Source organism: Sulfurospirillum diekertiae (assembly GCF_002309535.1).
GTDB classification, from domain to species: Bacteria; Campylobacterota; Campylobacteria; order Campylobacterales; family Sulfurospirillaceae; genus Sulfurospirillum; species Sulfurospirillum diekertiae.
Window position 1 is genome coordinate 1,210,019 of sequence record NZ_CP023275.1, and the last position, 113,105, is coordinate 1,323,123.

A 113,105-nucleotide genomic window follows, 5' to 3' on the forward strand; every position below is an offset into this window, starting at 1 on the left:
GCTACTACCGATAGGCATGAGGTTTTTGGAAACATACTCGTGAAGTTCAGTTTGAAACTCTTTAGCATAGCGAAGAAACGTACAAGCACCCAGTTCTCCATTGTGTTTGGCAAAAATGAGTGAAACAATGTAGATAAATCCGATAAGAATAATACTATGGATACCTACTTTAAAATGAAGAATGTCTAAAAACCCCAGTAAAAAGTAGATATATGCTAACGTTGGAAGTAAAATGAGCTTCAGATAGACAAAAGCACAGCTACGTTGGGGTGTTTCGAGTGATGCGAGATTTTGGAGTGTTTCGTTCATGTCTTCGTTCATAAAAAGCCTTTGTAAAGTATCTATAATTTCTTTGTGGACTATTATAACGCTTCTTTTTATACAGATGCTTAACAAGCGCTTCAAATTGCTTATAATTAACGTGAGATTAATATTAAAAGACTACAATTTATCATACTAAAAACTCTGTGGTGAGAGAGATACCGCACTGTGTATCACTTTTCAAATGCCTTTCCTTAACCTCTTTAAGGTTCATTCATGTCCTCCAAAAAAGATTTTTTAGAACGTCACAGCATTAAGCAGTTGCTTAAAACGACACTTCATGGTACTATTGAAAATATTGCGACGCATTTAAAGGCTTTTTTACAAACCAAAGACCCTGAAAGCTTGCATCAGTACCGTGTTTACATTCGCACGGCACGCTCTATTTGCTTGGAATTTAGCGAGTTTATGGATGAAAAACGTCAATTTGTCCTTGATAAAACGCTCAAAGTTCTCCAGCAAGAGACCAACGAAATGCGTGATCTTGACGTTTTTATAGAGTCGCTTGATGTCTATAAGCAAAAGGTTGACGATCAGTATTGGGATGATGTTGAACATCTCCAAACACAACTTTTGGCAGAAAAGGAGTTGGCGTATCGTAGTTTTGAAATAAAATTTACGCCCAAGCTTCAAGCCAAGATCATTGAAGAGTTAACCGAATTACAGAACGATGAAAAGCTCTGCCTTCCTAAATCCGAAGAAAAACTGTTCCGTCACATCAAAGCCATCATCGAAAAGCGTCTCAAAAAGATTGCTAAACTCTCCAAAAAGCTTGATATAAAATCTTCCAATGAAAAATTTCATAAACTAAGACTCCACTACAAAAAACTCCGTTATACCTGTGATGCTTTATCTTTCAAACAGTTTGCTAAAAGTTTTAAACCAATTCAAAATGCTTTTGGCAAAGTGCAAGACAAAAATACCCAAATCGAGCGTATCAAACGTTATAATAGCGCCAACAGTGTGGCACTCCAAAAGGTCATTGCGCTTTTAGAAGAAGAAATTGACAATGATAAGCGTGTCTGCATCGAAAAATCGACTAAGGATATCCTCCAAACTATGCACGAAAAATTTGAAAAAATCTTTACATGTAAAGAGTCTTAATTGTGCCAGATTTAGAATACATCGCTCATTATCCTGAACATCTCAAAGATCAGATTCGCCATCTTATTCAAGTAGAAAAATTAGGAGCGTACCTACTTTCCAAGTACCCAACCACGCACAATCTGACAAGTGACAAGGCGCTGTATGCTTATGTGATGGAGATACGAACAGAGTTCCTTCGCAAAAGTGAGCCCATCACCAAAGTGTTATACGATGGCAAGATCAACGACATCAACGACGCGCTTGGCTTGCACCGTGTTACCATCAAAAACCATGGAGGACGCCTTAGAAGTAAAAGCGAAATCCGCGTAGCAACACTGTTTAAAAACACCCCAGAGCCTTTTTTAAAAATGATTTGTGTACACGAACTCGCCCATCTCAAAGAGAAAGAGCACAACAAAGCCTTTTACGCCTTATGCGAAAAAATGGAGCCAAGCTATCATCAGTTGGAGTTTGACGTCAGGCTTTATTTGACGCATTTGGATTTGTTTGGGAAGTTGTATTAGGTTTTACATGTAAAGGGAAGTCGATGAATGAAAATTTAAAAGATATTTTGTCTATATTATCTGATATAGCTACAATACTTGCATTTGCATGGGCAGTGTATGAATTTTACATCAAAAGAAGATTTAAAATTAAAGCTACTGCTTTTCCTCTTCCTCTCAATAAAAGTGAAAAAGAATATCTTTTTTCTTTTAAAGTAATCAATTTATCTGATCAATCTTTAAAAAGAATTGATTATATCGGTCTCTGGATTGAGCGAAAAAATTCATTTGGGCAATTTTGGGAGATTGCACTTAAGGATGTTAGTTACCAAGAAAAGACAGTATTTACAGAAAATATTTTACCCTTTTTAAATTCTGCAGTTCAACAATGCTGTAATGAACAAACAAGATTTGATAAATTAGTTAAGCCTAAATTGAAGATCGTTCTTAGAACAACAATCGATCGTGAAATAAAAGTTACTATTGATGATTTTTTTCAAAAACAAGTAGATGATAAAATTGATATACTATTTAAGAAATATGAGATTAATTAATATCAATTTTGTTAAATTAATAGATAAAGGAATGACATATGAAACTCTCCCAATTCCCTCTCTACATCATCGATGCCTTCACCAACGAACTGTTCAAAGGCAATCAAGCAGCCGTCGTACCACTCAATAATTGGTTATCTGAAAGTGTTATGCAAAGCGTCGCCTCTGAGAACAACCTCTCGGAGACAGCCTTTTTTGTGCGAAACGATGCGGGTGTGCATGAGATACGTTGGTTCTCACCGCTGAAAGAGATCGACTTTTGCGGTCATGCGACTTTGGCGAGTGCGTATGTTATCTTTAACCATTTGGGCGAAAAAGGCACTATCAAATTTTGGGCGAAAGCGGTCAATACTATTGAGGTGAATTTGCGTGACAATGGACTGATTGAAATGAGTTTCCCCAATCGTGCGCCTGAGCGTGTTAGCGAAGTTCCCGAAGCATTAAAAACGGGGCTTTCCATAACGCCACTTGAATTTCACAAAAACCAACAAGCGTACTTTGCGGTGTATGCCAATGAGGACGATGTTAAAAAGGTCGTGCCTGATCTTGAAAAGCTCAAAACCCTTGGACCGCTTGACGTCGTGGTGACCGCTTCTAGTGTGGAGTATGACTTTGCATCACGCTACTTTTGGCCTGCGAACGGTGGGGTGGAAGACCCAGTGACCGGTTCCATTCACGCAGGGTTGGCGCCTTTTTGGGCGAAGCGTTTGGGTAAAACTGAACTTATAGCTTTGCAGGCTTCTCAACGTACGGGTGTGCTAAATTGTCGTGTCATGGAAGAGCGTATTTTTATCTCGGGAACGTGCAAAGCGTATTTGGAAGGCAGTATTAGTATCCCATTTTAGCTTTACATGTAAAGAGACATCATGCGATGTCTCTGGTTTTGTCAAACACTCTTTTGAACTTAAAATTACTACCAAACGTATTGATAATAAGCCCTAAGACAATCAAAAAACAAGCGCTAATCTTTAAGCTTCCGATTGGCTCATTGAACACAAAGTAAGAGCCAAGAAGCCCAAATATAGGCACTAAAAGTGACAGAGGTGCGACGCTTGATGCTGGGTATTTGTGCAGGAGTGAGTTCCAAACCCAGTAGCCCATGAGGGTTGTAGGGTACACTTGAAAGAGAATGGAAAAGATGGCTTTGCCATCAAGATTTTCGAAAAAGTTTACAAACACACTATCGCCTTGCGTAAGGTACGCCAACAAAAAAAGAGGAATCGGCGAGAAGATACTCGCATAAATTAAAAACGCAAAGACCTCTTTTGTTCCCGCTTTTTTGACAATGACATTGGCGATACTCCAAGATATTGCGCCAACTAGTACGAAAAAAAGTCCAAAGTAAGTGACCGTGCCATCGGTAATGCTGATAATAAAAGCAATGCCCGCAAGCGCTGTGACAAATCCTAACTTTTTATGCAGTTGGATTTTTTCATGTAAAACAATAGAACCTAAGATGACCGTAAAAAAAGCACTTAGTTGCAACACCAAAGAAGCAACGCCCGCTGATATGCCAAAGTAAATGCCCAAAGAGACCATACCCCACAGTCCAACGCCAAAGATGAGCCCATAACTTGCAATATGCACCATTGAGACATTGGGCTTTTTGATAAAAAAAATTAGCGGTATGGCACAAAGCAAAAAGCGAAGCCCTGCGAGCATAAAGGGATTTAAGGAGAGGAGTCCTAGCTTGATGATGGAAAAATTAATCCCCCATACAAATGTAATGAAAACCGCCAGTAAGAAGTCTTTTTTTTGCATGAAATGCTCCCAATAATTTAGTATGGGTGAAATCATATCCGTAAAAAAAAATTAATTCTTCACTAGTGTTGCTCTAAAAGTTATCTATTTGTGCTCATAAAATTATTATATTTTGCTAAAATTCTTACATGTAACGTGAAAGGATGCGCAAATGCGACGAAAAGAGACCAATCTAACGCATAGTAAATTAGCCAATGATCTGCTCAATTACATCAATAATCATATTGAAACGCAGATCAATATTGACGAGTTGGCGGCTGAGTTTGGGTTGAGCAAATTTCACTTTCACCGCATTTTTAAAGAGCAAACGGGTAGCAACATCTACGAAACGATTCGCTCTGTCAGATTGCAAAAAGCGTCCAATCTACTCATCACAAACAAATACTCAACCATCACGCAAATCGCCAATATGTGTGGGTATAGCTCCCAAACTTCATTTATTCGGGTGTTTAAAGAGCGCTTTTCCCAAACCCCAAAACTGTGGCGCAATGGCGGCTACAAAGCGTACTCCAATGCCATTTTAAGTGGCACATGTAATGCCTTACTCACCCATACCGACTTTTCACATTTGGAAGCCAAAATAGTCAAAACAAAACCCAAAAGTGTTTACTACATCAGGCAAAAAGGTTACAACCGTCAAGCGGTACAAATATGGCAAAAGATGATGGCTTGGGTTTATACCAACGAGATAGAGCAGTACGAGCAGATCGCCATCTACCACGACAATCCCATCATTACACCACTTCACGAATGTTCTTACGTAGCGTGCATTGCGCCCATGGATGACAAAAAATTGAAAAATACGAGCTTACCTATTTTTGAGATGTACGATGGACTTTGCGCAACGTTTGAGGTAGAGGGGCAATACAACGATATGCTTAAACTCATCCAATGGGTTTACCACGAATGGCTTCCTGAGAGCGGATATGAAGCGATCACGATTCCCTCATACACTATCTTTGAAAAGAATCATTTTTTAAGTGATGATGGACTTTTTAAGTGTACGTACTATCTGCCGGTGAAGTATGTTTAGCGTTTACATGTAAAGAGACATCAAGTGATGTCTCTACTTTATTTTTTTCTCTTCCAAAAATTTCAACAACGCTTCTAAAACAACCTTTGGTTTCTCTTCCGGTACAAAATGCCCGCAATTTTCTACCCCAAAGCCTTGCACATCGCAGGCGTATTTTTGCCAGCCTTCTAGTACATTCCAGATATTGCCAACCACGCCATTGGCTCCCCAAAGAACGAGGAGAGGTGTTTTGATGGTAAAAGGTCTGTCGATTTTATCGTGTTCTAGGTCAATGGTATTTGATGCTCTATAATCTTCGCTAATGCCATGCACGGTTGCCGGATTACTGTAATGGCGAATGTACTCTTGCAAGACATCTTCAGGAAAGTTTTTTTGCGCCTCAGGGGTGGCTTTTTTGAGGAGATTGTTGCGGATGAAATACTCAGGATCAGCTCCCAAAAAACGCTCAGGAAAGTCATATGCTTGGATGTAGAAAAACCAGTGCCAGTATTTGGTTGCAAACTCACGATTGGTCTGTTCGTACATATCGAGCGTTGGGAGTATATCCATCATCGAGCAGGTGAGTACCTTTTCAGGATGGTCAAGCATGAGGCGGTGACATACTCGCGCACCTCGATCGTGCCCCACAATATGGAACTTTGAAAAGCCCAATTTTTGCATCACGCTCACTTGGTCTTGTGCCATCACACGTTTAGAGTAGTTAGAGTGATCAGGCAAGCCTTTGGGTTTGGAGCTATCGCCATAGCCTCTAAGGTCAGTGGCAACAACGGTATATTTTTTGGCAAGCTCAGGGGCAATGTCTCGCCAGATGAGGTAACTTTCAGGATGCCCATGCAGCAGTAAAATGACCTCTTCACCCTTACCACCGATGAGGGTGTTGATCTGTACATTATCACCCACGTCGATCATTTTTCGCTCAAACCCTTTGAAATAATCCGTTATAGCCATTGCACCTCTCCGTCATTGTAATATGTGATATTTTATCACATGATGAGAAATTCTGCTTTAAAATTTTTACATGTAACGCTAAAGAGATACTTTTGTGTTTCATTTTAACAATAAAAATGTTGCAATGGTAGAAATGGCAATGCCAACGCACACTTCCGCTGAAAGTGTTGCACCTTCAAAAAAATAAAGGAGTAACGCGATGCTTGCAGGGCTAAGATAGATATACGCCATAACTTTTTTAGGACCAATAAGAACTGTACCTCGTTGGTACAAATATGCCGTGATAAATGTAGCGATTACTGAGAGGTAGAGCAAATAACCTAGGTCTTTTATACTAAGGTTCTGCCATTCTAATGGAATGCTCCACAACACTTTGGCACCTAAAAGCCAAAACGTACCACTTAAAAGTGTCATCAAAACAAGCACGCTCATATCATCCTCTTTTTTGTGGACAATCTTCATAAAGATGGAGTAAAGCGCCATGCTCACAACAGCACCCAAAAAGATGAATTCACCTTGCCCGAGTGAAAAACATAAAAGGAGCTGTATGTCACCTTTGAAAACGACGATGAGTGTACCGACGATACCGCAGATGTAGATAAAGAGTTGCTTTAAAGGGATGCGATCACGAAAGAAAAAGATACATAAAGTTGCGGTAACAAGGGGAACAAGAGTGTAAAGTGTTCCGGTACTTAGCGCATCGGTGTACTCTAATGCCTTGAAAAACAGAAGAAAATAGAGCACATAAAAAAAGCTAATAAGCATAGCCCTTGGAAATGTTGAAAAAATGAGAGCGCGTTTTTTCGCATAAAAAAGAACAAACGGTGCAAGGACAAAAGTTGCAATCGTAAAACGAAGCAAGGTGAGTGAAATAGGGTGAACAATACCTGCAAGTTTTTTGGAGAGGATGAAGGAACCTGCGACCAAAAATGTCGCAAGAAGTACCATCACATGAGCTTTGAATTCGTTTGACATTAAAATCCTTTGATAAATCTAGAACGTTATCGTAGCGGATTTTATGGGGATTGTCATTTACATAGGTTGAGGCTTTTACGAATGCGGCTTAGTTGTGTGGGAGTGATGCCAAGATGACTTGCGATGTGATGTTGCGAAACTCTTTTTTCAATGTCAGGGAATTTTTCGAGAAAGTTTTGATAGCGTATGGTCGCATTGTCAATGATGAGGGAAATCTCATTTTTTTCTTTTTCAATGATCCAATTTTGCTCAAGGTAGCGGATGTAAAAGTTTTTAAAAGCATCGTGCGTATCAATAAGATGACGATAGCCTTCATAATTAATTTCGATGATGGTACTTGGCTCTAATGCCTGAATGCACAAATAGGAATTTTCACCACTTAAAAGCGAAACAACTGAGGCAGAAAAGTAGTTTTCCATAAAGAGATTTTTGGTGTAGATCGTGCTTTGCTCATGAAGATAGTACGTGCGCAACAATCCTTTGCAAATAAAATAGATCGCATGTGCTGGTGTGTAGTTGTCTTGAAGTAACGTCCCTTTTGGTATGCACTTGAGTTTGAGATAGGGTTTAAGGAGTTCGAATGCATCATCACTAATGGGCGAATAACGGTTTAGAATTTCATAAAACTGTTCATAATAGTGTGCCTCATTCCTCATTTAGTCTCCTTTATGAAATAATTCTATCATAATCAATTTTAGGTTACATGTAAAGTGCAAAAGCCTATTTTTCAACCACTGCTTTGGCGTAAGTATGGGTATAATGGTGTTCTAGTTATAGAATTTTTAGGAAAGATATATGGCAGCATTGATCGCTCTTGGTTTGGTATCGGGTCTTTTTTTTAGCTCTACTTTTGTGCTCAATCGTTTGATGAGTTTAGAAGGAGGGCATTGGGTCTGGTCAGCATCACTGCGTTATGTTTTTATGATACTGTTTTTACTCATCGTCATTCGCCTTTTTCAGGGGCGTAAAACAGTTGTAGCGCTTTTGAAACTTTATGTGGAACATTGGCTTTTTTGGACGGTGGCGGGAAGTATCGGCTTTGGGTGTTTTTACGCTCTTTTGTGTTTTAGTGCCGATTATGCACCGGGTTGGGTCATTGCGGCAACTTGGCAGTTGACCATTATCGCTTCTTTGTTTGTTTTGATGTTTTTTGGTAGGGTATTTCCTAAGCGCATTTGGGTCTTTTCAACGATTGTTGTGGTAGGAGTTGGTCTTATCAACACGTCTCATATCACGACCTTTCACTTTGTGGAGTTTGCAAAAGGGGCTTTTCCTGTATTGATTGCGGCGTTTTGCTATCCATTTGGTAATCAGCTTGTTTGGGAGTCCAAACATGGGCATAAACATTTTCCTAAAATTGACTCGCCTTTGTTGGAAAATGCTTTTAATAAAGTCTTGCTTCTCTCTTTAGGTTCGTTGCCTTTTTGGATTGTCTTGGTTCTTTGTATTGATCCACCGATGCCTTCAATGGGGCAAGTGCTCAATACTTCTTTAGTGGCACTTCTTTCAGGTTTAGTGGCGACCACACTTTTTTTACTGGCACGTCATCAGGCGCATACGTCCAGCGAACTTGCCGCTGTCGATGCAACCCAATCCAGTGAGGTGATCTTTGCTCTTTTAGGCGAGATGCTTTTTTTAGGTACAGCGCTACCCAATGCACAAGCATGGCTAGGTATCATTTTAGTTTTTATTGGGCTTGGATTTTTTATCTATTTTCAGGAAAAAGAGTGTGCTATTCACGATTGATTCATAATAATGCGTTACAATACTACAAAATATAGAAGGATTTGAGGAATGAAAACGCTTAAAAAAGCATGTTTGATTTTAGGTTTAGCTTTAGGGGCGTGTGTGTATGCTGAGACTCCTAAGATGGCGTTGCCATTTAACATTACTCCTGAGATGTATGCAACGTTTATGGCTCAAAATTTAGCACCTAGTTTACCGCATACTTTTACGCAAAAAGATCTATCGCTTGTTGTGACTAACGTCCATGCTGAGCAAAATAAAGTCTTTTTTCACTCAAAAACGACTCAGTACAAACAAATTCTTGCCGAGTTAAATAAATACCATACCTTGCCAGATGATTTGAAAAAGCAATGTAAAGACTTTTCCAAAATTGCGATGGTCGATAAAGGGGTTGAATACTATTTAAGCGTTGAAGAAAATGAGAAAAAATTTGTTGTGAAATATGATAAAGAAGCATGTTCTGAAAGCTTCGATCCCGCACAAAAAATCTTCATCGGTGGATACAACCGTTATGGTTATGACATCAACGGTGCGAGCAAAAAAGACAATTTTGCTAAACAATCTTTACATTAACGAACACAATTACGACCCGCATCTTTTGCTTCATAGAGCTTTGCATCGGCTTTGATGTAAAGCTCATCAAGCCTTTTAATTTCAGGGGTATACATCGCTAAACCAATGCTGACAGTGAAATTGAGAATTTTGCCTTCATCATAAGGTATTTCAAGGCTGCTCAGCTCTTTGTTCAAGGTTTCCATCTTAGCTCTAGCTTGCTCTTCGTTTACATGTAAAAGTAAAAAGGCAAACTCTTCACCACCAATACGAGCCATAATGTCTGTGTCGCGCAAACTTTTTAAACAGTGCTTGGCAAGCGCTTTTAATACAGCATCGCCTATAGGGTGTCCTAAGGTATCGTTAATATTCTTAAACTGATCCACATCAAGAACCGCAAAGCAGATAGAACCGTTGTAACGTACAGCGCGTGTAAACTCTTGTTCGGCTACTTCGAGAAAATACCGACGGTTATGGAGACCTGTTAAGGTGTCGGTTTGGGCGAGGTATTGCAGTTCTTTTTCTAATTCAATACGTTGTCCTATCTCTTCTTTGAGATTCATTTGCTCTAAAAAAAGTGCTTTGTGGCTTTTCATAGACTCTTGTTGATAACGTGAACGATGATACTCAACCCAACTACTAATAAATGCAACGGTCATATAAGTAACACTAAAACGCACTTGAAAAGGAATGCTATACGTCGTATGAATTTCGGGGACAATGCCAAACAGTCCAATGATCATGCCTAAAAGCACACAACTGTACAAAAAACCAAGACGATTGCCAAATAAAAATATGGTTCCAATAGGATAAACATATGCCCAAAGAATACGTGAGTTGTCTGTATCGGTAGCATTGAAAATCATATAGAGAATTAAAAAAGCATAAAGTAAGTTGGAAATATGATAGATTAAAGATGTCTCTTTCATCTTAGGAATAAAGACTAACGACCCGATAAGATGTGTGTGAAAAGAGAATCACCAAAAAAGACAATGTAAAATTGTGGATATAAGCATTGTAAGCGCTCGTTCCTAGTGCTACTGGTGCCATCAAAAGGGTAATCCAAACATAATGATTGAGTCTTGAAAGTTCCGTTTTGTCCTGACACGATGATTTGGCAACGATAATATCAACAAAATACTGAATGTTTTTGGCAAGTGTAATCATAATAGTTGTTATTCCTTAAAGTGTACATTCTAAAATGTAGGAAAGAAGGCTCCTTTTTACATGTAAAGCAAAATGAGGGCAATAGAAAAGTTTTATTGCCCTTGATATTGTTTTACGCGTTAGCTTCTTTAAGAGCGGCTTCGACATACAATGCACGAAGTTTTTTAACCATTTCACCAGGTTTTCCGCTACCGATAGGCTTACCATCAATCTCAATGATCGGAAGAAGGAAAACGGTTGCACTTGCCATAAACGCTTCATCGGCATTGAGTGCTTCTTCAATGCTAAAGAGACGCTCTTCGACTTTGATACCATGGGTATGCGTGATTTCCATCAACACTTTACGACGAATACTTGGCAAAATAGAATGTGAAAGTGGACGTGTGATAATCACGCCATTTTTAATGATAAATGCCGCAGAAGAGGTTCCCTCAGTAACAAAACCATCTTCAACCATCCAACCCTCATACGCGCCTTTTTGGTGGACTTCTTCTTTTGCCAACACTTGACCTAAGAGTGAAATAGACTTGATGTCACGTCTTTTCCACCTAATGTCCGCACAACTGACAACCTTCACACCAATTTCTGCAAGAGGATGGTTGATAACCTCTTTTTTAAAGGTAAACGCCATAAACGTTGTTGGGGTATTTTCAGGGAAATAAAATTCACGAGGTGCGACACCACGTGTCACTTGCATATAAATACCGCCTTCAACAAGGTCATTTTTCGCAATCAAAGTATCTAAGATCGTAATAATCTCTGTTTTACAAAAAGGCGCTTTAAGACCAATTTTGCTCATACTTCCTTCAAAACGCTCAAAGAAAGGCGCTTTGTCAATCACTTTGCCATTGATAACAGGTACCACTTCGTAGATACCATCACCAAAAAGATACCCACGATCAAAAATAGATACTTTCGCATCTTCCTCTTTACAAAAATCTCCGTTTAAAAAAACAATACTGCTCATTACAGACTCCAAAAAAAATAATACGATATTGTATCAAAAGGTTTCTTAGCCATCTGTGCAATAAGTAGGCAGAAGTTTCTTTTTTACATGTAAAGCGTTGTAAAAGAAGTTTGGATGATTTTCTATTTTGGTTTTAAAGATCAAAGAGATATTATTTTGACAGACATTGGAGTTTGGGTTGAACTTGGTTTGAAGTAGAGAAATTAAAAGTTTAGCCCTGACCTCTAAACTCACAAATTAAGGCTAAAATATGAAGGGCTTAACAACAGATGGTATTGTGTGTCAAATTATCTCAGCATTAAAGACGTATAAACTTCAACAGTATTGTATTAGTACCATTAATGATTGCCAGGTTGTTTTAAATCATTTAATAAGAAAATACAGTGAGCCTTTAAAACGTGAGAGTAAAAGACCAATGTATTGTTCAAAAAACTTGCAAGAAGGGGTGAAAAAAATCAGGGAACATGTCATCCCTGTTAAAGTAGTTATGGAATATTTATTGAGTCTAAAAATTGATGAGGAAGGATCCATGAAAGATACAATTAAAACATATTTAGATAGCAACCTAATCATTGTGGATTTAACTGATGAAGAGGACAAGAAACTTATTATCGAGTATAAAGACAGTATGCCTAAGGCATATGCTGAGCCAACGAGTGAATATTACCAGGATATCTGGTGCCGTTATAAATTAGCAGGTATATATGACAATATTCAGGAATGTAATAAAATCTAGTTAGGCGAATAAAGAGAAAGATAAATAGGGGTTATGGCTAAACTTTTAACTTTTAGACCCTTTCCTTAGCTTTCATTGTATGGTACTAGTGCTTGCCAAACTTTTACATGTAAGAATTTTTGCATCAAAAAAAGTTAAGAACTAATTTCGACCTTTTTTTTCTAGTGTGTTCATCCATACTTCTTTTAAAAGTGCGACTCCTTCGCGGATTTCTGTTTCGCTCAATCCTCCAAATCCCATGCGGATAGCTTCCCAATCGTTTCCGTAATAATCACTTGCAAGATAGAGTTTTATGCCTTTTTCTAAAGCATTTTGTCTTAAAACATTTAAATTAATCGTGTGCGTGGGGCGCATCAAAATGGCTAGTCCTCCACCTTCGCTGATGATTTCAATCATTGAGCCAAACGTCTTTTGCAAGGTTTCTTTCATCACGTCGTGTTTTTTGCGATTGAGCGTGCGAATTTTGCGCAAGTGCCTTTCCCAATGTCCGCCCGCCATAAAAAGTTCTAAAGTTTTTTGCGTTGAAAGCGACACGGAACAGCGTTGGTGACGGGTAAGAAATAACGTTTTATACTTATCAAGATACCGATGAGGAAGGACTAGATAACTGACACGAAGGGCAGGGGAGAGCGACTTGGAAAAGGTTCCGACATAAATGACTCTATCGTCCTTATCTAAGCCTTGGAGCGAGGGAATCGGGCGATTTTGATACCGCAGTTCGCTGTCGTAATCATCTTCAATGATGATGCCTCCTACTTGTTTTGACCAATTCAGAAGTCGTATGCGGTTACGAATGGGCATGCTGACTCCCGTTGGGTATTGATGCGAGGGCGTGATGTAAACCAGATTTGAAGGCGATGCTTCAAGCTCATCGATGACTAAGCCCTCTTGATCGACATGAATGGGCACCGTGGTATAACCATAATCATTGAAGAGAGAACGGACGATCGGAAAACCCGGATGTTCAATCGCAATATGGCTACATTGTTTTTTTAAAAGCGTCGCTAAAATGTGCATCGAATCGGCAAAACCGCCACAAATAATAACATGCGTGGCATCGCAGTTTACGCCACGTGATTGCATCAAATAGCGTGCTATCTCTTCACGAAGGCCGATTTCACCTTGTCTATCGCCGTACGCTCCAAAATCAAGCTCCTCTCCCATCGCTTTGATAAAAAGCCGCTTCCAGAGTTTTAAGGGAAACGCATCAGGCGTCAGTCTTGCGGGAACAAAATCGTAATGTATCGAAGGCGATGTTTTTGTGTTGAGCATGTAAATTGTTTTGATTGGCGGGTCTTGTTCTAAAGGCATATCGGCAACAAAATACCCACTTTGGGGCGCACTTTCGATATAGCCTTCCGTGTAAAGTTGTTTGTACGCCAACTCAGCCGTGTTTTTACTAATGGAATATTGCGAAGCGACGTTTCTAATTGAGGGGAGTTTGTCGCCATATTTTAGCGTCGTTACAATCTCTTTTTTCATGGCTTCGTAGAGTTGCAAATAGAGCGGCTTATTGCTTTCTTTGTCTAAGACATACATAACTGTCCCCTAAAATTTTTAACAAACTGGCTCTTGTAACCAGTACAGTTTGGGATTATAATACCAAATATTTTATGAAAAAGTATAAGGATTGAAACGATGCGACGAGCAGAATTTGAAGTAAACGACCCAAAACTCTTAGAAGAACTCTTATCCAGCTGTGAATATGGAACGCTGTGTTTGATTGATGGTGATGAGCCTTACAGCGTACCGCTCAATTTTGTATGGCATGATGGGTGCATCTGCTTTCATGGTTCAAAAGAAGGACGTAAGATGGACACAATGGCAAAAAACACAAACGCAAGTTTTAGTGTCGTAAAACCTCTATCTTTAATTCCTTCGTATTTTAGCAATACCCGTTCCGCCTGTCCTGCCACGCAACTGTTTATCTCTGCGCATTTTTCAGGTCATGTGGAAAGTATAGACGATGCGCAACAAAAGTGCGATGTTCTGAATGCGCTCATGCAAAAATTGCAACCAGAGGGAAAATACGATGTGATTGAAGTCGAAAATCCCATGTATAAAAAAGCCATAGAGACAATAGGCATTGTTCAATTAAATCCAAAATCTATCTCATTAAAAATCAAAGCAGGGCAAAATTTGAATGCGGAACGCAAGGCGTTGTTGATAGAAAAATTGCGTGAACGTGGAGAAGCTCTTGATATACTGAGTATTGAGCTTATAGGACAGATGAGTTAAAAAGAGGCTTTACATGTAAAGCCTCTTTGGTTATTTAGGCGTTTGCTTCTTTGAGCGCTGCTTCAACGTAAAGCACGAGAGAAAAGTGGTCGGAGCTAAACTTTTAATTTTTATCCATACATGAAAAAAGTAGCTTGTCCCCTTTACCAACAAAACTGATGGATTACGTGGCACGAAAATAAAGTGATTAAAGCCCTAAAATAGGGCTTTAACTTATGTTCTAAATTTATTGAGGATGGCGTTGAGTTGTGCGGTGAGTTCATTGAGGTGCTCACTCGCCCCTGCGATTTCTTCCACACTTCTAGTATTTTGCGTTGCTAACGTATTGATTTCTTCGATTTTGGAAACGATGGTATCGATTTTTTCACCTGTTTGGATGTAGTCATTGACCGTTTTTTCATTGAGTTTGGTTGCAACATTCATCATAGAAACAGTGTTATCCAGTTTGCTTTCCACATCCCCCGCGAGCGCGTTTAATTCTTGGATTTGTGTTGAATTAACATTCATTCTCTCTGAGCTGTCCGTGATAGCTTGAACAATGACATTAATGGTTGCGTTGATTTCAACCAAACTTTTTTGGGTGCGCTCTGCTAAGGTGCGTACTTCATCGGCAACGACTGCAAAGCCTCTTCCATGCTCTCCTGCACGTGCGGCTTCGATGGCAGCATTGAGTGCTAGAAGGTTTGTTTGATCAGCAATATCGCTGATGACGGTAAGAACATTTTTAACTTGGTCGGCATCAGAGCTAAGTTGTTGGATTTTTTGTGCAAGTTCTTGCTCTGTTTGCGCGCTCTCTTGAACACGCTGTCCCAGTTTTTGAAGGAACTTACGAGCACTTTGGAGTTCATTATTTGCCTTAACAATCTCTTCTTTTGAAGCTTTTGCTTCATTGACGGAAGAGACAATTTCTTGTTTGGTCTCGCTTGACATGTGTGTGGCTTGAGAAATGATGATTGAAGAGTCTTCCACGCGTTTGCCCACTTGCATGGTTGTCGCTGAGAGCTCATGCGCAATCGATGCATTTTCAGAACTGGTGTCTTTTGCTAATTTGATAGTTGAGTGAACTTTATCGATAAATTGGTTAATCTCATGGGAAGCATCACCAATTTCATCTTGATTTTTAATAGCTAATTTTTTGGTTAAATCACCATCACCCGTTGCCAAATCATGGGCAGTTTCTTTAAGGCTTAAAAGAGGTTTGGCAATAATACTGGTAGTAAGAAAATAGATTGCAATAATAGCCAGTAAAGCAACGATAAAACCAACGACAATTTGTAATAAAGCATTATTATAAAGTCGATCTGTCATATTTTTATCAAGCACCAAAGCTTTCGCCAATATAATTTCCCGTGGTACTTGAATCAGAACCGCCCAGGGTTTACCCGTCTGTCCAAGTTGGATGGGAGCAACCGCTTCTATCATACCACTATCATCGTTGATACGAACTAACGCTTTACCTGCTTGAATAGCTTCATAAATCTTTTCCCACCCTTTAGGCATCACTTGTTTAAAATGACCCCCGATCATAGCAGGATTCTCGCTTTGGGCTACCAACAGACCATTGTCTGCAATGATGGACACCTGTCCATGAGCTTCAAACAATTCTTTATCAACTTTTTCGGCAATTTTCTGAACAAAATCTAAGTTATAATCCGCCCCTGCAACGCCATAGAATTTACCATTGACGTTAATAGGCACAGACATAGTAGCGAGGAATACTTGCTTACCTTGTACGATATAAGGTAATGGTCCAAGCACACTTTCTTTATTCTGCTCACGTGGGGTAATATACCAGTCTCCTTTAAGAACACCGTTAGGATGCTTGTCGTAGGTGTCGTACTCAACTAAAGGTTGAACGGCAATTTTGCCTTTATCATCACGCGTCCAATAGGGGGTAAAGCGTCCGGTAGTTGGATTGTTACCGTCTTTGTCTACACGGGAGTTCTCATCAAGCCCATCGATTGCATTTGGCTCCCAACAGGAGTAGGTACCATTAAAGCTTGTGTTACTTTTCAATACATTGAGAAGCACAGCATTGAGCTGATCGCGGCCAATGTCCAGAGTGCCTTTACCATCTTTATGTTTAAGTTTACTCACTTCAAAGGTGTTAGCCATGGTACGCGCAGCATCCAAAGCCAACGCTAATTCGGACTGAATGGTACCACTTTGCTCGCCGGCTAAATTTTGCAGTCTCTCCATATTGAGCTCAGTCAATAAAGAAGAAACCTCCTTGGAAACGACATCTTGTGTTCTCGTGGATGAAAACAACCCGTAACCCACCAATAGAATAACTGCTGAAACCAAGCAAAGCCCAGCTATCAAAACAATTTTAGTTTGAATTGATTTAAATATCATCGTACACCCCCTTTTTTTATTTAATTTTATATAAAAATATGCAATTAGTTAAACTATTTAGATAAAAATTGATTCAAAGTCAATTTGCTATATAGATATTGTGCTTTTTGTTGCCACCTTTTGTATGGATATGTTTGGTTTATGAAATTAGCTAAGAATAAAAGTTGAAAGTTTGACCTCCTAAAATTTAAATGATACGCTACATAATGATTGAGTCTAAAAATTTCCTCTTCATTCTGTGAAAGTGACTTAGCAACAATGAGATCAACAAAATGTTGAATTTTTTTAGCCAATAAAATCATGTCGACTCCTTTTGTTTAATTCTACATCATGTGTGTTACAAAGGCGTTGTAAGGAGAAAAGATAAAGCACAAAAATTACTAGATGGAACATTATGCGTCAGTGAGGAAAAAGAGGGGACAGGCTACTTTAATAGAACTAGACAATAAATCTTTTACATGTAAAGAAAAAGTAGCCTACTCCTTTTGTCCCTAATTTATATAACAAGGAAATTCATGTCAAAAGTAACATTGAAAGGTTTTATTTTAGTTCCTGAGGCGGAACTTAAATTTGTAAAAAGTGAATTGGTTAATCATAAACGTCTTACGCTCGAAGAGCCGGGTTGTCTTACATTCAGCGTTACTGAAAATTTTGAAAACCCGCTTCGCTTTGATGTTTATGAAGAGTTCACAGATAAGGTTGCTTTTGAGCATCATCAGAAAAGAGTAAAAGCATCTCATTGGGGTAAAGTGACAGGAAACGTTGAGCGCCACTATCAAATCTTTGAGGAAACTAGGACTCAGGGCTAAACTTTAAACTTTTTGAGGAAAAAAGTGATAATTTACTTTGATCAAATTAGAAAAATTCAATTTTTACATGTAAAGATTTGAAAAAGCAGTTTGGTTCATTCTGTATTTTTATAACATATAAACACGAAACAGTAAAATAAGTCTATAGCTTACATTTATTTCATTAAGAGAATTATAAGTTACTATAGGATAAATTTTTCAAAATTAATTTTATAGTTAAGCTAGCCACGTGAAAAGTCGCTTGGCTTTGAGTAAAACATTTGGAGGAATAAATGAGTGAAACATTGAACAAAGAATTGGTCTTAATTGAAGCGAATGCGGTTGCCTACTTAACTGCGTTCAATCGCGAAGACGTTGCAGGTGTGTTAGCAACATACGCTGATGACGGTGTACTAATGGCTCCTGGTAGATCTGCGGTAGTGGGCAAAGATGCACTTGCCATAATCTATCCTGAAGTCTTCGAGCAAGTAGACTTTGCCATGAGCTATGAAATAAAAGAGGTTGTACAAATAAGCGACGACTGGGCGTTCGTTCGAAGTGCTACCAAAGGTACTGAAACCAACAAGGCGACCAGTGTCGTCATATCTTCAGAGTATCAAGAGCTGTTTTTATTACGTAAATCAGCTACTGGAGCGTGGCAGACTGCACGATACAGCACGTCCAAGATCAGTCCTATGATCTAAATAGCTAAGATAAAGTGGAGCGTAGTTTAATGGAATTGGCTAATAAACCTTTACATGTAAAGTGTAAAAGTAGCCTCGTTCCTCTATCTCCACATTCTGCTACCCTCGTAACTCAACCCCCAAAAAGATAGCAACAACTCCTAAGACAATATTAAGAGGCAATAAAACATTGGGGAGCAATCGCACCTGTTCTTTGGCACTTGCAAAATCACCCCGATCAAAAAGCGTTTGTGCATGTGTGCGTTTGATGTACATATAGACATAATTGAGCGTCATAATTGTCCAAAGACTCTCTTTTATATGAACCACCACTCCTGATAAGCCTGTGCCTTTAAGAATGATAAACCCGCAAAGAACAATCAAGACAATAAAAGGCATGACAAGGTTAAACAACCGACCTACGATGTGTAATGTTTTGCCAAGCTTTATTTTTGGCTCTTCAATACTTTGAATTACAGGATGAACAGCAAATTTAATCGCAATCATACCGCCGACCCAAATCACGGCTGAGATGATATGTAAAAATAGGATGATCGTTTTGTAATGCTCAAAAAGTGCCTGCATCTTTTCTCCTTTTCCATATTATATAGCGATTGATTATACCCCACTCTTCACCTTTGAACATTGACATTTTACATGTAAATATTTCGCTTTATATTTTTTATTTTTTTCAAAAGTATTTTTCTACGGAACACTATATGCAAAAGTGTGTGGTGAAATAAAAACTCACAAAGGAGAACAAAATGGCTGAACTCAGACAAATTGCTTTTTATGGCAAAGGCGGAATTGGTAAATCTACCACTTCACAAAATACACTCGCGGCAATGGCGCACTACTTCGGTAAAAAAATTCTTATCGTTGGATGTGATCCTAAGGCAGACTCTACACGACTTATTTTGCATGAAAAAGCACAATGCACTATTATGCAACTAGCAAGTGAGGCAGGTACTGTTGAAGACCTAGAGCTTGAAGATGTATGTAAACCAGGTGCTGCTGAGTTTGATCCAGATAACACAGATATTACAGAAGGTTTTATCATGTGTGCAGAATCAGGTGGACCAGAGCCAGGCGTTGGTTGTGCAGGTCGTGGTGTTATTACAGCGATTAACTTCCTTGAGGAAGAGGGTGCTTATGACCAAGATTTAGATTTCGTCTCTTACGACGTTCTTGGTGACGTTGTTTGTGGTGGATTTGCGATGCCAATTCGTGAAGGTAAAGCACAAGAGATCTACATCGTTATGTCAGGCGAAATGATGGCAATGTATGCGGCAAACAACATCTCTAAAGGTATTTTGAAATACGCAAACACTGGTGGTGTACGTCTAGCAGGTCTTATCTGTAATGCACGTATGACAGACCGTGAATACGATCTTGCAAAACATCTTGCAGAGCAAATCGGAACGCACTTGATTCACTTCGTACCAAGAAGTAACCACGTACAACGTGCTGAGCTTCGTCGTATGACCGTTGTTGAGTTTGCTGATAAAACAGACCAAGCATTTGAGTACAAAGAACTTGCAAGAAAAATCATTGCTAATGATCTTAAAGTGATCCCTAAACCACTTGAGATGGATGATCTTGAAGCATTGTTAATGGAATTTGGTTTGGAAGAAGAAGTCGAAGCAGACGCTATCGGTAAAAAAGCAACAGCGTAATAACCGAAGAAAACTTTAGCGCCCCAGTGGCAAATGTAGTCAAAAGAGCTTTGCCCTTTTGACGTTATAAAAAAATAAAAAGAGGAGCACACCATGTTTATATGCGGATACCACTTCCCAGCATCTTTGGGAAATAAAATTAGTCATGAGCAAGTCGTAGAGAGAGTCACAGCAGAAGTTGGCGATCTTTCAGATGTTAGTTACGCAGTCCTTACCAGTGAAAACCGTGATGGTATCAAACAAGAAGACCTACGTGTTGAAAAAGGTTCATTCCTTTTCACAGCATTGGCTGATTACTATAAAAAATCAGACATTGAAGGCGAATATAAAATGATTTTTTATACCAACAAGTATCAAATGAGTGAAGTTTCTAAAGCAGTCGATGGTGGTAAAACAGCAGACGTTTGTAAAAAACTTGACGATATGCTTCTCTACAGGGTCAAAGTCGCGTAAGCGTACTTTTTAAATAGAAAGGAAAATAGCATGACAACAGAAACATTGCTAAGCCAACAAGAAGCCGCAATTGCGGAAGTGCTTGCTGCTTACCCTGAAAAGGCGAAAAAAAGTAGAGAAAAACACCTTGGCGTTGATATGCCAGAGGGTGTTAAAGGTGCTTGTGATTCAACCAAGAGTAACAAACAAACCGTTCCAGGCGTTATGAGTCAACGTGGTTGTGCTTATGCAGGAAGTAAAGGTGTTGTTTGGGGTCCAGTGAAAGATATGATTCATATCTCTCATGGACCGGTTGGTTGTGGTCAATATAGCCGCGCAGGTAGAAGAAACTATTACATTGGTACAACAGGCGTTGATACCTATGTAACGATGAACTTCACAACCGACTATAATGAAAAAGACATCGTTTTTGGTGGCGATAAAAAGCTTAAAGCGGCACTTGCAGAAATTGATGCACTTTTCCCACTCAATAACGGTATTTCCATTCAAAGTGAATGCCCCATCGGTTTGATTGGTGATGATATTCAAGCAGTAGCCAAAGGCTACAAAAAAGAGTCTGGCAAGCCTACGGTTGCGGTTTCTTGTGAAGGTTTCCGTGGTGTTTCACAAAGTTTGGGTCACCATATTGCGAACGATATGATTCGTGATGAGGTACTTCCAGATAACTCTTATAAAAAAGATTTTGTATCAACTCCGTATGATGTTGCCATCATCGGTGACTATAACATCGGAGGGGACGCTTGGAGTTCAAGAATTTTACTTGAAGAGATGGGTCTTCGTGTTATCGCTCAATGGAGTGGTGATGCTACTTATAAAGAGTTAACGATCGCTCCAAAAGCGAAAATAAACCTTCTTCACTGCTACCGAAGTATGAACTATGTTGTTCGTCATATGGAGCAAGAATTTGGCGTGCCTTGGATGGAGTATAACTTCTTTGGTCCAAGCAAAACAACAGAGAGCTTACGCAAAATTGCAGCGTTCTTTGATGAGACAATTCAAGCTAAAACAGAAGCGGTTATCGCTAAATATACTGAAATGACTGATAAAGTCATTGCAAAGTATCGCCCTAAATTAGAAGGCAAAACCGTCATGTTATATGTCGGTGGATTACGTCCTCGCCACGTTATTGGTGCTTACGAAGATTTGGGAATGAAAATTATCGGTACAGGTTATGAGTTCGGACATGGTGATGACTATAAACGTACCAAAGATGAGCTTAGTGGCTCAACCTTGATCTATGACGATACCAACGAGTACGAATTAGAGCAATTTGTCAAAAGACTGAAACCTGATCTTGTAGCAAGCGGTGTAAAAGAGAAGTACGTTTTCCAAAAAATGGGTTTACCATTTAGACAAATGCACTCTTGGGATTATAGTGGTCCGTATCATGGATACGATGCCTTTGCAATTTTTGCAAAAGACATGGATTTGGCGTTGAACTCCCCAGTATGGGCTCACACCAAAGCACCATGGGAATCTAAATAAGGAGAGCACAATGCAAGACGTAGAGAACATAGTAAATGGGCAAAAGCTCTTTTTAAAACCAGAGTATCAAGATGTTTTTAAAAATAAAAAGCAATTTGAAAGCAGTGCAGGTTCAACCAACCCTGAAAAAGTAATCGAAGTTGCTAAGTGGACAACAACATGGGAATACCGTGAGAAAAACTTAGCACGTGAGCACATCACGATTAACCCAGCCAAAGCGTGTCAACCTTTAGGTGCTGTTATGGCAGCACTTGGGTTTGAAAACACCATGCCGTATGTTCATGGAAGTCACGGTTGTGTGGCTTACTTTAGAAGCTACTTTACACGTCACTTTAAAGAGCCAACACCATGTGTTTCAGACTCTATGAGTGAAAGTGCAGCGGTTTTTGGTGGTTTGGCAAATATGAAAGAGGGTTTACGTAACTGTAAAGCACTTTACAAACCAGACATGATTGCTGTTTCTACTACATGTATGGCAGAAGTTATTGGTGATGACTTGAATGCGTTTGTGATCGGTGCTCGTAAAGATGCTGAGGGTGAACTAGATGGTACGCCAATTCCAGCTGCACACACCCCATCATTTGCAGGTAGCCACGTGACGGGTTATGACAATATGATGAACGCCATTTTGCAAGAGCTCAATCCTGTTGAGGGTCGTGAGATCGTTAAAGATGAAGAGCGTATCAACATCATTCCTGGTTTTGAACCATACCTTGGAAGCTTGAAAGAAATTAAGAAAATGGCTGCTATGTTTAGCGACAAAATCGTTATGCTTGGTGACCATGAAGATCAGTGGAATACCCCAGCAGGTGAGTATAAACTCTATGCAGGTGGTACACCTTTAGCGGTTGCAAAAACAGCAAGCAGCGCAAAAGCGACTATTTCACTTCAAAAGTATTCTACAATCGCCACGGCGAAGATGATTAAAAATGACTGGAAACAAACGTATGCAACCTGCAACCCAATCGGGTTAGGTGGAACAGATGAGTTTGTAATGAAACTCAGTGAACTTACAGGAAAACCTGTTCCTGCTGAGCTTACAAAACTTCGTGGTCAACTTGTTGATGCGATGCAAGACAGTTATCCGTATATGCACGGCAAAAAATTCGCCATCTGGGGAGATCCTGACTTCTTGTTAGGTGTTGTTTCTTTCTTGGTTGAAATGGGTGCTATTCCTGTACACGTTCTTTGCCATAATGCGCCTCGTAAAAACTGGGAAAAAGAGATGCAAGCGATTCTTGACAAATGTACCTTCAAAGAAGAGTGTCACATTTGGATGGGAAAAGACTTATGGCATTTAAGAAGCCTTATTTTTACGGAGCCAGTAGATTTCATGATTGGTAACGTTTACGGTAAAGAGTTGTATCGTGATACAAAAGTACCATTGATTCGTATCGGTTTCCCAATCTTCGATAGACATCATCTCCATAGATACTCTATCAGTGGATATGAGGGTGCGCTTAATCTTTTAACATGGATTACCAACTCCGTCCTAGACGCGTTGGATGAAGAGACAAAAGATATCGCAAAAACAGATTTCTTCTTCGACTGCGTAAGATAGTTTGTTAAGTTGAGGGCTTCGGCTCTCTTCTTTTTTATTTTCCGCCTTTACCATTTCCACTATTTCCTCCTTTTCCACTTCCATTGCATGCACCAGCAGAAGAGCTGGAACTATTACTATTTGAGCTTCTTCCTGTAAGCGTATTGATTTGTTGCGTTTGAATATCTTCACTTTTTTCAGCACTTAGCTCAGACATCAGTTGCTCTCGTTTGGCTTCATTTTCAACTCTAGCACGTTCTTTAATCGCTTGAATATAGCGGTGTCGGTATTGTCTTGGCGCAGAGTGCATTTGGGTAGTGAGTTCATCCATGTTTTGGGTCTTTTGTATCTCTTGGGTAATGTCATTATCATCAAGAGCATAAAGCTGTAATGTCAGCAGACAGAAAATCATGGTGTATTTCATGCTTTTTCCTCTTTAGAAAAAAGAAGTGTGATCGATGTTCCTGTCTCTGCATTACTTTCAAGAGTAATTTGAATGACTAAAATATCGCACAATTTTTTTACGATATTCAAACCTAACCCCAGCCCTTTTTCGTTCTCTTTATAGTATCGATCGTAAACAAGGCGACAGTTTTTAATACCAATACCTGTATCACTGATGTTTACACGGTTCTCTTTATTACTCAGTTTTACGGAACCATTTTTGCGGTTGTATTTACAGGCATTGGAGATGAGATTGTCAAATATACGTGCGATCGAATCAGGATCGCTATGAATGATGCAAGGTTCTGTTTCAAAAATAAAGGTCAATTTTGGGTAGAGCTTTTGATAGAGTTTGGCTCTTACATGTAAAAGTTTTTCAAGATCAACTTCGCCTTTTTTGGGGATAAATCCTTGGTGCAAGATTTCTAAATTTCGGTACAAAGAGGCGATAGTTTTTGCAGCGAGTTCTATACGCTCTAAGGCTTCCGATGGTGCTGTTTTGGCAATGGATTTTGTATTGAGAAGTATGGAGGTTACAGGTGTGTTAAGGTCGTGAATCATATCTTTCAAGAAACTTTCTAACAGGTAAAGTGCATGTCTGAGTGGATAGAGTGCATAAAACGAATAAAAAAGTGAGAAGGCGATGATGGCACATAAGAGAGCACTATAGATTAGAAGAACTTTGTTGATAAGAAGATGGAGTTGTCCCTTATACTCCTTGTCAGACATGATTACTTTGAACATAGAATTTTTCGTGCTTGGAATTGCAAAATAACCACACATTCCACGATCGCAAGGCTGTAAATTGAGCTCATCGACACTGTTATCATAAGGAATGACATCGACTTCAAAGGTATAATTTTGAAAATCATAGGTAAACGATTTCATTTTCGTGAAAATCTGCTCTTCCATGATGTGTTTTTGTTCACTGTAATAAAAATAGGCAACCAGAGTGGTAAGAAGCATTAATGTGGCAAAGAAAATACCAAATGTTTTAAAAAAAGCCTCTTTCTCATATTTTCTCAAGACGGTATCCTATGCCTTTGACATTGATAACTTGAAGGGAAAAACGCTGTTTGAGTTTGGTTATATGTACACGCAAGGCACTATCGCTGGATTTTTCCATCACGTCAAAAAACTGCTCTTTAAGAATGGTTTGATTTAGATTTCGTAGGAGTAGATCAAAGATTTCTTTCTCAACAGAGCCAAGATCAATCTCTTTCTCGTTTTGAAAAAGGCGCTTATTCAAAAGATCGTAGGTGATTGAACCATACGCTAAAAGGGGATTTTTTTTCAGAATATGCGCTTTAATGCGCACTAAAAGCTCATCAAACTCAAAAGGTTTTTTGATGTAGTCATCACACGCGCTGTCAAACGCTTTGGTGATGGTTTGAATGTCTTTATAGGCACTGATAAAAAAAGCGGGAGTAGCATCGCCACTTTCACGTAGAAGTTTAAGCAGATCAAGACCGTTGAGGAGGGGAACGTTGATGTCAAAGAGATAAAGATCAAACGAGGTTTCATACGAATAGGTGAGTGCTTCTTCGCCATCACTGGCATGTACCACTTCAAAACCTTCACCCATCAGCAGACTTTTGAGGGTCTCACTTAAAAGGTAGTCATCTTCAAGTAATAAGATTTTTGGCATGGTTTTCTCCTTAGGTAAAGAATAGCAAATATCTGTTAATGAAGTGTTAAAGTAAAAAAAATTTGTCCTTAACAGTTTGCTAACACTTTCTCCGTATAGTTTCAATATATATCAACAAGGAGGCAAAGATGAAAAAGAGTCTATTTGTGTGGATGGTTTTAGGTGTCGTTGCATTTGCGGCAGACTATTCAGCCATGAGTGCAACAGAGCTAAGTGCTATGAGAGGAACGGTTCCTGTCGAAGATAGACCCGCTTTTCAAGCGGCAATGCAAGAAAAAATGCAAACGATGAGTCAAGAAGAGCGTCAAGCTTTCACGCAAGCTCGCACTTCCAATCCAACAACAGGCAATATGGGGGCAAGTACAGGCGGTACGAATGGCAGTGGTAGCGCTAGTGGTTCAGGTATGGGCAATGGTGGTATGGGAATGGGTGGCATGGGTAATGGAAAAGGCGGTGGTCGAGGAGGGCGATAAACACTCTGGTATGTTAGAGAGCTTCGGCTCTCTTTTCTTTTGTTTTTGATTTATTTCTAATCCTATAATTCAATCAATCCTAAATCCAAACTGTGATAAGATAACTTCCACAATTTTACCTGTACATGTGTCAAAACAAAGGAAATTTTTTATGGGAAATAGTGACGATCTCAAACAGACCAACAAGCTTGTCCTTCGTAATTTGGAACTTGAAGATTACGAGCAAGTTAAAAGAATTATGGATAGAGTTTATCCGACATTGGGTGGATGGACACCTCTTGAATTTAAAGCACAACTAAGCACCTTTCCTGAAGGGCAAATTTGCATCGAAGATGATGGCAAAGTTATTGCCGCAGCGCAGAGTTTGATCGTCGATTACGATAAATTTGGCGATCGCCATACGTACAATCAAATTACAGCTAACGGACTCATTTCGACTCATGATCCTAAAGGCAATACGCTTTATGGCTTAGACATTTATGTCGATCCCGACTATCAAGGGCTTCGCCTTGGGCGTAGACTTTACGATGCACGTAAAGAGCTCTGTTACAGACTTAACTTAAAGCGTATTATCGCAGGGGGCCGTATCCCTGGGTATGCCGCTCATGCGCATGAAATGACCCCTTCTAAGTACATCGAACTCGTTAAAGACAAAGAGCTCCGCGACCATGTGTTAGGCTTTCAACTTGCCAATGACTTCCATGTTCGTCGTGTGTTAAAAGGCTACCTCAAAGGGGACGCCGCTTCGCGTGAATACGCCACACTTTTGGAGTGGAGTAATGTGGACTATGAAGAACCGCATACCAACCCAACGGTCAATCGTGGCATCGTGCGTGTGGGCATCGTACAGTGGCAAATGCGTAGTGTTAAAAGTGTCGAAGAGTTTTTGGATCAGGTCGAATTTTTCGTGGATGCGATGGCAGGCTACAATGCTGATTTTGTGCTGTTCCCTGAATTTTTCAATGCACCGTTGATGGCTTTGCGCTCCGATGAAAATCCTGAAACAGCGATTCGTACCGTTGCAGCGCATACCGATACGTTGGTGGAAAAAATAGGGCAGTTTGCCGTGCGTTACAACATCAACATCATCGCAGGCAGTATGCCCGAATACGATGGCAATACACTCTACAACGCCAGTTATTTGTGTCGTCGTGATGGTACAAAAGATGCGCAGAAAAAACTACACATTACCCCCGATGAAGAGGCGTACTGGGGCATGCACGGCGGCGATAAGCTCTGTGTGTTTGAAACCGATGTGGGGCGTGTGGGCATTTTGGTCTGTTACGATGTCGAGTACCCCGAACTTCCACGTCTTTTAGCCGATCAAGGCATTGATATTCTCTTTGTTCCTTACTGGACAGACACTAAAAACAGTTATTTACGCGTGCGTCGTTGTGCGCAAGCTAGAGCGATTGAAAACGAGTGTTACGTCGCTATTTCAGGCAGTGTGGGAACCTTGCCTAGAGTGGAGAACATGGACATCCAATATTCTCAAGCAGCGGTTTTTAGCCCCTCCGATTTTGCGTTTCCACATGATGCCATCATCGCTGAAGCAACGCCAAATACGGAGATGACTTTGGTCGCCGATCTTGATTTGAGTCTTTTAAAAGAGATTCGTGAACGAGGCAGTGTGCGCAATTTACATGCCCGTCGTAATGATTTGTACAGTTTGCGTTGGAAGGGCGACAAAGATGATTTTGTTGTCGTTAGTGGATAAGTGATACGACTTTTCAGCGATGGCAGTGTCAATACCCAAACGCATGTGGGATTTGGTGCTTACCTCCTCGTTCCTGAAAATGCACCTTTAGAAGCGTTTGAGACTTTACATGTAAAGGTAAAAGCCTTTCATCAAACCTCTTCTACGAAGCTCGAACTTCAGACAGTGCTCTGGGCATTGGACGAGGTAAAAAGCTCTGAGGAAGAGATTACTCTTTACACCGATTCTCAAAATATCATCGGTTTACCAAACAGAAGAGAGCGGTTTGAGCGCATGGATTATGCAACGAATCAGAAGAAGAGGCATGAACATGCCACGTTGTACCAAGCCTTTTATCGGATGATGGATGAGATGAAGTGTTCTTTGATGAAAGTAAAGGGGCATAAGCACACATGCGATAAAGATGCAATCGATCGTTATTTTACCTTAGTTGATCGCGCTTCACGTGAGGCACTTCGAAAAAGTGGTCTGTGATCGTTTACATGTAAAGAAAGCCAAGAGAAGGGAATCCTTCTCCTAGTGTGTGCAAAGGTTATTTGCCAAAGTGTTTAGAAGCGTGATGTAGTGTTGATTTGGTGGATTGCCAAATGGACTCAACCCCTTTTTTCATTGCATCAAATTTCTCTTCACTCGCAGCTACAAGTTCTGCAAGTTTGGCTTGACCCTCCTTCATCTTGTCTTCAAGTTGTTTAATCTGTTTATGCATCTCTATTTGAGCATTGGCACTCGCACCTGAAGCTTCCGCTTTAAATTTATCTACTTGTGCTTTGCAGGTGTCAAATTCTGCTTGTATTTTTTGTTCATAAAGTTTTTTATCACTCATATTCGATCCTTTAGTTGTTTGTTATCATAAATATTGATGCAGATGCACGACACACAATGGAATAGAAAACTATGCAGTAGCTTTGAATCTTACAGAAGCATCTTCAAAGGCAATGACAATAGAATCCCACGTCTCTTCAAAGCTTTTTTTAGTTGATTCAAAGTTGCTTCCTGTTGTTTTATTGAGTTCTGCAAGTTTGTTTCTCCCTTCTTCAAGCTTACTCTCAAGCATTTTAACATGCTGGTTGAGTTCCACTTGAACATTGGTTCTAGCTGCAAATGATCGTGTTCTAAAGAGGATCATTCCCATTTTCCATTCGTTAAGTTGCGTCTGTTTTGTTTGTTCGTAAAGTTCTTTACTGCTCATTGAAATCCTTTTTTAGGGTCGATTTTATTCGTGTTAGTGTGATATGTCATCTGTCCTTGGGTTAGTTCGTAAGTAGATAGTAAAAAAGTGTTGAAACGTTAAGTGTGCAGGGCTTACAAATGTTATTGAGCGATTCTTCCTCTCAGGACACGCTCGAATACGCCTCATTGTAAAAAATGACATTTAGAATACGGACGATGAGGGGTTGTGGCTGATGTTACAAAGCCAGTGTTCCTATCAACCTCTTTCACTATACTCTTATTTGAACGATTGTGGTGCTTTTTGAAAATAGAATTGAAATAGAGGGGCGTTTCTTCTTAAAGTACCCATTATCATTTTTTGAAAACGGTTTGAGAGGTTACATGTAACCTCTCTTTTAGACTTTAAATTCGTTCAGCTTTTCTTGGAGTGTCACACCCCATTTATCAAGCACGGTTGTAATTTCCATAATCTCTTCACTTTTTTGATAAGTTGCATGAAAGATTGTCTCTATTTGCAGTGAAGCTTCTTTGATTTGCTCCGTTTCTTTTTTGAGATTGACGGATTTTGTTGCAATATCATTGGAGAGAGCTATGTTTTTATCGGCTACGTTGACGAGTTGCTCGAGTACGATATTGGCATTGGTAGAGACATCTTGAAGAATGTTGATCTCAGAAGCATTGTCTTTCATCTGTTGACTGATGGAGGTGATGGAGCTCACGATGGAGGTAATGGTTGTATTGATCTCTTCAAGGCTTTTTTGTGTCTTCTCCGCCAAGAGCCTGACTTCGTCGGCAACAACGGCAAATCCACGACCGTGTTCGCCTGCACGCGCTGCTTCAATGGCAGCATTAAGTGCCAATAAATTGGTCTGATCGGCGATATCGTCAATGACGCTGAGAATATTTTTGGTCTCTTGGGTATCTTTACTCAAAGCGTTGAGTTGTATGACGAGAAGATTCTCTTTTTGAACACTTTTAGCAATCTTTTCACCTAATTCGATGATGTTTCTTTGTGTATCGCCAAGATACGTACCGATCTGTTGCATCTGTGTTTTACTCGCATGCGCGTTGTGACTGATGTCGTCAAAAACAACTTGCATATTGTTGACATGCATAGTACTCTCATCGATGATGATCTTCTCTTTTTGGGTTTGAGCATGAAAAAATGAGACGATGTGTTGCAGTTGCGCTGAGATTTGACTGTGCGTTGTGGCATGCGCTTGAAAGCCAAGAATGGCATGTCTGATTTTCTCTTTGAAAAAGACAACAGAGTCAAGCATTCTGGCAGATTCAGCATTGAAGCTGGTGTTGATCTTGATCTCTTTGGTAAGATCCATTGAGGCTAAAGCTTGGTTTATTTTAACACTGAGATCCACGCCCCATTTTTTTTCATCAATATCATGCACGATGAGGATCACGGCAATAGCGTATTGAATGATAGCTCCTAGTGTGCTGGTTGTAAAAAAATAGGCATTGAGTGGAAGGATCAAAAAAGCTGCAATGTGGATAACTCTCATTCTAAGAAACAGAGATTTCATTGTATTTCTCCTGTATGAAATAGAATTCACATTCTACTTCATACGCAAAAATAAAAGATTGATCTGTATCAAAAAATAAGATAATTTTACTCTCTTTTTGAAATAAACAGTTAAAAGTCTTTACATGTAAAAAAGATAAAGAGAAAATATGAATACTTTCTCTTCGTTTTGATAGATTATCGGTCGTATTTTTTAGCGTACTCCGCATCATTATAAATAGCTTCACCGTAAAGTTCTTTACCAAAGCTACGGATCACTTTTTGACCATCCCCTTTGGTCACAAATTCAATAAACTTAGCACTCATATTTTTTTGAGGTGTCTCTAAACCATTTTGTTTGAGAGCGTTATAGGTATTGACTAAGAAAATATCACCTCTAAAAAGGATTTTCATGTTTTTGAGCTCTTTTTGTGCAGCGACCCATGTGCTACTATCGGTCATAAAGTAAGCCCCTGTGGTATCAGCTTTTTTAAGCGTTGCTAACATGAAATCTTTGTTGATGGTATACCAACTACCTTCAGGTGAAATATTGGCTTTTTTCCAAATTTCAAGCTCTTTTTTATGCGTTCCTGAGTTGTCTGCACGGGTATAAAAAAGGGCTTTTTTGGCAGCAATGCGTGAGTATGCTTCGACGACACTGGAAGAGTCTTTAATGAGAGCCGGGTCTTTTTTGGGACCTGTAATGTAAAATTCATTCGACCCAATGAGAGAACGATCGCTCGCCCAACCCTCTTTAAGAGCCTCTTTTTCGCCCTTTGGCGCATGCACCATAATCAAATCAACCTCTTTGTTTTTAAGCAATGAGAGCGATTCTCCCGAACCTGCTTTGATCCAACACAGTGACATATCATTTGATTTCGCAAACTCTTCCGCTAAGGCTTTAACAAGACCTAACTCCCCAGGGCTTCCTGTTGCAAGTTTGAGCTCTAGTGCGCCCTTGCCATAACGCTCTGTGCAGTTTGCCGCAAACATGACACTACACAGTGCCAGTGTGGTAATGAGAACTTTTGAAAGCATAGAAACTCCTTTGGTATATGTTTAGAATAACGTATCGCAAAGTTACGAATCTCTCATTTAAAAAGATGCGTTTAGTAGTAAAAAAATGACAAATGTTATAAATGAGCCTATTTCTGTTTCTCAAAGAAGCAATCAACCCAAAAGCTTTTACATGTAAAGCTTCTGATCCTCAACGAGACCTAATTTTCGTGCGATTGCCACAGCGGCTTCTCTGCCATCAAGGGCGGCATTGACCACCAAGTTTGCACCTCTGACTACATCGCCTCCTGCAAAGATAAACGGATGAGAGGTCTCTTTATGTTCATCCACAATCAGCGTATTGGATTTACCGATGGCAAGGTTGAGTTCATCATAAAAGTCAAAATGTTTAGCTTGAAAGCCAAGGGCAAGAATGATACTGTCGGCAGGTAGTGTTTGAAAGCTTTGCGGTTTGGTTTGAAGACGGTTATTTTCATCGGTATAAGTTTCAAGAATTTCAAGCCCAACGACACGATGCTCAGCATCCACAATCGCTTTTTTAGGCAGTGCGTTAAAGATAAACTGCACCCCTTCTTCTTTGGCGTTAATCACTTCTGCTCGACTTCCCGGCATACTCGCTTCATCTCTTCGGTACACACAGGTGACACTTTTGGCTTTATGACGAATGGCAGTACGAAGGGCATCCATCGCAGAGTCACCACCACCGATAACGACAACATGTTTATTGCGTAAGATTGATTTTTGAAGCGCATGGTCGAAAAGATTTTTTTGCGTCTGAGTGAGTAGGGTCATGACTTGATAAACCCCATTGGCATCTTCATTTTCCATGTCGGCACTGCGACCTTTAGGCACACCAAGCCCCAAAAAGACGGCATCAAATTTTTCTTGAAGCTCACTGAGGCTTACATCTTTTCCCACTTCGGTATTAAGATGCACTTTCATGCCTGCTTCTTTCATCCACTCAAAACGTCTTAAGATGACGCTTTTAGGAAGTTTAAAATTAGGAATACCGTACATTAATAGCCCACCTACACGGTTTTCTCTCTCAAACATTTCTACTTCAATGTTAGCTCTTAGTAAAAAGGTCGCGCAGCTAAGACCTGCTGGTCCACTGCCGACAACGGCAACTTTAAACTTTCGTCCATCTGCTTGACCATAATCAGGAATAGCACCTTGTTCATACGCTTTTTCATTGAGAAAAACTTCCACATTACCGATGGAAACGGCATGATACTCTGTTTTTTCGAGTGTACATGAACTTTCGCACAGTCCTTTTTTAGGACAAACGCGACCCAGAATTTCAGGAAAAGGAGATCTGGCATTGGAGAGCTCAAACGCTCCTAGATAGTCGTGTTCATAGGTTTTTTTGAGCCATCTTGGAATGTTGTTATTGAGAGGGCACCCTGTGCGACAAAACTTGAATTCACTCTCAAGTCCACGTAAAAGATCAATGGGGCATTGCAAACAACGGCTTGCTTGCGCCTTGGCTTCACACTCTTCAAAGTTGTGATAGATCGGGTAATAATCCTCAATGCGCTCAACGGCGGGGCGTTTTTTTGGATAGGCTTTTGCGATTGTTTTATATTCTCTCATGCTATTCCTCTATGATCTCTATACTTTTTACATGTAACTCTTGTCCGCCTATCATGGCGACATCCTCGCTATAACATTTTGGACAGATAAAATGGTTCTCTTTTACGACACTTTGCTCATGACATGAGGCGCACAAAAGTACCACGTCACACAGCTCTATACTCAGAGTGGCATCATGGCAGATGGTCTCTTCTTTAAAGGTATCAAAACACTGTTCTAAAAAATGTATCTCAATGCCACTGAGCCTTCCCACACTGATTGTAAGGCTTTTGATTGCTTTGGCATGATGCCTCTTCGCCTCTTTTTCGCACAGATCAATGAGTGAAGCGACGATGGAGTATTCATGCATAAAAACTTAGCCTTTTTGCGCCATCAATTTTGTGTATTCGTCATAATCCACTACCGAAATAGCACTGGTTGTGCAGACACGAATGCACGAAGGTCCCTCTGGGCGTTTAAAGCAGAGATTGCATTTCACAGCGATACGACGATCTTCTTTTTGAATCATCGTAATAGCGCCATATGGGCACACCAACGAACAACACCCACACCCAACACACGCCTCCTCATGAATCTTAATAAAATCATCCATTTTTTCAATGACACCATGCGGGCAGACCGCTAGACACGAAGGTGATTCGCAGTGCATACACTGAAGTGGAGACGTTTTACCTTCAAACTTGATCACACGGTTACGCGAAATAAGCGGTACTTTGGTTTCATAAGCTTCTTCAAACGTAATGCCTTGAAAACTGGCCGCACAGGCTAACTCACAACTTAAACATCCGACACATTTGGTACTGTCAGCAAAGATAAAATGGTTTCGCATCTTAACGCTCGGTACAAGAGATACAAGGATCGATGCTATTAAAAATGAGTGCAACATCATCAATGTTATTGTTTGGCATCATCACTTTAAGCGCCTCCCAGTTCATGTAGGTCGGCACGCGCCACTTCATACGCTCTGGTTTTTGGGTGCCATTGGTTTTGAGGTAATAGACCAGCTCACCGCGTGGTGCTTCGGTGCGAGAGACAGCTTCACCTTCAAGAATGTGTGTGCGTGTTGGAAGTACAACATCTCCCATTGGCATGGAATCCAGTGCCTGATGGAGCAGTTTCATGGACTCTAAGATTTCATACAGTCTTACTTTGGCACGTGAAAGCACATCACCATCTTTTTGGAGTGCAACATCAAAGTGTAGGTTGGCATATGCGGCATAAGGAGCGCGTTTTCGTACATCGTTATTGACACCACTTGCGCGCGCCACTGGTCCTACAACGCCTAGTCTCAGGGCATCTTCATAACTAAGTACGCCAACTCCTCCAATACGTGTGATCAGCGTTGGGTCAGTTTCAAACAGAGCGATAAACGCTTCAATTTTAGGTTTATTTTTATCCAGCGTCGCTTTGATAGAAGCGATCAGTGTAGCGTCCAGATCAAACTTCACGCCACCAATCGTATTGGCACTTAAGTCCATGCGATTGCCCCAAATGGCTTCTTTCAGGTCTTGAAAATCTTCACGTGTCTCTAAAAACTGTGTCATCAAGGTTTTGTTATGAATGAGATGGCTAAGCATACCAAGGTTAAAGAGATGACTGGCTATACGTTTGATCTCATCGGCCACAACACGTAAGTAAAGGGCGCGCTCAGGCAGGCTGAGTCCTGCGATCTTCTCCACCGCCATGCAGTAGGTAAAGGGATGGTTGTTGGAGCAGAGTGCACAGACTTTCTCAGTGATGATCAGGTTTTGTAAGAAGTTTCGTTGAAGCACAATAGATTCAATGCCACGATGAACAAAGCCGTTAATCATATCAACACTGTGAATCGTTTTTCCATCACTGTTGGGTTCAATTTTAAAGTAAACGGGCTCTTCAAGCGCCACGTCAAAAGGTCCTAAAATCACTTTTGTTTTATCCACGGTTGATCCCTTCTTCTGCTTTAACTTTACTCCAAAGTTCTTGGCTTACTTTGCCACTCATGGCTGAAGAGAGCGAGTAATACTCTTCAAGTACGCTCTCCTTAATGGACTCATCCAAAAAGAGGCGTTTGGGATTGGGATGGTTCAAGATGGCTATACCATAGATTTCGCTAAGCTCCCTTTCTGTCCAGTCGGCACTTTTAAACAGAGGCGTGATGGAGGGAACGCTTTTGTCAGTGATGTGCAGTTTCACATTGAGCATGACACCATCAAGGTCAAAATGGTAGACCAGCTCATGCCCATCTTCTTTTTCATAAGCGGTGATCATACAGACTCGAGCGTTCATTGTCTGTAATATCTCTGCAAGTTGGGAAAGCATATTTTTAGCATCTATCTCGCACCAAAGACTGTCACCTTTTACGTCAAAGTGAGCATTAAGTTTGAGTGTGGAAAGAATATCGTTTAACTTTACATGTAAAGATTTCATTTAAAGGACTCGCTTTGCAAAAGTATGGTCACGTCTGCATTTAGGACAGAGGTTAAAGAGCGATACAAGCTCTTCACTCACGTTTTTAAACCCTTTTTGCAGCATGGTTTGAGGTACATTTATCATGGGTTCATGACATTTTTGGCATTCACCGTATTCGACCATATTGGCAGTAATGGAGGTGTATTTTTCATTTTGCGGTGTTGCTTCCGCCAAGGTATTACTTAAAGCAATAGCGCCTGTGGGACAAAAATAGGTACAGTTACCGCATACGGTACAGGTATTGTGCCAAATAATAAAGTCATAGCTTTTGTGTGGCTCAACACAGGAGATATTAATCGCTCCAGCAGGGCAGACAAACGCACACGTTTGGCAGAGCACGCATAGCTCTTTGTTAAAAGTGATTTTTCCTTTGTAGGCATTCATGCGTTCACCTTCTCTTTCCAAAGCGCACACGCTTGAATGAGTCCATCCACAATGCTCTGAGGGGAAGGAGGGCAACCTGCGATGTTGACATCCACATTCACAAAACGATCGAGTGGTCCTTCGATAGAGTAGCTATCGCGAAACACGCCACCCGTTATTGGACAAATTCCCATCGCAACCACGACTTTTTCATCAGGCAAACGTTTAAGCGTAGCTTCTAAAAAAGGTTTGGAACGTGTGGTGATAGAACCCGTGACGATGACAATATTTGCCTCTTCAGGATTGTTTGTGTAGGTGCAATGAAGGGTATCAAAACCAAATTTAGGAACAAGGATGCTTGCTAAGAGCTCGACATCACAGCCATTGCAGGAACCTGCGTTGATACGATAAACGTTGATATTATCTACCATAAAGGGTCTCTTTAAAGTGCAATTTTTTAAAAATTAATTAATTAAATCTATAAAGATTGAATTAAAGTTTGTATTGTAACACAATAATGAATGATTTTAGAAGATTTAATCATGTATTACATCACAAAAAAAGCGCTATAGTGCAAAGAATTTTGGGATGAAAAAGGTAAAATACTCTATTTTACATGTAAAGGATAAAAATGCCAAAAAGAGAAGAGGCGTTTGCTTTGCTTAAAGCCTATAACGGCGATGCGCTTGTGACTCATGGGCTTGCCGTTGAGGGAACGATGCGTTACTTTGCAACCAAAGCGGGTGAAGATGAAGAAACGTGGGGTATTGTTGGGCTTTTGCACGATATTGACTATGAAAAATTTCCTGAGCTTCACTGTCACAAAGGTGCGGAGATACTCAAAGAACAGGGTTATTCAGAAGTCATTATTCGCGCGATGATGTCCCATGGATGGGGTATTTGCACCGATGTTGAACCACACAGTCAAATGGAAAAAACACTTTATGCGGTGGATGAACTGACAGGTCTTATTACCGCGTGTGCACTAGTTCGTCCTAGTAAATCAGTCATGGACTTAGAGCTTTCATCGGTGAAGAAAAAGTTTAAGACAGCCTCTTTTGCGGCAGGTGCAAGTAGGGAAGTGATTCAAAAAGGCGCAGACATGCTTGGTGTGAGTCTCGATGAACTTATCGTCGATGTGATCGCTGCTATGAGAGCAATTGCACCAACTCTTGGATTAGAGCTCAAAAACTAATTCAGCGACGACTCCTTTTGGAAGGCGCAGGGGCTTTTTTCACAATAGGGCGGTAATCGACGATGGTTGCTGTCCCTTTTCCCGGGTAACGATTCATCTCAAAATGCTCACCGAGTTTGGCAAGAAGTGATGTGATCTTACTCGAACCATAGGTGCGTGGGTCAAAGTCAGGCGATTGACGTTTGATGTACGCACCCGCAGCCGATACACTTGCCCAACCCTCATCATCTTGAGTCTTTTCCCATCCTATCAGTAACAGTTTGATAAGCTCTTTGAGACCATCGTCATTAGATGCTTTATTGGTGGTTTTAATTTCTTCTGGCACATCTTCAAGGGTTTCGGCATTGACACTAAGATTTTCGGTGAAGATAAAATCATCGCAGGCATTACGAAACGAAATAGGTGTTTTATGCTCGCCAAATCCGAAGACATAAATCTCTGATTCTTTCAGGCGAGAGGCAAGCTTGGTAAAGTCACTGTCACTGGAGACCAGTGCGAAGGCATCAAACTTTTGGGTGTAAAGCAGATCCATTGCATCAATAATCATGGAAGCATCTGTCGAATTTTTCCCTGTCGTATAAGCAAACTGTTGAATAGGCTGTACCGCAAGCTCGTTGAGAATCTCTTTCCAGTTTTTAAGGTAACTGCTTGACCAGTCACCATAGGCTCGCTTAACAATGATATGACCATGGGTGGAGAGTTCTGCAAGAATCAGTTCGATCTTGCTTTGTTGGGCATTATCTGCATCTATGAGGACAACAATTCGTTTTTCTTCACTAATATTTTTCATCGAAATGCCTTTAAATCTAATGGAAGCATTATAGCCTAGTTATGATCTCTTAGCGTTTTGTATGCTTCTCCATAAGTAGGGTAAAAAGAGTGCGATGATAAGAAGAGCAGAGCATCCCTCTAAAATAAGAGTTTCCTCTGCTCCTATATAATGAGAGATCGTTCCGATCAAGAGTGCGCCGAGAGGTTGCATACCAAAGAAAGCCATCGCAAAATAGCTAATGACACGCCCCCGCATTTCACTTGAGGAGGTGGTTTGAAGCAAGGTATTGATGATGGTGACATGTAACATCATGCCAAAGCCCGCAAGGGTACAAAATAAAAAAGAAAAGCTAAGCGTATGGGAGAGTGCAAAAAAGAGTATGCCTAAGCCAAAAAGCGTGGTAGCGATGATCAGTAATTTTCTGAGATTGCTATTGGTTCTTAAAGAAGCCAACAGTATGGCACCACTTAAAGCTCCCACACCCACAAAACTGTTCAAATACCCATAAATCGTCGCATCTCCTCCCAATGTTTCCTTGGCAATAATAGGAAACAAGGTTGTATAAGGAAGTACGAGCAGACTCATAAGAGAAAGCAGTAAGACCAAGACACCAAGAGAGGGCGTTGATTTGAGATAATGCAAACCGTCTTTAAGATCAGCAAACATTTTTTGTGTATGCGCTTGGGGAATATACGCGGGTAATTTCATTGCAAGCAGTGAAACAATAACCGCAATAAAACTCAGAGCATTAAGCATAAAACAGATGCCTGCTCCAAACGTTTCGAGGATAAAACCCGCAACAGCAGGACCAATGAGACGGGCTAGATTGACCATGGTCGAATTAAGCGCTATCGCATTGCCGACATCTTCCTTTCGCTCTACCATGTAATGTACTAAAGATTGACGCGCTGGGACATCAAACGCATTGACAATGCCCAATAGGACACTAAGAACAATAAGCTCCACCACCGAATAATCCGTAAAAACAACCACCAACGTCATCGCAATAGCTTGTACCATCGAAGCAATTTGTGTGAGGAGAAGGACTTTGAAACGATCATACCTATCGGCGATCGTACCGCCAAGCAGTGAAAATAAAAACGAGGGGAATTGGCTTGCAAACACACTAAGACCTAGTATAAAAGCAGAGTTTGTTTGCATGTAAATAACCCAATAAACGGCAGTACGTTGCATCCATGTGCCCATCAAAGAGATGGATTGTCCTGCAAAAAAGAGTCGATAATTACGGCTTTGAAAAGCTCTAAATGTGTTGATATTCATTTTTTGCTCTTATTTTCTATTGCGTAATGCTGCAACAATCTGATCTGTATCTCCTATCTCCCCAATACGAGGGAAAATAGTGTTAATACTGTGCTGATGTGCCTCTAAAATTGAGTCACTCATCGCATCGATTGCAAAGCTGATGTTGTAGCCAAGCTCACTGGCTGCGCGTGCTGTTCCTTCCACTCCAATACTTGTGGCAATTCCTGCTAAAACAATGCCTGTGATCTTTCGCTTTTGTAAAGCTTCATGCAAAGGTGTATTGTAAAAAGCATTCCATGTCTGTTTGGTAATAAAAATATCTTCAGGCTTTGTGTGAATCTCTTCTACAATTTTTCTAAAATCAGCAATTAGTGTTGGCGAAGAATGTTGAGCATTACCCTCTTTGCGTGATTTTGTCCACGGTGCATTGGTTGGATCAACATTAACGATGACAATGGGAAGTGTTGCGATACGAAAAGCATTGATGAGGTCTATTACTTTGGCAAGAAGTTCTTTTCTTGAGTGAATACGAGGAACATGCACGATACCTTCTTGTAAATCAATTAAAATAAGGGCAGTATGCTTATCAAGAGCTGTTATCATGGCAATATCTTTAGTCTTGTTGGTCTATGAGTTTATGCAAAACAGGGAGTGCTTGTTCTAAGAGTAAAACTTCTTCCTCATTCAAGACAGCTTCAATCGTATTTTTCAGCCATTCATTTTTATCTTTTTTCATCTTCTCTAACATTTGTGTGCCATACATAGTGAGAGAAATATAGATTTTACGTTTATCTTTTGAACAAGGTTTTCGTTGAATCAACGCATCATTTTCGAGTTTATGCAGTATTTGTGACATGGATTGTGTTTTCACACGTGTTAATGTCGCAAGTTGTGTAGGTAGCAAAGCAGGGTTTTTTGATAAATGTGCGATGGTTTCTAACTCTGTCATAGAATAGATACTGACCAAGGAGATATGCTTGCGTAATTCTTTATGAAGTGTTGTGATCGTTCTTTGCAGAGAAGAAGAGAGCTCAAAAATATTCATAATGTGTCCTTTTATTCGCTAAACTTGTAAGTTTAACGAATAAAATTATAACGTTATTTATGCTAGTAGTCAATAAAATGAATTCAAATAAGTATAATTTTATGTACTATTATATGTAAATCATACAATAGACTTCACACAATATCTAAGAGCTATGGTATAAAAAGGCTTTACATGTAAACATCAAGTAGATATGCAAACACCAATACTACGTTTTTGTGGCTAGAAAAAGACTTTGTTAAAAGACTCACCTTATGGGTACTTTATTTTAAGAAGCTATACGTATCGTACAAATATCTTTGTCTTTTAGCAGCCATTTTTTAATTTGAGGAGAAAAAGACCGCCAATTGAAGGTTTTATCTGTAGCGGTCTTTTGCATGTTATTTATCTTGCGTGCTCTTCTTTGATCTCTTTTGCGGTAGCTTTACGCACGTCTAATACTTTGGCTTTAAAGATAACATCAATGCCCGCAAGTGGGTGGTTACCATCTAATGTGACATTATCTTTGGTGATCTCTTTGATGGTGTAAGAAATTTTTTGATCTTCCACGGCATCGTCTTCATCTTCAATGATTTCAACAAATTGTTCTCCCACAAAGATTTGGTCATCAAATTCCCCACGTTCTTCAATGGTGACTAAGGAGTCATCGTATTCGCCAAAAGACTCTTTTGGGCTTAGTTGTACACTGATGCTATCACCTACTTTTTTGCCATCCAACTCTTTTTCAATTTTAGCAAAAATATCGTTGTAGCCACCGTGAAGATAGATGAGTGGATCAGCGCCTGAATCAAGCAAGTTTTTTGTCGTATCGGTAATGGTATATTCAAGTGTTACCACCGAATTTTTTGAAATGGTCATCGTTCTTCCTTCTGTATATTTGAGTGGATTTTATCTTCTTTTGGACAAATAATCCCTGAGTCGTTCAATGCCTTCTCGCATATGTTCTATATTTCGTGTGTAGGCAAAGCGGAGATAACGGTTTGTACCATTGCTTCCAAAGTCAATACCCGGTGTTGTCGCAACATGGATATTTTCTAAGAGTTCTTTAGCAAATGCAAAACTATCATTGGAATACTTCGAAATATTGGCCCAGATGTAAAATGCTCCCTCAGGCTTTGCGTCGATCTCAAAAAGTGTGGAGAGTTCGGTGTATAAAAAATCACGTCGGGCTTTGAATTCGGCTTTTATTTCTGTGAGATACGCTTCATCAAAGGCTTCAAGCGCTCCGTATTGGCTAAGCGTTGGTGCTGAGATGAAAAGGTTTTGCGCGACGATTTCGGCATGGCGAACTTTTTCTTTGGGAACGATTACCCAGCCTAAACGCTGACCGGGCATGCAGTAATACTTCGAAAAGCCATTAATAACCAAGACATTTTTACTAAACTCAAGCGCACTGTGGGCGTTTTCTTCATAGGTTAACCCATGGTAAAGCTCATCGGAGATAAAGGCGATATTTTCCTTTTCGCAGTACTCAACCAACGCTTTGAGATTCTCTTTTTTATAAATATTGCCCGTAGGATTGGCAGGTGAAGAGATTTGAAGTGCATTAAGTTGATGTGGTTTTAAATCCTTTACATGTAATTCAAACTCATCTTCTTTACCGATGGGCATAAACTGAGGTTTGATATCAAGAAGATGCGCAAAATTTTTGTAACAGGGGTAGGAAGGATCGCTTAGTCCCAAGTTCGCTCCGGCTTTCAGAGTAAGGGCATAAGCGATTAAAAATGCACCGCTGGTTCCGGGAGTTAAAAAGATTTGATCGATGTCTATGCTTACACCATAGGTTGTCGCATAATGGTTCGCGATTTTTTCACGAAGTGCTATAAGACCGTGACTTTGTGTATATGAAAAGTGGTTTTCATCAATGCTTACATGTAACGCTTTTTTAACCTTAGGGGAGGGCGGAAGGTCGGGCTGACCAATCTCAAAATGGATACTATCTTCAAACTTTTCAGCCTCTTTGACAATGTCCATAACAATAAAAGAACTCATTTCGTTGCAACGCATATACTTACCTTTTGATTTTAAAGCGGATATTATAGCTCATTTGAAAGCAGAGGGAAGTGAAGGCTTCCCTGAAAAAGTTTACGAAGCTACGGTTTGAAGAAATTCGGTTTTGAGCTTTTCGTAAGGCAGATAACGACCAATGACGACAAGTAAAGATTTGCGCTCGCCTTCAAAAGGTGCTCCAAAATCAAAGCCAACGACTTTATGAACCCCTTGAACAATTAACCGTCGCTCATCGCTAGAAACCGCTAAGACACCTTTGTAGCGTAGCATATCGTTTCCATACTCTTCAACAAGGTTTTCCATAAAGGTACCGATTTTTTTAATATCAAGTTCTCCCTCCTCAAAGACATAGGAAGTGATATCATCATTCCAAGATTGTGTCTGTTTTTGAGCACTAAAACTCTTGAATTGGATATTTTGAACATCACAAGCTTGGTAGAAACCTTGGTTTACATGTAAAGCATCACTCAGATCAAACGCTCCGATTCCTATCCAAATCTCTTTTGGGAGTGCGCCATTAAACGCTTCAAAAATTTCAGCTTTAGAGTTGATGGCATTAACACGAGAGAGTACACGCTCTTTATGCGTTTCATCAACGCTATCTGCTTTAGTCAGAATGATGCGATCTGCAAAACCAATTTGGGAAGCAGCCACTCGGTGTTCATCCAACTGTTTGATGATATGAATGCTATCGACTAAGGTAATCACCGCATCTAACATGATGCGCTCACGAATAATTTCATCAACAAAAAAAGCTTGAACGATGGGTGCTGGATCAGCCAGTCCTGTTGTCTCTAAAAGCAGGCGATCAGCCTTAAAAGTACCAGAGTCTATTTTGGCAAGCAATTCGTGAAGTGCTTGGGTTAACTCGCCTCTAATGCTACAGCATACACATCCATTGCTGAGTTCAACGATTTCAACATCAGAGTCTTTTTTCAACAGTGCGCCATCGACATTGACGGCACCAAACTCATTTTCGATAATTGCGATACGTTCACCGTGATTGTGTTCTAAAAGATAATTGATTAGTGTGGTCTTGCCTGCTCCTAAAAACCCCGTAAGGATTGTCACAGGAAGGGGTGTAGTATAACTTAAATTCTCATCAACAACAGCGTCCGCCATTTTTGCCTCCATAACGTGCTTCAACTCTCTCTCTGTAAAACTCTTCATAACTCATAGGTGTTTGTTCAGGATGCGTTAGACGGATATGTTGTACATACGTGTCATAATCAGGCACTCCCACCATTAAACGTGCGGCTTGACCCAAATATTTTCCAGCTTTTGCAAGGTTTTCAAACATCGTTTTCCTTTAAATATCTGAAGAGGTGTTACCACCTCTTCATGTTTAGTAATTAGTGTGCAGTACCACTCACAATTGCTTCTGCATTTGCAGGCATTGGAGCATAAGGAACTTCAACCGCTGTTGGTTTATCAGATGCAAGTGCTTTAAAGCACGCTTGGAGTGTAAAGCCAATCATGACAACAACAACAACCATAAATCCAATGATTAAAATGCCATCCAATTGATTGTTGAAGATAACGCGTTCAACAGCCTCTTGAGATTTAAAGACAGCATTGGGTTTAAAATTACCACTTGCAAGAAGTGCTTGTAGTTGGTTTGCTTTAGCAAAGAAACTGATGGCTGGATCAGAACTAAATGCTTTCAACCAACCAGCACTCATAGTACAAATCACCAACCAAATCGTTGGAACAATAGAAACCCATGCAAAAGCTTGTTGTTTCATTTTGAAAAGTACCACAGTACAAAGCATCAAGGCAATTGCGGCTAGCATTTGGTTGGTAATACCAAAGAGTGGCCATAAGGTATTAATACCGCCCAATGGATCAACAACACCCACATAAAGGAAGTAACCCCATGAAGCAACAACCAACGCCGTTGCAAGTAGGTTTGCAAACCATGAGTTTGTACGTTTAAGGTTTGGATTGATGAGTCCGAGTAAATCTTGTAGCATAAAGCGTGCTGAACGCGTTCCTGCATCAACGGCTGTTAAGATGAAGAGTGCTTCAAACAAAATGGCAAAGTGATACCAGAAAGACATAGAGCCAAGTCCACCAAGAGCGCCATGAATAATATGTGCCATACCAACAGCGAGTGTCGGTGCACCACCTGCACGAGAGATAATACTTTTTTCACCCACGTCGGCAGCAATTTGAGTCAGAATATCAGGAGTGATAACAAATCCCCAAGTACTCACAGTTGAAGAAGCTGCTGCTGCAATATCTGCTAATCCTGTTGGATTAAGAGCACCCATAGGAGAGTTCATTGCAAAGTAAACACCTGGATCAATGATAGAAGCTGAAATCAACGCCATCATTGCGACGAAAGATTCCATAAGCATACCACCGTACCCAATCATACGTGCTTGAGTTTCATTGGCAAGCATTTTGGGTGTTGTACCTGAAGAAATAAGAGCGTGGAAACCAGAAACGGCACCACATGCAATCGTAATAAACAAGAATGGGAAGAGTGTTCCTGCCCATACTGGACCATGACTATCAAAAGCGTATTTGGTAACAGAAGGCATTTGCATCGCTGGCATCATGACAACAATACCAATGGCTAAGCCAACAATAGCACCAATTTTTAAGAAAGTAGAGAGGTAATCACGAGGGGCAAGGAGTAGCCATACGGGAAGTACGGAAGCTACGAAACCATAAATAACCAATGCCCATGTTAAAGTAACCCCGCTAAGATCAAAGAAAGGTGACCATGTTGGGCTAACTGCAACTTGTCCTCCAAGGATAATTCCAAAGATAAGACCTGCAATACCAAACACTGAAGCTTCAAGAATTTTACCTGGACGAATAAAGCGGAGGTAAATACCCATAATGAAAGCGAGTGGGATTGTAAATGCAACGGTAAAGGTTCCCCAAGGACTGTGTGTAAGAGCTTTAACAACAACCATTGCAAGGACGGCTAAGATAATGATCATAATCATAAAACAAGCGATCAAAGCAATAACACCAGGAATTGTTCCCATCTCTTCTTTGACAAGCTCACCGAGTGATCTACCATCGCGTCTTGTAGAAACAAAGAGAACCATATAGTCTTGTACAGCACCTGCTATAACAACACCGATTAAGATCCAAAGCATACTTGGAAGGTAACCCATTTGTGCCGCTAAAACGGGTCCAACGAGTGGACCAGCACCTGCGATGGCTGCAAAGTGGTGACCAAAGAGAATGACTTTGTTGGTTGGGACATAATCAAGTCCATCATTATGACGAAATGCTGGCGTCATACGTGTCGCATCAACTTTTAAAACCTTGTCCGCGATGTAAAGGCTGTAGAAGCGGTATCCAATTAAATAGACACACACTGATGCGGTCAATACCCACATAGCATTAATCGATTCACCTCGATTTAACGCAATATAGCCAAACGCAAAAGCGCCTAAAATGGCTACAAATAACCAAGCGATCTTCGTTGAAGTGCTTGTACTGTTTGTCGACATATCTTACCTCCGTATAAAATTTGCAATCGTAACGCGCTCAAGGTAACCCTGAACATTGTTAAAGTGTCTCTAATAAGCGAAATACCTTAACAACGCCAAAAGTTAGCATATATTTTTTTAGTTTAGCTTTAATTGTGCGTATCTTTAATAAAAGATAACGTATTTGAGGGAACAGTGTTTCAAAAAGTGTTTTTCTCTCAAACTAGGGAGTTTCGGCAAATTTACAATAACCTAAAAATTGTTTTTTATAGGGTCAATTTAAGGTTAAAAGAACTTGCACGGAACGCTTCTTGTATAATAACAACGAGGGTCTATTTTAAAGTAAATTCAATTTATGTGAGGTACACAATGCGTTTTTCTCATGCAACTCCTGAAGCGACTTATGGTTTTGCCAAACGTTTTGCGCATTACAAAGACTTTTATGCAAGGCACGATGGACTTATATTTTCTAAACTTGGCTTCGGAACCTTTAAAAAAGAGCCTTATAAAGAGGAAAATTATACATTTGACTATAAAGATGCTCTCAAAACAGCCATACACCATGGCGTGAATGTCATTGACACTGCCATTAACTACCGATATCAACAAAGTGAACGTGAAATTGGTGAAGTTTTAGAAGAACTTTTTGAGAATGGTGACGTGAAGCGTGAAGAGCTGATCATCTGTTCAAAGGGTGGATTTGTCCCGCTTGATTTTCCTTTCCCTGAAAACCCTTATGAGTGGATTAATGAGCATATCATTCAGAAAGGTTTAGCAACTTCTTCTGACATCGAATTGGATCAGCACTGTATGACGCCAGCTTTTTTGAATAACTCATTAGAACGCTCACTTGCTAATTTACATGTAAAGTGTTTGGACATCTATTTTTTGCACAATCCAGAGACACAACTGACTAAAATTGGTTATAACCATTTTTTGAAACAACTTGAAGAGATTTTTGAAAGTTTTGAAGCGCATGTGAGAGAGGGAAAGATCAAAGCGTATGGAATTGCTGTGTGGAATGCGTTTACGTATGAAGAAGGCAATAGTGAGTATATTAACCTTGAAGAAGTGTACGATGTTGCGCGTAAAGTTGGTGGGGCTAGCCATCATTTCAAATACATTCAACTTCCGTTTAATATTGCAAAAACAAACGCGTACAGTGTACCCAATCAAAAAATGTCTGATGGCAAGTATTACACGCCGTTGCAAGTAGCCTATAAACTAGGGCTTGGTGTGATGAGTAGTTCTTCATTGTTGCAGATGCACCTTTTTCAAAAACCTTTTAAGCCTGAAGTGGGTTATTTATTGGATTCACATATGGAGTTACAAAGCGACATTCAGTTAGCCCTTCAATTTGTACGCTCAACAAGGGGTATTGTAACGTCACTGTTTAGTTCGAGCAAGCGTGAACATGTCAGTAGCAATCTAGAAATTGCCACGATAAATGCTACCAACACTACAAAATACAATCTTCTATATAAAGTGGAGCGATAACATGACATATGATGTAGTCGTAATTGGCTCAGGGATCGCGGGTCTCATGGCGGCAATCGAAGCAAAAAGTGAAACGAACAGTGTCGCCATCATTACCAAAAGCAATATTTTTAAATCTAACAGTGCCGTTGCCAGTGGTGGCATTAATGCTGTTTTAGATGAAAAAAATGAGGTAGAAATTCAAAAACACATCGAAGATACGATGAAAAGCTCTAAAGAGCTGGGAGATAAAAAAGCAATTAGTTATCTTTGTCATCAAGCACCTTTGATTATCAAAAAATTAGAAGCATATGGTGTCGCGTTTGATCGTGATGAAAAGGGAAAAATTTTACAACGCAGTTTTGGTGGCGGAAGTTCCAAACGCACCTGTTTTGTCGGTGATAGTACCGGTTCAGCCATTACTCAAGCACTCATTAAAAAAGCAAAACTAGTAGGCGTTGATTTTTTAGTCAATCATTTTGTGATGGATATTACGAAAATAGAAGAGTATGTCAGTGGGGTGGTTGCGCTTAAAAAACTAGACTCTACCGTAACCGTTTATCCTGCCAAAGCGGTTGTCTTTGCAGGTGGTGGCTATGCTGGAATTTACAGGGGGTTTAGTACCAATGCACAAGATTGTACGGGAGATCTTTTAAGTATAGCGCTTCGCGCTGGCATGAGTTTAAAAGATATGGAATTTGTGCAGTTTCATCCAACGGGTTTTGCAAAGACCAGTTACCTAGTCTCTGAGGCAGCACGTGGCGAAGGTGGGTATTTGGTTAACAGCGAAGGTGAACGTTTCGTCAATGAACTTGGCACTCGTGATGTACTTGCACGCGCCATTTTTGAGCAGATTAGATCAGGTCAAAAAGTTTATCTTGATATGCGTCATATCTCCAAAGATATTTTAGAAACACGTGTTCCGTCTTTATACAAAAGTGCTTATACCCAAGTTGGCGTTGACTTGTCCTGTGAGCTTTTAGAGATCAAACCCGTGGCGCATTACAGTATGGGAGGGATTGCTTCTTCGTTGACTTCAAGTGAAGTCAAAGGGCTTTTCATTTGTGGTGAATGCGCTGCACTTGGTGTGCATGGTGCCAATCGTTTAGGTGGTAATTCACTCTTAGAAGGAGCCGTTTTTGGAGAACTCGCAGGAAAAAAGGCGAGAGAGTATGCGTTTAATAAAGAGTTCTTACCCATTGATTACAATGTGGTGATTAAAAATATGGATTTGGTGCAACGTATTTTTGATGGAGATTGTTCAAAAAACTTCAATGCAATGCGTATTTCTGTAGGAAAAATTATGTTTGATAAAGCAGGGATTTTTCGCAATGAAAACTCCTTGCAAGAGGCATTTGATTATATGAAATACTTACGTCTTGAGTCCAATACTCTGCATTGTATTGATAAAGGCAAACACAATAATGTAGAGCTTATCTCTATTTTAGAGCTTAGAAATGCACTTGAACTTTCTGAAGCGATTATTCTCTCCGCTATGCAACGACGTGAGAGCAGAGGGGCACATTTTAGAGAAGATTTTGCCTTTACATGTAAAGAGGGAAAAGATCATGTTTTGATTAAAGAGCTTCAAAAAGGGTTTTTTAAAGTACATTACGAAGAGAGTGGATTGACCAAGTGGTTGAAAAAAATCTTAACATAAGGAAAAATGAATGGCAAAAGTAATGCTAAGAGAAGAAAATGGGGAAATCTGCTTTTATATCGCAAAGAAAGATATGGAAGAAACAATTACAAAAATTGAGTTTAGTTCAGAAGAAAATTGGGGTGGCGAAGTCGTGCTAAGCAATGGTGAAACGTGGTGGATTCAGCCAGGTCGTAAAAGTCTTCCGAAAGAGGAAGTTTGTAAGAAATTATCGGATTGATTTGATTAAAATATAAACATAAAAGGTGAGCATAAATGACTCATCTTTAAGTATAATATTTTAAACAGATGAAGGAGTGCAAAATGGTTCAATTTGATGCTAAGTGTGGAGATTGCCTCACTACCAGAGAACTCATGACACTCTATGAGACAGCAACTGTCGTTTCAAACTCATTGGATTTAGTTGCTTCGCTCGAAAAAGCATTACTTATTTTAAAAAATAGATTACATTTAGAAAAATGTGTGATTCATACGCTGGGTGAAGATAGTCTTTTAACGGTTTATGCTGGTATTGATTTTAGCAAACATCAAAAAGAGTTAGCCACCTATAAATTGGGTGAAGGTGCTACAGGATACGCTGCCGAGAGTAAAGAACCTGTCGTCATAGAAAATTTACATAACGATATGATGTTTCTGAATAAATCAGGAAATCGTGATCAAAATGCCATTTCATATATTGCTGTTCCGATGTTGGTTGACCAAGAAGTGATTGGAGTATTGGGTGCTAATATTACCAAAACAACTGCCATTAATTTTGAAAGTACCATTCGTGTTTTAACGATTTTAAGTTCAATTTTTGCTCAATCTATTCGGTCACATGACATCAATCTTAAAGAAAAAGAGCGTTTAAAAGAGCTTAAACTTTACTATAAGATGGAGTGGGATTCTAAAGTACACAATTTTGGGGATATCATTGGTGAAAGTCCTAAAATGAAGATGGTGTATAACGTTGTTGAACGTATTGCTGAGAGCAATGTCACCGTTTTAGTGCGTGGTGAGACAGGAACAGGCAAAGAGCTTGTTGCTGCTGCTATTCACAAACGTTCTAAACGTCGTGATGAGCCTTTTGTCAAACTTAATTGTGCCGCTATTACCGATACGCTCATTGAAAGTGAGCTTTTTGGGCATGAAAAAGGTGCTTTTACCGATGCAAAAGAAGCACGTAAAGGTCGTTTTGAATTGGCTGATGGAGGAACACTCTTTTTAGATGAAATTGGTGATATTTCTGCTTCTGCTCAAGTGAAACTCTTACGTGTTTTACAAGAGCGTGAATTTGAACGTGTGGGTGGAAGTAAGACTGTTAAAGTGAATGTTAGGTTGGTCGCCGCAACCAATCGAAATCTTGAAGAAATGGTTAAAAATGGTACGTTTAGAGAAGATTTATATTATCGTCTGAACGTCATTCCCATTGATTTACCTGCTCTTCGTGAGCGTGGCGATGATATTCCCCTTCTGGTCAATTTCTTTTTGCAAAAATCGATGAGTAACCACAAAAAACGTGTTGTTATTACCGATGAAGCGATGGACATACTCTGTCAATATACATGGCCTGGCAATGTGCGAGAACTTGAAAATACGGTTGAGCGTATCGTGCTTATGGGAAGTGAAGATGGCATAACTGCCGATGAGATGTTACTACTGCTTCCAGCCTTTAATCAAAAATTGATGTGTCAACGAAGGATCATGAGTGAAGAAGAGTGAATTAGAAGCACAAATCAAAGAGGGTCGTTTGATTCCATTTATTGGGATGGGTGTCTTTAAAGAGACTAAAACAGAAGATGGTGAGCAAATACCATTTGATAGTGATTCAATGATTTTACGTCTGAATGGTGGTCGTGCTATGTCTCAGCGCTTGATGTATGAGTATTCTCGTGCTGCGATGAGTTTGGAACAACGTAAAGGACGACCTTATATTGAGCAGATGACCAATCATATTTTTACGTTTAAACCTTATCCTATGCCCTTAGTCTATACGTGGCTTAAAACATTAATGCCTCGTTATGTCATCGATCTTAATTTAGATGATTCGCTTTTGAAGCTTTATGCGGATAGAGACCATTTTTTAGTGACAGGTGTGAGCCGCGTTATGGCAGGGTATGATCGCTTTTTGGTGTACATGTATACGGCTTCCAGTCAAGAGTATAAACGTGTGGATAAAGAGTTGCTCAGCCAAATGTTACCCATTCTCTTTAAGCCTTTGGGATGTACCGTTCCTGAAAAAAGCTTTATTATCAGTGATGCAGACTTTGTGGATTGGCTTACCGAGGCCATGGGTGGTTATGCCCTTCCTCCTTTTTTAAAAACCTTCAAAAATGACAAAAGTTATCTTTTTTTAGGGATTGATTTTGATCGTGATACCTATAGAATGGTGGCGAATGAAGTCACATTAGGATTGAGTGGTGGCTATTTGGTGAATGATAAAGAAGAGATGAGTAAAAAAGAAGAGAAGTTTTTAACATCTCATAAAATTGAAAAATTTAGCACTTCGTTAGAAGCTTTTCTAAAGAGTGCAGAGTAGGTTTTGAGGGTTTTGCAAACTCTCTGTAGTTTTCCAAGTAAAACTTGGAAAACTACACGGATGTTCTAAAGAGATTATTCTTCGACAGTTACTTCGACAGGATCACTTTCCCAAACACCATGTTTTGTACAGTAGCTTTGTGCAACAAGGTTCAGTTTTTTACCTGTTGGAACGATGGTAAAGGTCACTTCAGCTTGTCCTTTTTTATCTTGTCCACCAAGGGTTCCGGCAATAAAATCAGCACGTGCTAACAGTACATCTCCATTGAAAAGTTGTATATTGGCAATGTAATGATCAAAATCATCGGGATGAGTATACGCATTTCCAACTTTTACAGTCACTTTAAGCGGCGCATTTTGTTTTGCCGTAGCATTACAGGTAATAAATGGAGAGTGTCTATCGATGTAATCTTTACGTGCTTCTCTCTCAACAGTGTCAATATCAACATAACGATTGATTTTTGGCATTTATAACTCCTTTTTAATATTTAGTGATGAAATGATATTACATTTTCATGCAAATGTCTCTTAAGAAAGGGATAAAATAAGTCTGATTTATATTTGTTTAAGGAGCAGAAAGTTTCTGCCCCCTCATAAGAAAGTTTTAGATAAGTGTAATGGCAACTTTGTGCTGGTCGAGTCCAATGCTCTTTTTATGCGTTTCGCCCAAAGCAAGGAGTAGTAGTTCCGCAAGGCTTAAAACACTTAAGCCGATCTCTCGACCTACAATTTTTTCAAGCTCTTTTTGGTAAAAATCAAACATGATAAAGCTACGGGCATCACTCACTAGTACAAAATCAGCAGCATTGTCAAACATATCGAGCATGACTTTTGAAGCAAGTTTTTTAGCCAAAAGAGGCGACGCATCATAGACTTCAAAACCATCACTTTCAAACGTACTCGCATGTTTAATTTGCTTGAGTTTGATAAGATCAAGGAGTTGTGTGAATAGCTCTTCTTTGCGGTATTTTTTAGCACGGCAAGAATTTGAGCCTAAGAAAAGAGCTGTTTGAAAGTTTTCAAATGGTTTTTTGAGTAAACTAGCTAGTTTTTCAGTGCCTATCTCTTCGATAAGAAGTTCTTCCAGTGAAATGACATTCGCATTGAGATTAAGAGAAAGATTGTGCTTTTCCAACCGCAATGCAATTTCAAATTTGAGATTAGAATCATTGAGTAAAATCTCTTTGGCATGGGCATGGCAGACAAGAGAACTTTGTTCAAAACAGAGAATATCACGTTTTTGCTCAGCAGCCAATGTAAGATTGTACGCATAATGCTCTAAAAACTTGAGACGATCAAGTCCCATGTATTCGCTTCCAAGATCATTTTTTGCCCCTTTGAAGGAGATGGCATCTATCTGTAAAAATTCGATGAGTTTTTTTGCGGATGTAATTAAGGGTGCAGTTTTTTCACGGTGAATAATAGCATCAAAAAGAAGATAACTTTTCATAATGGTTTCCTTACATAAGATCGATGTGATGAGAAAATTTTTCAACGAGCGTGTTTGCAAATGGTCGGTGTTTCATCACCTCATTTTTCAGCTCTGTAATTTTTTTCTCAACATCTGCACCACAAGGATAAATTTTCTTGCACAATCTTACATGTAAAAAGAGACCTGTATGTTCATTGGCAACAATTTCTAGGATTTCACGTTTTCGATCAGGATGTTTTTGGATCATATCGTAGGCAAACGCAAAAAGGGCGTCACCTTGAAAGTCTTCTACAAATTCAAGGACACTGGAAGCATAGTAATAGATGATATACTGATCGTACAGTGCTTTGTCTTTTGTCTCAACAAAAGCTTCAAGCAATTTAAATTTTTTGTCAAAATTGCCGGTATTGATGATCATATCTTTGGTAACATGTTTGGTATTGAGAGGCTCTAACGTCAGTGATTTTCCAAAAGAGTTGATAATGCCATCAATGGAGACATGACTAAAAAGGGCTTTTCCATTGATTTTAAGGGCCGCAAGATCACCTTTTGGATAGTCAAAACTACCATCTTCTATTTGAATAAGTGCTAGAAGGTCATTCACATTTTTACTTCTATCTATGGTGATAAAATGCTTTTTATAATAAGGTAAAAAATCCGTTGTAGCGTCAAAGCGAAAGACGCTCAGCTCGAGTTTACACTCCATAATTGAGGACTCCTTTTAGGTATATGATCTATTTTAGCGCAAGATTACTTAAGTGTAACTCTAATATTTTAAGTGATTTTCGTGTGACGAAGGGGACTAATGGCTTCTTAATGCACAACATCTTACAATAGGAGAGTTTAATCAAAGAGGCTCTTATGTCAAAAGAGGCGTTTTTTATCTCAGAATTTTCCAGTCAACACATTGGCGATGATGGTGCCGTTGTTGGGGATTTTGTCTATTCAAAAGATCTGTTTTGCGAAGATATTCACTTTAAGCGTTCATGGATGAGTTTAACACAGATCGCGCAAAAAAGTATGCTTGTCAATCTTTCCGATGCGATTGCGATGAATGCGAAACCTAAGTGGGTGCTTATTGGCATAGTGATGCCAAAGCATTTTACGTACGAACAATTGCGCGAATTAAGTACAGGGTTTCAAAATGTAGCACGTGCGTATGGGGTTGAGATTATTGGTGGAGATACTACTGCTGGGAATAAATTGATGATTTCCATCACCATCATTGCCAAACGTCCTTCCAAGGTGCTTTACCGCAGTGGCGCAAAGCTTGGAGACTTGGTTGCCTTTACGGGAACACTAGGGCGTTCTTATCAAGAACTTACACGGCTGTTGCGCGGAGGTCATGTAGGGAAAGACTCACGGTTTAAGAAGCCTGTGTTAAAAGCAACTTTTGTCGCTAAAGCTTCTAAGCATCTTAATGCAGGCATGGACATCTCTGATGGTCTTTCCAAAGACCTCTCCAGATTGCTTAAAGCTAGCGGAAATTTAGGTTTACATGTAAAGCATAAATTGGCCAAGCGAACGCTGTGCAGTGGGGAAGAGTATGAGATGCTTTTTAGTTTTGATGCACGTAAAAAAAAGATTGTAGAACGTATTGCCAAACAGACACGCACACCGATTACGATTGTAGGAAAAACAGTGCGCAAGCGTTATGTGTGCCGTTGTAAAGAACACCACTTTTGATTTTTATACGCTAAAGTTACATTGACCACTAGGGAACTAAAGCTAGCCTCTTTGAGGCAGAAACATTTTAAGGACAGTTATGAACAGACAATTTTTTCTCACCCATTCGCCGATTAATGCAATGTTTACTAAAAACAGCAGTGACTTCGTCGTCAGTGAAATTCCACTTTACCCTTTCAGCGGCGAGGGCGAGCATCTGGTTTTACATGTAAGGAAAAAAGATATGACAACATGGGATATGCTTCAGTATCTCAGTGAAGTGACAGGATGCAAAGTGCGTGATTTTGGCTATGCGGGGCTTAAAGATAAAGACGGCATGACGACACAGTACATCTCACTGCATAAAAACTTTGAGCCAAAGCTTACTAACTTTACCCATGAAAAGATCAAAATACTGGACACAACGTACCATAACAACAAGATTCGTACAGGACATCTCAAAGGCAACCGCTTTTTTATACGTCTGAAAAAAGTCAATCCGATTGACGCCAAAAAACTACAAGATGGACTTAAAAAAATCAGCAAAGAGGGCTTTCCAAACTTCTTTGGGTATCAACGCTTTGGTATCGATGGCGATAATTATATTAAAGGAAAAGCCATCTTAGAGGGAAAACGTAAAGAGCGCAATCCTAAAATGAAAGAGTTTTTTATCAATGCGTATCAGAGTTATCTTTTCAATACATGGCTTTCTAAGCGCATTGAGATCAGCCGTTTGATCGAAGAGTTTAATGTCGCAGATGCAACAAGAGCGACGAATTTGCCCAAAGAGATGGTCGAAAGTCTTAAAAAACAGCCACAATTTTTTAAACTGCTTCATGGCGATGTATTGCATCATTATCCTGCAGGAAAAGCATTTGTGTGTGAAAATGTAGAAGAAGAACTTCCTCGCTTTTTGGAACACGGCATTACGATTGCAGGCTGGTTACTCGGTGGTAAAAATATCCGAGCAGAGTATGAAGCAGGTGTCATTGAAAAGCAAATCTTTGAAGAGTGTGAACCTTTTTTGGACAAACTCAATGGAAGCCGACGTTTTGCATGGAGCTTTGCGGAAGAGGTTGAGGGCGTTTATAAAGAGGAAGAGGCATGGTTCGAAATGCACTTTTCTTTGCCTAAAGGCTCGTATGCAACGGTAATTATAGAAGAGCTAATAAAAGTTTCGCTATAATCTGATCTTCAAAAGGTACAGTAGGTGATTGCTTGAGAGTTTCTCTTAAGAGGAAAGTCCGGGCTGCATATGAGACATGGTTCCGTCTAACGGACGGCTAGGGTAACCTAAGGGATTAGTGCAACAGAAAGTAAACTACCATCAAGCCCCTCTTGCGAAAGCATAGCTTTAGTGAGAGGAATTGGAGACGAGCTTTGCTTGTCTCCAAGAAGACGGTTTAATGGAAAAGGTGAAACGGTGGGGCAAGAGCCCACCAGTGCTTTAAGTAATTAAAGCAGCTATGTAAACCCAACCTGCAGCAAGAAGGGATGGTTTTGGTCTCATACACGATAAACCCTTCGCTAGAGGTCTACCGCAAGATAGATCGTAGATAAATAATCACCCACGACAGAACCCGGCTTATCGCTGTACCTTTTGTCAACAAAGCCTAAAAAAAGGATGTTTTTTGGAAAACCTTATCTTTTTGGCGCATGTTGTGCTTTTAATGGTACTTTCTCCTATTATTTCGCGTGTCTTTCGCCTTCCTACTCCTGTTGTTGAAATTTTGCTAGGCTCTTTTGCCGTATGGGTTGGATTTTTACCTGTAGATAATGAAGTCTTCCGTAATCTCTCCAAAATTGGCTTTTTTTACTTAATGTTTTTGGCTGGGTTAGAGATAGATATTCAGCGTTTTATACGCTATCGAGATCGTTTTTTAAAAAAAGCTATTTTATACTTTATCTGTTTGTACAGTATCTCTTTTATTTTATACCTTTCATTCGGTCTTTCACCTGTTTATATTGTCGCAATTCCAATAGTATCTCTTGGAATGATTATGGCCCTTATCAATGAACATGGACGTGAGCATAAATGGTTGGAGCTTTCGTTAATCATTGGCGTGATTGGTGAGCTTTTAAGCATTGGAGCACTTGTCGTTTTTGATGGCGCTATTACGCATGGTTTGGGGTGGAGCTTTTTCAAAAGTATTTTGATGTTAATTGCGGTTCTGACTTCTTCATATTTTTTATACCGATTGCTCAAAATTATCTTTTGGTGGTACCCAAATCTTAAACGAATTATTATGCCAAATAACGATACGATGCATCAAAGTTTGCGTTTTAGTATGGCACTCTTTTTTGTGTTGATTGCTACGATGCAATGGCTTGAAATTGATATGGTTTTAGGCGCTTTTATTGCAGGTATTTTTATTTCTAACTTTTTTGCACATAAAAAAGAGCTTCCACATCAGCTTTCTATGTTTGGTTTTGGTTTTTTAGTGCCTCTATTTTTTATTTTTGTTGGAACAACACTTGATCTAAAGATAGTTTTTACATCGCATATATTAATGCATGCGATTTGGATTGTTATTGCAATGGTAGGAGCACGCCTTGCGAGTTCATTTGCTGCTTATTACAGTTATTTGGGACTTCGTAGTACCTTTCTTTTTAGCCTTGGTGACTCGATGCCTTTAACCTTCTTGGTTGCTATTGCAACGATTGCTGTTAAAAATGGTGCGATTGGAAGTGAGGAGTATGCTTCTTTTATTGTGGCGGCTTTGATGGAAGGTATTGTTATTATGACTCTAATCCAAATTTTGATGTATCTTTTTAAACGGTATGATAAGCAAAATAAAGAAAAATTTAACGAAGGATAATAGGATGAAGATGCGCCAAAAAATAAGTGTTTTCCGTTTTTTTCATATTATCACTTTGGTTTTATTTTTAACCTTTGCAATTATATTTTTTGTACTGAATTTCTACAATGCACGCATGGCTTTTGAGCGTGAATCAACCAATTTACAAGAGCACTACATTGAAACACAAAAAGGTATTTTAATTGCTCAAGTGGATCAATTTACAGAACATATTATTAATGAGCGTCATAAAGCTTATACAAAAAATCAAAAACTGATCCAAATGCGTGTTAACCGCGCCTATGATATAGCGACACAGATTTATGAAAAATACAAGCAAACACATGATCAAACGTTTATTCAAGAAAAAATTATAGAAACACTTAGATTTTTGCACTATGAAAATGGTTACTATTTTATAACACGATTAGATGGTGTAGAAATTCTCAATGCGGATCAGCCAGAAATGGAAGGTCACAATATGCTCGCGTTAGAAAATCATGATATGGCTTCATCGATTCAACAGATACTCACCATTGCGCACAATGACAAAGAAGGCTTTGATGACTATTTTTGGACTAAACCGCAAAATGATCCTAAAGAGCTTTTTCGTAAAATCACCTATGTAAAACTTTTTGAGCCTTATGGGTGGGTAATTGGAACAGGCATCTATCTTGAAGATATAGAGCATGATCTCAAAGAAGAACTTGCAAATGATAAAGAGCGTTTACTGTTTAATGAAGAGAGTGGCAATTATATTTTCATTGGAACATGGGATGGTATTAGTATTGCTGGTCCAAATCAAGGAGAAAATACCTACAATCTACGGGATAATAATGGTAAATATCTTGTTCAAGAGTTGATTCACAAAGCTCAAGATGGGGGTGGTTTTGTTGAATACGTTACCCCTGATAGTACCAAGCAAGATAAAATGAGCTATGTGGTTCCTTTGTATGGCTGGAAGTGGTATGTTGGTTCAGGAATTCATCTTAAAAATGTGAATGAAGAGATCGCAAAATTGCGTGATACCATGTCTAAAGAGATGCAACATACTTTTTTTACCATCGTGATATGGTTAGTGATATTGAGCGTTCTTACATGGATTTCACATCTTTATGTCGGTCGTAAAATTAGCAAAGATTTTGCTGTTTTTATCGATTTTTTTGATTCTTTAGCCAATAAGGACAAGTATATTGATCTCTCTAAAGTACGATTTCATGAGTTTGAAGAGCTTGCAAATCATGCCAATACAATGTTAGAAGCAAAAATTTTCAGCAACAAACATTTAGAGCAGTACAAAAAAATTGTTTCAAGTTCAGATGATTTTTTAGCGTTAATTGATCGTAACTATACTTATCTTGCCATCAGTGAAGCGTATCAGAAATTTTTCAACAAAAAACAAGACGAGATTTTACATCATACTATGGCTGAGTTACATGGGACACAGTATTTTCTTGAAGACTTGAAACATTTAAGCGATAGAGCATTATCGGGTGAAAATTTTGAACATGAAATGTGGGTTCTCTCTTCCTATGGTAAGCGATTTTTACATATTAAGTATTTCCCTTATTTTGAGAAAGATGGTGATGCTTTGCCGATTGCCTATGTTGTTTCTGCCCGTGACAATACCGAGAAGCAAGCGAATGAAGAGCGATTGTTGGCTTCTGAAAAAGAGCTAGAATTTTTAGCCCATAATGATGTTCTAACGGGTCTTCCAAATCGATTACTTTTGAGTGATCGTATTGCGCATGCGATCGAAAACAGTAAACGCCAAGGTGGCATGATTGCTGTCTGTTTTCTTGATCTAGACAACTTTAAAAAGATCAATGATAGTTTTGGACATTCTTATGGTGATGAAATTCTAAAGCAGTTTGCTTTGCGTGTTCGAGGTAAAATTCGACATTGCGATACGCTGGCACGTGTTGGTGGTGATGAGTTTATTTTATTGGTTGAAAATATCAAAGAAAAGCATGAAATTGAGATTATTCTTTCAAAAATTCAAACGATTTTCGAAGAACCATTTGTCAACAAAGCTCAAAAATTCTTTCTTTCTGCCAGTATCGGTATCAGTATTTATCCCGAGCATGGAGCCGATGGGGAAGCGTTGATTAAAAATGCAGATGCTGCCATGTATAAAGCCAAAGATGCTGGTAAAAATACATATCTCTTTTATACGATGGAGATGACAGTGGCGTCTTACGAGCGTATCGGTATGGAAAATGCCTTACGTGAAGCGATTAAAGAGAATCAATTTATGGTTTATTATCAACCACAAATCGATCTTAAAACACATGAGCTTATTGGTCTTGAAGCACTCTTAAGATGGAATCACCCCTTAGAAGGCATCTTACCGCCAGGACGTTTTATTGCTTTTACAGAAGAGACACGGCTCATTGTTGAAATTGGAGCATGGATTTTGAAGCAGACATGTTATGATGTGGTTGCCTTGCATGAAGAGGGGCTTTTCAAGGGTACGGTTTCCATTAATATTTCGGGTGTCCAAATCGAATTCAGCGATTTTTTAAGAACACTTAAAGAGACTTTGAATGAGACAAAGATTGATCCCAAAATCGTTGAGATGGAAGTAACGGAATCATTCATCATGCATGATCCCGAACGTTGGATAACACTCTTAAGAGAGATGCAAACATTAGGACTTAGTATTGCTATTGATGATTTTGGTACAGGGTATTCTTCGTTAAGTTATTTAAGAAAACTGCCCATCAATAAGCTTAAAGTCGATATGTCTTTTGTGAAAGATATTCCAAAACAAGAGGATGCCTGCGCGATTGTAAATTCCATCATTAATTTAGCTCAAAATATGAATATTACGACTTTAGCAGAAGGTATTGAGCATAAAGATCAAGAGGATTATTTGGCGGAACATGGATGCAAGCAAGGACAGGGGTATTTGTATGCAAAACCATTAAGCCTTAGTGATCTCAAATCTTGGATTAAAATACATTTTTAGATGCTAGGCGGTATGAAAAATTCACAGATATCGACTTCTAAAACTGCTGCAATTTTATAAAGATGTTCAATGTTATAATGTTTATTTTCTAGTCCAGCTTCAATTTTAGCAATTGTGCTGACAGATTTATGTCCAATCGTGAGGGCTAAGTCCAGTTGTGTAATTTTTTTCATTTTGCGTATTCGTTGAACATTATGTGCAATGCATCGATAAAAATCTTCAATTTCATCTTTTGTAAACTCTTTGTACATAAGCATTTTATTTCCCTATAGTGAATATTTAAAATCAATTTTTTGGTAAAAATGAATGATGGATCAAGAGACGCTTTATGAACTTGTTATTGTAGTATTAGCCATTTTTATGACCGCACTATATTTTTACTATAAAAAGAAAGTATGTGCATTAAAGTTACATAACATTCAATTAGAACAGTTAAGTCAATACGATGACTTAACACAAATATTTAATCGACGTTATTTTTTGGAGATCGTTAACTATCATTTTAAGATCATTCACCAAAAAAATACCTCAGCTGTCATGATGATTGATATTGACAATTTTAAACAGATTAATGATACCTATGGGCATCTTTTAGGTGATGATGTTTTGAAATATACGGTAAAGCAAATTAATGAAAACTTACGAGAGGATGATATTTTTGCCCGTTATGGTGGTGATGAGTTTATTGTCTTTTTTCCTTTTATCTCCAGAAAAGATATTCATATGATTGCTACACGCATCCAATCTAAACTTGAAGAACATAAAATATATGACTTTTCAGTAACATTGAGTATGGGAATATGCCTTTTTAGCACATTTACACCACTTCTAAATGTAATAGAATATGCAGATAATGCGCTTTATTTAGCGAAAAGTAAGGGACGCAACCGCATCGAGTTTTATTAAGCTTGAAAAAACCAATAAATCAGAGTACAATTGTCCTTAATAGTTCGTGCTAGGAGGGCTGGTAAACCAGCTGAGATAAAGAATGGTGATTCTTTGATCCTTGTGACCTGATCTGGGTAATGCCAGCGTAGGAAAGCTCAATCAAACCAACACACATCCTCTTTTTTACATCCTCCCACGATCTCTTTTATCTTTACATGTAAAGCTTACATGTAAAAGCAAACCAATCTATTTTACGAGGAAAATGTATGAAACATTGTTTAACCATAGCAGGTTCAGACAGCTGTGGTGGTGCGGGTATTCAGGCCGATTTAAAAGCTTTTAGTGCCAATGGAACGTATGGCATGAGTGTTATAACTGCCATTACCGCGCAAAATACCCAAGGTGTTTTTGACGTTCAAGACATCAGTCCTTCGGTGATTGCTCATCAAATCGAAGCGATTTTTGACGACATTCATGTAGATGCGATCAAAATTGGTATGGTCTCCAGACCTGAAACGATTGAGACCATTGCAGTAACGCTTAAAAAATACTCCTTACCGCCGCTTGTCATCGACCCAGTCATGATTTCCAAAAGTGGGTATGATCTTTTACAACCCGAAGCCAAAAAGGCACTCATTGAAATTCTTTTACCGATGGCTACGCTTATTACCCCCAATCTTCCTGAAGCAGAAGTGATTGTAGGTTATAAGATCGACACGATTGAGTTGATGGAAAAAGCCGCCCTTGATCTGCATAAACTGGGTTGTAAATACGTGCTGGTTAAAGGAGGGCATTTGGAAAACGATGCGACAGATGTCCTTTACGATGGTGAAGTGTTCCATCTTTTGCACTCCAAACGGTTAGAGACGATTAACACGCATGGAACGGGGTGTACTCTCTCATCCGCTATTGCTGCTAACCTTGCAAAGGGTTTACATGTAAAGGCAGCGGTTGAGGAAGCCAAAGCGTATATCACCGAGGCAATCACGCATGGATTTAAACTAGGGCATGGCGTGGGTCCAGTGCATCATTTTTACGCACTTTACACAAAAGCAGGGATTGAGTCATGATGGAAGAAAAAACAAGTTTAAGCGGGTTTGGACTCTTTGCACTTTGGTTTGGTGCGGCAGTTTCAATGGCAGAGATTTTTACGGGTGGACTTTTAGCACCGCTTGGGTTTATCGAAGGTTTAAAAGCGATTCTTTTAGGGCATCTTATCGGCGGTATGATTTTGATTTTGGGTGGTTATATTGGAGCCAAAAGTAAACTTCCTGCCATCATGTCCACACGCATCTCCTTTGGGCGTTATGGCTCTTATCTTTTTTCACTTCTCAATGTACTTCAACTCATCGGCTGGACAGCGGTGATGATCATTTCAGGTGGACGAGCTGCCAATGAGCTTGGCATTAGTTTGTTTGGATTTGATAGCATCAACACGTGGGCGATAGCCATTGGCATTTTGATAGGGCTTTGGATTTGGCTTGGAAAAGTGGGCTTTCAAAAGCTCAATGTCGTGGCAGTTGTGCTTCTCTTTGCACTCACATTGATTTTGTGTGGCGTGGTTTTTCAGGAGGGAAGCATTTTACATGTAATGCCCTCGGGTGAGATGAGTTTTGGCTCTGCGCTCGAACTCAGCGTCATTATGCCACTTTCGTGGTTACCACTCATTTCTGACTATACACGTTTTTCAAAGAGCAAGAAAAGTGGACTCATCGGCAGTTTTACGGGTTATTTTATAGGAAGTTCTTTGATGTATGCCATTGGTCTAGCCATTGCCCTTTATGCTCAGGATGCCAGTGTGGGAACGATGATGATGGCACTGCATTTAGGTTTTGCCGCTCTTGGCATCGTACTTCTCTCCACTATTACCACTACTTTTTTAGATGCCTACTCAGCGGGTGTCACGTTTACCAATATTTTTCCAAAAATGAGTGAGCGTAAAATTGCTTTTGTGATGGCACTACTAGGATTGGTCGTGGCGCTTATGATGCCTATTGAGGAGTACGAAACCTTTTTGTACGCGATAGGTTCTGTGTTTGGACCACTCTTTGCGATACTGTTGAGTGATTATTTTATCTTTAAAAAAGTGCAAATTGAGCCCACGTTGGCTTTACATGTAGGCGCATTGATCGTTTGGGTTATAGGCGTTGGCTTGTATTATTGGATGATGACGCTTGATCTTCCATTAGGTTCAACCCTTCCAACGATGCTGGCAACAAGCATTATTTTTATCATTACAAAAAAGGTTATGGCATCATGGACATTAAAGAGCAACTAAACGAAGTATTTAAAGCGCTACAAGCAAGGCGTGTGCTTATTCATCATATTACCAATTATGTAACAGTCAATGATTGCGCCAATGTTGTTTTAGCCATTGGTGCTTCACCGATTATGGCTGATGAGCTCAGCGAAGTTGAAGAGATGGTGGGTATTTGCGATGCGCTGGTTTTAAATATTGGAACGGCGAATGAGCGTACCATCACTTCCATGTTAAAAGCAGGACGCGCAGCAAATACCAAAGGGATTCCCGTTGTGCTTGATCCTGTTGGTGTCGGAGCGACTTCTTTTCGTCATGAGAGTGTCGCTAAACTTATGAAGGCGATCTCTTTTAGCGTGATTCGGGGCAATATGGCGGAGATCAAAACGATTGCAGGACTTGAAGCGAAGAGTGCAGGGGTTGACTCTCTAGAAGAAGAGAGCGATGGCGCTAAAATCGCTTTGAATTTGGCACAAAAACTAAACTGTGTGATTGCGATTACGGGTAAAACTGACATGGTATCCGATGGTAAAGTTTGCTATGCCCTAGACAATGGCACTATTGCATTAACGCAACTAACAGGTACGGGTTGCATGAGCACCTCACTCATTGGGAGTTTTATGGGCGCTTCTAAAAATGCCTTAGGTAGTGCTGTCGCAGGTATTTTAACGATGTCTATAGCTGGTGAAGTGGCTGAAAAAAGCAGAGGATTGGGAACATTTCATACGTCATTAATTGATGCTATCAGTCAAATGGATGTGAAAACTATTTTTGATAAATGTAATATAAGCTTGATTAAACAATAAAAATTATTATTTAATATATAGTTTAGTTTTTCTACTGTAAGATTGTTCCATTACCTCAAAGGAGTCAGTCATGGCAAGAGTTGGAAATTCAATTATCAAAGGGATCGAGGTTCAAGAGATTATCACAACGCTCAATCGTGCGTATGCGGATGAGTGGTTGGCATACTATCAGTATTTCATTGAAGCAAAAGTGGTCAAAGGTTTGATGAAAGATGCGGCAATCGCTGAATTAGTACAACATGCTGCTGATGAACTTCGTCATGCCACGATGGTAGCTGATCGTATTATTCAGCTTGGAGGATCACCTCTTCTTCATCCTGCAGATTGGCTCAAACAGACGAATTGTGGATACGATGCGCCTAATGATTTTGATGTCGTAGCCGTTTTAAATGATGCGATTAAAGGCGAGCAATGCGCTATTGCCACTTACTCAAGTATCGTTGATTTGACACGCAACAAAGACATCGTTACCTACGACATGGTCTCTCAAATCTTAGCGGATGAAGTTATGCACGAAGAAGATCTTCAAAACTTGCACGATGACATTACCGAATTTATCAGCGATCTTAAAAAATCAATGCAATAGGCTACTCTTAAAACACTTCTTTAAAGGGTGCAGGTATGAATGATTTTAGTTGAAAACTTCATACCTCACTTATTTTACTTAACAAATACCTCTCCTCTTTACTCTAAAAGTATAGTTTCACTGTAAACTTTTTATGTTATTTCGTTACGTTATGCTGCATTTATGAATCTTAATATGACTTTTTTTTATCATTCTTTAAATACTCAGATAGCATGAATATTATTATGTTAGGATTATACGTTTTTAGTGTATATAATGCTAAAAAATAACTAAAATAGAATAAGGGGCACTTGTGTTTGGCAATAGTAGAATTTTGGAAGAGGCAAATAAAAATTTAAGTAAAGAAAATGAAAGCTTACACAATGAAATTCTTTCGCTTAAAGCAGAGATTGAAAAATTAACAGAACAAAATGAAAAAAACAAAAGTTTATTACACGGGAATAATCTTTTTCAAGAGTTAAACAGTAGTATGCTGGGAGGCTGTAAAAAAGGTATCAGCGAAATTCAAAAAGATATTGAACAGAATTTAGAGGCATCCAAAGAGATCGTTGATATGAGTGAAGCGACGGTTTCTACCATTTCTACACTTGATTCAACGACTTCTGAGCTCATTGCTTCACTGACACATATCAATGAATCTGCTAGCGAATCAAGGCAACTTGCTGAAAATCTCCATCACAGTGTGGATGAAATTTCGAGTGTGATCAATCTTATTAAAGATATTTCTGATCAAACCAATCTTTTAGCGCTTAATGCTGCCATTGAGGCTGCGCGTGCGGGGGAGCATGGTCGTGGTTTTGCGGTCGTTGCGGATGAAGTCCGAAAACTTGCAGAGCGAACGCAAAAGGCAACTTCAGAAGTTGAGATGAACATCAATGTTTTGAAACAAAATGCAGGCTCTATGTTTAAGCAAAATGAAGAGGTTGAAAGTGTTGCTTTAGCATCAAATCAGCATATAGAAACGTTTAAACAAGAGTTACAAAAGATTCAAACCAGTGCGGTAGATATTCAAAATGACTCTTCCAATATATCGTATGCAATTTTTGTCGCACTTGCTAAGTTAGATCATATGTTCTTTAAAACTAACGGTTATGGTGCTATTTTTGATGCAGAACACAAGGTTATGTCAGATCATTATAATTGCCGTTTAGGCAAATGGTATGCCGGTATTGGTAAAGAAAATTTCCAAAATACAGCTGGCTATAAAGGTCTTGATGAACCCCATAAAATCGTTCATGAGTCGGTTAATAAAGCGATTATGTGTGTCAAAGAAGGGACGTGCTCTAACGATCCTTCTTTGGTTATTAATTATTTTAAAGAGGCTGAAAAGGCTTCTGTTAAGCTCTTTGAGTTACTCAATCAAATGCTTTTAGAAAAGAAACAGTAATTTTTGTATAATTTCACATTTTTTAATAAGGCAATAATGTGAAATTCGAGCTTCTAGGAACGGCAGATACCGGGGGAATTCCTCTGCATCAGTGTCACTGTGAGATGTGTGAGGCAGCAAGGCAAAAAGGGGTGAGCAATCGCTCCACAAGTGCTTATTTAGAACTGGATGATGGCAGTGTTATTTTGTTTGATGCTGGGTATGACCTCTTATGTGATCGGTTTAATACAACACGTATCAGAGCCGTTTTTCTCACTCATTTTCATGCCGATCACTGTTTAGGTCTCATTCGTCTTCGCAAATCAGTGGACGCCATTACGTGCTATATTCCTGATGATAGACAAGGATTTGGTGACCTTTTTATTCATAAAGACTCCATCAATTATCAAGTTCTTCAACCGTTTGAAACTATAGAAATAGAAGGTGTGAAAATTGTAGCAGTTCCACTGTTGCACTCTAAGCTGACACATGGCTACGTGATCTTTACATGTAAAGGTGTTGTAGCGTATTTGACGGATTGTGCGAGCATTTCCTCGGAATCACTTGCTTATCTGAAAGCTCAAAAAATTGACCATCTTTTTTTAGATGCGGCGTATACGCCATGGTTTGCTTCCAATAAACATTTGAATTGGGAAAGTGCAGGGGAATATATTGAGAGTATTAGTCCAAAAAACGGCTATCTCATTCATGCGAGTTGTAAAACCTTACTCCCTTTACATGTAAAGAAAATAAGGTTGAAATATCCTTATATTGAACAAGGATTTGCGGTCGAGGTGTGAAGATTATTCTTCATCCTCATCATCGTCAAAAGCTTCTTCGCCATCTTCATCTTCAAAGTAGATGTTATCTTCATTGCCATCGTAGTTATAGTCACTTTGATAGATGGGGTCGTCTTCATCTTCATCTAAATCGTCATCATCCTCTAGGTCTTCTTCGTACTCTTCTTCATTCATTAAAATATCTTCAACTTTGTCGAGGAACGCATCAATATCACCGGTAAAGAGGTGTTCAAAACGCATTGCATCAAGAATAAATTCACTCGAACAACCGCTTTCAAGGAGGAGTTCTTTTAAGTCACGCATACTTTTTACCTTTGCTTTTTCTGCAATTCTACACTAATTTTAAATGTTTTTCAATTGTATTTCGTAAGTATCAAAAAGGGTATCATGGTTTACATGTAACGTTTCAAACTGCTCATAAAGTTTTTCAAGTGACTCTTCATCGCTCTTTATTTCTTTAGAAAGTCGTCCTAGTTCGCCAATATCATTTCCAGAAGAACATGCAATCAGTGCATCGTTTTTTGCTTTGATGCCCTCTTCAAGTTTTATGATTTTTGCTTCACACTGATCAATCTGTTTTTTGAGCGGAGAAAGTTTGGAACTACGTTCCTGAATCAGTTTCGCACGCAGTTTCTTACTTTCATTGTAGTCATTTGAGACTACTTTTTTAGGTGCCACATCGATCTCTTCTTCCCAACCAATTTTCTCTAAAAATTCATCATAATTGCCATCAAAAAATTCCGCTTTATCGTGATGAAAAATGATGAGAGCATCGGCGAGTTCTCGAAGCATCATTTCCGAGTGCGTGACTAAAATGGTAGAACCTTCAAAGTTTTTGATCGCTTCGCATAGAGAGTCGATGGAGTACATATCAAGGTGGTTGGTTGGCTCATCCAAAAAGAGAAGATTCGCCGGTGTTGCGATGATTTTGCCTAGCATTACACGACTGCGTTCGCCTCCAGAGAGAATACTAATCTCTTTTTCTGCCATCTTTCCGCTAAACATCATGCCACCACAGATAGCACGAACACGCGTAATGCCTAGGAGTGGATCTACTTCATAAATCTCATCTATAATGCTATTTTTAAGATTGAGTCTTTGAATATTGGTTTGTCCAAAATGTGCAAAGGTTGTTTCAGGATGAAACGAAAGAGTACCTTGTTGGAGCGGTAATTCTCCTGCTATCACGTTAAGAAGCGTTGATTTACCTTTACCATTTTTACCAATGATGGCAAGACATTTTCCTTTTTCCAATTTAAAAGAGAGATTTTGAAAAAGAGGGTGGGCTGGATCATATCCAAAGCCGACATCTTTTGCTTCAAGCATGATTTTAGCAGGCGTTTTTTTATAGTTAAACGAAAAGTGAAGGCTACTTTCGACCTCAAGATCATCCATTTCGCCCATTTTTTCAAGCTGTTTTGCTTTACTTTGTGCCATGACTGCTTTAGATGCACGTGCTTTCTGCCGTGTCACAAAATCTTCAAGTTCGGCACGTTTTTTATCTAAATTGGCTTTGGTTTTAAGATAACGCTCATCGTCTTCTTCTAATTTTGCATAGTATTTTGAGCTGTTGCCCTCAACGATCATCAAGCTTTTTCGCCTCAGTCCCATAGTATGCGTGGTGACAGCATCCATAAAATCACGATCATGGGTAATCAAAATAATCTCACCTTTAAACTCTTTGAGAAACGTTTGGAGCCAACGCATTGAAATAATGTCAAGGTAGTTGGTCGGTTCATCTAAAAGGAGTAAAGAGGGGTTTGTGGCAAGTAGTTTGACTAAATTAAGGCGAATTTGATAGCCGCCTGAAAAATTCATAGGATCTTTGTCTAAATCTTCTTGCGAAAAACCAAGTCCGAAAAGCATTTTTTCGATTTTGTAAAGATCAAACGCTTCATCACCATGCAGTGCAGAAGCACACTCTTCACGTACCGTTTTATGGGTAAAAAGAATGTGTTGTCTGAGCGTTCCAATCGTGTAGTTTTTAGGGATAAGAATATCACCAGAATCGGCTTCTTCTTCTCCTAAAAGAATTTTAAAAAGGGTGGATTTTCCTGAACCATTACGCCCAACAAAGCCTATTTTATTGCCATGGGCAAGGGTGAAACTGATATTTTCAAAAAGGGTTTGTACACCAAAGTGTTTAGAAAGATTAGTGACTTGAATCATAGGTCAAACTCATTACATGTAAAATTTTTTCTTCAAGAAGAAGTGCGTGGTATTATAAAAAAAGTTTTGCAAGAACTTGATTAAACGTTATTGTTATTGATGAGTGTAGTTTAGAAAGCTTGAAAATAAAACTTATTCAGCTTTCTTATTGATGGCATTGAGTGTATCTAAGATAGACTCTTTTTTTGTCGAATTGTCCGGTCCTGAAATACGCATTGTAAATTCAACGCGACCATTCTTGTCACGACCTTCCGCCGTATCGTTATTTGTGAGAGGTTTTGTATCTCCATAACCTGCTGAGCTTAAACGATCTTTGGCAATACCATTACGAATGAGGACACGGATAACAGCATTGGCACGAGCACTGGAGAGTTCAAGGTTGTCTTGGTATTTAGAGCCATTTGGAAGTGCCGTTGCGTCAGTAAATCCTTTAACGATAACTTCAACATTTTTAGGAAGCATTGCAATAATGTCAGAAACACGTTTGAGGAAAAGCATGGAGTCACTGTTAACAATCTCAGCAGAACCTGGTGCAAAAAGAAGTTTAGTAGGGAGTTTTAAAATCGCACCATCAACTTTTTGCTCTAATGATCCTTCTCCAATATTCATTTTCTCAATCATTTGTGCTAAACGAGCAATTTCTTCAAGTTGCGCAGAAGTTCCACCCGCATTGCCTTTGTCTTTATCTTTAGCCGCATCTCCCGATTTAATAGACATGCTCATAACAGGAGTTGCTTCTTCAGGTTTCGCGCTGTAGTCGTAGATTTTGACAAACTCTTCTTTGAGGGCTTTCATTTTTTCAGTGTTAGTAGAGGCAATAGCAAAGAGTGCGATAAAAAGGGCAAGTAAAAGACTAAAAAAGTCCGCAAAAGGTACGGCCCATTTTTCACCTGCTTCACATTCGACTTTTTTGCACTTTTTACCCACTTAGTATCCCTTATTTGTCAAATTGGCTTTTTTTCTCTTCAAGAGGAGAAAGATAATTGAGAAGTTTCATTTCAAGCGTACGAGGATTGTCACCATGAGAAATACCTAAAATTCCTGCTAAGATGACACGTTTTTCTTTTACAATATCTATTGATTTTCCCTTAAGTTTATGTCCCCATGGACCTAAGAAGATATAAGAACCTGCAATACCAAAAACAGTCGCAGTAAAGGCACCACCAATACCCATCGCCATTTCAGCAGGGTTGTCTAATTTTTGAAGTGCCAAGATCAGACCCAAAACAGCGCCAATGAGTCCCATAACGGGGCAGGTTTCCCCTGCATGTACCCAATAGTGTGCAGAACCATGGTAATACTCTTCCGTCTGTTCAATCAAAATATCGAGTGTCTCTTCAATCTCATGCGCTTCAACACCATCAACGGCCATACTAAGACCTTTTTTGAAGAACTCATCGTCCATTTGATTGGCATGGGATTCAAGCGCTAAAATGCCATCACGTCTGGCAATAATGGCAAAGTCAATAATTTGTTTAATACGTGCATGAAGATCAACTGATGATTTTTTGAAGATAACTTTAAACTCTTTAAAGGCACCTCTAACATATTCTTGGGGAGTTGCAGACATCGCTGCTGCCATAGCGGTTGGAATAACGATAATAAATGACGTGATGTGCAAAATATGAAGAGGATTTCCACCTTCTAATATATCACCGGTAGAAATAGTGGTGATGGCGAGTACCATGCCCAAGATGACGGTTAAGTCCATAAAGTCAGCTCCAAAAAATAGTATAAAACGTTTTCAAGCATTATCGGTTAAAATGCAAAAAACTTTACATGTAAGGCAATAATATAACAATCTTCCTTAGATAAGATGCTATTATTGCTACGCTTAAAGTAGAAAAATTGATTTGTAGTATAATTGCAAAAAGTGTCAAATAAAGGAGTAAGTTAACATGAGTGAAGAGAAATGCAGATGTTTTATCAGTTCTCTCGTTGATCGACTCAGTGGTAAAGCCGAATCACGTTGCACGAAGATTATTGATGTGGCGTATCGGCTTTTTTTAGATAATGGCTATGAAAACGTCAGTATGAATGATATTGTCAAGCATGCAGGGGGGTCACTCGCGACATTGTATAAGCATTTTGGCAATAAAGAACAACTGTTTATTTACATTTTGGAACAAAAATCAGAAGAAGTTTTTGGCGAATGGGGTCGTAAAAGTGTCTGTTATGAGGGGCGTATTGAAGAATTTTTAACGGAAACAGGAAGGATGTTTTTAGATTTGGTGACAACACCAGATGCCATTTTATTTCACCGTTTACTTATATCAATAGGGTATATTAATGATTCCAGACTCAATAAAACGCAGATCCAGAACCTTATGTCGGTTCCCGTCATTATTATTGCAAATTATTTAGAAAATGAAAAAGTAAACGGTCATATCGAAGTTGAAGATACCTATTTAGTGGCAGAGCAATTTTTAAATGCTGTCAAAGGGCCATTTCTTTTTCAGACAATTTTGGGGATTCAAATTGATATCTCTGAAGAAACGCGTTTAAAAGCTTTAAAACAAGTCGTAACCATTTTCTGTCGCGGCTTACATGTAATACAATAGTTACTTTTTTTTCCGTTAGTGAAATTAGCTTGATTTTTTTACTTTTTTCGGATACAATTTCGCCCATAAAGTGTAATGTATATTACATTACATAAAATTGGGAGCGAAAAATGACAACAAATAGAGTGTATTTAACATATGCTAGATATGCATTAATAGGTGTTTTGGGAGCTTTTTTGGTAACAGGATGCTCAAGCCAAGATAAAAAAGCAGCAGGGATGCCAGCGATGCCTCCTTTAAGTGTATCCACCTATAAAGTGATCACCAGTGATGTTCCTGTTTCATTAGAATATCCAGCAAAAGTAAAAAGTATGCAACAAGTGAGTATTGTTGCACGTGTCAGTGGTGTTTTGGAAAAGAAATACTTTACTGAAGGTAGCTTTGTAAAAGCAGGTGAAACACTCTATCAAATTGACTCAGACCGTTATGAAGCATTGATGCAAGAAGCGGTGGCAGATGTTGGTGTAAAAGAAGCGACCCTTAAACAAGCAACACGTGATTGGGAACGTACCAAAGCCTTGTTTGATCAAGATGCTGTGAGCCAAAAAGAGCGTGATGCCGCACTCTCTGCCTATGAGTCAGCAGGAGCTTCGCTCAAATCTTCACAAGCAGCGCTTAAAAAAGCAACGATTGATTTTAACTATACCAAAGTTAAAGCAACCATTAGTGGTATGACAAGCCTCAATGCTCAAGATGTTGGAAGTTATGTCGGTTCTAGTAGTGATACGATGACACTAACGACGATTACCCAAACCGATCCTATCTATGTTGAATTCTCCTTACCTGATATTGAACTTTTGAAAAAACGTTATGTGATGGGAACAGGTAACTGGAATAGTTTAGCGCAAGCAAAACTTCCTATTCAACTCTCTACCCCCGATGGCACCAAATATGCCAAAACGGGAACTTTAGATTTTATCGATAGTTATGTGGATGCTGAAACTTCTACGATTAAAGCAAGAGCCACCTTTGCTAATCCCAATAATATTTTAATACCCGGTCTGTTTGTACGTGTGAATGTAGAAGGCTTGGTCTATAAAGATGCGATTAGTATTCCTCAAAAGGCATTGTTACAAGAAGCCATTGGTTCGTTTGTGTATGTTGTCAAAGAGGGCAAAGCGACTAAAGTTCCTGTCAAAGCAGGAACCGTTCATAATGACACCTATATCATTGAAAGTGGTTTGAGTGCAGGAGATGTTGTCATTACCGATAACCTCACGAAACTGCGCCCAGGTTCTGCGGTTAATGTTATAGAAGCGAAGGAATAAAGTATGTTTTCTAAATTTTTTATCAACAGGCCTATTTTTGCAACCGTCCTCTCGATTGTTGTGATTATAGCGGGCTTGATGGGTATAAAAGGCTTGCCTATTGAGGAGTATCCTCAAGTAACGCCTCCTCAAGTTACCGTCAAAGCAACGTATGCAGGAGCAAGTGCTGATACCATTTCTAAAACGGTTGCAGCACCGATTGAGCAACAGATAAATGGTGTTGAAGATATGATTTATATGTCTTCAACGGCTTCATCAACAGGCTCTTTATCGATCAATGTTTATTTTAAAATTGGAACAAACGCCGATCAAGCGACGATTAACGTCAATAACCGTGTTCAAGCAGCCCTTAGCAGTCTTCCAAGTGAAGTACAAGCGCAAGGCGTCACGGTACGTAAACAATCATCTACGATTTTAAAAGTTATTTCGATTATTTCACCAAACAATAGCTATGACAAAATTTACATGGCAAACTATGCACTTGTCAATGTTATTGATGAACTTAAGCGTGTTAATGGTGTGGGTGATGCTGCATTGTTTGGCAATCAAGACTATTCTATGCGTATTTGGATGAAGCCAGATCAACTCGCCAAATACAATCTCACCCCAACGGATGTGATCAATTCGATCTCGGAGCAAAATGCTCAGTTCGCAACAGGACGTTTCAATCAGGCTCCTACCAAAGCGGCTCAAGCATATACCTATACGGTCACAACACAAGGGCGATTTGATAAAGTCGAAGAGTTTGAAAATATCATTTTAAAATCGAACAAAGATGGCTCGACCTTACGCCTCAAAGATGTTGCACGCCTTGAACTTGGTGCTGCATCGTATGATGTATCGGCAACGCTTAATGGGCAAACGATGGTACCGATTGGTATCTATTTACAATCAGGTGCCAACGCGCTGGAAACAGCCAAAAAAGTCGACGCAGTCATGGAAAAACTTTCAAAATCTTTTCCTGAAAATATGGCCTATGTAACACCATACGATACGACAAAATTTATTCAAATTTCGGTACATGAAGTGGTAAAAACACTCATTGAGGCCCTTTTACTCGTTGTTATTATTGTTTACATGTTCTTACAAAATATGCGTGCGACAATTATTCCTATTTTGGCTATTCCTGTTTCGATCATTGGCTCATTTGCAGGTATGTATGCACTGGGTTATTCGATTAACCTTTTAACCTTATTTGGTTTGGTGCTTGCCATTGGTATCGTTGTTGATGATGCTATTATCGTTATTGAAAACGTTGAACGTATCTTGCATTCTGAAAAAGATATTACCGTCAAAGATGCAACGATTAAAGCAATGCAAGAGGTAACTGCTCCAGTTGTTGCCATTGTGCTTGTTTTATGTGCTGTTTTTATCCCAGTATCGTTTATGGGTGGTTTTACAGGACAAATGTACCAACAATTTGCGATTACCATTGTTATCTCGGTCATTATTTCAGGTATGGTAGCGTTAACCTTAACACCTGCTTTATGTGCAATTTTCCTAAAGAAGAAAGAGCCACAACCGTTTTGGTTTGTCAAAAAATTTAATGAGTTCTTTGATGCCTCAACCAATTGGTTTACCAGTGGGGTTAGTTTAGTCGTACGCCATGGCATTATTAGTATTATCGTTTTTGCAGCACTGATGGGCGTAACATATGAACTTTTCCAAAAAGTACCAACAAGTCTTGTTCCGATGGAAGACAAAGGCTTTTTACTTGCCGTTACTGCGTTGCCTCCTGCTTCTTCTCTTAATCGTACAGAAGGTGTAAGTACCGAACTCAGTAAAATTACGGCAAATGTGCCTGAAATCGAATATACTATTGCTATCTCAGGGTTTGACCTTATTAGTGGTGCAGCTAAAACTAATGCGGCGACAGCCTTTATCAACCTAAAAGATTGGAGTGAGCGAAAAGCGCCAAACCAAAATTCAGAAGTACTCAGTGGCGCACTAAACGGTGCCTTCTTTGGTGTACCTGATGCTACCATCTTTGCACTAAATCCTCCACCGATTATGGGACTAAGTATCTCAGGTGGTTTTGAGATGTATTTACAAGATCGAACGGGTGGTTCATTAGAGGAGCTTGGTAGAATTACCAATGCAATTGTTGCCAAAGCGAGACAAAGACCCGAACTTACGATGGTGAGAAGTACCTTTGACACAGCTGTTCCTCAATTTAGAGTGACATTAGATCGTGAAAAAGCGAAGGCATTAGGTATCTCAATCAAAGATGTCTTTACCACACTTCAATCAACATTTGGTGCTTACTATGTCAATGACTTTAACCTTTTTGGACGTACCTATCAAGTCAATGTTCAATCAGAAGCTAATTTTAGAGAAAAACCTGAGGATATGAAAAATATCTTTGTGAAATCAAATACGGGAAAATTGATTCCTATCAGTTCATTGGTGACGTATGAGCGTACCATCGGACCCGATATTGTGGATCGTTTTAACATCTTTACCGCGGCAAAAATCGTGGGCGAGCCAAAACCGGGTTACACATCGGGTGATGCGATTAAGGCGATTGAAGAAGTGGTTAAAGAAGTCGCACCTGAAGGCTATACCACAGGATGGGCTGGAACGTCATTTCAAGAAAAAGAGATGGAAGGCAGTGGCTCACAAGCATTCATTTTCGGACTAGTCTTTATCTTCTTGATTTTGTCAGCTCAGTATGAGAGATGGTTGATGCCACTTGCGGTTATTACCGCGGTTCCGTTTGCTGTCTTTGGTGCGATTATGGCGGTTTATTTACGAGGACTGAGCAACGACATCTATTTCCAAATCGGTCTTTTGGTACTGATTGCTTTATCGGCTAAAAATGCGATTTTGATCGTTGAGTTTGCAATGCAAGCGCAAGAGAAAGGTAAGTCAATTTTTGATGCAACCCTTGAAGCGGCACGTTTACGTTTCCGTCCGATTGTTATGACATCACTTGCCTTTACCATTGGTGTTTTACCTTTGGCGATTAGCTCAGGTGCCGGTGCGGGAAGCCGTCATGCGATAGGGACGGGTGTTATTGGTGGTATGATTGCCGCAACAACCATTGCGATCTTCTTTATTCCACTCTTTTACAACTGGCTCGCGTCATTAAATGCGAAGTTTTCACGTAAAGGAAAAAAAGATGAAGAATAGTCTTTATTACAGTGCTGTACTAGCCTTAATTCTTAGTGGATGTTCACTCTCTCCAGAGCTGAATGTCCCCACAACACCGTTTCCAGAAGCGTACCGCTCGGATGTAAAGAGTGAAACACCGTATGTCGATGCAGCATGGTGGAACAATTACCATGATGCAAAATTGACCGCTTTAATTGAAGAGGCACTGAAGAATAACTATGATCTTCAATCAGCGATGGCCAATATCTCTTTGGCGCGTGCAACGCTTTCACGAAGTACATCGGATCGTTACCCAAGCCTTGATGTTCAGGGCTCTGGTCAGAGAATTCGAAGCAGTGGCGATACCTTTAATTCTAAAGCGCATAATACGTACAATGATTTTTCACTCAGTGCCGTTCTTAGTTATGAGCTTGATCTTTGGGGTAAATACAAAGAAGCTGAAGCTTCCTCTCGTGCTTCGTTGATCGCTACGTATGCGGCAAAAGACACGGTAAAAATCTCTTTAGCTTCCAATGTGGCGGATAGTTACTTTACATTGATTAGTTTGTATGAGCAACTCGATATTACCAATGAGACAATACAAGCAAGAGAAGAGGGGCTTAAGCGCAATGAGGCGAAGTATACGCTTGGTGCTATTTCTAAAGGAACTCTTGCCTCCGATCGTGCAGAGCTGAACAGTGCTCAAATCACGAAAGATGCGCTAGAGCAAGCGATTTTACTCCAACAAAGTGCGTTGGCTGTACTCGTAGGCAAATCACCCGAAGCCATAGCGGCGTTTAGTAAAGATGGCTTACCACGCGTTTTACCAAGCGATGTCAACGTGCCTGCCAATTTGCCTTCCGAGCTTTTAACCAAACGCCCTGATATTACCCAAGCCGAAGAGAATTTAAAAGCAGCCAATGCCAACATCGGTGTGGCACGAGCTGCTTATTTTCCAAGTATTAGCCTCTCAGGGGCACTTGGCTTTGAGAGCACACAGCTTTCTAACCTGATGAAATCCCAATCAGGGATGAATAGTTTTGGTGGAAGCCTTGCCTCACCATTGTTTAATATGGGAAAAACCAGTTCCAACGTGGAGAGTGCAAAAGCGAACAAAGAGTTAGCAGAGATTGCGTATGCAAAGACGGTTCAACAAGCGTTTCAAGATGCCTATGATGCCCTTAACAAACGACATACTCTCACACAAAAACTAGAGCATCAGCTCTCCTATGAGAAAAATATTGAGCAAGTGTACTTACTCGCTAAAAAACAGTATGAAAATGGCTATGGCGATTACCTTACGCTTTTAGATGCAAAGCGTAATCTACTCTCAGCAAAACTGGCTACATCACAAACGAAGCAAGCTTTGCTCAGTTCAGGGGTTTCTTTGTACAAATCACTCGGGGGTGGTTGGGATAAAGAGGTGTTTGACAGGCACGCTGATACATTGTAAATGTTACTGATGTCAAATGCTCTTTCGTAAAATAGAGCATTTGACAATTCTTTTATCTTGTTTTATTCAATCTACATAAAAAAGACTCTTTGAAAAACCTTTGCTTGATTACAATTCTTTTTATAATTCACATAAGGTTAAAAAATGAAATTCAAACTTTTTGCTCTCTGTCTTTTTTCGGTATGGTGTTTTACGGTTAATTTCGTATTCAATGGAACTTGTCATACGTGTCATGAAACAATTCAATTTCATACAAGCAATTTTATCAGTACGAATGTTCTGTAAATAAATCAAGGGAACATGAACACATTTTTCCTATAAGTGCGTATTTAAAAAATGTGTTATTGACGATCAGATTCGCATGTTGTCATCACTTGGTACTCTTCCATCTTCATTTCCGAGCCTGTTTTTTTATCAATTAATATAGGCTCGGAAATTTCGCCTGTTTTGATATGAATGATACGGCTTGTAAGCCCTATTGGGGTAGCGTGCTTATTTCCCCACTCAAACATCATAATGAGTACCGGAGCCAAATCTTCACCTGCTTTGGTTAAAACATATTCGTAACGTTTGTCGCTCTCTCCATAATTTTGCTTCTGTAAAATGCCATATTCGACAAGATCGTTGAGTCGTTTTGTCAATATATTGGGCGCGATGCCTAAGCTTTTTTGAAATTCATCAAACCGTCTAAGTCCTCTAAAACTATCTCTAATAATCAGCATACTCCACCACTCTCCGACAATTTCTAAACATTGTGCAATAGGGCACGGCATCTCAGTGTAACTTTTTCGTTTCATTTTATTCTCCAATTTACTTGCATTATGATAGTAAATATAATATACTTGCATCATGAAAGTAATTTAACATGAAAAATTATAGCATAAAGGAAAACAAAATGAATATGAACAGCAATACAATTCTTATAACAGGTGGCACTAGCGGCATCGGCTTTGAATTAGCACGACAATTATGCAAAAGCAATACCGTGATTATCACAGGGCGCGATCAGGAAAAACTTGACAAAGTCAAATCGGAATTAAAAGAGGTGCACGTCTTTCAATGCACTATTGACAAACACGATGAAATCGTTAATTTATATGAAAACGTTTCAAGGATGCTTCCTGATCTTAATATTCTCATCAATAATGCAGGTGTTATGAACAGGATCGATTTACAAAAAGAGCGTGATATTCACAAGCTCACAGAAGAGATTATGGTCAATGTCGTAGGGACTATTGATATGAGTACACAGTTTTTACCTCTTTTACGTCAGCAAAAAACAGCTGCGATTGTGAATATTTCTTCCGCTTTAGCGTTTGTACCGTTGGCAAGCACTCCTGTCTATTGTGCCAGTAAAGCCGCACTTCACTCCTTTACGGATTCGTTACGCATACAGCTTAAAGATACGAACATTAAAGTCTTTGAACTCGCACCATCTGTCACTAAAACACCTTTAATAAAAGCCTTGGATAGCAATGAACAAAAAGGGATGAGCATTATGTCTGTATCGGAACTTGTTAAGGTTGCCATTCAAAAAATCGAGTGCGATACGTTTGAAATCAGACCAGGTCAAAGCAATGCTCTTAAAATGCTGAGTCGCATTTCACCTCGTTTTGCTCTTCATATGATCAATAAGTCTGGACACTAAAATGCGTCATTTAACCAGAGTACTTAAAAGATTCGTACACCAAGAAGGGGCTTTATGAAAATTCCTAAAATAACAGATGCAATTTTTCATCATTCGCTAGGATGTGTTTTATCTGCGATGATGTTAATGGGGTGTGGCTCCACGCAAGTGCAAAGTCCAACCCCTGATGTTGCACTTGCAACACAGTTTCGCAATGCAGACCTATTTGAGAGAGATGCTCTCAATGATAGGGAGTGGTGGAGTCGTTTTGACGATCCGATTTTATCATCGCTTATTGCCAAAAGTTTGAACACGAACTACGATGTAAAAATGGCGCTTTCACGCATAAAAGGTGCGCGCGCTTTTAGAGATGCGCAGGCGTCACGTTTGTGGCCTTCTTTGGACGTGCAAGGCTCCACAGCCTCTTCGCACAGTGGTTTGCCCCAAAGTGTTAAACAAGGCATTCCCGATACAAAGAGCAGTGCTTTAGGGCTGAATGTTGCTTGGGAGTTTGATTTGAGTGGGGGAATTAGTGCTGCAAAAGATGCCGCTGAAGCAGACCTTTTGTCGGCTCAGTATGGCGTCATTGGTATGAAGTTGCTGATTGCCAGTGAAGTGGCGACTCAATACTTTCTTCTTCGTAGTACCGAACACGATTTAAAGCTCATAGAAGCGTTGGCGGTGAGTCAGCATGAAACACTCCATCTCACCACAAGACGCTTTAACGAAGGGCTTTCCAGTGAGTTGGACTTGCAGAGTGCTATCGCCGAGGTCAATGAGATCGATGCAAAAATTCCTCCATTGCGTATGCTGATCGCTTCACTTCAAACGCAACTGGCTCTGTTACTAGGTGAAAATCCTTCAACGATGGTCGTGCCAAGCGTTGCTAACTATGATTTGCCCAAATCGCCTCTCATTGGAACTGCCCAGCCACTCGATTTGCTGAAACGTCGACCTGATTTGATGGCGGCAGAATCACACTATGCGGCAGAATCGTTACGCACGGAAGAGGCTCGCTCACAGTATTGGCCTAAACTTTTTCTGAATGCCCTTTTGGGACGTGAAGACTTGCGTCTCAATGGGCTTAATTTAGCGCCTGTCAATTTTTCAAATGTTGCATTAACGTTTGCAATGCCAATTTTTAATGCAGGGCGGATTCAAGCGGGTGTAGAAGCACAATCATCCCGCGAGAATGAAGCGTTACTTGGTTGGCAAAAATCAGTCTTAACCGCGCTTAAAGAGGTTGAAGACTCTCTGGTTGTTTGCCATGAAGAGCAAAAGCGAGGGGAATTTTTAGCGCAATCACTTCAAAGCAAACGTCTTGTACTTCGTAAGGCGGAATCCCTTTTTGCGCAAGGAGAGTCCGATAAATTAGTGGTATTGCAAGCACAACGTCTTGTTTTGCTCAGTGAAATGAGTGTAACCGACCAACGCGCCAAACGCTTACTCGCGGATGTTCAGCTCTATAAAGCATTAGGGGGTGGTTGGAATGTATCGAAGGAAGAATCAAAAGAAGGAACAACCAATGAATAGGGAATGGATGCGTTATACAACAAAGATGATGCTATGTGCTTCGATACTTGTGTTTGCAGGGTGTGGACAGGTCGAAAGTAAAAAAGAAGTGCCAACCTTAGTGTACGTAACAGCGTTTCATCAATCGCAAGGGCATAATGAAGTGTTGCTCACAGGCAGTATTCGCTCACGAAGCGAGACAGCGATGGGGTTTCGTGTGGGTGGAAAAGTGCTCAAACGTATGGTCAATGTCGGCGATCATGTCAAAAAAAATCAACTTCTCGCTACACTTGATTCGGTGGATTATCAATTAGCGGTTGGTGTTGCAGCCGAGCAGTTAGAAGCGGCTAAGGTCACTGCTGAACAAGCGATGGTGGATGCTGCTCGGTTTAAGCGTTTGGGGAGCGATGGATCGATTGCCATTGCTGAAATTGAAAGACAGCAAACACGAGCAAATGCGGCACGCGCTACAATGGAGCAAGCCAAACAGCAACTGGAGTTAGCAAAAAATAAAGTAGAGTATACCGCACTGAAGGCACCTTTTGATGGAGTTATAACCTCGTTAAATTTTGAAGAGGGACACGTCGTCTCTGAGGGACAACCTCTCATTTTCGTCGCCAAAAAAGGCGAATACGAAGTGGCTGTTGATCTACCAGAGCATCTGGTTTCTCATGTTAAAGCGTATAAAACAACGGCAACATCATGGAATGATGCCTCTATCTCTTTCAATCTTACGATGCGAGAACTCTCCTCTATGGCGACACCGCAAGGTCGTATGTATCCTGCGCGTTATGTGCCAAGTCGTGACGCTTTAGAGACGATTGCGTTATTGCCTTTGGGAAGTACCGTTAAATTTACGTTGTCCCGCCCGATGGAGAGTGGAACAACCTTACCGATCAGCGCGGTGATTAAAACCAAAGAGAGTGCTGGGGTTTGGGCGTTAAATAGTGCTGAAAATGGAGTCGAGTTTGTTCCTGTGAACATTCTCAATTATGGTACACGTACGGTGCGTGTTACGGGGTTAAAAGATGGCATAAAGGTCGTCAGTGTGGGTGCGCAAAAACTTGACGCATCCATGAAAGTACAACCGATAGAACGCCCCTACGAAACAGTCGTAGAAATACCTAGAAAGGGAGCTTATGAAGGGCTTTAATCTCTCAGAATGGGCGGTAACGCATCGCTCTATGACCCTCTTTTTAATCATAAGCACGCTCATTGTGGGTGTTTTTTCATTTAACAAACTGGGAAGACTGGAAGATCCAAATTTTAACGTACCTTCTATGACCATCGTTGTTGCATGGCCGGGTGCCACCGCTAAAGAGGTTCAAGAAGAGGTCATTAACAAAGTTGAGCGAAAAATACAAGAGCTTGATGCGTTGGATTATGTCAACTCCTATTCACGTCAAGGTTATGGCGCGATCAGGGTTTGGATGAAAGGGGGGACGCCTAAGAAAGAGCTTGAAGATTCATGGTATCAGATACGAAAGAAAATATCGGATATTCGTCAAGAATTTCCTTCCGGTGTGCGTGGACCTTTTTATAACGATGAGTATAATGATGTTTACAGCGTTCTCTACGCCATTAGTGCGCCAGATTTATCCACAGCGGAACTTCATGACACGACAGAGCGCATCAAGCGACAATTACAAAGTGTGGTTGGTGTCAATAAAGTTGATGTGCTTGGTAAACAGCAAGAGCAAGTGTTTGTTGAACTCTCTATGCGAAAACTAGCGGCACTTGGCATCAGTCCTAATACCGTCATCGACGCACTGGCGCATCAAAACAGTGTCTCTCCCTCAGGCTCGGTGGATGCCACAAACGATCGCGTTTATGTCCGTGTTACGGGTGCCATTGATCGTGCCAAAGAGCTTGGCAATGTTACCATTGAGGCAGGTGGTAAAACACTCAGACTCTGCGATATTGCGACGATCAGCATTGGCTATGAAGATCCTCAAAGTTTTACTATTCGCCGTAATGGTGAGCCTATTATTGCTATCGGTGTTACGATGAAGCGTAATGGCAATATTTTGGATCTGGGGCATGCGCTTGATGCCAAGATGGAAACCATCAAAACGACCTTGCCACTTGGCGTTGAAATCGAAAAATACGCAGATCAACCTCGTGTGGTAGAAGAGTCTGTATGGGAATTTGAGCGTTCATTTTTAGAGGCATTGATTATCGTGCTTTTCGTCTCTTTTATCTCGCTTGGCTGGCGTACAGGTATCGTTGTAGCCGCTTCCATACCTTTGGTACTGGGTGTGGTTGCTGCTATTATGTATGCTTCGGGTTGGAATTTGGATCGTATCTCTTTGGGGGCTTTGATTATTGCACTTGGGTTATTGGTCGATGATGCGATTATTGCCGTTGAGATGATGGTTGTGAAGATGGAAGAGGGCTGGGATCGCTTAGAAGCGGCAACGTATGCTTATAGCTCAACCGCTTTTCCGATGCTTACAGGAACACTCATTACCGTAGCAGGTTTTATGCCTGTTGGCTTTGCAAAATCCATTTCGGGGGAGTATGCCGGTGGCATTTTTTGGGTCGTGGGTGTTGCACTTGTGGCATCATGGTTGGTTGCGGTTATCTTTACGCCTTATCTTGGTATGGCGTTATTGCCAAAAATGAAACCTATCGAACACGCAGAAAGCATTTACGATAAACCTATTTACCATAAATTACGCGCTATGGTGATGTGGAGTATTTCAAAGCGTTGGCTAGTTTTGGGCTCAACGCTGCTTCTTTTTGGACTAGCAGGGGCTGGAATGCTTTTGGTACAACAGCAATTTTTCCCTACGGCGTCACGTCCTGAACTCTTGGTAGAGCTTCGATTGCGTGAAGGTTCCTCTTTTGAGGCGACACAAAAACAAGTTTACAGGATGGAGCAGATACTCAAAAGTGATGCTGAAATTGAGAGCTTTACGGTCAATACGGGTGCAGGTGCTCCAAGGTTCTACCTCTCGCTTCAACCCGAACTTCCAAATCCTGCCTATGCGCAGTTTGTGCTTGTGATGAAAAGCAATGAACAAAGAGAACATGTGCGCAACAGACTTATGGAAATTTTCGATAAAAATGAAGCCTTCCCTGACATTCGTGCGCGTGTTTTACGACTTGAGTTTGGTCCCCCTGTTGGTTTTCCGGTTCAGTTTAGAGTTATCGGACCTGACCCTTTAAAAGTACGCGAGATTGCGTACAACGTGAGAGACATTGTTCGGACAAGTTCTTTGGTGAAAGACACCCAATTGGACTGGAATGAGCAAGTACGAACGATTGGGCTAAATGTGGATCAAGATAAAGCGAGTCTGCTAGGGCTATCATCGGCTGATATTCAAAATATGGTGCAATTATCGCTTAATGGGGTGAGCACAATGCAAATCAGGCGAGGTGAAGAGTTGGTAGATGTTGTGGTACGCTCCACGCCAGAAGAGCGTCTTTCCATCGAACACATAGGAAGCCTTCAGTTATTTTCACGTACGAGCATGGTGCCTCTTTCGCAAATTGCAAACGTTGAGCCAACCTTTGAAGAGCCTGTTCTTTGGCGTCGTAACAGAGACCTTGCAATCACTGTGCGCAGCGACGTGCATGATGGCATTCAAGGTCCTTATGCAACGTCACAGATTATGCCTTTATTGCAACCGGTGATTGATGCAATGCCTTTGGGATACCATATAGAAGTGGGCGGCGCAATCGAAGAGAGTAACAAATCCAATAAGGCGTTGTTTGAGGTATTTCCTCTTATGTTTGCGGTTATATTGTTACTCCTTATGGCACAGCTTCAACGATTTTCGCTGATGTTTATGGTTTTACTTACAGCGCCATTGGGGCTTATCGGCGTTGTACCAGCCCTTTTAATTTTCAATGCACCTTTTGGCTTTGTGGCATTATTGGGGGTTATTGCTTTGGGTGGTATGATTATGAGAAACTCATTAATTTTGGTGGATCAGATAGAACAAGATATTAAGCGAGGGGCATCCCCTTGGGTGGCGATTATTGATGCAACGGTGCGTCGTTCTCGCCCTGTTGTCCTAACAGCAGCAGCTGCTATTTTGTCGATGATACCATTGAGTCACAGTGTCTTTTGGGGACCAATGGCGATTGCCATTATGGGTGGACTGATCATTGCGACAGCGTTAACACTGGTCTTTGTTCCTGCTTTGTATGCCGCATGGTTTAAAGTAAAGATTAATACAAAGATATAAAAAACGAGTGAGGCGGTGAACCTCTTTTAGGCTTTACATGTAAACGCTAAAAGCTTTGTGCTTGGGCGTTTACACGCTCTATTTGAAACTCGCTCATATACGTTCTATAAAGTAGAGGAACCCAGCTTTTTTGGAGTTTTGGATTATACCTACTTTCTACGGTAGCTGATTTGAAGAACGTTTTCCATAGTGCTTTGAATTTTTCTTCTTCGCTAGAATAGGTTGGGGCATCAAAGGTGGCGATAGAGCGAATTTCTCGTAGTTCATCGTTCTTTACAAAAGCAAGAGCGCGTTTAACATCGTGAATGATAAAAGGGATGTTTCCTAAACGCTTGCAGAAATGATCAGCCAAAAAAGGGACAATATTAAACTTTGTCTCTATTTTGGCATAGAGTGTGCCATCTTCTAACTCTTCAAATCGGGTAAAACCGTACATCTTATGTACCAAACTCAAAAGCTCTTTTTCAAGATTTTGAATGTAAAAAAGATGGGTGTTATTGATGTTACGAAGCTCTTTAGGGTTTTTAAATCCGATGCGAATGTACTCCAAGAGTGCCATCTCATAGTCTCTCGTGTCGCATAAAACGCTATGAAAGATGGTATGTTGTTGTTCATGAGTAAAATGCTTAGTAATGGCATCTAAGACTTTACGCGCGTTTGCCTCATCGGTAAAAACTTCGTGAAAGCGCTCAAACAAAAGCGATTGCGGCATTTGTTTGACAATGGTACTTACCTCTAATTTTTCATAATAAACCTCATACACTAAGCTCAAAAACCCTTCAAAACTGCCATCATAAAGCAATATCATTACAGTTCACCTGTGTAGATGGAGGTATCAAAAAGGGTGGGTTGAATGATGTTAGCGCCTTGGTGTATGAGGGCGAGCTTGATTTTTTCAGTGTACAAAGAGGTACTTCTGTGAAAATCTTTACCGGCTATAATGAAATAACGGGCTTTCTTGAGCGATATTTTGAGGTTCACAAGGTCTTCAAAGCAGAGCTTTTTAAAACGCCTTGCTTGTAAAATTTTCAGCGCTCCTCTGATGCCAATGCCCGGAATGCGTACTAAAATCTCTTGAGGTGCACGGTTGACATCAATGGGGAAAAGATGCAAATTGGAAAGTGCCCAAAATGTTTTGGGGTCAAACTGTATGTCAAGGTTTTGATTTTCGCTCAAAATCTCATCGTAGCTAAAGCCGTAAAAGCGTAATAACCAATCGGCTTGATAAAGCCTATGCTCGCGAAGCAAAGGCGGTTTTGAGAGTTCTGGAACGGGTAGGTGTTTATGGTTATTGACCGCAATGTACGCGGAGTAATAGACACGCTTTAACAGTGCTTTTTCATAGAGAGCTGAAGAGAGTTTTAATATATCAAAATCACTCTCACTCGTTGCGCCGATAATCATCTGTGTGCTCATAGAGATGGGCTTCGCGCTTCGCTGTAAGCTGATGTCACGCGCGTGTTTGAGCGGTGAAAGAAGCTTCTCTTTGGTTTTATCAGGAGCAAGCAGAGCAAGACTTTTAGCACTGGGCAGTTCGATGTTGGAGCTGACGCGATGTGCCAAAAGAGTGGCTTCTTCGATGAGTTCTTTAGAAGCTCCAGGGATGAGTTTGACATGAATGTAAGCCGTTAAATCGGTACTCATGGCGTAGTATACGCAACGTTTGAAGCAGTAAGCTCATCGTATGGTCTTCGTTTTTGATGATGCCTGAGCTTAAAAAGAGTCCTTCGATGTAGTTGCGTTTGTAAAAATTGATGGTAAGGTCTGCCAGTTCTCTAGGAGTAAAAGCCGTTCTAGGCGTGTCATTGCTCACACGGTTGATACAATACGCACAGTCGTAAATGCAGACATTGGTCAATAAGACTTTCAAAAGTGAAACACATCTGCCATCACTGGTGAAACTGTGGCAGATACCGCTATGATGCGCACAGCCAAGCTCACCTGTTTTGTAGTTGCTCTCACTGCCACTGGAGGAGCATGAGACATCGTACTTGGCACTGCCTGCTAAGAGGGAGAGTTTATCTTCAGTTGTAAGTTTCATGCGAGCATGGTACGATTTTTTTACATGTAAAGGCTAAAATATTTCAAAATGAAATGTGAGAGAGTTTATTTCTTCCTCGTATGAGGCAAGCTTTAATGTATAGCGGCTAACGTAGTCTCTTGAGCTTTGCCCAAGAGACATATAAAAATGTTATTTGATAAATTCAACCGCTTCATTAAACGGTATGCGAAGTTGTGAGGATTGTGGGTTGATGCGATAGCCAAAAGGAAGTACCATAGAGACTTGGTATTTGCTGACATCCAGTCCTAAAACGGCTTCGACTTTCTCTTTTTCATACCCTTCTATCGGGCAAGAATCAATGCCAATAAACGCTGCTGCGGTCATCATATTGCCCGCTGCGATATAGCTTTGTTTTGATGTCCAAGCGTAGACGTTTTTATCTGAACTAAGCGTCTCTTTGAGGTGATTGGCATAGAGGTTGATGTAATAATCTTTTTTCTCTTGAGGCATTTCACGTCGTGCAAAACGCTTCATAGGAATGCCACTCTCCACTTTGACAGCGTCAATCGCTGCGAGGATAATGACAAGATGCGAACATGTGGTGATTTGCGGTTGATCCCAACATACGGGGCGAAGTTTTGCACGAAGTTCATCGTTGGTGATGACTAAAAACTTCCAAGGCTCCATACCAAATGAAGAAGGCGACTTGCGACCTGCTTCTAGGATAAAGTGCATCTGCTCTTCACTTATTTTTTTTGTTTCGTCAAATAGTTTGCACGCATGGCGAAAGTCCATCGCTTTGGTAAAGTCATTTTGCATTGTATGTTCTCCTAATGTATTTTCAAAATAATAACGTTAATAAACTTTATTTTCTCTTACATTACTTTTGGTAAGTATTGAATTAAGAAAAGGTATTTAAAAACCGTTTTCGCGCACTTTCATGTGCGATGATTGGCTTTGGATAGCCTGTGATTTCATGGCTTAGTAAATAGGCTTCTTTGTGCAAACACGCATTTGGAACATCACTTAAGATCGGAAGATAGTGCTTGATGTAGCGTGCTTCTTTGTCAAATTTCAATGACTGTGTATACGGGTTAAAGATGCGAAAATACGGTTGCGGGTCGATGCCCGTTCCCGCACACCATTGCCATGAGAGGATGTTCGCCGATGCGTCATAATCCAAAAGATGCTTCGCAAAAAATGCCTCTCCTTTTTGCCATGGCAACATCAAATGCTTGGTAAAAAAAGAGCCCACCACCATGCGTGCGCGGTTGTGCATCAAGCCTGTACTGAGTAGCTCTGTCACTGCCGCATCAACAAGCGGATACCCCGTTTGCGCGGAACAAAAACGCTCATAGGCTTCTGCATCGTTCGAAATAGGTGGCGCGTATTTATAATTTTCCCATGCAAGTCTTGGAAAATGGTAGAGCAAATAAGCGTAAAACTCACGAAAAATAAGCTGTCTAAAAAAAGGCTCTGTGGTGTGACCTTGTTGTTTGAGTGTGACTAAAAAGCGTACCACTTCACGAATGGAAATGGTTCCAAAACGCAGATGAACGCTCAAATGTGATGTGGCATCAGCGTCTAAAAAATCACGTTTTTCAGCATACGCATCAACTTTACATGTAAAGATTTCCAACGCTTTTTGAGGCGCTAAACTGTTTACATGTAAAGGCTCAAAACCAATACTTTCTATCGTTACATGTAAAGGGTTTAGCGTGTGTCCTTGAATGCCTAAAAGCACGCTGTAGTTGAAGTTTGAAAGACTTTGTTTGCCTTTTTTGTATTCTAATGCGTAAAATTGTGTGTAAAGTGCTTTACAAGCACGATAATAAGGGGTAAAAACAAGGTAAGGTGTACCATCTTTCTTAAGCACTTCATGAGGCTCAAAAAGATAACAATCATTCAGAGAATGAAAGCACATAAACTCCGCGATTTCAGCATCGCGCTCTTTGGCATAATCATCGTAATCCACACTACCATAGACTTCATCAAAGCCAAGTGTTTTAAGGTAGGTAAAGACGTCAAACGGCGTACCATAAAACAGAGCTAGATCAAGACCAAGGGCTTTAAGATCGGCTTTGAGTTTGAGGACGTGCTCAAAAATAAACGAGACTCTTCGATCTCTTTTTTCAAGACCCCGTAAAATCTTCGTATCGAAAATAAAGATGGGTAACACTTCACCCTCAGTCGCTAAAAGCATGGAGTCATGAACACGAAGATCGCGCCTGAACCAGAGCACTTTTTTCATGGTTATTTTCCTTCTTGAATGGTGGAACGAAGTGCCAAATCTTTAGGGTAGGGGTTTAAGAACTTCTGCCCTAAAAGGTAGTGTATTTCATACTTTTGCGCTAAAAATTCGATGGTACTCATGACTGCAATGAGCGGAATGATCTCATCGCGGAACTCTTCGATTTGCAGATGCAACGCCTGTTTTTCGCCACTGCTCAGCTCTTTCTTGAAAAAACCCACCATGTGTTGCAGAACATTGACCGTTTTACCAATCGAGCCTTTGTGTGCAATGGTTTGTTTAAACAGAGCGATGTATGCTTCTGTGGTCTCTTTCAAACTTTTTTTTGCATGATTGGCAACGATTTTCCCCAAAAAGCGGTAGTTTGCTTCGTGTTTGCTTTGCAGGAGAAACTTATACGCCGTGTGAAAGCTCACAAGTTCTTGCATAGTTTTGATATTTTGGCGAAGCATCATCGCATCGTGGTAGGCAAAAACTTGCATCACAAAGTTTTCCCTCAGCCAAGGGTCGATCAAACGCGCCTCTTCTTCGATGGGAAAATCCTCAAAATGCTCTTTACATGTAAACGCAAAAAGCCCATCTTTTTTCCCTTCGCTCATCGCACCGCTGTAATACTTCGTACTCCCAAGCCCACAACTAGGCGACTTGGACTTCAAGATAATGCCGCAAATGGGCTCGCTTTGAATCTTGCGTAGTTCATGCTCCACCGCTTCGTTCATCGCCTCTGTAACATCGTTTTTGGAAAAGACGGTGATGACCTTTTTGTGCTCATTTTCAAGCACAATGCGTATCGTCTCACGAGGCGTACCAAACGCCAAATGCTCAGGACAAAACGGCACAAAGGTAGCATATTTGCCCAGCTTGTCGGTGATAAAACGGTCTCGTTGCCCCGTCTTATCGTAACGAATTGGCTCGCCCAGTAAACAGGCAGAAACGGCGATTTTGAGCATGAACGTCCTTTGATAAAAGCTATGACTATTATAGCTAGTACTTTTGATAAAAGGCTTAGTGGAAATCTTGTTATAATACTAAAGCCTCTATTTGTGAATACTTTAAGCGATTTTAACAAAAAGGTAATATGACTTATGGATAATAAACTACAAAAATTTGAATTACATTATTATCTAAAGGATAATTCTCACTCTATGAATGCTTTTGTGAGAAATAAGGCTGAGAAAGATTTTCTTGAAGCTATTAAGAGAATAGGTGAGATTTTAGATAGTGAATTAAAAATAGAAACAGAAGCTTATCAAGAAGGTGGATTAGTTGAAATTTTGACTTTTAGTGGCGTAGTTTTAACTTTTTTATCTCCTGCTATTAATAAGATTATTACTCATTATGCTACAAGAAATACTCAAGGAGAAGCCTTAGATAAAAAAATAAAAGAAGTGACATTAAAAAATTTAGAGTTAGACAGTCATAAAAAAGAATTGGAAATTGAAGAACAAATAGACAAGAGGCTTAATGATAAACTAGCTCAAAAATATATTTCTAATTTTTATAAGAAAATAGACTCTTATGAAAAAGTTGAAAAAATTGGATACAGAAGTTTAGAAAATGATGAAGATGAATTTATAGTTGAAAGAAAAGATTTTAAGAGCTTCATTTTACATGATGATACAACAATTTTAGAAGATGACGATGCCATGATAGAAATAATTTCACCTGTTCTAAAAGAGGGAAAATATAATTGGCGTGGAAAATATAAAAATGAAAAAATTGATTTTAGCATGGCTGACTACAACTTTAAACAAGAAGTAATAGAAGGTAAACATACATTTTTAAATGGTTCATCAATCAATTGTCATTTAGAAATTAAGATTATTTTTGATGAATTTGAAGATGAAAAAAGTAAAAATTATAGAGTATTACAGGTTTTTGGAACAAAAGAATTAGAATTGAGCGAATTAAAACTTCGTGAAGCTGGCAAAAAACAAAAACGTAGAAAATGGTTAAATAAACATCAAGGGCATTTTTTTGATGAAATTGAAGAAGATACAAAATAACTCAAAATGCACTAAAATGGTTTTACATGTAAAGCCAAAAGACTTTACATGTAAGAACTATTTGGGTCGTTTATCCACCACGCGTGTGGCTTTTCCTTCGCTTCTCTGCAAGGATTTAGGTGCGACAAGCTTAACTTCGACGTTGATGTAGAGGTTATTTAAAAGAGCGTGTTGAAGCTCTTTTTTGAGGTTTCCGAGGTAGCTGACATCATCGCTTATTAAGTGCTCGTCGAGTTCAACATCGATTTCGAGTTTATCAAGGTAGCCTTTTTTGTCGGCGATGATTTGGTAGTTGAGCGTGATGCCCTCTTGTTTGGAAAGTACGTGTTCGATTTGCGATGGGAAGACGTTCACGCCGTTGATAAGAAGCATATCGTCGCTTCTTCCTACGATGCTTTCAATTCTGCCGATGGTTCTGCCACAACGGCATGGAATGCGTGTTAAAGAGGTGATGTCACCCGTTCGGTAGCGAATGATCGGCAAGCCTTGTTTGGTGAGCGTCGTGATAACCAACTCGCCGCGTGTTCCCTCTGGTAGGACTTCACCTGTTTTTGGGTCGATGATCTCAGGGTAAAAATGGTCTTCATGAATGTGCAAAAGATTGGAGTGCTTACAGTTACATGCCACGCCCGGTCCGATGATCTCGGAAAGCCCGTAAATCTCATGATAGTCGATGCCCCAAATATGCGCTATCTCGTTTTTAAGCCCTTCACTGGTTGGCTCTGCACCAAAAAATCCCACACGTAGTTTGAAATCTTTTTGGATGTCATAGCCCTCCGCTTTTGCCACTTCTGCCATATGAAGCGCGAAAGAAGGCGTTGCGGTAAGGACGGTTGCGCCAAAGTCTTTTAAAAGCAAAAGTTGGCGAGAGGTAAAGCCTGTGGAGCTTGGGATGACGGCGATTTTCATACGTTCCGCCGCATTGTGAAAACCAAGACCGCCCGTGAAAAGTCCGTAACCGTGTGAGTTTTGCATGATGTCTTGGCACGTAACGCCACCCATCGTAAAGGCTCTTCCCATCACTTCCGCCCAGATGTCCATATCGTGCTCGGTGTAGCCCACAACGGTGGGTTTGCCTGTCGTGCCACTTGAGCTGTGAATGCGTACGATCTGGTCCATATCGACGGAGAACATGCCAAAAGGGTAATTATCTCTAAGGTCGTGTTTTTTAGTAAAAGGAAGTTTGGCAATATCTTCAAGGGTTTTGATGTCCTCGGGTAACACGCCATGTTCGTCAAACTTTTTCTTGTAAAAAGGTACAAGATGATAGACGCGAAGCAGTGTTTCTTTGAGATGTTTGAGCTGCCAAGCCTGAAGCTCATCACGGCTGAGGCTTTCGTTTTTACTGAATGTCATGGTCTTTCCAACCTTTACATGTAAAAATGTTTGGCTTGAACAATCTCAATATTTTGAGCTTGAAGTGCAGCAATCGCATCATCAAAACGGTCTTTGTCGACACTGAAAATGAAAATGCCTGTATTGGCTTCATAAAAGCTGTAGGTGTAGAGAATGTTAATGCCTGCCTTTGAGAGGGCACTCACAGCTTTATCGAAACTTCCTACGACATCTTCGATTTTGACACCAAACACATCGGTAAAACGCACGCTAAAGCCCTCATCTTCAAGTACGGTTTTGGCTTTTTCAGGATTGTCCACGATGGTGCGAATCAAGCCAAAATCGGTTGAGTCAGCGAGTAAAATAGACTTAATCGAGATGCCATTTTTTGAAAGAATCCCTGTAAATTCAGAGAGTTCACCCGCCTTATTTTCTAAAAAAACAGAAAGTTGTTTGATGTTACATTTCATGCGTGACTCCTTTTGTCGATGACGCGTACGGCTTTGCCGACACTGCGTTCAATGGTTCTTGGCTCAACGAGTTTGATCTCCGCGTTGATGTAGAGGTTGTTGAGCAGTTCATGTTGGATTTTTTTCTTTAAAGCTTCGAGTGAGCCAATGCTATCCAGTGGCATAGCTTCGGTAACTTCGACCATAATTTCAAGCTTATCAAGATAGCCTTTTTTGTCGGCAATAATTTGATAGTTCAGCGTAATGCCTTCGATGTTGGCAAGAACATGTTCCACTTGTGAAGGGAAAACATTGACGCCATTGACGATGAGCATATCATCCACACGTCCCATGACACTTTTCATGCGCACATGCGTTCGTCCACACTTGCATGGGGTGCGATCCAAAGAGGTGATGTCACCCGTTCGGTAGCGAATAATCGGAAACGCTTGTTTGGTCAGGCTCGTGATAACCAGTTCACCTTTTTCGCCCAATGGCAAGACTTCGAGTGTTTTTGGGTCGATAATTTCGGGATAGAAGTGATCTTCAAAGACATGCAAGTCATTGCTCTCAAAACAATTCGCTGAAACACCCGGTCCGATAATTTCAGAAAGCCCGTAAATCTCACAGTAATGAATGCCCCAAACACGGGCGACTTCTTCTTTGAGCCCAAGACTGGTGGGTTCTGCCCCAAAAATGCCACATTTAAGTTTGAAATCTTTTTGGATGTCATAGCCTTCAGCTATGGCTGCTTCTGCCATATGCAAGGCAAAGGAAGGCGTTGATGTGAGTACGGTTGCTTCAAAGTCTTTCATCAGCATCAGCTGGCGTGAGGTAAAACCACCTGAGCTTGGTACAACCGTTGCACCCACGGTCTCTGCACCATAATGAAGCCCTAATCCACCCGTGAAAAGACCGTAGCCATACGCGTTGTGTGAGGTATCTTCGCTCGTTACGCCTGCCATTGTAAAGACGCGCGCCATCACTTCATTCCAAGTATCAAGATCCGCTCGTGTGTAGCCCACAACGGTGGGTTTTCCTGTTGTTCCACTGGAACTGTGAATGCGCACAACCGCATCTTTTTTAACCGCAAACAACCCAAAAGGATAGTTGTCACGCAAATCTTTTTTCTTGGTAAACGGAAGTTTGACGATGTCCTCTATGGACGTAATATCAGCGGGTGTAATGCCAAGTTCTTCAAACTTTTTTTGGTAAAACGGCACATTGGCATAGACGCGTGCGACGGTATCTTTGAGTCGTTCTGTTTGAAGTTCCGTGAGCTTATGACGAGGAAACGTCTCTTCTTTCGACCAGATCATTGCTTCGCCTTTGTGTCGTTGATGCCCTGATGAAGTACAGCGATATTTTTCTCCGCCACTTTTGCGTTCATCATGGTAATCGCCTCTTCAATCTCTTTACATGTAAAAGGAAAATGCGCATCAAGTGCCAGCGTAACGCCTAGCATATAAACGTTGAGCGCATCAATAGGAAACTCTTTGGCTTTTGCTTTTTTAAATGCGTCGATGCAGTGAGTTTCAAAGTCAACCTTAGGGAAGTTCTTAGGTGCATTCATGACGATGACACCTCGTTCTTTATTGAGATACTGAATGTTGCGCAGGGCTTCATTGCCCTCAAGCGCAATGAGAAGATCGGCTTGTCCTTCATCAATCGCAGGTGCATAAAAATCGCCGATTTTAACGTAACACGAAACCGAACCACCGCGTTGGCTCATGCCATGATTTTCCGTTCCCAAACATTTTTGATTTTTAATTGCAGAAGCAATGCTTAAAACTTTGACTAAAAAGACCGCACCTTGTCCGCCAATGCCTGCGATAACAATTTGATACTTCATCTTACTTCTCCTCTTTTTTCACAAACGCATCGGTAGGGCAGACCACATCAAGGCATGAACCGCATCCTGCACATAAAAACGGGTCAATTTCCATTTTACCAGCATCGTTGTAGTGCATGGGTGGGCATTTGTAGTTGGTAATACACGAATCACAGGCGACACATTTGTCCTCATCAACTTCAACCATGACATTGCCAAGGCGACCTAAGGCATTGTCTTTATCGAGGACACAAAATTCGCGAACCACAGCAACCACAGGTGCCGTAGCGGTTTTATACGCCTCTTGGAGTGATTTCATAAAGTCAACGGTTTTATTCAGGTCTTGCTCGTAAACGTATTCATGGCACACTAGACCACATCCTTCAATGATGCGTTTGATGTCGATTTGGTTAGGATTGGTACGCTCAGGTGTGGTTTGACGACCCGTCATCGCAGTGGTGGAGTTGTCTAAGATGACAAGAATGAATTTATGGTTTTGGTAAGCCGCATTAATCAGTGGCGCAACGCCTGAGTGCATAAACGTGCTATCGCCGATGGTTGCAACAACGGTTTTATCAGGGTCTGAAATGCTAAAACCACTCGCCATCGAGATACTTGCTCCCATACATAAAATGGTATCGATTGCCGCTTGATTGAGCCCTAGTGTGTAACAGCCGATGTCGGAAGTGTAGATAGACTTTTTCTTTTTAAAGACTTTTGTAATGGCGTAATGCACATCACGGTGTGGACAGCCTGGACACATATTGGGTGGGCGTTTAGGAAGTTCTTTGTCGTACTTTTCACTTTGATACGCATGACTTGGTGCAATTACATCTGCTTTTGCAAAGGCGGAGAGGACTTTATCTTTGGAAAATTCATCAATTTGGTGCACATGTTTTGTCAATTTTCCGTACAATTTTGGAGAGCTCAACTGCTCTTCAATACAGGGAAAACTCTCTTCAAAAACAATGATTTTATCGTAATCGACAAAGAGTGCTTCAAGCTTTTCTTTAGGAAGCGGGTAGGGCATATCGAGTTTTAAAATATCTGCTTTGATCTCTAATTCACTCATCGCTTCTCTCACATAACCATCTCCCGTTCCACTGGTAAGACAGAGAACACTTTCCCCTTTAAGTGCATGGGTTTTAGGTTTAATCAAATGATCCCAGTTCCACATTTTAATCGCTTCTAAACGATCAATTTGCTCGAGACCTTGTCTAAACCTTCCAGCAGGAGGAACAGCGCCCCAGCGTGGAATGTTGCGCTCAAAATTGCCTTGATTTGCCTTTACATGTAAACTATCATCCACATCGCAAATCTCTCTGGCATGGCTGACACGCATAACAGGACGCAACATCACAACGGATTCAAATTCATGTGAAAATTCAATACCCAGTTTGACCATATCATAGGCTTCTTGAGGTGTTGAAGGATCAAGCACAGGAATACGTGCAAACTTGGCAAAACTGCGGCTATCTTGCTCCGTTTGAGACGAATAAAATCCTGGATCATCGCATGAAATGAGTAACATTGCGCCTTTAAGACCAATGTATGAAGCACTCATAAGCGCATCACTAGCAACATTAAGTCCCACTTGCTTCATGGTCGCACAGGTACGTTTACCAGAAATTGCTCCGGCATAAGCCACTTCAAAACCAACTTTTTCATTGGTTGCCCACTGGGCATAGGCTTCAAGTTTATTTTTGTCGCGAAATTTTTGAAAATTTCCCAAAATCTCACTTGAAGGCGTTCCTGGATAGCCTGAAACCATATCCACACCCGCGTGAATCAATCCCAAGGCAATCGCTTCATTCCCCATTAAAATCTGTTTCATATCGTTGTGCTCCATCGCTTTTACGTAGTAATTTTAAAGGGTATTGAAACTTAGTTTATAAAATACTTATCTAAGGCATTGTGTCAAAAACGTTACTTCTAAAGTGAGCAATTTTGAAACTTATCACTTTTTTATAATCTATTAATGATAGAAATAAAGTTTCATTAAAGCTTTTTATATTACTTTTAAGGAACTTTTAAAAGGAAAGGGATGGTATGGGAACATTTGACTTAGGCGTTGGGTTAGCCTTTTGGTTGATGAATGCTAGTGCTCTTTTATGTGTTGTTTATGGCATTGTTTACTGGAATAAAGACAAAGAAGAGAAGGTGCTTGAACGCAAAACTTGGGATAAAAATGAAGCTAAAATCAATAAGGATTTGTGATGAATTTATTTGAAAATATTGTCATCATCGTCTACCTTGCTGTGCTTGCTTACTTAGGTTTTGTGGGCTATAAGCAGACAAAAAGTTCAGCAGACTATCTTATAGCAGGTGGAAACACGCATCCGTTTGTGATGGCATTGAGTTATGGTGCAACTTTTATCTCTACTGCTGCTATTGTGGGATTTGGTGGTGTAGCGGCATGGCTTGGAAATTCGCTTCTATGGCTTACGTTTTGTAACATCTTTATCGGTGTCTTTATCGCCTTTGTCTTTTTGGGTAATCCTACTCGAAAAATGGGCATTCGCCTTAATGCACACACCTTTCCTGAATTACTAGGACGACGTTTTAATTCTAAGTTTATTCAGGTATTTGGTGGCGTTCTTATTGCAATTTTTATGCCGTTATACACATCAGCTGTTTTAATTGGAGGAACAGAATTTTTGGTGGCTTACTTCAAAGTGGATTATCACCTTGCTCTTCTTGTGATGTCGGTGATCGTAACAGGCTATGTTTTAGCCGGTGGACTCAAGGGGGTCATGCTGACCGATGCACTTCAGGGAGTCATTATGTTTGTGGCTATGATCATTTTACTTGTGATGGTCTTTGATGCTGTAGGTGGTCTGGATGTTGGGTTTTCAAAGTTGGCGATGGTATGGGAAAAAACTGTTGCGCCACTTTCTGGTGTCAATATTAAAGATTTAGCTGCAGGAAGCCCTGATTTTCTGATGAAACTTTCGATGAATTGGGGATTTCAAGGGTGGAATAAAATGCCTGTTTTCCTCTCAGAGGGATGGCTTTTTATCATTACAACGATTGCCATGGGTGTGGGTGTCGGTGTTTTGGCTCAACCCCAATTGGTGGTTCGTTTTATGACCGTTAAAAGTAAAAATGAACTCAATCGTGCTGTTTTGATCGGTGGCATTTTTATTATAGCGATGACAGGAATTATTTACCTTGTGGGTTCAGTCACCAATGTATGGTACTATGAATTTAATGAAGGTAAAAATGCCCTTCAAAGTACGGGTGGCGTTGGAAAAGTGATTCCTCATTTTATTAATGCTGCGATGCCAAGATGGTTCTCATTTATATTTTTATTTGCATTGATCTCGGCTGCTATGAGTACACTTTCCAGTCAGTTTCATGCGATGGGAACGGCAATAGGTCGTGATGTTTTTGAACAACTAGCGGGAAAGCATAATCCAAATTCGCTCTTAATTACACGTGTGGGTATTGTGGTGATGATCGTTATTTCAGTCACATTAGCTTATTTTTTTGATCAACAACCTGCCATTATTGCACGCAGTACAGCCATTTTCTTTGCGCTTTGTGCGAGTATCTTTTTACCGACTTATTTTGGCGGACTTTTTTGGAAACGTATGACTAAAAAAGGAGCGATTGCATCAATGTTTATTGGTACTATTGTGACAACATTTTGGTTAGTATTTGTACATTTTCAAGAGGCAAAAGAGTTAGGTATTTGCAAAATGCTTTTTGGGGTCAATAGCCTTTTAAGCGGAAAAATTACTTTTGTGGATGCCATGATAGTTGCTTTACCTCTTTCATTTTTAACAGCAGTGGTTGTTTCACTTATGACAAAGCCAGAGAGTCCAGCATTAATTAGAAAATGTTTTGAAGATTAGAAGAAAAGAGAAGAGGGTAGAGTTTTACCCTCTATACTCTTGTATGTATGATTCTGTGGAAGTATCAATAAACTGACGTGTTTTTTTCAGTTTTTGCATGGCTGCAAAAGTGCTTTCTTTCTCTCGTTGCATAATTTTTAAAGCTTCTTGAATCAGCGCACAAGCTGTGATTGCTTCATCAACAGTTTCAAATTGAGGAACATTTTCAATAAGATCCCCAATATGAGTATAATTTTCTTCGATAATAGCGATTGTAAAAGATTCAATCCACGACATTGTCCGTCTCATCTTTCCATGCTTGCAATAATTCTTTGGCAACGCTAATAACTTCATCCAATTTAGAGGTATCATTGTTGAGATTTGCCTCAGCAAGAAGTTTAACTTGATGAACATAAAGACCACTCAGATAATAAGCAATTTGACCACCATCATAATTAAGCGAGTTGATAAGCTCTGTAAAGATTGCGGACGTACGATTGATCCAATACGTTCTTTTTTCGATGCTGCCATCTTCAATTGCTCTTTTAGCTTGCGATGCAAAACGCAAAACGCCTTCATATAGCATTCTAATCAACTTTTCAGAAGATTCAATAGAGACGTTGTTTTGTGAGTAAGTTGAATATGCTAGATTTGAATACATTGTAAATTCCTTTAATTAGCTACTACTAGAGCTAGTAGATTGTTTGATAATGGTTAATAGAGAACTAAATTGATTGGTCAGCTTGCTAATAATGCTATCGTAAGCAGCAAATTTTGTTGCCATTGCATTGTATTTATCATCTAAACGCGAAACGGCAGTCGCTCGAGATGTTGTCAAAGCTGTTTTAACGGTTGTTAAACTCGTGTTGTACTGTGTCAGAGTTCCATCAGTGGTATTGACGTAGCTATCCATGATGCTATTAAACGTTGTAAAGATACCATCTTTGATAGTTGGGGAGGAGTAAACATTGTTTGCTGCAAGCCCTAGAGAAGCAAGGGCTGTAGTATCACCTGTAATAGCAATGTCTGCACCTGCAGTACCTTTTAAAACAATGTTGTTATTCGTGCCGACACTTGCAGTGATACCTGAAAGTCCAGCATTATTAATTGCTGTTTTGATGGCAGCCAAGTTATCGGCTATAGTTGCGGTAGCATCTGTTGTTAGGGTAATAGCTTTGCCATTAATCGAAAAGGCACTTGATCCAATACTTAATGCTCCTGCTGCAACAGATGAGCCATTATAAGAGGTACTACTGTAGGTAGTTGAGCCTTGAAAATAGTCTTTAATATCAGCAGGATCAGCAGCTACTTTAGCATCAAATGTAGCTGAGTCAAATGACAATACGCCTGTACTATCCATGGAAATACCATAATCACTCAATCCTCTACCTTTACTATCAACACTTAACACTTCTTTACGAATCGCGGAACTCAAAGAACTCACTTGCGTTACTCCTTGAAATGTCCCTGCTGTTTTTGAGGTCGTATCGTAAGTTGTTGTGCTTTTGAGTTTGGTCATCAGATCATTGTACCCAGAAACAAGTGATTTAAGATTGGTGGTGATATTGGTCCAGTCTTGTGTAACAGCAACCGTTGTATTGGTTGTAGCATCTGTTTGTTCTTTATTTAAAGTCAGACTAAGTCCAGACACAAGATCAGATACTGTGTTAGATGATCGATTGATTGTAACACCATTGTAAACGAAAGAAGCATCTGTTGCCGTTTGGAGATGATTCGCTGCGGTATCTAAACCTAAATCCGTGAGTGCCGTTCCTGTACCAGTGGAAGATAATGTAATGGCATTATTCGCTCCTGTTGAAGCTGATTTAATGACAAGCTTATAAGGATTAGTTCCACCAACATTAAGAATAGAAGCAGTGACTTTTCCACCAGCTCTATCATTGATCATATCTTTAAGATCTGAGAGTGTTGTTGTTGAAGTGATATCAAGAGTATAATTGCTTGTTCCAATTTTGAGGTTAAGTGTGTCACTTGCTGATGTAAAGGAGCTTGTTTGACTTGAAAAACTGGTTGATTGATAAATATCTTGTTTTGCTAGTGTATTCACATGCAGTGTAAAGTTTTCTACTGCTGCACCACCACTTGCAGTGACGGATACCGCATCATTAGAGACAGTTGTTGTTCTTTTGAGATAATTATTTTCATCTGATAGTACATTGGTAGACGACTTCAACGTATTTGCTAGTGATAGAATCGATGCCAAATCCGTTTGTTTGGTTGCATTGGCTGTTAATTTATTATCAATAGGTGTTACAAGTCCTGATTCATCAGCTGCACGTAATTTGTCTAGAACATCGCTTGTTAATACACCACTACCAAGACCTAATGAACTCAAACTACCGGTCGTACTACTTGTTGTGGTAGTCGTTGAAGTTGTTGCCATTATCTATCCTTTTTTATCAAAAATTATCCCTACAATTTCTTTCATTTTTTCAGAAAGTTTCATTGCTTCATCGGTAGGAAATTTACGAATAACCTTTCCGGTGCTTTTTTCCATTACATTAACATACATTACATCAATTTTATCATTAAAACCAAAAGTGAGATTGGTGTCAAGTAAATCCATTTGCTTATTGAGCTCTTTAACGGTATCACTTAACGTTTTTTTAGTATCCGTATCTTGGCTTTGTTGTTGCTTAACATTAGTTGTATCTGCCGTTTGTTCAACTTGCCTTGTTGGTATGGTACTTGATACCTTTGGAGCGGTTGCTGTTTCGACTTGTTTGCTGGTTGCGCTAAAAATGTCCATAATTGCCCTCCTTGACGTTTTATAATTTTCTATTAACCAAATCGACACATTATTCTTTTTGTTTAACTATTAAGACATAGTGTGTTATATTTCGTTATCTTTTATCCAAAGGGTTATTTATGAAAGTTGCATTAGTTTGTCAATCGCTATTGCTAAGTCGCGCACTCAAAAGTTTTTTAGGCGATTTAGTTGTTCCTTACAAACAGTGTGATTTTGTCATCAGTGATAAAAAAATTGAACTTGATAAACCTATTTTTTATATTTCCTCTAATGATGGAAATTTAATTATTCCTTTTTCCAAATCCTCTTTACTCATTGAGCTTGATAAATTTTTTCAACGCTTGATTATGTTCCAAGGCAACGTAGATGACATGATGCCTCCATCTAAACATGCATTTGATTTAGAAGAAAAAATTACGGTTTTAACCGAAAAGTTCAGAGAAGAACTGATCCAAACCATTCGAGGGTATTATGGCAATTAAGCCTCTTTTTACAACCATTAGTGCAGGTAAATATAAAGGTAAAAAGATTATGCTTCCTTCTCTTGAGAGTACACGAAGCACCAAAGCAATTCTCAAAGGTTCTCTCTTTGATAGTCTTCAATACGACATTGTGGACGAAGTATTTGTTGAAGTATTTGGAGGAAGTGGTTCAATGGGCTTAGAAGCGTTGAGCCGTGGAGCCAAACAAGCCTATTTTATTGAAAAAGATAGAGCAGCATTTTCAGTGTTGAAAACTAATTGTAAAGAAATTGATGAAAAGCACACGACACCGCTGCAAGGTGATAGTTTTTTACTCTTTCCAACACTCCTTTCTACCCTTACATGTAAAGCCTATTTTTATTTTGATCCACCTTTTTCTATTCGCGATGGGATGGAAGATATTTACCAAAAAGTACTCGCACTTATTGCTTCGATTCCTTCTCAAATGGCTCATTTGATTGTGATTGAGCATATGAGTAGTTTCATCCTTCCTGAAGCAATTGGGGCTTATGCACTACAAAAAACTAAAAAATTTGGGAATAGCGCTTTGAGCTATTATCGTTCAAATGAAAACTAAGACATTTATTAGTGATATTTCTGGTAAATCATTTCCGCTAACGGAGCGGATATCCTCTAAAGCTATTCGAGGCTCCATTTTAAAATACATTCAAGAGGCGAATCCCTCTTTTAATGAACAAAGTTATTTAGCCAATACGGAACTCAATATTTTTCGGGAAAAATATATTACAGATTATTTGACCCAAGAGTTAGGTCAACTTTCTACATTAGAACACAAGGTTATCGACTCCTTTCAAAATCATTCTATTCTGACCGATAATATAGAAGACGATGATAAAACTACTTTGAGTTTTGGGCAGAGGATAGCCGATAAAGTGGCTACTTTTGGTGGAAGTTGGACATTTATTATTTCATTTTGTTCTTTTTTAATGATCTGGATTTTAGTCAATGTCTACTGGTTTCATAATCAAGGGTTTGACCCATATCCTTATATTCTACTCAACTTGATTTTATCGTGTATTGCTGCATTACAAGCTCCTGTTATTATGATGAGTCAAAACAGGCAAGAAGAAAAAGACAGAATTCGTGCCAAAAACGATTATATGATCAACCTTAAATCCGAACTTGAAATTCGCATGCTTCATGAAAAAATAGACCATCTTATTATGCATCAACAAGAAGAACTCCTTGAAATTCAGAAAGTTCAAATTGATATGATGGAAGATATTTTACAACGCGTTAATCAAAAATAACTCTTGGAACATTAATTGCTTTAGAATTGGCATGAATGTCAAATTTAAAGGAAATTGATGAAGATCGTTAAACTATCTTTCGTATTAATTTCAGCGCTCAGTACGCTTTATGCCCAAAGAATAGGCGATATTGCTAATGTTATTGGTGTGCGTGATAACCAATTAATAGGCTATGGTCTTGTTGTCGGTCTTAATGGTACGGGCGATGGTTCCTCTTCACAGTTTACTTTGCGTTCACTTTCTAATCTTTTGCAAACAGTCAATGTGAAGATTGACCCTGCTGACATTAAATCCAAAAACGTTGCCGCTGTTCTTGTGACGGCTAAACTACCCGCTTTTGCGAGACAAGGTGATAAAGTGGATGTTTCTGTCTCATCTATTGGCGATGCAAAGTCATTACAAGGTGGCAATCTGATCCTAACACCCCTTAAAGGTGTGGATGGCAAAATTTACTCTTTAGCCCAAGGTTCACTCACCATTGGTGGTATGAATGGTAAAGAAAAAGGACAACTCAACCATCCTGCTTCTGCCAATATCTTTGGTGGAGCGATTGTAGAGCGTGAAATCGAAAATAACCTGCATGACCAAGAGTATGTGAACCTCTCACTCAAAGAGGCAAATTTTAACACAGCAGTGTCAATTCAAAATGAACTCAACAGAAAATTTGGCAAAAAAGTGGCGGTAGCTACGGATTCAAGAACTATTCGTATGATGCGCCCTGAAAATTTGACCACGGTTGAATTTTTAGCGAAAACATTGGATGTTGATGTGAAGTATGAAAAAGAAGACAAAATTGTCATTGATGAACGCACAGGAACCATTGTTTCTGGTGTCAACATTAAAGTTGATCCTGTTGTGGTAACGCATGGTGACATTACGATTAAAATTGAAGCCAGCGATGTACCGCTTGATGATAAGAGTGTAGATATTGGTGGTGATGTACAGATTGCCAGCACTGAAAATCGTATCAAGATTAAAAAAGAGAGCATGACCGTTGCTAATATTGCACGTGCGCTTACAAAGCTTGGTGCAAAACCAAAAGACATTATTTCAATTTTGGAAAATATTAAACGCTCAGGTGCTATTACAGCTAGTTTGGAGATCATCTAATGCAAACAACCGATAGCAGTGTAGCACTTATCAATGCCAATTATAGTGGGGCTATCAAACACGTTGATTCCAATGCTAAAAATGATGCAGCCCTCAGAGAACAAACCGATAAATTTGAAGCTTTTTTTGTGAAACAAATTCTTGATATTGCTATCAACAGTGAGGACAACAATGAAAATAGTCTTTTCCCGAAAGATGCGGGTGATAAGATTTATAAGTCGATGTATAACGATACTATGAGTAATGCTCTAAGTGGAAAATTAGGATTAAGCGAGATGTTATTTACATATTTAAAAGAAGGTCGTTAAAGTTTTATCATTTTGGACGATATGGTAGTTAAGAACTTCCAAACCAAAAAAGGGTTTAAAATGATTTCAAAAATTCAGACGTCCAATATGGCGTATATACAACAAAGTGCCCCCAAAGATGACTCATCTAAAGGGATAACTAAAACAGAAAAAACTGAAGGTGTAGATAAAGTCTCCGCACTCAAAGAGCAGATCGCAAATGGAACTTATAAAGTCGATCTAGCAAAAACTGCTCAAGCAGCCGCGGAAGAGTTGATCTAAATCCTTACATGTAAAAGGATCATACGATGTTGACACACTACTTACACAATGCGATTAAAGATATTGAAAACCTCATTGAACAAACACACAAAGATATAGCAGCTATTAAAGTCGCAAATCATAGTGAGGTTTTTGAGAGAGCAAAAATTAAAAATGATCTAATTCAGTCTTTTGAAACGAAAAAATCTCTTTTGGACAATGAATTGATGAAAATGCTCAAAGAGAGTGGAAAAACATCGCTTGAAGAGTTATTGAGTGTCGAACAAAAAGAGCTTTTGGCGCAAATGAAAGTGAAACTCTCAGAGTTAAAAACGTGTAATAAACAGTATGCAAAGTATGTTGTCACCATTAGTCAATTTTACAATGTTTTACTTGATAGTATCTTTCCAAGAGATATGGAAGGTTATAAAGTCGCGGATCATCAGCCAGCTTCTTTACTCAAAGTTAGGGCTTAAGTTATGAGTAACTTATTTGGGATTTTAAATACAGGTAATTCTGGATTAAATGCCGCTCAAGTCGCTGTAGCAACCACGAGCCAAAATATTTCTAATGCTCAAAATACTTTTTATACACGCCAAAGAGTGAGTTTTAGTGCAAGTCCTGCACTTAATTCTCAAGGTGTGAGCGTAGGCTCTGGTGTCACCGTGACATCTATTGTGCGTATTCATGATGAATTGGTTTTTTCGAAGCTAAGAAGCGCTGCTACAAATCTTTCATACGATACAAATTCATCTCAATCACTTCAAGAAGTCGCAAAATATTTTCCAGACTTAAGTGATGCAGGTATTGCAAAAGATTTAACATCGTACTTTACGGAATGGAATAACCTTGCATCCAATACCACGGCTGGTTCTCAAAAAATAGCATTAGTGCAAGCTGCTTCAACTTTAGGAGGAGATATCCAATCAACCAGAGAAACGATCCGAAATCTCCAAGACTCTGTGAATACACAGCTTAAAAGCACGGTTGATGAAGTCAATAGTATTGGCCAGCAAATGGCTGACGTTAATAAACAAATTGCTACCATTGAATCTCAAAAAGGCAACTATGCCAACGATCTTCGCGATAAACGTGACCAATTAGAACTGACACTTTCAAATCTTGTTGGTTTTTCTGTTTCAAAAGGTAATCTCATCAGTAATGATAGTATTGATGCCAATATGACAGATACAGGAACACAGTATTATCTCAATATTGCAGGAGCAACGCTTGTGGATGGTTCAACGTTCCATCCGCTTGTGATAGACAATAGTTCTAATGGAAGTAGTTATTACTCTATTTATTCTGAAATTCAAGATGGTACTCGTTATAACTTAACGGAACAGTTATCGGGTGGTAAAATTGGTTCGATGCTGGATCTTAGAGGTCGTGTGATTGATCCTTCTGTTAATGGAGGCTATCCGCAAGATGGTACGATTCAAAGTTATATCAACAATCTTGATACTTTTGCACAAAGTATTATCACAGAAACGAACAATATTTATGCAAATAGCGCTCAAAAAAGTATGCAAACACCTAATTTAGACCTCAAAAGTAATACGTCTTTGCAAAATGCCTATAATAACGTTGAAAATGGTAGTTTTGATATGATTGTTTATGATAGCGCAGGTAAAGAAGTTGCTCGCAAAACAATTACTATTGACAATGCGACAACTATGGGTGATGATACTTTCTCAAAAAGTATATTAACTCAAATAAATACAAGCACCGATGATAATAAAGATAATAATTCACTCAATGATGTGGATGACTATTTTAAAGCAACATTTGCGGATAATGGAGCATTTTCTCTTTCGCCTACAATCAATAATAACGGTTATACGATTGCTATTCAAGATAAGGGAACAAATTTCCCTGGTGCTGTGGGTATAAGTCAATTTTTTACAGGTACAGATGCTTCGAATATTGATGTCAAAGCAGAATATAAAAAAGATTCTTCATTAATACAAGGCTATGGTGCACCAATCAGTGGTAATCAGGATGTTGCTAATGCTATGTTACAGTTGCAATACAACAAAATCAATTTTTATGGAAAAAGTGGATCGGTATCGAGTGATACGATTTCAGGGTATTACAGCGCTGTTACGACCAAAGTAGCAACAGATGCATCAGCAGCTACATCCAGTTATGATACAAATGAAGCACTGTATAATACAATTAATACACAATTTCAATCCATTAGTGGTGTTAATAAAGATGAAGAGCTGGCAAATTTAATACAATACCAAAAATCATATACGGCAGCAGCAAAAATTATTACAACCATTAATGAAATGTTAGATACTCTTTTAGGCATTAAACAATAGTGAAAAAATTTCCTTTTTTGAGCACTTCCATCTTGGTGCTCATTTTCCTATTTTGTTTTGTATTTCCTTCTTTCTATGCAGGATCAGCATACGATCTGAATCCTTCTGTAATTTTATTACCTCCCAGTTACGAGCATCTTTTAGGCACGGATAGATTAGGGCGTGATCTTTTTGCCCGCTTGATGATAGGAGGGCAAGTCTCTTTGATTATTGGTGTCTTAAGCGCATTGATTTCTAGTTTAGTGGGACTGATGATTGGTATTAGCGCGGGATTTTTCCAAAAAAGTGTTGATAAGCTTATTATTATCGTGATTGATCTTTTTCTAACGTTTCCGACATTTTTTCTTCTTTTAGCATTGATTAGCTATATGAGCGCTTCGGTGTGGGTGCTTATTTTTATTATTTCCATTACAGGATGGATGGGAATGGCAAGGATGATCCGCTCAGAAAGCTTTGCTATTTCGAATGCTCCATTTATTAAAATTTTAAAACTATCCAATGTGAACACATTGAAAATTATTTTTAAGTACTTCGCTCCATTACTTGCACCTATTTTTTTTATTAGTTTTACTTTTGGTGTCAGTGGAGCCATCTTAGCGGAGAGTGGGCTTAGCTTTTTAGGTATTGGCATTACGCCTCCACAAATGAGTTGGGGTGTGATTATTAGTGAAGGGAAAGAGGTCATAGATATTGCATGGTGGCTTAGTTTTTTTCCAGGTTTTTTGATCTTTTTAGTTACTCTTTCGCTCATCAATCTCTCTGATTATTTACAAAGCAAGAGTAATGAAAAAGATATTTTAAATGACATTTGATCAAATTGCAAAACGCCTCAAAGAAGAAGCTCTTAAACGTAATCATAGAGAAGAAATATCCTTAGATCGACCTGATCCTTTAATGATTGCTTCCCGTTATAATGATGAATTTAGTGCGTTAGTTTGTGCACTGTTCGCGTATGGTAATGTTCCAGCAATCATAAAATTTTTGGAAAGTTTAGATTTTTCACTCTTAGATAGTGATGAAGACACGATTCAAAAAACACTAGCGCATCATTATTATCGCTTTCAAAATTCTCAAGATATTCAAGCCCTGTTTATCACATTGAGTCGTCTAAAAAAAGAAGGTTCATTGGAGTCTATTTTTGTCTTAGCGTATCAAAAAAGTGCCAATGTTATGGATGGGTTACGTGCTTTAATTGCAATGCTATATGATTTGAATCCTTACCGTTCACGTGGCTATCAGTTTTTATTGGGTACAATACCTTCTATAAACCCACACTCCCCTTATAAACGATGGCATATGTATCTTAGATGGATGGTTCGTAAAGATCATCTTGACCTTGGTCTTTGGCAGGGCGTTAATACCAAAGATTTGCTCGTACCACTTGATACTCACACCTTCGCATTGGGTAAGAAATTAGGCTTAATTCAGCGAAAATCCTATGATTTTAAAGCTGTATTAGAGTTGAGTGAGGCATTTAAAAAAATTGATCCAAGTGATCCTGTCAAATACGATTTTGCACTCTATCGCTTAGGACAAGAGAAAATTTTTCTTTAAGGTTTAGAATGAATATAAAGTATTGGCTCCCTAGGAGTTTTACTGTTTTAAGGGAGGGTTACTCTGTTGCAAAGTTATCGTCTGATATTGTAGCAGGCTCTACCGTTGCGATTATTGCATTGCCTTTAGCAATGGCTTTTGCAATAGCCAGTGGAGTTAGTCCAGAAAAAGGATTGTTTACAGCGGTTGTCGCAGGAATTATCATCTCTCTCTTTGGTGGGAGTAGGTACCAGATTGGAGGTCCTACGGGGGCTTTTGTTGTGGTACTTTATGCGGTTATCTTAAAACATGGATACGACGGTTTAGTCATTGCTACATTTTTAGCAGGTATCATGCTCTTTTTTATGGGAGTCTTTAGACTTGGTAATATTATCAAGTATATTCCTTATCCTGTTACAGTTGGTTTTACCACAGGAATAGCGCTGATTATCTTCTCTTCACAGATCAAAGATTTTTTTGGTCTTCCTATTGCCAAGATGCCAGCAGAGTTTATTGATCAGTGGAAGCTTTACTCAACTGAGTTTTTACATGTAAACTATTACGCACTTGCAGTTGGTGTTGTAAGTATTGCACTGTTGATCAAATTACGCCATCGGTTTCCTCATATTCCTACACCTATTATTGTCATTATTCTTTCAGCTTGTGCGGTGTATTTTTTCAAACTTCCTGTGGAGACGATTGGCTCTAAATTTGGTACACTCCCTTCTACGTTACCCTATCCATCGATTCCTGCGTTTTCGCTAGAAAAAGTGCGTGCTGTTTTCCCAGATGCTATTACCATAGCGCTCTTAGGCGCCATTGAATCACTGCTTTCGTGTGTTGTAGCCGATGGTATGACAGGAGATCGTCACCACTCTAACAAAGAACTTATGGCTCAAGGAACAGCTAATATTGCCTCAGTTTTGTTTGGTGGTATTGCTGCTACAGGTGCGATTGCAAGAACTGCTACGAATATTAAAGCAGGTGCATATAGTCCTATCGCAGGGGTTGTACATTCACTTATGTTACTCATTTTTATGTTTTTATTTTCTAAATTTATTGTGCTAATTCCTTTAGCAACATTAGCCGCTATCTTAATTGTTGTTGCATGGAATATGAGCGAATTTCACCATTTTAAAGCCATTGCTCTTAAATCCGAACGTAATGATATCGTTGTGCTTTTAATGACTTTTTTTCTCACGGTTTTGATTGATCTTAATACCGGTGTACAAACAGGCATTATGTTGGCTGGACTGTTATTTATTAAGCGTATGATTGATGTGACAGGAATAGTGGATACTAAAAATACGATTGGAATGCCTTTAGATGAGGATGATGAGCCTATAGAAGTTGAGGATACTAATGCTATCTCTAAAAAAATTGTTCCTAAAGATGTTGAAGTGTATGAAATTGATGGACCTTTCTTTTTTGGCGTTGCAGATCGTCTCAAAAACGTGCTTAGTGAAGTGAGCGAGCCACCTAAAGTCTTTATCTTGCGTATGCGCCATGTCCCTATGATTGATGCAACGGGACTTCATGCGTTAGATGAATTTTTTGATCTTTGCCAAGGCAATGGAACGATTCTTGTACTTTCAGGAGTTAATGAGCACATTAAGCTTAAAATACGCCGTCTTGGATTTGAGAAAAAAATAGGGATAGAAAATATCACAGATAATATTGATATGGCACTTAGCCGTGCTCATAGATTATTAGAAAAGGAGTAAATAGATGCCTTATGTTAATATCAAAATCACCAAAGAGGGTGCAACAAAAGAGCAAAAAGAAGAGCTTATTGCAGGAGTCACGAACCTTTTGGTCAGTGTGCTTGGTAAAAATCCAGCCACAACAGTTGTTACGATTGACGAAGTGGATATGGATAATTGGGGAATTGGTGGGCAACAGGTCAGCGAACTTCGCAAAAAGCCGAAGCCTTAAACTACTATTAAATGATTTATCGGTACAATCACGCAAATTATTAACGAAGGAAATGTGTAATGGGCGAAATGTTTACATTTTTAGGTCTTATTAACCACACTCATGACTTCATCTTTGTATCACATGTTCTATTAGTGGGTGTTATCAGTCTTGCCTTGGCAAAACTAGCAACTTCTAAAATGCAACTGGTACCAAGTGGTGTTCAAAATGTCATGGAAGCATATCTTGAGAGTGTCGTCTCTATGGGTAAAGACGTCATTGGAGAAGAATTGGCGCGTAAATATCTACCATTAGTAGCCACTATTGGTTTGATGGTATTTATTGCAAACGTTATTGGTATTATTCCTGGTTTCGAATCACCTACCGGTAACCTCAATATGACTTTAGCACTTGCTTTGATGGTGTTTGTCTATTATAATTACGAAGGTATCCGTGTAAACGGTGTTGTGCATTATTTTGCGCACTTTATGGGACCATTGAAAGTTTTAGCACCTTTGATGTTTCCTATCGAAGTTGTTTCTCACTTTTCAAGAATTGTCTCTTTGACATTCCGACTTTTTGGTAATATTAAAGGTGATGATCTTTTCCTTGCAGTTGTCTTGATGCTTGCACCATGGATAGCACCACTTCCTGCATATGCGCTTTTAACATTTTCTGCATTTTTGCAGACATTTATTTTTATGATCTTAACATACGTTTATCTTGCAGGTGCAGTTCTAATTAGTGAAGAGCACTAAAAAGCCTTCTCTTGTTGCAACAACGAATGCGTTTTGAAAAACTCCTCAGCCTATTGCAAGGTGCCTCTTGGGCTCTTGCAATCGCAGGCGGAGGTTATACTTTCCTCCTTTTCCTTCCTTTTGGTTTTATCATTGCTTCCATTATCGCGCTTTTTATCTTTCTTGCAGGTTGCTTTTTTGCCATTATATGTGAGATGGCACAGCTTCAGTTCGATAAACTAGATGAGCTTAAAAAGCAGACGCATCTTTTAGAAAAACTTTCTCTCAATGATCAAACACTATCTCATCACTGATCCTGCTTATTATACTTCCAACCCAGAAGAGGTTATTCAAAAACTTTTACATGTAAAGGCAAAATATCAGCCTGACTATATCTGTCTACGCGATAAAATAACGTCTGATTATGCCTTACTTGCCAGAGCTGTTGTGAAGAGTTCTCTTCAAGATGAAAAAACAAAGCTGTATTTACATACCGATTTTAGATTAGCACATGACTTAGGTTGTGATGGCGTGCATTTGCCTTCTAATGCGCTAGATGTTATTGAAAAAGCTAAAGCATTAGGTTTAGAAGTAATTGCTAGCACACATACGTTTGAAGAGGGGAAAAAAGCTGAAAAAAGAGGAGCGGATGCCATCACGTTTAGTCCAATTTTTGCGACGCCTAATAAGGGAAAACCGCTTGGTTTAGAGAAGTTAAAAGAAATAAATGATAGAATCAACATTAAATGTTTCGCGCTTGGTGGCATCATCAACATGGAGCAAGTGAAAGCTTGTGAAGAGGTTGGCGTGTACGGTTTTGCCTCAATTCGCTTTTTTTTAGATTAATCCAAAGGGAAGTTAATGAAATTTGAAGTCGTTATTGGACTAGAAGTTCATGCTCAATTAAACACTAAAACCAAGATTTTTTGCAGTTGCCCCACCAGTTTTGGCGACGAACCAAACACCAATGTGTGTGAAGTCTGCCTAGGCCTTCCTGGATCTTTACCTGTCTTAAATAAAGAAGCGGTGAAAAAAGCCATCGCACTTGGTACGGCTATCAATGCAACCATCAATCAAAAATCTATTTTTAACCGTAAAAACTACTTCTATCCCGATCTTCCAAAAGGGTATCAAATCAGTCAATTTGAAATACCAATCGTAGAAGCGGGTGAAATTTATATTGACTTTGAAGATGGTTCAACCAAACGTATTGGAGTAACTCGTGCGCACCTTGAAGAAGATGCAGGTAAGAACATCCATCATGGTAGTGTCTCTCATGTGGATTTAAATCGCGCGGGTACGCCGCTTCTTGAGATCGTGAGTGAACCCGATATGAGAAGCTCTGAAGAGGCAATTTTGTACCTTAAAAAACTGCATGCCATTTTACGCTACCTCGACATTAGCGATGCCAATATGCAAGAAGGAAGCTTCCGTTGTGACGCTAACGTTTCCATTCGTCCTAAGGGCGATACTAAACTTTATACCAGAGCTGAGATTAAGAACCTAAACTCATTTAAATTTATACAAAAAGCAATTGATTATGAAGTAGAACGTCAAAGTAATGCATGGGAAGATGGTGTATATGAACGGGAAGTGGTTCAAGAAACGCGTCTTTATGATATTGATAAAGACGAAACACGCAGTATGCGTTCTAAAGAAGATAGCGCAGAGTATCGTTATTTCCCAGACCCAGACTTATTGCCAGTTTTGATTCCTGATGATATGCTTTCAGAATGTATCAAAATTCCAGAACTTCCCGATCAAAAGCGTGATCGTTTCCTTAAAGAGTATGGTATTAAAGAGTACGATGCCAATGTGATTACATCCAGTGTTGAAATGGCTCAATTTTATGAGACGATGATCCAAGAGGGTGCAGGAGCGAAGAACTCTGTAACATGGCTTACTG

121 protein-coding genes, 1 other RNA gene and 1 riboswitch (2 of these 123 running past the window's edge) are annotated in these 113,105 nt (G+C 39.7%); of the genes, 63 read left to right on the forward strand and 59 right to left on the reverse strand.

Annotated features, from left to right (window positions below):
- On the reverse strand, positions 1-321 hold the 5' end (the start) of the coding sequence (locus SJPD1_RS06255) for a MotA/TolQ/ExbB proton channel family protein (protein ID WP_096046452.1). 840 nt of this gene lie to the left of the window's left edge; only the first 321 of its 1,161 coding nucleotides appear in the window; it begins with the start codon at positions 319-321; its stop codon lies off the left edge, out of view.
- A 216-nt stretch (positions 322-537) separates the two neighbouring features.
- Here SJPD1_RS06255 and SJPD1_RS06260 point away from each other — a divergent pair, with 216 nt between their 5' ends.
- Genes SJPD1_RS06260 through SJPD1_RS06275 form a run of 4 tightly spaced genes read left to right on the forward strand, consistent with a single transcriptional unit; the run spans position 538 to position 3,309 of the window.
- A complete protein-coding gene (locus SJPD1_RS06260) occupies positions 538-1,425 on the forward strand; it encodes a CHAD domain-containing protein (protein ID WP_096046453.1) in 888 nt (295 codons plus the stop codon).
- Between the two features lie 2 nt (positions 1,426-1,427).
- On the forward strand, positions 1,428-1,931 hold the full coding sequence (locus SJPD1_RS06265; RefSeq protein ID WP_096046454.1) for a M48 metallopeptidase family protein: 504 nt from the start codon (positions 1,428-1,430) through the stop codon (positions 1,929-1,931).
- Positions 1,932-1,954: 23 nt separating this feature from the next.
- The gene (locus SJPD1_RS06270; RefSeq protein ID WP_096046455.1) at positions 1,955-2,464 is read left to right on the forward strand and encodes a hypothetical protein; all 510 of its coding nucleotides are present in this window, start codon (positions 1,955-1,957) and stop codon (positions 2,462-2,464) included.
- Positions 2,465-2,502: 38 nt separating this feature from the next.
- Entirely contained in the window at positions 2,503-3,309 is an 807-nt protein-coding gene (locus tag SJPD1_RS06275) for a PhzF family phenazine biosynthesis protein (protein WP_096046456.1), read from the forward strand.
- A gap of 19 nt (positions 3,310-3,328) precedes the next feature.
- Here SJPD1_RS06275 and SJPD1_RS06280 read toward each other — a convergent pair whose 3' ends face one another.
- Positions 3,329-4,225, reverse strand: coding sequence for an EamA family transporter (locus SJPD1_RS06280; RefSeq protein WP_096046457.1), 897 nt, complete (start codon positions 4,223-4,225; stop codon positions 3,329-3,331).
- 151 nt (positions 4,226-4,376) lie between these two features.
- On the opposite strand from SJPD1_RS06280, the gene SJPD1_RS06285 reads away from it, so the two are divergent.
- The gene (locus SJPD1_RS06285) at positions 4,377-5,258 is read left to right on the forward strand and encodes an AraC family transcriptional regulator (protein ID WP_096046458.1); all 882 of its coding nucleotides are present in this window, start codon (positions 4,377-4,379) and stop codon (positions 5,256-5,258) included.
- A 33-nt stretch (positions 5,259-5,291) separates the two neighbouring features.
- On the opposite strand, the gene SJPD1_RS06290 is transcribed toward SJPD1_RS06285, so the two are convergent.
- The 3 genes from SJPD1_RS06290 to SJPD1_RS06300 all read right to left on the reverse strand — a co-directional run bounded on the left by SJPD1_RS06290 (position 5,292) and on the right by SJPD1_RS06300 (position 7,837).
- On the reverse strand, positions 5,292-6,206 hold the full coding sequence (locus SJPD1_RS06290; RefSeq protein ID WP_096046459.1) for an alpha/beta fold hydrolase: 915 nt from the start codon (positions 6,204-6,206) through the stop codon (positions 5,292-5,294).
- Positions 6,207-6,305: 99 nt separating this feature from the next.
- The gene (locus SJPD1_RS06295) at positions 6,306-7,181 is read right to left on the reverse strand and encodes a DMT family transporter (RefSeq protein ID WP_096046460.1); all 876 of its coding nucleotides are present in this window, start codon (positions 7,179-7,181) and stop codon (positions 6,306-6,308) included.
- A gap of 53 nt (positions 7,182-7,234) precedes the next feature.
- Positions 7,235-7,837, reverse strand: a complete 603-nt coding sequence (locus SJPD1_RS06300; protein WP_168171338.1) for a Crp/Fnr family transcriptional regulator — start codon at positions 7,835-7,837, stop codon at positions 7,235-7,237.
- Positions 7,838-7,976: 139 nt separating this feature from the next.
- Between SJPD1_RS06300 and SJPD1_RS06305 the strand changes: the two genes are divergently transcribed.
- Positions 7,977-8,927 (forward strand): DMT family transporter, encoded by a 951-nt coding sequence (locus SJPD1_RS06305; RefSeq protein ID WP_096046461.1) that lies wholly within the window; start codon positions 7,977-7,979, stop codon positions 8,925-8,927.
- 48 nt (positions 8,928-8,975) lie between these two features.
- On the forward strand, positions 8,976-9,500 hold the full coding sequence (locus tag SJPD1_RS06310) for a hypothetical protein (protein WP_096046462.1): 525 nt from the start codon (positions 8,976-8,978) through the stop codon (positions 9,498-9,500).
- On the opposite strand, the gene SJPD1_RS06315 is transcribed toward SJPD1_RS06310, so the two are convergent.
- The 4 genes from SJPD1_RS06315 to SJPD1_RS14435 form a co-directional block, all read right to left on the reverse strand.
- Positions 9,497-10,408, reverse strand: coding sequence for a GGDEF domain-containing protein (locus tag SJPD1_RS06315; RefSeq protein WP_226372261.1), 912 nt, complete (start codon positions 10,406-10,408; stop codon positions 9,497-9,499). The genes SJPD1_RS06310 and SJPD1_RS06315 overlap by 4 nt on opposite strands.
- 1 nt (position 10,409) lies before the next feature.
- The gene (locus SJPD1_RS14700; RefSeq protein ID WP_226372262.1) at positions 10,410-10,646 is read right to left on the reverse strand and encodes a hypothetical protein; all 237 of its coding nucleotides are present in this window, start codon (positions 10,644-10,646) and stop codon (positions 10,410-10,412) included.
- A gap of 112 nt (positions 10,647-10,758) precedes the next feature.
- A complete protein-coding gene (locus SJPD1_RS06320; RefSeq protein ID WP_096046463.1) occupies positions 10,759-11,613 on the reverse strand; it encodes a D-amino acid aminotransferase in 855 nt (284 codons plus the stop codon).
- A 45-nt stretch (positions 11,614-11,658) separates the two neighbouring features.
- Complete coding sequence (locus SJPD1_RS14435; protein WP_138070105.1) at positions 11,659-11,847, reverse strand: hypothetical protein; 189 nt, start codon at positions 11,845-11,847, stop codon at positions 11,659-11,661.
- Positions 11,848-11,863: 16 nt separating this feature from the next.
- Here SJPD1_RS14435 and SJPD1_RS06325 point away from each other — a divergent pair, with 16 nt between their 5' ends.
- Positions 11,864-12,349 (forward strand): adenine nucleotide alpha hydrolase family protein, encoded by a 486-nt coding sequence (locus SJPD1_RS06325; RefSeq protein WP_096046464.1) that lies wholly within the window; start codon positions 11,864-11,866, stop codon positions 12,347-12,349.
- 141 nt (positions 12,350-12,490) lie between these two features.
- Here SJPD1_RS06325 and pdxR read toward each other — a convergent pair whose 3' ends face one another.
- The gene (gene pdxR / locus SJPD1_RS06330; protein WP_096046465.1) at positions 12,491-13,888 is read right to left on the reverse strand and encodes a MocR-like pyridoxine biosynthesis transcription factor PdxR; all 1,398 of its coding nucleotides are present in this window, start codon (positions 13,886-13,888) and stop codon (positions 12,491-12,493) included.
- Between the two features lie 99 nt (positions 13,889-13,987).
- On the opposite strand from pdxR, the gene SJPD1_RS06335 reads away from it, so the two are divergent.
- Complete coding sequence (locus tag SJPD1_RS06335) at positions 13,988-14,587, forward strand: pyridoxamine 5'-phosphate oxidase family protein (protein ID WP_096046466.1); 600 nt, start codon at positions 13,988-13,990, stop codon at positions 14,585-14,587.
- Positions 14,588-14,800: 213 nt separating this feature from the next.
- Here SJPD1_RS06335 and SJPD1_RS06340 read toward each other — a convergent pair whose 3' ends face one another.
- The gene (locus SJPD1_RS06340) at positions 14,801-16,942 is read right to left on the reverse strand and encodes a methyl-accepting chemotaxis protein (RefSeq protein WP_096046467.1); all 2,142 of its coding nucleotides are present in this window, start codon (positions 16,940-16,942) and stop codon (positions 14,801-14,803) included.
- A 515-nt stretch (positions 16,943-17,457) separates the two neighbouring features.
- Between SJPD1_RS06340 and SJPD1_RS06350 the strand changes: the two genes are divergently transcribed.
- Both SJPD1_RS06350 and SJPD1_RS06355 read left to right on the forward strand, forming a co-directional pair.
- A complete protein-coding gene (locus SJPD1_RS06350) occupies positions 17,458-17,751 on the forward strand; it encodes a putative quinol monooxygenase (protein ID WP_096046469.1) in 294 nt (97 codons plus the stop codon).
- 272 nt (positions 17,752-18,023) lie between these two features.
- The gene (locus tag SJPD1_RS06355) at positions 18,024-18,434 is read left to right on the forward strand and encodes a YybH family protein (RefSeq protein WP_096046470.1); all 411 of its coding nucleotides are present in this window, start codon (positions 18,024-18,026) and stop codon (positions 18,432-18,434) included.
- A 99-nt stretch (positions 18,435-18,533) separates the two neighbouring features.
- Here SJPD1_RS06355 and SJPD1_RS06360 read toward each other — a convergent pair whose 3' ends face one another.
- Entirely contained in the window at positions 18,534-18,998 is a 465-nt protein-coding gene (locus SJPD1_RS06360; RefSeq protein ID WP_096046471.1) for a hypothetical protein, read from the reverse strand.
- A gap of 179 nt (positions 18,999-19,177) precedes the next feature.
- On the opposite strand from SJPD1_RS06360, the gene nifH reads away from it, so the two are divergent.
- The 4 genes from nifH (at position 19,178) to nifK (ending at position 23,588) form a co-directional block, all read left to right on the forward strand.
- Positions 19,178-20,089, forward strand: a complete 912-nt coding sequence (gene nifH, locus SJPD1_RS06365) for a nitrogenase iron protein (protein WP_087438453.1) — start codon at positions 19,178-19,180, stop codon at positions 20,087-20,089.
- 93 nt (positions 20,090-20,182) lie between these two features.
- Positions 20,183-20,542 carry a hypothetical protein gene (locus tag SJPD1_RS06370; RefSeq protein ID WP_096046472.1) on the forward strand — a complete coding sequence of 120 codons (360 nt, stop codon included), beginning with the start codon at positions 20,183-20,185 and terminating at the stop codon, positions 20,540-20,542.
- A gap of 30 nt (positions 20,543-20,572) precedes the next feature.
- Positions 20,573-22,027: a nitrogenase molybdenum-iron protein alpha chain gene (gene nifD, locus SJPD1_RS06375; RefSeq protein ID WP_096046473.1), complete on the forward strand. Its 1,455-nt coding sequence runs from the start codon at positions 20,573-20,575 to the stop codon at positions 22,025-22,027.
- 10 nt (positions 22,028-22,037) lie between these two features.
- Positions 22,038-23,588, forward strand: a complete 1,551-nt coding sequence (gene nifK, locus SJPD1_RS06380; protein WP_096046474.1) for a nitrogenase molybdenum-iron protein subunit beta — start codon at positions 22,038-22,040, stop codon at positions 23,586-23,588.
- A 34-nt stretch (positions 23,589-23,622) separates the two neighbouring features.
- Here nifK and SJPD1_RS06385 read toward each other — a convergent pair whose 3' ends face one another.
- From SJPD1_RS06385 to SJPD1_RS06395, 3 genes are read right to left on the reverse strand one after another with little or no spacing between them, the layout of a single operon-like run.
- Complete coding sequence (locus tag SJPD1_RS06385; protein ID WP_096046475.1) at positions 23,623-23,991, reverse strand: hypothetical protein; 369 nt, start codon at positions 23,989-23,991, stop codon at positions 23,623-23,625.
- On the reverse strand, positions 23,988-25,037 hold the full coding sequence (locus tag SJPD1_RS06390) for a sensor histidine kinase (protein ID WP_096046476.1): 1,050 nt from the start codon (positions 25,035-25,037) through the stop codon (positions 23,988-23,990). The genes SJPD1_RS06385 and SJPD1_RS06390 overlap by 4 nt, the downstream gene beginning before the upstream one ends.
- Positions 25,024-25,659, reverse strand: coding sequence for a response regulator transcription factor (locus tag SJPD1_RS06395; protein ID WP_096046477.1), 636 nt, complete (start codon positions 25,657-25,659; stop codon positions 25,024-25,026). The genes SJPD1_RS06390 and SJPD1_RS06395 overlap by 14 nt, the downstream gene beginning before the upstream one ends.
- A 128-nt stretch (positions 25,660-25,787) precedes the next feature.
- Here SJPD1_RS06395 and SJPD1_RS06400 point away from each other — a divergent pair, with 128 nt between their 5' ends.
- From SJPD1_RS06400 to SJPD1_RS06410, 3 genes are all read left to right on the forward strand, one after another.
- Complete coding sequence (locus SJPD1_RS06400) at positions 25,788-26,132, forward strand: DUF1104 domain-containing protein (RefSeq protein WP_096046478.1); 345 nt, start codon at positions 25,788-25,790, stop codon at positions 26,130-26,132.
- A gap of 151 nt (positions 26,133-26,283) precedes the next feature.
- The gene (locus SJPD1_RS06405; protein ID WP_096046479.1) at positions 26,284-27,849 is read left to right on the forward strand and encodes a bifunctional GNAT family N-acetyltransferase/carbon-nitrogen hydrolase family protein; all 1,566 of its coding nucleotides are present in this window, start codon (positions 26,284-26,286) and stop codon (positions 27,847-27,849) included.
- Positions 27,850-28,323, forward strand: a complete 474-nt coding sequence (locus SJPD1_RS06410) for a ribonuclease HI (protein WP_096046480.1) — start codon at positions 27,850-27,852, stop codon at positions 28,321-28,323.
- 58 nt (positions 28,324-28,381) lie between these two features.
- On the opposite strand, the gene SJPD1_RS06415 is transcribed toward SJPD1_RS06410, so the two are convergent.
- The 11 genes from SJPD1_RS06415 to SJPD1_RS06465 form a co-directional block, all read right to left on the reverse strand.
- Positions 28,382-28,672, reverse strand: coding sequence for a sll1863 family stress response protein (locus tag SJPD1_RS06415; protein ID WP_096046481.1), 291 nt, complete (start codon positions 28,670-28,672; stop codon positions 28,382-28,384).
- A gap of 69 nt (positions 28,673-28,741) precedes the next feature.
- On the reverse strand, positions 28,742-29,038 hold the full coding sequence (locus SJPD1_RS06420; RefSeq protein ID WP_096046482.1) for a sll1863 family stress response protein: 297 nt from the start codon (positions 29,036-29,038) through the stop codon (positions 28,742-28,744).
- Between the two features lie 376 nt (positions 29,039-29,414).
- On the reverse strand, positions 29,415-30,557 hold the full coding sequence (locus tag SJPD1_RS14880; protein ID WP_096046483.1) for a methyl-accepting chemotaxis protein: 1,143 nt from the start codon (positions 30,555-30,557) through the stop codon (positions 29,415-29,417).
- Between the two features lie 176 nt (positions 30,558-30,733).
- Positions 30,734-31,573: an ABC transporter substrate-binding protein gene (locus tag SJPD1_RS06430; protein WP_096046484.1), complete on the reverse strand. Its 840-nt coding sequence runs from the start codon at positions 31,571-31,573 to the stop codon at positions 30,734-30,736.
- Between the two features lie 147 nt (positions 31,574-31,720).
- Complete coding sequence (locus tag SJPD1_RS06435; protein ID WP_096046485.1) at positions 31,721-33,145, reverse strand: glutamate synthase subunit beta; 1,425 nt, start codon at positions 33,143-33,145, stop codon at positions 31,721-31,723.
- Between the two features lies 1 nt (position 33,146).
- Positions 33,147-33,494, reverse strand: a complete 348-nt coding sequence (locus tag SJPD1_RS06440; protein ID WP_096046486.1) for a hydrogenase maturation nickel metallochaperone HypA/HybF — start codon at positions 33,492-33,494, stop codon at positions 33,147-33,149.
- Positions 33,495-33,500: 6 nt separating this feature from the next.
- Positions 33,501-33,974, reverse strand: coding sequence for a 4Fe-4S dicluster domain-containing protein (locus SJPD1_RS06445; RefSeq protein WP_096046487.1), 474 nt, complete (start codon positions 33,972-33,974; stop codon positions 33,501-33,503).
- Between the two features lies 1 nt (position 33,975).
- Positions 33,976-35,064 carry a hydrogenase large subunit gene (locus SJPD1_RS06450; protein ID WP_096046488.1) on the reverse strand — a complete coding sequence of 363 codons (1,089 nt, stop codon included), beginning with the start codon at positions 35,062-35,064 and terminating at the stop codon, positions 33,976-33,978.
- The gene (locus SJPD1_RS06455; protein WP_096046489.1) at positions 35,057-35,551 is read right to left on the reverse strand and encodes an NADH-quinone oxidoreductase subunit C; all 495 of its coding nucleotides are present in this window, start codon (positions 35,549-35,551) and stop codon (positions 35,057-35,059) included. The genes SJPD1_RS06450 and SJPD1_RS06455 overlap by 8 nt, the downstream gene beginning before the upstream one ends.
- Positions 35,552-35,977, reverse strand: coding sequence for a 4Fe-4S dicluster domain-containing protein (locus SJPD1_RS06460; RefSeq protein WP_096046490.1), 426 nt, complete (start codon positions 35,975-35,977; stop codon positions 35,552-35,554).
- Entirely contained in the window at positions 35,974-36,387 is a 414-nt protein-coding gene (locus SJPD1_RS06465; protein WP_087438478.1) for an NADH-quinone oxidoreductase subunit B family protein, read from the reverse strand. Before SJPD1_RS06465 ends, SJPD1_RS06460 begins: the two co-directional genes overlap by 4 nt.
- Positions 36,388-36,587: 200 nt before the next feature.
- Between SJPD1_RS06465 and SJPD1_RS06470 the strand changes: the two genes are divergently transcribed.
- The gene (locus SJPD1_RS06470) at positions 36,588-37,151 is read left to right on the forward strand and encodes an HDIG domain-containing metalloprotein (RefSeq protein WP_096046491.1); all 564 of its coding nucleotides are present in this window, start codon (positions 36,588-36,590) and stop codon (positions 37,149-37,151) included.
- Position 37,152: 1 nt separating this feature from the next.
- On the opposite strand, the gene SJPD1_RS06475 is transcribed toward SJPD1_RS06470, so the two are convergent.
- The 9 genes from SJPD1_RS06475 to cstA all read right to left on the reverse strand — a co-directional run bounded on the left by SJPD1_RS06475 (position 37,153) and on the right by cstA (position 45,717).
- Entirely contained in the window at positions 37,153-37,941 is a 789-nt protein-coding gene (locus tag SJPD1_RS06475; protein ID WP_096046492.1) for an NYN domain-containing protein, read from the reverse strand.
- A 39-nt stretch (positions 37,942-37,980) separates the two neighbouring features.
- Positions 37,981-39,204: an MFS transporter gene (locus SJPD1_RS06480; protein WP_096046493.1), complete on the reverse strand. Its 1,224-nt coding sequence runs from the start codon at positions 39,202-39,204 to the stop codon at positions 37,981-37,983.
- A gap of 9 nt (positions 39,205-39,213) precedes the next feature.
- A complete protein-coding gene (locus SJPD1_RS06485) occupies positions 39,214-39,789 on the reverse strand; it encodes an isochorismatase family protein (RefSeq protein WP_096046494.1) in 576 nt (191 codons plus the stop codon).
- A 10-nt stretch (positions 39,790-39,799) separates the two neighbouring features.
- Positions 39,800-40,231, reverse strand: a complete 432-nt coding sequence (locus tag SJPD1_RS06490; RefSeq protein ID WP_096046495.1) for a MarR family winged helix-turn-helix transcriptional regulator — start codon at positions 40,229-40,231, stop codon at positions 39,800-39,802.
- A 384-nt stretch (positions 40,232-40,615) separates the two neighbouring features.
- The gene (locus SJPD1_RS06495) at positions 40,616-41,089 is read right to left on the reverse strand and encodes an FKBP-type peptidyl-prolyl cis-trans isomerase (protein WP_096046496.1); all 474 of its coding nucleotides are present in this window, start codon (positions 41,087-41,089) and stop codon (positions 40,616-40,618) included.
- Between the two features lie 30 nt (positions 41,090-41,119).
- The gene (locus SJPD1_RS06500; protein ID WP_096046497.1) at positions 41,120-42,238 is read right to left on the reverse strand and encodes an aminotransferase class I/II-fold pyridoxal phosphate-dependent enzyme; all 1,119 of its coding nucleotides are present in this window, start codon (positions 42,236-42,238) and stop codon (positions 41,120-41,122) included.
- A gap of 78 nt (positions 42,239-42,316) precedes the next feature.
- Positions 42,317-43,363, reverse strand: coding sequence for a CobW family GTP-binding protein (locus tag SJPD1_RS06505; protein WP_096046498.1), 1,047 nt, complete (start codon positions 43,361-43,363; stop codon positions 42,317-42,319).
- Positions 43,344-43,541 carry a YbdD/YjiX family protein gene (locus tag SJPD1_RS06510; protein ID WP_087438488.1) on the reverse strand — a complete coding sequence of 66 codons (198 nt, stop codon included), beginning with the start codon at positions 43,539-43,541 and terminating at the stop codon, positions 43,344-43,346. The genes SJPD1_RS06505 and SJPD1_RS06510 overlap by 20 nt, the downstream gene beginning before the upstream one ends.
- A 52-nt stretch (positions 43,542-43,593) precedes the next feature.
- Positions 43,594-45,717, reverse strand: coding sequence for a pyruvate/proton symporter CstA (gene cstA / locus SJPD1_RS06515; RefSeq protein ID WP_096046499.1), 2,124 nt, complete (start codon positions 45,715-45,717; stop codon positions 43,594-43,596).
- A gap of 348 nt (positions 45,718-46,065) precedes the next feature.
- On the opposite strand from cstA, the gene SJPD1_RS06520 reads away from it, so the two are divergent.
- The 5 genes from SJPD1_RS06520 (at position 46,066) to SJPD1_RS06540 (ending at position 51,350) form a co-directional block, all read left to right on the forward strand.
- The gene (locus SJPD1_RS06520) at positions 46,066-47,193 is read left to right on the forward strand and encodes an aldo/keto reductase (protein ID WP_096046500.1); all 1,128 of its coding nucleotides are present in this window, start codon (positions 46,066-46,068) and stop codon (positions 47,191-47,193) included.
- Position 47,194: 1 nt separating this feature from the next.
- Entirely contained in the window at positions 47,195-48,832 is a 1,638-nt protein-coding gene (locus SJPD1_RS06525) for an FAD-dependent oxidoreductase (protein ID WP_096046501.1), read from the forward strand.
- Positions 48,833-48,842: 10 nt separating this feature from the next.
- The gene (gene nifT, locus SJPD1_RS06530; RefSeq protein ID WP_087438491.1) at positions 48,843-49,052 is read left to right on the forward strand and encodes a putative nitrogen fixation protein NifT; all 210 of its coding nucleotides are present in this window, start codon (positions 48,843-48,845) and stop codon (positions 49,050-49,052) included.
- A gap of 83 nt (positions 49,053-49,135) precedes the next feature.
- Positions 49,136-50,533 carry a sigma 54-interacting transcriptional regulator gene (locus SJPD1_RS06535; protein ID WP_096046502.1) on the forward strand — a complete coding sequence of 466 codons (1,398 nt, stop codon included), beginning with the start codon at positions 49,136-49,138 and terminating at the stop codon, positions 50,531-50,533.
- The gene (locus SJPD1_RS06540; protein ID WP_096046503.1) at positions 50,520-51,350 is read left to right on the forward strand and encodes an SIR2 family protein; all 831 of its coding nucleotides are present in this window, start codon (positions 50,520-50,522) and stop codon (positions 51,348-51,350) included. The genes SJPD1_RS06535 and SJPD1_RS06540 overlap by 14 nt, the downstream gene beginning before the upstream one ends.
- A gap of 74 nt (positions 51,351-51,424) precedes the next feature.
- On the opposite strand, the gene SJPD1_RS06545 is transcribed toward SJPD1_RS06540, so the two are convergent.
- The 3 genes from SJPD1_RS06545 to SJPD1_RS06555 all read right to left on the reverse strand — a co-directional run bounded on the left by SJPD1_RS06545 (position 51,425) and on the right by SJPD1_RS06555 (position 53,487).
- A complete protein-coding gene (locus SJPD1_RS06545) occupies positions 51,425-51,817 on the reverse strand; it encodes a class II SORL domain-containing protein (protein WP_096046504.1) in 393 nt (130 codons plus the stop codon).
- Between the two features lie 136 nt (positions 51,818-51,953).
- The gene (locus SJPD1_RS06550) at positions 51,954-52,799 is read right to left on the reverse strand and encodes an HdrB C-terminal domain-containing protein (protein WP_096046505.1); all 846 of its coding nucleotides are present in this window, start codon (positions 52,797-52,799) and stop codon (positions 51,954-51,956) included.
- A gap of 10 nt (positions 52,800-52,809) precedes the next feature.
- Positions 52,810-53,487 (reverse strand): DUF5644 domain-containing protein, encoded by a 678-nt coding sequence (locus tag SJPD1_RS06555; RefSeq protein ID WP_096046506.1) that lies wholly within the window; start codon positions 53,485-53,487, stop codon positions 52,810-52,812.
- Between the two features lie 155 nt (positions 53,488-53,642).
- On the opposite strand from SJPD1_RS06555, the gene SJPD1_RS06560 reads away from it, so the two are divergent.
- The 5 genes from SJPD1_RS06560 (at position 53,643) to SJPD1_RS06580 (ending at position 60,215) form a co-directional block, all read left to right on the forward strand.
- On the forward strand, positions 53,643-54,467 hold the full coding sequence (locus SJPD1_RS06560; protein ID WP_096046507.1) for a thiamine-phosphate kinase: 825 nt from the start codon (positions 53,643-53,645) through the stop codon (positions 54,465-54,467).
- Positions 54,468-54,546: 79 nt separating this feature from the next.
- The gene (gene truD / locus SJPD1_RS06565) at positions 54,547-55,632 is read left to right on the forward strand and encodes a tRNA pseudouridine(13) synthase TruD (RefSeq protein ID WP_096046508.1); all 1,086 of its coding nucleotides are present in this window, start codon (positions 54,547-54,549) and stop codon (positions 55,630-55,632) included.
- A gap of 12 nt (positions 55,633-55,644) precedes the next feature.
- Positions 55,645-56,050, forward strand: an RNA gene (gene rnpB, locus SJPD1_RS06570) — RNase P RNA component class A.
- A gap of 27 nt (positions 56,051-56,077) precedes the next feature.
- Positions 56,078-57,265, forward strand: coding sequence for a cation:proton antiporter (locus SJPD1_RS06575; protein WP_096046509.1), 1,188 nt, complete (start codon positions 56,078-56,080; stop codon positions 57,263-57,265).
- Between the two features lie 10 nt (positions 57,266-57,275).
- Positions 57,276-60,215, forward strand: a complete 2,940-nt coding sequence (locus SJPD1_RS06580; RefSeq protein ID WP_168171339.1) for a cache domain-containing protein — start codon at positions 57,276-57,278, stop codon at positions 60,213-60,215.
- On the opposite strand, the gene SJPD1_RS06585 is transcribed toward SJPD1_RS06580, so the two are convergent.
- Positions 60,212-60,472 (reverse strand): helix-turn-helix domain-containing protein, encoded by a 261-nt coding sequence (locus SJPD1_RS06585; protein ID WP_096046511.1) that lies wholly within the window; start codon positions 60,470-60,472, stop codon positions 60,212-60,214. The genes SJPD1_RS06580 and SJPD1_RS06585 overlap by 4 nt on opposite strands.
- Before the next feature lie 49 nt (positions 60,473-60,521).
- Between SJPD1_RS06585 and SJPD1_RS06590 the strand changes: the two genes are divergently transcribed.
- The 7 genes from SJPD1_RS06590 to SJPD1_RS06620 all read left to right on the forward strand — a co-directional run bounded on the left by SJPD1_RS06590 (position 60,522) and on the right by SJPD1_RS06620 (position 66,918).
- Positions 60,522-61,121 carry a GGDEF domain-containing protein gene (locus SJPD1_RS06590; protein ID WP_096046512.1) on the forward strand — a complete coding sequence of 200 codons (600 nt, stop codon included), beginning with the start codon at positions 60,522-60,524 and terminating at the stop codon, positions 61,119-61,121.
- A 41-nt stretch (positions 61,122-61,162) separates the two neighbouring features.
- Positions 61,163-61,272, forward strand: a riboswitch (TPP riboswitch).
- A 97-nt stretch (positions 61,273-61,369) separates the two neighbouring features.
- Positions 61,370-62,173 (forward strand): bifunctional hydroxymethylpyrimidine kinase/phosphomethylpyrimidine kinase, encoded by an 804-nt coding sequence (thiD, locus tag SJPD1_RS06595; RefSeq protein WP_096046513.1) that lies wholly within the window; start codon positions 61,370-61,372, stop codon positions 62,171-62,173.
- Positions 62,170-63,381 carry a putative hydroxymethylpyrimidine transporter CytX gene (cytX, locus tag SJPD1_RS06600; protein WP_096046514.1) on the forward strand — a complete coding sequence of 404 codons (1,212 nt, stop codon included), beginning with the start codon at positions 62,170-62,172 and terminating at the stop codon, positions 63,379-63,381. The genes thiD and cytX overlap by 4 nt, the downstream gene beginning before the upstream one ends.
- Entirely contained in the window at positions 63,360-64,166 is an 807-nt protein-coding gene (thiM, locus tag SJPD1_RS06605) for a hydroxyethylthiazole kinase (protein ID WP_096046515.1), read from the forward strand. The genes cytX and thiM overlap by 22 nt, the downstream gene beginning before the upstream one ends.
- Before the next feature lie 70 nt (positions 64,167-64,236).
- Positions 64,237-64,752 carry a ferritin-like domain-containing protein gene (locus SJPD1_RS06610; RefSeq protein ID WP_087438507.1) on the forward strand — a complete coding sequence of 172 codons (516 nt, stop codon included), beginning with the start codon at positions 64,237-64,239 and terminating at the stop codon, positions 64,750-64,752.
- A 292-nt stretch (positions 64,753-65,044) separates the two neighbouring features.
- A complete protein-coding gene (locus tag SJPD1_RS14885) occupies positions 65,045-66,139 on the forward strand; it encodes a methyl-accepting chemotaxis protein (RefSeq protein WP_096046516.1) in 1,095 nt (364 codons plus the stop codon).
- Positions 66,140-66,177: 38 nt separating this feature from the next.
- Positions 66,178-66,918, forward strand: coding sequence for an MBL fold metallo-hydrolase (locus tag SJPD1_RS06620; RefSeq protein WP_096046517.1), 741 nt, complete (start codon positions 66,178-66,180; stop codon positions 66,916-66,918).
- A gap of 3 nt (positions 66,919-66,921) precedes the next feature.
- On the opposite strand, the gene SJPD1_RS06625 is transcribed toward SJPD1_RS06620, so the two are convergent.
- The 4 genes from SJPD1_RS06625 to motA form a co-directional block, all read right to left on the reverse strand.
- Positions 66,922-67,221 carry a hypothetical protein gene (locus SJPD1_RS06625; protein WP_087438510.1) on the reverse strand — a complete coding sequence of 100 codons (300 nt, stop codon included), beginning with the start codon at positions 67,219-67,221 and terminating at the stop codon, positions 66,922-66,924.
- A 39-nt stretch (positions 67,222-67,260) separates the two neighbouring features.
- Positions 67,261-69,087 (reverse strand): ABC-F family ATP-binding cassette domain-containing protein, encoded by a 1,827-nt coding sequence (locus tag SJPD1_RS06630; protein ID WP_096046518.1) that lies wholly within the window; start codon positions 69,085-69,087, stop codon positions 67,261-67,263.
- Positions 69,088-69,219: 132 nt separating this feature from the next.
- Entirely contained in the window at positions 69,220-70,014 is a 795-nt protein-coding gene (gene motB / locus SJPD1_RS06635) for a flagellar motor protein MotB (protein WP_096046519.1), read from the reverse strand.
- 10 nt (positions 70,015-70,024) lie between these two features.
- Positions 70,025-70,798 carry a flagellar motor stator protein MotA gene (gene motA / locus SJPD1_RS06640; protein ID WP_087438513.1) on the reverse strand — a complete coding sequence of 258 codons (774 nt, stop codon included), beginning with the start codon at positions 70,796-70,798 and terminating at the stop codon, positions 70,025-70,027.
- A gap of 187 nt (positions 70,799-70,985) precedes the next feature.
- Here motA and SJPD1_RS06645 point away from each other — a divergent pair, with 187 nt between their 5' ends.
- The 4 genes from SJPD1_RS06645 to SJPD1_RS06660 all read left to right on the forward strand — a co-directional run bounded on the left by SJPD1_RS06645 (position 70,986) and on the right by SJPD1_RS06660 (position 77,462).
- Positions 70,986-71,648 (forward strand): TetR/AcrR family transcriptional regulator, encoded by a 663-nt coding sequence (locus tag SJPD1_RS06645; protein WP_088437331.1) that lies wholly within the window; start codon positions 70,986-70,988, stop codon positions 71,646-71,648.
- Positions 71,649-71,758: 110 nt separating this feature from the next.
- Positions 71,759-72,916 (forward strand): efflux RND transporter periplasmic adaptor subunit, encoded by a 1,158-nt coding sequence (locus SJPD1_RS06650; protein ID WP_096046520.1) that lies wholly within the window; start codon positions 71,759-71,761, stop codon positions 72,914-72,916.
- A 3-nt stretch (positions 72,917-72,919) separates the two neighbouring features.
- Positions 72,920-76,048, forward strand: a complete 3,129-nt coding sequence (locus SJPD1_RS06655; protein WP_096046521.1) for an efflux RND transporter permease subunit — start codon at positions 72,920-72,922, stop codon at positions 76,046-76,048.
- Positions 76,038-77,462 (forward strand): efflux transporter outer membrane subunit, encoded by a 1,425-nt coding sequence (locus tag SJPD1_RS06660; protein ID WP_096046522.1) that lies wholly within the window; start codon positions 76,038-76,040, stop codon positions 77,460-77,462. The genes SJPD1_RS06655 and SJPD1_RS06660 overlap by 11 nt, the downstream gene beginning before the upstream one ends.
- A gap of 341 nt (positions 77,463-77,803) precedes the next feature.
- Here the strand turns inward: SJPD1_RS06660 and SJPD1_RS06665 are convergent, their stop codons facing one another.
- A complete protein-coding gene (locus SJPD1_RS06665; protein WP_168171340.1) occupies positions 77,804-78,259 on the reverse strand; it encodes a winged helix-turn-helix transcriptional regulator in 456 nt (151 codons plus the stop codon).
- Between the two features lie 98 nt (positions 78,260-78,357).
- Here SJPD1_RS06665 and SJPD1_RS06670 point away from each other — a divergent pair, with 98 nt between their 5' ends.
- The 4 genes from SJPD1_RS06670 to SJPD1_RS06685 are packed head-to-tail and all read left to right on the forward strand — an operon-like array spanning position 78,358 to position 84,797.
- Positions 78,358-79,110: an SDR family oxidoreductase gene (locus SJPD1_RS06670; RefSeq protein WP_096046524.1), complete on the forward strand. Its 753-nt coding sequence runs from the start codon at positions 78,358-78,360 to the stop codon at positions 79,108-79,110.
- A gap of 54 nt (positions 79,111-79,164) precedes the next feature.
- Positions 79,165-80,622, forward strand: a complete 1,458-nt coding sequence (locus SJPD1_RS06675) for an efflux transporter outer membrane subunit (RefSeq protein ID WP_096046525.1) — start codon at positions 79,165-79,167, stop codon at positions 80,620-80,622.
- Positions 80,615-81,754 carry an efflux RND transporter periplasmic adaptor subunit gene (locus SJPD1_RS06680; RefSeq protein ID WP_168171341.1) on the forward strand — a complete coding sequence of 380 codons (1,140 nt, stop codon included), beginning with the start codon at positions 80,615-80,617 and terminating at the stop codon, positions 81,752-81,754. Before SJPD1_RS06675 ends, SJPD1_RS06680 begins: the two co-directional genes overlap by 8 nt.
- Positions 81,741-84,797 (forward strand): efflux RND transporter permease subunit, encoded by a 3,057-nt coding sequence (locus tag SJPD1_RS06685; protein WP_096046527.1) that lies wholly within the window; start codon positions 81,741-81,743, stop codon positions 84,795-84,797. Before SJPD1_RS06680 ends, SJPD1_RS06685 begins: the two co-directional genes overlap by 14 nt.
- A 46-nt stretch (positions 84,798-84,843) precedes the next feature.
- On the opposite strand, the gene SJPD1_RS06690 is transcribed toward SJPD1_RS06685, so the two are convergent.
- From SJPD1_RS06690 to SJPD1_RS06710, 6 genes are all read right to left on the reverse strand, one after another.
- Complete coding sequence (locus SJPD1_RS06690; protein WP_096046528.1) at positions 84,844-85,605, reverse strand: TIGR03915 family putative DNA repair protein; 762 nt, start codon at positions 85,603-85,605, stop codon at positions 84,844-84,846.
- Positions 85,605-86,441, reverse strand: a complete 837-nt coding sequence (locus tag SJPD1_RS06695; protein WP_226372263.1) for a radical SAM protein — start codon at positions 86,439-86,441, stop codon at positions 85,605-85,607. The genes SJPD1_RS06690 and SJPD1_RS06695 overlap by 1 nt, the downstream gene beginning before the upstream one ends.
- Positions 86,386-86,838: a radical SAM protein gene (locus SJPD1_RS14720; RefSeq protein WP_226372264.1), complete on the reverse strand. Its 453-nt coding sequence runs from the start codon at positions 86,836-86,838 to the stop codon at positions 86,386-86,388. Before SJPD1_RS14720 ends, SJPD1_RS06695 begins: the two co-directional genes overlap by 56 nt.
- Before the next feature lie 150 nt (positions 86,839-86,988).
- On the reverse strand, positions 86,989-87,618 hold the full coding sequence (locus SJPD1_RS06700) for an NAD(P)H-dependent oxidoreductase (RefSeq protein WP_096046529.1): 630 nt from the start codon (positions 87,616-87,618) through the stop codon (positions 86,989-86,991).
- 82 nt (positions 87,619-87,700) lie between these two features.
- Positions 87,701-89,050 (reverse strand): cryptochrome/photolyase family protein, encoded by a 1,350-nt coding sequence (locus tag SJPD1_RS06705; RefSeq protein ID WP_096046530.1) that lies wholly within the window; start codon positions 89,048-89,050, stop codon positions 87,701-87,703.
- Positions 89,051-89,052: 2 nt separating this feature from the next.
- Entirely contained in the window at positions 89,053-90,000 is a 948-nt protein-coding gene (locus SJPD1_RS06710; RefSeq protein ID WP_096046531.1) for a YbgA family protein, read from the reverse strand.
- A gap of 135 nt (positions 90,001-90,135) precedes the next feature.
- Between SJPD1_RS06710 and SJPD1_RS06715 the strand changes: the two genes are divergently transcribed.
- Positions 90,136-91,056, forward strand: coding sequence for a hypothetical protein (locus SJPD1_RS06715; RefSeq protein WP_138070106.1), 921 nt, complete (start codon positions 90,136-90,138; stop codon positions 91,054-91,056).
- A 57-nt stretch (positions 91,057-91,113) separates the two neighbouring features.
- Here the strand turns inward: SJPD1_RS06715 and SJPD1_RS06720 are convergent, their stop codons facing one another.
- The 5 genes from SJPD1_RS06720 to SJPD1_RS06740 are packed head-to-tail and all read right to left on the reverse strand — an operon-like array spanning position 91,114 to position 96,505.
- Positions 91,114-92,412: a phenylacetate--CoA ligase family protein gene (locus SJPD1_RS06720; protein WP_096046533.1), complete on the reverse strand. Its 1,299-nt coding sequence runs from the start codon at positions 92,410-92,412 to the stop codon at positions 91,114-91,116.
- 14 nt (positions 92,413-92,426) lie between these two features.
- Positions 92,427-92,861 carry an ACT domain-containing protein gene (locus SJPD1_RS06725; protein WP_087438523.1) on the reverse strand — a complete coding sequence of 145 codons (435 nt, stop codon included), beginning with the start codon at positions 92,859-92,861 and terminating at the stop codon, positions 92,427-92,429.
- On the reverse strand, positions 92,858-94,159 hold the full coding sequence (locus SJPD1_RS06730) for a phenylacetate--CoA ligase family protein (RefSeq protein ID WP_096046534.1): 1,302 nt from the start codon (positions 94,157-94,159) through the stop codon (positions 92,858-92,860). Before SJPD1_RS06730 ends, SJPD1_RS06725 begins: the two co-directional genes overlap by 4 nt.
- The gene (locus SJPD1_RS06735; protein WP_096046535.1) at positions 94,156-94,692 is read right to left on the reverse strand and encodes a 2-oxoacid:acceptor oxidoreductase family protein; all 537 of its coding nucleotides are present in this window, start codon (positions 94,690-94,692) and stop codon (positions 94,156-94,158) included. The genes SJPD1_RS06730 and SJPD1_RS06735 overlap by 4 nt, the downstream gene beginning before the upstream one ends.
- A 1-nt stretch (position 94,693) precedes the next feature.
- Entirely contained in the window at positions 94,694-96,505 is a 1,812-nt protein-coding gene (locus SJPD1_RS06740) for a thiamine pyrophosphate-dependent enzyme (RefSeq protein WP_096046536.1), read from the reverse strand.
- Between the two features lie 215 nt (positions 96,506-96,720).
- On the opposite strand from SJPD1_RS06740, the gene SJPD1_RS14520 reads away from it, so the two are divergent.
- Positions 96,721-96,888, forward strand: coding sequence for a symporter small accessory protein (locus SJPD1_RS14520; protein ID WP_168171299.1), 168 nt, complete (start codon positions 96,721-96,723; stop codon positions 96,886-96,888).
- Complete coding sequence (locus SJPD1_RS06745; RefSeq protein ID WP_096046537.1) at positions 96,888-98,528, forward strand: sodium:solute symporter family protein; 1,641 nt, start codon at positions 96,888-96,890, stop codon at positions 98,526-98,528. The genes SJPD1_RS14520 and SJPD1_RS06745 overlap by 1 nt, the downstream gene beginning before the upstream one ends.
- 24 nt (positions 98,529-98,552) lie before the next feature.
- On the opposite strand, the gene SJPD1_RS06750 is transcribed toward SJPD1_RS06745, so the two are convergent.
- Genes SJPD1_RS06750 through SJPD1_RS06765 form a run of 4 tightly spaced genes read right to left on the reverse strand, consistent with a single transcriptional unit; the run spans position 98,553 to position 101,277 of the window.
- Entirely contained in the window at positions 98,553-98,804 is a 252-nt protein-coding gene (locus tag SJPD1_RS06750) for a hypothetical protein (protein ID WP_096046538.1), read from the reverse strand.
- The gene (fliS, locus tag SJPD1_RS06755) at positions 98,791-99,168 is read right to left on the reverse strand and encodes a flagellar export chaperone FliS (RefSeq protein ID WP_096046539.1); all 378 of its coding nucleotides are present in this window, start codon (positions 99,166-99,168) and stop codon (positions 98,791-98,793) included. Before fliS ends, SJPD1_RS06750 begins: the two co-directional genes overlap by 14 nt.
- A 15-nt stretch (positions 99,169-99,183) precedes the next feature.
- Entirely contained in the window at positions 99,184-100,911 is a 1,728-nt protein-coding gene (fliD, locus tag SJPD1_RS06760; RefSeq protein ID WP_096046540.1) for a flagellar filament capping protein FliD, read from the reverse strand.
- A 3-nt stretch (positions 100,912-100,914) separates the two neighbouring features.
- Positions 100,915-101,277: a FlaG family protein gene (locus tag SJPD1_RS06765; RefSeq protein ID WP_096046541.1), complete on the reverse strand. Its 363-nt coding sequence runs from the start codon at positions 101,275-101,277 to the stop codon at positions 100,915-100,917.
- 119 nt (positions 101,278-101,396) lie between these two features.
- On the opposite strand from SJPD1_RS06765, the gene SJPD1_RS06770 reads away from it, so the two are divergent.
- The 16 genes in view from SJPD1_RS06770 to gatB are tightly spaced (at most 60 nt apart) and all read left to right on the forward strand, a layout consistent with a single transcriptional unit that may run on beyond the window.
- Positions 101,397-101,759: a hypothetical protein gene (locus SJPD1_RS06770; protein WP_096046542.1), complete on the forward strand. Its 363-nt coding sequence runs from the start codon at positions 101,397-101,399 to the stop codon at positions 101,757-101,759.
- The gene (gene rsmD, locus SJPD1_RS06775; protein ID WP_096046543.1) at positions 101,749-102,336 is read left to right on the forward strand and encodes a 16S rRNA (guanine(966)-N(2))-methyltransferase RsmD; all 588 of its coding nucleotides are present in this window, start codon (positions 101,749-101,751) and stop codon (positions 102,334-102,336) included. The genes SJPD1_RS06770 and rsmD overlap by 11 nt, the downstream gene beginning before the upstream one ends.
- Positions 102,326-103,030 (forward strand): DUF1003 domain-containing protein, encoded by a 705-nt coding sequence (locus SJPD1_RS06780; protein ID WP_096046544.1) that lies wholly within the window; start codon positions 102,326-102,328, stop codon positions 103,028-103,030. Before rsmD ends, SJPD1_RS06780 begins: the two co-directional genes overlap by 11 nt.
- Before the next feature lie 57 nt (positions 103,031-103,087).
- The gene (locus SJPD1_RS06785; protein WP_210394422.1) at positions 103,088-104,140 is read left to right on the forward strand and encodes a flagellar basal body P-ring protein FlgI; all 1,053 of its coding nucleotides are present in this window, start codon (positions 103,088-103,090) and stop codon (positions 104,138-104,140) included.
- A complete protein-coding gene (locus tag SJPD1_RS06790) occupies positions 104,140-104,448 on the forward strand; it encodes a rod-binding protein (protein ID WP_096046546.1) in 309 nt (102 codons plus the stop codon). Before SJPD1_RS06785 ends, SJPD1_RS06790 begins: the two co-directional genes overlap by 1 nt.
- A 60-nt stretch (positions 104,449-104,508) precedes the next feature.
- Complete coding sequence (locus SJPD1_RS06795; protein ID WP_096046547.1) at positions 104,509-104,709, forward strand: flagellar biosynthesis anti-sigma factor FlgM; 201 nt, start codon at positions 104,509-104,511, stop codon at positions 104,707-104,709.
- Positions 104,710-104,735: 26 nt separating this feature from the next.
- A complete protein-coding gene (locus tag SJPD1_RS06800) occupies positions 104,736-105,164 on the forward strand; it encodes a hypothetical protein (protein WP_096046548.1) in 429 nt (142 codons plus the stop codon).
- A gap of 3 nt (positions 105,165-105,167) precedes the next feature.
- The gene (gene flgK / locus SJPD1_RS06805) at positions 105,168-107,015 is read left to right on the forward strand and encodes a flagellar hook-associated protein FlgK (RefSeq protein WP_096046549.1); all 1,848 of its coding nucleotides are present in this window, start codon (positions 105,168-105,170) and stop codon (positions 107,013-107,015) included.
- Complete coding sequence (locus SJPD1_RS06810; RefSeq protein ID WP_096046550.1) at positions 107,015-107,827, forward strand: ABC transporter permease; 813 nt, start codon at positions 107,015-107,017, stop codon at positions 107,825-107,827. The genes flgK and SJPD1_RS06810 overlap by 1 nt, the downstream gene beginning before the upstream one ends.
- Positions 107,817-108,569, forward strand: coding sequence for a TIGR02757 family protein (locus SJPD1_RS06815; protein ID WP_096046551.1), 753 nt, complete (start codon positions 107,817-107,819; stop codon positions 108,567-108,569). Before SJPD1_RS06810 ends, SJPD1_RS06815 begins: the two co-directional genes overlap by 11 nt.
- A gap of 8 nt (positions 108,570-108,577) precedes the next feature.
- Positions 108,578-110,272: a SulP family inorganic anion transporter gene (locus SJPD1_RS06820; RefSeq protein ID WP_096046552.1), complete on the forward strand. Its 1,695-nt coding sequence runs from the start codon at positions 108,578-108,580 to the stop codon at positions 110,270-110,272.
- A 4-nt stretch (positions 110,273-110,276) separates the two neighbouring features.
- On the forward strand, positions 110,277-110,483 hold the full coding sequence (locus SJPD1_RS06825) for a 2-hydroxymuconate tautomerase family protein (protein ID WP_087438542.1): 207 nt from the start codon (positions 110,277-110,279) through the stop codon (positions 110,481-110,483).
- 59 nt (positions 110,484-110,542) lie between these two features.
- Positions 110,543-111,220, forward strand: a complete 678-nt coding sequence (locus SJPD1_RS06830; RefSeq protein WP_087438543.1) for a F0F1 ATP synthase subunit A — start codon at positions 110,543-110,545, stop codon at positions 111,218-111,220.
- 14 nt (positions 111,221-111,234) lie between these two features.
- Positions 111,235-111,513: a hypothetical protein gene (locus SJPD1_RS06835; RefSeq protein ID WP_226372265.1), complete on the forward strand. Its 279-nt coding sequence runs from the start codon at positions 111,235-111,237 to the stop codon at positions 111,511-111,513.
- Positions 111,488-112,045, forward strand: coding sequence for a thiamine phosphate synthase (locus tag SJPD1_RS06840; protein WP_096046554.1), 558 nt, complete (start codon positions 111,488-111,490; stop codon positions 112,043-112,045). Before SJPD1_RS06835 ends, SJPD1_RS06840 begins: the two co-directional genes overlap by 26 nt.
- A 15-nt stretch (positions 112,046-112,060) precedes the next feature.
- Positions 112,061-113,105, forward strand: the 5' portion of a protein-coding gene (gene gatB, locus SJPD1_RS06845; RefSeq protein ID WP_096046555.1) for an Asp-tRNA(Asn)/Glu-tRNA(Gln) amidotransferase subunit GatB. 386 nt of this gene lie beyond the right edge of the window; only the first 1,045 of its 1,431 coding nucleotides appear in the window; it begins with the start codon at positions 112,061-112,063; its stop codon lies beyond the right edge, outside the window.

What these genes read in the sequence shown, in the direction of transcription:
- SJPD1_RS06690 (WP_096046528.1), bottom strand. Translation starts at nt 85,605, where the DNA reads ATGATATTGCTTTATGATGGCAGTTTTGAAGGGTTTTTGAGCTTAGTG.
- SJPD1_RS06485 (WP_096046494.1), bottom strand. Translation starts at nt 39,789, where the DNA reads ATGATAACAGCTCTTGATAAGCATACTGCCCTTATTTTAATTGATTTA.
- SJPD1_RS06585 (WP_096046511.1), bottom strand. Translation starts at nt 60,472, where the DNA reads ATGCTTATGTACAAAGAGTTTACAAAAGATGAAATTGAAGATTTTTAT.
- SJPD1_RS06520 (WP_096046500.1), top strand. Translation starts at nt 46,066, where the DNA reads ATGCGTTTTTCTCATGCAACTCCTGAAGCGACTTATGGTTTTGCCAAA.
- SJPD1_RS06495 (WP_096046496.1), bottom strand. Translation starts at nt 41,089, where the DNA reads ATGACCATTTCAAAAAATTCGGTGGTAACACTTGAATATACCATTACC.
- SJPD1_RS14720 (WP_226372264.1), bottom strand. Translation starts at nt 86,838, where the DNA reads ATGAAACTTACAACTGAAGATAAACTCTCCCTCTTAGCAGGCAGTGCC.
- SJPD1_RS06340 (WP_096046467.1), bottom strand. Translation starts at nt 16,942, where the DNA reads ATGATATTTAAATCAATTCAAACTAAAATTGTTTTGATAGCTGGGCTT.
- SJPD1_RS06370 (WP_096046472.1), top strand. Translation starts at nt 20,183, where the DNA reads ATGTTTATATGCGGATACCACTTCCCAGCATCTTTGGGAAATAAAATT.
- SJPD1_RS06650 (WP_096046520.1), top strand. Translation starts at nt 71,759, where the DNA reads ATGACAACAAATAGAGTGTATTTAACATATGCTAGATATGCATTAATA.
- SJPD1_RS06560 (WP_096046507.1), top strand. Translation starts at nt 53,643, where the DNA reads ATGTCAAAAGAGGCGTTTTTTATCTCAGAATTTTCCAGTCAACACATT.
- SJPD1_RS06555 (WP_096046506.1), bottom strand. Translation starts at nt 53,487, where the DNA reads ATGGAGTGTAAACTCGAGCTGAGCGTCTTTCGCTTTGACGCTACAACG.
- SJPD1_RS06490 (WP_096046495.1), bottom strand. Translation starts at nt 40,231, where the DNA reads ATGAATATTTTTGAGCTCTCTTCTTCTCTGCAAAGAACGATCACAACA.
- SJPD1_RS06285 (WP_096046458.1), top strand. Translation starts at nt 4,377, where the DNA reads ATGCGACGAAAAGAGACCAATCTAACGCATAGTAAATTAGCCAATGAT.
- cstA (WP_096046499.1), bottom strand. Translation starts at nt 45,717, where the DNA reads ATGTCGACAAACAGTACAAGCACTTCAACGAAGATCGCTTGGTTATTT.
- SJPD1_RS06455 (WP_096046489.1), bottom strand. Translation starts at nt 35,551, where the DNA reads ATGAAATCTTTACATGTAAAGTTAAACGATATTCTTTCCACACTCAAA.
- motA (WP_087438513.1), bottom strand. Translation starts at nt 70,798, where the DNA reads ATGGACTTAACCGTCATCTTGGGCATGGTACTCGCCATCACCACTATT.
- thiM (WP_096046515.1), top strand. Translation starts at nt 63,360, where the DNA reads ATGGACATTAAAGAGCAACTAAACGAAGTATTTAAAGCGCTACAAGCA.
- SJPD1_RS06630 (WP_096046518.1), bottom strand. Translation starts at nt 69,087, where the DNA reads ATGATTCAAGTCACTAATCTTTCTAAACACTTTGGTGTACAAACCCTT.
- SJPD1_RS06645 (WP_088437331.1), top strand. Translation starts at nt 70,986, where the DNA reads ATGAGTGAAGAGAAATGCAGATGTTTTATCAGTTCTCTCGTTGATCGA.
- SJPD1_RS06785 (WP_210394422.1), top strand. Translation starts at nt 103,088, where the DNA reads ATGAAGATCGTTAAACTATCTTTCGTATTAATTTCAGCGCTCAGTACG.
- nifT (WP_087438491.1), top strand. Translation starts at nt 48,843, where the DNA reads ATGGCAAAAGTAATGCTAAGAGAAGAAAATGGGGAAATCTGCTTTTAT.
- SJPD1_RS06795 (WP_096046547.1), top strand. Translation starts at nt 104,509, where the DNA reads ATGATTTCAAAAATTCAGACGTCCAATATGGCGTATATACAACAAAGT.
- SJPD1_RS06290 (WP_096046459.1), bottom strand. Translation starts at nt 6,206, where the DNA reads ATGGCTATAACGGATTATTTCAAAGGGTTTGAGCGAAAAATGATCGAC.
- SJPD1_RS06475 (WP_096046492.1), bottom strand. Translation starts at nt 37,941, where the DNA reads ATGAAAAATATTAGTGAAGAAAAACGAATTGTTGTCCTCATAGATGCA.
- SJPD1_RS14880 (WP_096046483.1), bottom strand. Translation starts at nt 30,557, where the DNA reads ATGAAATCTCTGTTTCTTAGAATGAGAGTTATCCACATTGCAGCTTTT.
- pdxR (WP_096046465.1), bottom strand. Translation starts at nt 13,888, where the DNA reads ATGTATGTCTTAGACAAAGAAAGCAATAAGCCGCTCTATTTGCAACTC.
- SJPD1_RS06830 (WP_087438543.1), top strand. Translation starts at nt 110,543, where the DNA reads ATGGGCGAAATGTTTACATTTTTAGGTCTTATTAACCACACTCATGAC.
- SJPD1_RS06465 (WP_087438478.1), bottom strand. Translation starts at nt 36,387, where the DNA reads ATGGTAGATAATATCAACGTTTATCGTATCAACGCAGGTTCCTGCAAT.
- SJPD1_RS06545 (WP_096046504.1), bottom strand. Translation starts at nt 51,817, where the DNA reads ATGCCAAAAATCAATCGTTATGTTGATATTGACACTGTTGAGAGAGAA.
- SJPD1_RS06440 (WP_096046486.1), bottom strand. Translation starts at nt 33,494, where the DNA reads ATGCATGAATACTCCATCGTCGCTTCACTCATTGATCTGTGCGAAAAA.
- SJPD1_RS06670 (WP_096046524.1), top strand. Translation starts at nt 78,358, where the DNA reads ATGAATATGAACAGCAATACAATTCTTATAACAGGTGGCACTAGCGGC.
- SJPD1_RS06800 (WP_096046548.1), top strand. Translation starts at nt 104,736, where the DNA reads ATGTTGACACACTACTTACACAATGCGATTAAAGATATTGAAAACCTC.
- SJPD1_RS06750 (WP_096046538.1), bottom strand. Translation starts at nt 98,804, where the DNA reads ATGTCGTGGATTGAATCTTTTACAATCGCTATTATCGAAGAAAATTAT.
- SJPD1_RS06305 (WP_096046461.1), top strand. Translation starts at nt 7,977, where the DNA reads ATGGCAGCATTGATCGCTCTTGGTTTGGTATCGGGTCTTTTTTTTAGC.
- SJPD1_RS06720 (WP_096046533.1), bottom strand. Translation starts at nt 92,412, where the DNA reads ATGACATTCAGTAAAAACGAAAGCCTCAGCCGTGATGAGCTTCAGGCT.
- SJPD1_RS06715 (WP_138070106.1), top strand. Translation starts at nt 90,136, where the DNA reads ATGGATAATAAACTACAAAAATTTGAATTACATTATTATCTAAAGGAT.
- SJPD1_RS06675 (WP_096046525.1), top strand. Translation starts at nt 79,165, where the DNA reads ATGAAAATTCCTAAAATAACAGATGCAATTTTTCATCATTCGCTAGGA.
- SJPD1_RS06790 (WP_096046546.1), top strand. Translation starts at nt 104,140, where the DNA reads ATGCAAACAACCGATAGCAGTGTAGCACTTATCAATGCCAATTATAGT.
- SJPD1_RS14700 (WP_226372262.1), bottom strand. Translation starts at nt 10,646, where the DNA reads ATGATTACACTTGCCAAAAACATTCAGTATTTTGTTGATATTATCGTT.
- SJPD1_RS06840 (WP_096046554.1), top strand. Translation starts at nt 111,488, where the DNA reads ATGATCAAACACTATCTCATCACTGATCCTGCTTATTATACTTCCAAC.
- SJPD1_RS06730 (WP_096046534.1), bottom strand. Translation starts at nt 94,159, where the DNA reads ATGATCTGGTCGAAAGAAGAGACGTTTCCTCGTCATAAGCTCACGGAA.
- SJPD1_RS14520 (WP_168171299.1), top strand. Translation starts at nt 96,721, where the DNA reads ATGGGAACATTTGACTTAGGCGTTGGGTTAGCCTTTTGGTTGATGAAT.
- SJPD1_RS06505 (WP_096046498.1), bottom strand. Translation starts at nt 43,363, where the DNA reads ATGGCGGACGCTGTTGTTGATGAGAATTTAAGTTATACTACACCCCTT.
- SJPD1_RS06310 (WP_096046462.1), top strand. Translation starts at nt 8,976, where the DNA reads ATGAAAACGCTTAAAAAAGCATGTTTGATTTTAGGTTTAGCTTTAGGG.
- truD (WP_096046508.1), top strand. Translation starts at nt 54,547, where the DNA reads ATGAACAGACAATTTTTTCTCACCCATTCGCCGATTAATGCAATGTTT.
- SJPD1_RS06400 (WP_096046478.1), top strand. Translation starts at nt 25,788, where the DNA reads ATGAAAAAGAGTCTATTTGTGTGGATGGTTTTAGGTGTCGTTGCATTT.
- SJPD1_RS06770 (WP_096046542.1), top strand. Translation starts at nt 101,397, where the DNA reads ATGAAAGTTGCATTAGTTTGTCAATCGCTATTGCTAAGTCGCGCACTC.
- SJPD1_RS06695 (WP_226372263.1), bottom strand. Translation starts at nt 86,441, where the DNA reads ATGAGTACCGATTTAACGGCTTACATTCATGTCAAACTCATCCCTGGA.
- SJPD1_RS06660 (WP_096046522.1), top strand. Translation starts at nt 76,038, where the DNA reads ATGAAGAATAGTCTTTATTACAGTGCTGTACTAGCCTTAATTCTTAGT.
- SJPD1_RS06435 (WP_096046485.1), bottom strand. Translation starts at nt 33,145, where the DNA reads ATGAGAGAATATAAAACAATCGCAAAAGCCTATCCAAAAAAACGCCCC.
- SJPD1_RS06525 (WP_096046501.1), top strand. Translation starts at nt 47,195, where the DNA reads ATGACATATGATGTAGTCGTAATTGGCTCAGGGATCGCGGGTCTCATG.
- SJPD1_RS06300 (WP_168171338.1), bottom strand. Translation starts at nt 7,837, where the DNA reads ATGAGGAATGAGGCACACTATTATGAACAGTTTTATGAAATTCTAAAC.
- SJPD1_RS06510 (WP_087438488.1), bottom strand. Translation starts at nt 43,541, where the DNA reads ATGTTTGAAAACCTTGCAAAAGCTGGAAAATATTTGGGTCAAGCCGCA.
- SJPD1_RS06825 (WP_087438542.1), top strand. Translation starts at nt 110,277, where the DNA reads ATGCCTTATGTTAATATCAAAATCACCAAAGAGGGTGCAACAAAAGAG.
- SJPD1_RS06820 (WP_096046552.1), top strand. Translation starts at nt 108,578, where the DNA reads ATGAATATAAAGTATTGGCTCCCTAGGAGTTTTACTGTTTTAAGGGAG.
- rsmD (WP_096046543.1), top strand. Translation starts at nt 101,749, where the DNA reads ATGGCAATTAAGCCTCTTTTTACAACCATTAGTGCAGGTAAATATAAA.
- SJPD1_RS06700 (WP_096046529.1), bottom strand. Translation starts at nt 87,618, where the DNA reads ATGCAAAATGACTTTACCAAAGCGATGGACTTTCGCCATGCGTGCAAA.
- SJPD1_RS06815 (WP_096046551.1), top strand. Translation starts at nt 107,817, where the DNA reads ATGACATTTGATCAAATTGCAAAACGCCTCAAAGAAGAAGCTCTTAAA.
- SJPD1_RS06385 (WP_096046475.1), bottom strand. Translation starts at nt 23,991, where the DNA reads ATGAAATACACCATGATTTTCTGTCTGCTGACATTACAGCTTTATGCT.
- SJPD1_RS06335 (WP_096046466.1), top strand. Translation starts at nt 13,988, where the DNA reads ATGCGACGAGCAGAATTTGAAGTAAACGACCCAAAACTCTTAGAAGAA.
- SJPD1_RS06470 (WP_096046491.1), top strand. Translation starts at nt 36,588, where the DNA reads ATGCCAAAAAGAGAAGAGGCGTTTGCTTTGCTTAAAGCCTATAACGGC.
- SJPD1_RS06430 (WP_096046484.1), bottom strand. Translation starts at nt 31,573, where the DNA reads ATGCTTTCAAAAGTTCTCATTACCACACTGGCACTGTGTAGTGTCATG.
- SJPD1_RS06765 (WP_096046541.1), bottom strand. Translation starts at nt 101,277, where the DNA reads ATGGACATTTTTAGCGCAACCAGCAAACAAGTCGAAACAGCAACCGCT.
- SJPD1_RS06320 (WP_096046463.1), bottom strand. Translation starts at nt 11,613, where the DNA reads ATGAGCAGTATTGTTTTTTTAAACGGAGATTTTTGTAAAGAGGAAGAT.
- SJPD1_RS06780 (WP_096046544.1), top strand. Translation starts at nt 102,326, where the DNA reads ATGAAAACTAAGACATTTATTAGTGATATTTCTGGTAAATCATTTCCG.
- SJPD1_RS06740 (WP_096046536.1), bottom strand. Translation starts at nt 96,505, where the DNA reads ATGAAACAGATTTTAATGGGGAATGAAGCGATTGCCTTGGGATTGATT.
- SJPD1_RS06350 (WP_096046469.1), top strand. Translation starts at nt 17,458, where the DNA reads ATGTCAAAAGTAACATTGAAAGGTTTTATTTTAGTTCCTGAGGCGGAA.
- SJPD1_RS06280 (WP_096046457.1), bottom strand. Translation starts at nt 4,225, where the DNA reads ATGCAAAAAAAAGACTTCTTACTGGCGGTTTTCATTACATTTGTATGG.
- SJPD1_RS06710 (WP_096046531.1), bottom strand. Translation starts at nt 90,000, where the DNA reads ATGCTCAAAATCGCCGTTTCTGCCTGTTTACTGGGCGAGCCAATTCGT.
- SJPD1_RS06460 (WP_096046490.1), bottom strand. Translation starts at nt 35,977, where the DNA reads ATGAATGCCTACAAAGGAAAAATCACTTTTAACAAAGAGCTATGCGTG.
- SJPD1_RS06610 (WP_087438507.1), top strand. Translation starts at nt 64,237, where the DNA reads ATGGCAAGAGTTGGAAATTCAATTATCAAAGGGATCGAGGTTCAAGAG.
- SJPD1_RS06405 (WP_096046479.1), top strand. Translation starts at nt 26,284, where the DNA reads ATGGGAAATAGTGACGATCTCAAACAGACCAACAAGCTTGTCCTTCGT.
- SJPD1_RS06275 (WP_096046456.1), top strand. Translation starts at nt 2,503, where the DNA reads ATGAAACTCTCCCAATTCCCTCTCTACATCATCGATGCCTTCACCAAC.
- SJPD1_RS06480 (WP_096046493.1), bottom strand. Translation starts at nt 39,204, where the DNA reads ATGAATATCAACACATTTAGAGCTTTTCAAAGCCGTAATTATCGACTC.
- SJPD1_RS06680 (WP_168171341.1), top strand. Translation starts at nt 80,615, where the DNA reads ATGAATAGGGAATGGATGCGTTATACAACAAAGATGATGCTATGTGCT.
- SJPD1_RS06395 (WP_096046477.1), bottom strand. Translation starts at nt 25,659, where the DNA reads ATGCCAAAAATCTTATTACTTGAAGATGACTACCTTTTAAGTGAGACC.
- SJPD1_RS06360 (WP_096046471.1), bottom strand. Translation starts at nt 18,998, where the DNA reads ATGCAGGCACTTTTTGAGCATTACAAAACGATCATCCTATTTTTACAT.
- SJPD1_RS06705 (WP_096046530.1), bottom strand. Translation starts at nt 89,050, where the DNA reads ATGAAAAAAGTGCTCTGGTTCAGGCGCGATCTTCGTGTTCATGACTCC.
- SJPD1_RS06415 (WP_096046481.1), bottom strand. Translation starts at nt 28,672, where the DNA reads ATGAGTGATAAAAAACTTTATGAACAAAAAATACAAGCAGAATTTGAC.
- SJPD1_RS06655 (WP_096046521.1), top strand. Translation starts at nt 72,920, where the DNA reads ATGTTTTCTAAATTTTTTATCAACAGGCCTATTTTTGCAACCGTCCTC.
- nifK (WP_096046474.1), top strand. Translation starts at nt 22,038, where the DNA reads ATGCAAGACGTAGAGAACATAGTAAATGGGCAAAAGCTCTTTTTAAAA.
- SJPD1_RS06665 (WP_168171340.1), bottom strand. Translation starts at nt 78,259, where the DNA reads ATGAAACGAAAAAGTTACACTGAGATGCCGTGCCCTATTGCACAATGT.
- SJPD1_RS06500 (WP_096046497.1), bottom strand. Translation starts at nt 42,238, where the DNA reads ATGCGTTGCAACGAAATGAGTTCTTTTATTGTTATGGACATTGTCAAA.
- SJPD1_RS06315 (WP_226372261.1), bottom strand. Translation starts at nt 10,408, where the DNA reads ATGAAAGAGACATCTTTAATCTATCATATTTCCAACTTACTTTATGCT.
- SJPD1_RS06325 (WP_096046464.1), top strand. Translation starts at nt 11,864, where the DNA reads ATGAAGGGCTTAACAACAGATGGTATTGTGTGTCAAATTATCTCAGCA.
- SJPD1_RS06625 (WP_087438510.1), bottom strand. Translation starts at nt 67,221, where the DNA reads ATGCGTGACTTAAAAGAACTCCTCCTTGAAAGCGGTTGTTCGAGTGAA.
- SJPD1_RS06270 (WP_096046455.1), top strand. Translation starts at nt 1,955, where the DNA reads ATGAATGAAAATTTAAAAGATATTTTGTCTATATTATCTGATATAGCT.
- SJPD1_RS06685 (WP_096046527.1), top strand. Translation starts at nt 81,741, where the DNA reads ATGAAGGGCTTTAATCTCTCAGAATGGGCGGTAACGCATCGCTCTATG.
- SJPD1_RS06590 (WP_096046512.1), top strand. Translation starts at nt 60,522, where the DNA reads ATGATGGATCAAGAGACGCTTTATGAACTTGTTATTGTAGTATTAGCC.
- SJPD1_RS06420 (WP_096046482.1), bottom strand. Translation starts at nt 29,038, where the DNA reads ATGAGCAGTAAAGAACTTTACGAACAAACAAAACAGACGCAACTTAAC.
- SJPD1_RS06550 (WP_096046505.1), bottom strand. Translation starts at nt 52,799, where the DNA reads ATGAAAAGTTATCTTCTTTTTGATGCTATTATTCACCGTGAAAAAACT.
- fliS (WP_096046539.1), bottom strand. Translation starts at nt 99,168, where the DNA reads ATGTATTCAAATCTAGCATATTCAACTTACTCACAAAACAACGTCTCT.
- nifH (WP_087438453.1), top strand. Translation starts at nt 19,178, where the DNA reads ATGGCTGAACTCAGACAAATTGCTTTTTATGGCAAAGGCGGAATTGGT.
- SJPD1_RS06295 (WP_096046460.1), bottom strand. Translation starts at nt 7,181, where the DNA reads ATGTCAAACGAATTCAAAGCTCATGTGATGGTACTTCTTGCGACATTT.
- SJPD1_RS06260 (WP_096046453.1), top strand. Translation starts at nt 538, where the DNA reads ATGTCCTCCAAAAAAGATTTTTTAGAACGTCACAGCATTAAGCAGTTG.
- fliD (WP_096046540.1), bottom strand. Translation starts at nt 100,911, where the DNA reads ATGGCAACAACTTCAACGACTACCACAACAAGTAGTACGACCGGTAGT.
- SJPD1_RS06745 (WP_096046537.1), top strand. Translation starts at nt 96,888, where the DNA reads ATGAATTTATTTGAAAATATTGTCATCATCGTCTACCTTGCTGTGCTT.
- SJPD1_RS06725 (WP_087438523.1), bottom strand. Translation starts at nt 92,861, where the DNA reads ATGAAATGTAACATCAAACAACTTTCTGTTTTTTTAGAAAATAAGGCG.
- SJPD1_RS06735 (WP_096046535.1), bottom strand. Translation starts at nt 94,692, where the DNA reads ATGAAGTATCAAATTGTTATCGCAGGCATTGGCGGACAAGGTGCGGTC.
- cytX (WP_096046514.1), top strand. Translation starts at nt 62,170, where the DNA reads ATGATGGAAGAAAAAACAAGTTTAAGCGGGTTTGGACTCTTTGCACTT.
- SJPD1_RS06355 (WP_096046470.1), top strand. Translation starts at nt 18,024, where the DNA reads ATGAGTGAAACATTGAACAAAGAATTGGTCTTAATTGAAGCGAATGCG.
- thiD (WP_096046513.1), top strand. Translation starts at nt 61,370, where the DNA reads ATGAAACATTGTTTAACCATAGCAGGTTCAGACAGCTGTGGTGGTGCG.
- flgK (WP_096046549.1), top strand. Translation starts at nt 105,168, where the DNA reads ATGAGTAACTTATTTGGGATTTTAAATACAGGTAATTCTGGATTAAAT.
- SJPD1_RS06445 (WP_096046487.1), bottom strand. Translation starts at nt 33,974, where the DNA reads ATGCGAAACCATTTTATCTTTGCTGACAGTACCAAATGTGTCGGATGT.
- SJPD1_RS06535 (WP_096046502.1), top strand. Translation starts at nt 49,136, where the DNA reads ATGGTTCAATTTGATGCTAAGTGTGGAGATTGCCTCACTACCAGAGAA.
- SJPD1_RS06580 (WP_168171339.1), top strand. Translation starts at nt 57,276, where the DNA reads ATGCGCCAAAAAATAAGTGTTTTCCGTTTTTTTCATATTATCACTTTG.
- nifD (WP_096046473.1), top strand. Translation starts at nt 20,573, where the DNA reads ATGACAACAGAAACATTGCTAAGCCAACAAGAAGCCGCAATTGCGGAA.